The sequence below is a fragment of the Micropruina sp. genome (genome assembly GCF_047602385.1).
Lineage (GTDB): Bacteria > Actinomycetota > Actinomycetes > Propionibacteriales > Propionibacteriaceae > Micropruina.
In genome coordinates, this window is the sequence record NZ_JASGHL010000005.1 from 1 (window position 1) to 115343 (window position 115343).

Annotated in this window: 103 protein-coding genes and 2 pseudogenes (1 of these 105 running past the window's edge); 51 read left to right on the plus strand and 54 right to left on the minus strand. The window is 69.9% G+C overall.

Annotated features, from left to right (window positions below; all coding sequences use genetic code 11):
* The 3 genes and pseudogenes from QM711_RS15555 to QM711_RS15565 form a co-directional block, all read right to left on the minus strand.
* Positions 1-238 (minus strand): annotated as a pseudogene (locus QM711_RS15555) (hypothetical protein); the annotation flags it as partial.
* A 63-nt stretch (positions 239-301) separates the two neighbouring features.
* Positions 302-1843: an HD domain-containing phosphohydrolase gene (locus QM711_RS15560; protein WP_415100956.1), complete on the minus strand. Its 1542-nt coding sequence runs from the start codon at positions 1841-1843 to the stop codon at positions 302-304.
* Between the two features lie 34 nt (positions 1844-1877).
* Positions 1878-2576: a thiamine phosphate synthase gene (locus tag QM711_RS15565; protein ID WP_415100958.1), complete on the minus strand. Its 699-nt coding sequence runs from the start codon at positions 2574-2576 to the stop codon at positions 1878-1880.
* A gap of 150 nt (positions 2577-2726) precedes the next feature.
* On the opposite strand from QM711_RS15565, the gene pknB reads away from it, so the two are divergent.
* Positions 2727-4697 carry a Stk1 family PASTA domain-containing Ser/Thr kinase gene (gene pknB / locus QM711_RS15570; RefSeq protein ID WP_415100960.1) on the plus strand — a complete coding sequence of 657 codons (1971 nt, stop codon included), beginning with the start codon at positions 2727-2729 and terminating at the stop codon, positions 4695-4697.
* An 80-nt stretch (positions 4698-4777) separates the two neighbouring features.
* Positions 4778-6001, plus strand: a complete 1224-nt coding sequence (locus tag QM711_RS15575) for a hypothetical protein (protein WP_415100962.1) — start codon at positions 4778-4780, stop codon at positions 5999-6001.
* A gap of 1 nt (position 6002) precedes the next feature.
* Here the strand turns inward: QM711_RS15575 and QM711_RS15580 are convergent, their stop codons facing one another.
* From QM711_RS15580 to QM711_RS15610, 7 genes and pseudogenes are all read right to left on the minus strand, one after another.
* Positions 6003-6401 (minus strand): PIN domain-containing protein, encoded by a 399-nt coding sequence (locus QM711_RS15580; protein WP_415100964.1) that lies wholly within the window; start codon positions 6399-6401, stop codon positions 6003-6005.
* Positions 6398-6640: a type II toxin-antitoxin system Phd/YefM family antitoxin gene (locus QM711_RS15585; RefSeq protein WP_415100966.1), complete on the minus strand. Its 243-nt coding sequence runs from the start codon at positions 6638-6640 to the stop codon at positions 6398-6400. The genes QM711_RS15580 and QM711_RS15585 overlap by 4 nt, the downstream gene beginning before the upstream one ends.
* A gap of 25 nt (positions 6641-6665) precedes the next feature.
* Positions 6666-7310, minus strand: coding sequence for an MBL fold metallo-hydrolase (locus QM711_RS15590; protein ID WP_415100968.1), 645 nt, complete (start codon positions 7308-7310; stop codon positions 6666-6668).
* A gap of 58 nt (positions 7311-7368) precedes the next feature.
* The gene (locus QM711_RS15595) at positions 7369-8073 is read right to left on the minus strand and encodes an aspartate/glutamate racemase family protein (protein ID WP_415100970.1); all 705 of its coding nucleotides are present in this window, start codon (positions 8071-8073) and stop codon (positions 7369-7371) included.
* A gap of 4 nt (positions 8074-8077) precedes the next feature.
* The gene (locus tag QM711_RS15600) at positions 8078-9694 is read right to left on the minus strand and encodes an NCS1 family nucleobase:cation symporter-1 (RefSeq protein WP_415100972.1); all 1617 of its coding nucleotides are present in this window, start codon (positions 9692-9694) and stop codon (positions 8078-8080) included.
* A 217-nt stretch (positions 9695-9911) separates the two neighbouring features.
* Positions 9912-11302 (minus strand): annotated as a pseudogene (locus QM711_RS15605) (class II 3-deoxy-7-phosphoheptulonate synthase).
* 121 nt (positions 11303-11423) lie between these two features.
* Positions 11424-12170, minus strand: coding sequence for a lysophospholipid acyltransferase family protein (locus tag QM711_RS15610; RefSeq protein WP_415100974.1), 747 nt, complete (start codon positions 12168-12170; stop codon positions 11424-11426).
* 69 nt (positions 12171-12239) lie between these two features.
* On the opposite strand from QM711_RS15610, the gene QM711_RS15615 reads away from it, so the two are divergent.
* The gene (locus QM711_RS15615; RefSeq protein ID WP_415100976.1) at positions 12240-12998 is read left to right on the plus strand and encodes an alpha/beta hydrolase; all 759 of its coding nucleotides are present in this window, start codon (positions 12240-12242) and stop codon (positions 12996-12998) included.
* Positions 12995-13447, plus strand: a complete 453-nt coding sequence (locus tag QM711_RS15620) for a hypothetical protein (RefSeq protein WP_415100978.1) — start codon at positions 12995-12997, stop codon at positions 13445-13447. Before QM711_RS15615 ends, QM711_RS15620 begins: the two co-directional genes overlap by 4 nt.
* 3 nt (positions 13448-13450) lie before the next feature.
* On the opposite strand, the gene QM711_RS15625 is transcribed toward QM711_RS15620, so the two are convergent.
* The 3 genes from QM711_RS15625 to QM711_RS15635 form a co-directional block, all read right to left on the minus strand.
* Positions 13451-14506 (minus strand): hypothetical protein, encoded by a 1056-nt coding sequence (locus QM711_RS15625; RefSeq protein ID WP_415100980.1) that lies wholly within the window; start codon positions 14504-14506, stop codon positions 13451-13453.
* A complete protein-coding gene (locus QM711_RS15630; protein WP_415100982.1) occupies positions 14484-15515 on the minus strand; it encodes an NlpC/P60 family protein in 1032 nt (343 codons plus the stop codon). The genes QM711_RS15625 and QM711_RS15630 overlap by 23 nt, the downstream gene beginning before the upstream one ends.
* Positions 15516-15583: 68 nt before the next feature.
* Positions 15584-15832: a hypothetical protein gene (locus tag QM711_RS15635; protein WP_415100984.1), complete on the minus strand. Its 249-nt coding sequence runs from the start codon at positions 15830-15832 to the stop codon at positions 15584-15586.
* Positions 15833-15949: 117 nt separating this feature from the next.
* Here QM711_RS15635 and QM711_RS15640 point away from each other — a divergent pair, with 117 nt between their 5' ends.
* From QM711_RS15640 to QM711_RS15650, 3 genes are read left to right on the plus strand one after another with little or no spacing between them, the layout of a single operon-like run.
* On the plus strand, positions 15950-17662 hold the full coding sequence (locus QM711_RS15640) for a DEDD exonuclease domain-containing protein (protein WP_415100986.1): 1713 nt from the start codon (positions 15950-15952) through the stop codon (positions 17660-17662).
* 9 nt (positions 17663-17671) lie between these two features.
* Positions 17672-17950 carry an Lrp/AsnC family transcriptional regulator gene (locus tag QM711_RS15645; RefSeq protein WP_415100988.1) on the plus strand — a complete coding sequence of 93 codons (279 nt, stop codon included), beginning with the start codon at positions 17672-17674 and terminating at the stop codon, positions 17948-17950.
* Positions 17947-18096 (plus strand): hypothetical protein, encoded by a 150-nt coding sequence (locus tag QM711_RS15650; RefSeq protein WP_415100990.1) that lies wholly within the window; start codon positions 17947-17949, stop codon positions 18094-18096. The genes QM711_RS15645 and QM711_RS15650 overlap by 4 nt, the downstream gene beginning before the upstream one ends.
* A gap of 25 nt (positions 18097-18121) precedes the next feature.
* On the opposite strand, the gene QM711_RS15655 is transcribed toward QM711_RS15650, so the two are convergent.
* A complete protein-coding gene (locus QM711_RS15655) occupies positions 18122-18634 on the minus strand; it encodes a peptidylprolyl isomerase (RefSeq protein WP_415100992.1) in 513 nt (170 codons plus the stop codon).
* A gap of 102 nt (positions 18635-18736) precedes the next feature.
* Positions 18737-19402, minus strand: a complete 666-nt coding sequence (locus QM711_RS15660) for a LysE/ArgO family amino acid transporter (RefSeq protein WP_415100994.1) — start codon at positions 19400-19402, stop codon at positions 18737-18739.
* 68 nt (positions 19403-19470) lie between these two features.
* On the opposite strand from QM711_RS15660, the gene QM711_RS15665 reads away from it, so the two are divergent.
* The 5 genes from QM711_RS15665 (at position 19471) to QM711_RS15685 (ending at position 29176) form a co-directional block, all read left to right on the plus strand.
* On the plus strand, positions 19471-20373 hold the full coding sequence (locus QM711_RS15665; RefSeq protein ID WP_415100996.1) for a LysR family transcriptional regulator ArgP: 903 nt from the start codon (positions 19471-19473) through the stop codon (positions 20371-20373).
* Positions 20374-20493: 120 nt separating this feature from the next.
* Positions 20494-21906: a hypothetical protein gene (locus tag QM711_RS15670; RefSeq protein WP_415100998.1), complete on the plus strand. Its 1413-nt coding sequence runs from the start codon at positions 20494-20496 to the stop codon at positions 21904-21906.
* Positions 21907-22149: 243 nt separating this feature from the next.
* The gene (locus QM711_RS15675; protein ID WP_415101000.1) at positions 22150-22515 is read left to right on the plus strand and encodes a hypothetical protein; all 366 of its coding nucleotides are present in this window, start codon (positions 22150-22152) and stop codon (positions 22513-22515) included.
* 9 nt (positions 22516-22524) lie between these two features.
* A complete protein-coding gene (locus QM711_RS15680) occupies positions 22525-23196 on the plus strand; it encodes a prepilin peptidase (RefSeq protein WP_415101002.1) in 672 nt (223 codons plus the stop codon).
* Between the two features lie 433 nt (positions 23197-23629).
* Positions 23630-29176 carry an Ig-like domain-containing protein gene (locus QM711_RS15685; protein WP_415101004.1) on the plus strand — a complete coding sequence of 1849 codons (5547 nt, stop codon included), beginning with the start codon at positions 23630-23632 and terminating at the stop codon, positions 29174-29176.
* Positions 29177-29337: 161 nt separating this feature from the next.
* Here the strand turns inward: QM711_RS15685 and trpD are convergent, their stop codons facing one another.
* From trpD to QM711_RS15700, 3 genes are read right to left on the minus strand one after another with little or no spacing between them, the layout of a single operon-like run.
* Positions 29338-30390, minus strand: a complete 1053-nt coding sequence (trpD, locus tag QM711_RS15690) for an anthranilate phosphoribosyltransferase (RefSeq protein ID WP_415101006.1) — start codon at positions 30388-30390, stop codon at positions 29338-29340.
* Positions 30390-30794, minus strand: a complete 405-nt coding sequence (locus QM711_RS15695) for a response regulator (protein WP_415101008.1) — start codon at positions 30792-30794, stop codon at positions 30390-30392. Before QM711_RS15695 ends, trpD begins: the two co-directional genes overlap by 1 nt.
* On the minus strand, positions 30791-31783 hold the full coding sequence (locus QM711_RS15700) for a cytochrome c oxidase assembly protein (protein WP_415101010.1): 993 nt from the start codon (positions 31781-31783) through the stop codon (positions 30791-30793). Before QM711_RS15700 ends, QM711_RS15695 begins: the two co-directional genes overlap by 4 nt.
* Positions 31784-31996: 213 nt before the next feature.
* On the opposite strand from QM711_RS15700, the gene QM711_RS15705 reads away from it, so the two are divergent.
* From QM711_RS15705 to QM711_RS15725, 5 genes are all read left to right on the plus strand, one after another.
* The gene (locus tag QM711_RS15705) at positions 31997-32599 is read left to right on the plus strand and encodes a cytochrome c oxidase subunit 3 (protein ID WP_415102282.1); all 603 of its coding nucleotides are present in this window, start codon (positions 31997-31999) and stop codon (positions 32597-32599) included.
* A gap of 22 nt (positions 32600-32621) precedes the next feature.
* Positions 32622-33422, plus strand: coding sequence for a c-type cytochrome (locus QM711_RS15710; RefSeq protein WP_415101012.1), 801 nt, complete (start codon positions 32622-32624; stop codon positions 33420-33422).
* Positions 33419-34483, plus strand: a complete 1065-nt coding sequence (locus QM711_RS15715) for a Rieske 2Fe-2S domain-containing protein (RefSeq protein WP_415101014.1) — start codon at positions 33419-33421, stop codon at positions 34481-34483. Before QM711_RS15710 ends, QM711_RS15715 begins: the two co-directional genes overlap by 4 nt.
* Positions 34483-36198, plus strand: a complete 1716-nt coding sequence (locus QM711_RS15720) for a cytochrome b (protein WP_415101016.1) — start codon at positions 34483-34485, stop codon at positions 36196-36198. Before QM711_RS15715 ends, QM711_RS15720 begins: the two co-directional genes overlap by 1 nt.
* A gap of 120 nt (positions 36199-36318) precedes the next feature.
* On the plus strand, positions 36319-37761 hold the full coding sequence (locus tag QM711_RS15725; protein ID WP_415101018.1) for a GuaB1 family IMP dehydrogenase-related protein: 1443 nt from the start codon (positions 36319-36321) through the stop codon (positions 37759-37761).
* Between the two features lie 46 nt (positions 37762-37807).
* Here the strand turns inward: QM711_RS15725 and QM711_RS15730 are convergent, their stop codons facing one another.
* The 7 genes from QM711_RS15730 to QM711_RS15760 all read right to left on the minus strand — a co-directional run bounded on the left by QM711_RS15730 (position 37808) and on the right by QM711_RS15760 (position 44450).
* Positions 37808-38704 carry a type IV toxin-antitoxin system AbiEi family antitoxin domain-containing protein gene (locus QM711_RS15730; protein WP_415101020.1) on the minus strand — a complete coding sequence of 299 codons (897 nt, stop codon included), beginning with the start codon at positions 38702-38704 and terminating at the stop codon, positions 37808-37810.
* A 194-nt stretch (positions 38705-38898) separates the two neighbouring features.
* Entirely contained in the window at positions 38899-39294 is a 396-nt protein-coding gene (locus QM711_RS15735) for a cytochrome c oxidase subunit 4 (RefSeq protein WP_415101022.1), read from the minus strand.
* A 4-nt stretch (positions 39295-39298) separates the two neighbouring features.
* Positions 39299-41038, minus strand: a complete 1740-nt coding sequence (gene ctaD, locus QM711_RS15740; RefSeq protein WP_415101024.1) for a cytochrome c oxidase subunit I — start codon at positions 41036-41038, stop codon at positions 39299-39301.
* Complete coding sequence (coxB, locus tag QM711_RS15745; protein ID WP_415102284.1) at positions 41035-41763, minus strand: cytochrome c oxidase subunit II; 729 nt, start codon at positions 41761-41763, stop codon at positions 41035-41037. Before coxB ends, ctaD begins: the two co-directional genes overlap by 4 nt.
* A 333-nt stretch (positions 41764-42096) precedes the next feature.
* Entirely contained in the window at positions 42097-42447 is a 351-nt protein-coding gene (locus QM711_RS15750; protein WP_415101025.1) for a HesB/IscA family protein, read from the minus strand.
* A gap of 105 nt (positions 42448-42552) precedes the next feature.
* Positions 42553-43608 (minus strand): glycerate kinase, encoded by a 1056-nt coding sequence (locus QM711_RS15755; RefSeq protein WP_415101027.1) that lies wholly within the window; start codon positions 43606-43608, stop codon positions 42553-42555.
* Between the two features lie 8 nt (positions 43609-43616).
* On the minus strand, positions 43617-44450 hold the full coding sequence (locus QM711_RS15760; RefSeq protein WP_415101029.1) for a PspA/IM30 family protein: 834 nt from the start codon (positions 44448-44450) through the stop codon (positions 43617-43619).
* A 149-nt stretch (positions 44451-44599) separates the two neighbouring features.
* Here QM711_RS15760 and QM711_RS15765 point away from each other — a divergent pair, with 149 nt between their 5' ends.
* Entirely contained in the window at positions 44600-45169 is a 570-nt protein-coding gene (locus QM711_RS15765) for a DUF3043 domain-containing protein (protein WP_415101031.1), read from the plus strand.
* Positions 45169-45366: a hypothetical protein gene (locus QM711_RS15770; protein WP_415101033.1), complete on the plus strand. Its 198-nt coding sequence runs from the start codon at positions 45169-45171 to the stop codon at positions 45364-45366. Before QM711_RS15765 ends, QM711_RS15770 begins: the two co-directional genes overlap by 1 nt.
* Positions 45367-45400: 34 nt before the next feature.
* Here QM711_RS15770 and QM711_RS15775 read toward each other — a convergent pair whose 3' ends face one another.
* Both QM711_RS15775 and gcvT read right to left on the minus strand, forming a co-directional pair.
* On the minus strand, positions 45401-45694 hold the full coding sequence (locus tag QM711_RS15775; RefSeq protein WP_415101035.1) for a hypothetical protein: 294 nt from the start codon (positions 45692-45694) through the stop codon (positions 45401-45403).
* The gene (gene gcvT / locus QM711_RS15780; protein ID WP_415101037.1) at positions 45691-46785 is read right to left on the minus strand and encodes a glycine cleavage system aminomethyltransferase GcvT; all 1095 of its coding nucleotides are present in this window, start codon (positions 46783-46785) and stop codon (positions 45691-45693) included. Before gcvT ends, QM711_RS15775 begins: the two co-directional genes overlap by 4 nt.
* Positions 46786-46998: 213 nt before the next feature.
* On the opposite strand from gcvT, the gene QM711_RS15785 reads away from it, so the two are divergent.
* Positions 46999-48009 (plus strand): ATP-binding cassette domain-containing protein, encoded by a 1011-nt coding sequence (locus QM711_RS15785; protein ID WP_415101039.1) that lies wholly within the window; start codon positions 46999-47001, stop codon positions 48007-48009.
* On the plus strand, positions 48006-48833 hold the full coding sequence (locus QM711_RS15790) for an ABC transporter permease (protein WP_415101041.1): 828 nt from the start codon (positions 48006-48008) through the stop codon (positions 48831-48833). The genes QM711_RS15785 and QM711_RS15790 overlap by 4 nt, the downstream gene beginning before the upstream one ends.
* Positions 48834-48919: 86 nt before the next feature.
* Here QM711_RS15790 and QM711_RS15795 read toward each other — a convergent pair whose 3' ends face one another.
* Positions 48920-52096, minus strand: a complete 3177-nt coding sequence (locus tag QM711_RS15795) for a BTAD domain-containing putative transcriptional regulator (RefSeq protein ID WP_415101043.1) — start codon at positions 52094-52096, stop codon at positions 48920-48922.
* A gap of 228 nt (positions 52097-52324) precedes the next feature.
* Positions 52325-53464, minus strand: a complete 1140-nt coding sequence (locus QM711_RS15800) for an iron-containing alcohol dehydrogenase (RefSeq protein ID WP_415101045.1) — start codon at positions 53462-53464, stop codon at positions 52325-52327.
* A gap of 94 nt (positions 53465-53558) precedes the next feature.
* Between QM711_RS15800 and QM711_RS15805 the strand changes: the two genes are divergently transcribed.
* The 3 genes from QM711_RS15805 (at position 53559) to QM711_RS15815 (ending at position 57363) form a co-directional block, all read left to right on the plus strand.
* Positions 53559-54110 carry a DUF6434 domain-containing protein gene (locus QM711_RS15805; RefSeq protein WP_415101047.1) on the plus strand — a complete coding sequence of 184 codons (552 nt, stop codon included), beginning with the start codon at positions 53559-53561 and terminating at the stop codon, positions 54108-54110.
* Between the two features lie 162 nt (positions 54111-54272).
* Entirely contained in the window at positions 54273-55775 is a 1503-nt protein-coding gene (locus QM711_RS15810; RefSeq protein ID WP_415101049.1) for a leucyl aminopeptidase, read from the plus strand.
* A 4-nt stretch (positions 55776-55779) separates the two neighbouring features.
* Positions 55780-57363 carry an FAD-dependent oxidoreductase gene (locus QM711_RS15815; protein WP_415101051.1) on the plus strand — a complete coding sequence of 528 codons (1584 nt, stop codon included), beginning with the start codon at positions 55780-55782 and terminating at the stop codon, positions 57361-57363.
* 158 nt (positions 57364-57521) lie between these two features.
* Here QM711_RS15815 and QM711_RS15820 read toward each other — a convergent pair whose 3' ends face one another.
* Positions 57522-57845 (minus strand): hypothetical protein, encoded by a 324-nt coding sequence (locus tag QM711_RS15820; protein ID WP_415101054.1) that lies wholly within the window; start codon positions 57843-57845, stop codon positions 57522-57524.
* A 124-nt stretch (positions 57846-57969) separates the two neighbouring features.
* Here QM711_RS15820 and sucB point away from each other — a divergent pair, with 124 nt between their 5' ends.
* The gene (sucB, locus tag QM711_RS15825) at positions 57970-59730 is read left to right on the plus strand and encodes a 2-oxoglutarate dehydrogenase, E2 component, dihydrolipoamide succinyltransferase (RefSeq protein WP_415101055.1); all 1761 of its coding nucleotides are present in this window, start codon (positions 57970-57972) and stop codon (positions 59728-59730) included.
* A 479-nt stretch (positions 59731-60209) separates the two neighbouring features.
* Here sucB and QM711_RS15830 read toward each other — a convergent pair whose 3' ends face one another.
* Positions 60210-61073 carry a type IV toxin-antitoxin system AbiEi family antitoxin domain-containing protein gene (locus tag QM711_RS15830; protein WP_415101057.1) on the minus strand — a complete coding sequence of 288 codons (864 nt, stop codon included), beginning with the start codon at positions 61071-61073 and terminating at the stop codon, positions 60210-60212.
* 405 nt (positions 61074-61478) lie between these two features.
* On the opposite strand from QM711_RS15830, the gene lipB reads away from it, so the two are divergent.
* The 4 genes from lipB (at position 61479) to QM711_RS15850 (ending at position 64841) form a co-directional block, all read left to right on the plus strand.
* Positions 61479-62213, plus strand: coding sequence for a lipoyl(octanoyl) transferase LipB (lipB, locus tag QM711_RS15835; RefSeq protein WP_415101059.1), 735 nt, complete (start codon positions 61479-61481; stop codon positions 62211-62213).
* A 30-nt stretch (positions 62214-62243) separates the two neighbouring features.
* On the plus strand, positions 62244-62921 hold the full coding sequence (locus QM711_RS15840; RefSeq protein ID WP_415101061.1) for a DUF2278 family protein: 678 nt from the start codon (positions 62244-62246) through the stop codon (positions 62919-62921).
* A gap of 68 nt (positions 62922-62989) precedes the next feature.
* Complete coding sequence (gene lipA, locus QM711_RS15845) at positions 62990-64090, plus strand: lipoyl synthase (RefSeq protein WP_415101063.1); 1101 nt, start codon at positions 62990-62992, stop codon at positions 64088-64090.
* Complete coding sequence (locus QM711_RS15850) at positions 64080-64841, plus strand: DUF4191 domain-containing protein (protein WP_415101065.1); 762 nt, start codon at positions 64080-64082, stop codon at positions 64839-64841. Before lipA ends, QM711_RS15850 begins: the two co-directional genes overlap by 11 nt.
* A 136-nt stretch (positions 64842-64977) precedes the next feature.
* Here QM711_RS15850 and QM711_RS15855 read toward each other — a convergent pair whose 3' ends face one another.
* Together QM711_RS15855 and QM711_RS15860 are read right to left on the minus strand one after the other, a co-directional pair.
* Positions 64978-65649 carry an iron dependent repressor, metal binding and dimerization domain protein gene (locus QM711_RS15855; protein ID WP_415101067.1) on the minus strand — a complete coding sequence of 224 codons (672 nt, stop codon included), beginning with the start codon at positions 65647-65649 and terminating at the stop codon, positions 64978-64980.
* Positions 65646-66881, minus strand: a complete 1236-nt coding sequence (locus tag QM711_RS15860) for an Nramp family divalent metal transporter (RefSeq protein ID WP_415101069.1) — start codon at positions 66879-66881, stop codon at positions 65646-65648. The genes QM711_RS15855 and QM711_RS15860 overlap by 4 nt, the downstream gene beginning before the upstream one ends.
* Before the next feature lie 98 nt (positions 66882-66979).
* Here QM711_RS15860 and QM711_RS15865 point away from each other — a divergent pair, with 98 nt between their 5' ends.
* Entirely contained in the window at positions 66980-68776 is a 1797-nt protein-coding gene (locus QM711_RS15865) for a glycoside hydrolase family 15 protein (RefSeq protein ID WP_415101071.1), read from the plus strand.
* Positions 68777-68969: 193 nt separating this feature from the next.
* On the opposite strand, the gene QM711_RS15870 is transcribed toward QM711_RS15865, so the two are convergent.
* Positions 68970-69533 (minus strand): helix-turn-helix domain-containing protein, encoded by a 564-nt coding sequence (locus QM711_RS15870; RefSeq protein WP_415101073.1) that lies wholly within the window; start codon positions 69531-69533, stop codon positions 68970-68972.
* A 65-nt stretch (positions 69534-69598) separates the two neighbouring features.
* Between QM711_RS15870 and QM711_RS15875 the strand changes: the two genes are divergently transcribed.
* A complete protein-coding gene (locus QM711_RS15875) occupies positions 69599-71158 on the plus strand; it encodes an FAD-dependent oxidoreductase (protein WP_415101075.1) in 1560 nt (519 codons plus the stop codon).
* A gap of 98 nt (positions 71159-71256) precedes the next feature.
* Here the strand turns inward: QM711_RS15875 and QM711_RS15880 are convergent, their stop codons facing one another.
* The 3 genes from QM711_RS15880 to QM711_RS15890 all read right to left on the minus strand — a co-directional run bounded on the left by QM711_RS15880 (position 71257) and on the right by QM711_RS15890 (position 74445).
* Positions 71257-71811 (minus strand): Uma2 family endonuclease, encoded by a 555-nt coding sequence (locus QM711_RS15880; RefSeq protein ID WP_415101077.1) that lies wholly within the window; start codon positions 71809-71811, stop codon positions 71257-71259.
* A gap of 113 nt (positions 71812-71924) precedes the next feature.
* The gene (locus QM711_RS15885) at positions 71925-73730 is read right to left on the minus strand and encodes an ABC-F family ATP-binding cassette domain-containing protein (protein ID WP_415101079.1); all 1806 of its coding nucleotides are present in this window, start codon (positions 73728-73730) and stop codon (positions 71925-71927) included.
* A gap of 58 nt (positions 73731-73788) precedes the next feature.
* Positions 73789-74445: a TetR/AcrR family transcriptional regulator gene (locus tag QM711_RS15890; RefSeq protein ID WP_415101081.1), complete on the minus strand. Its 657-nt coding sequence runs from the start codon at positions 74443-74445 to the stop codon at positions 73789-73791.
* Positions 74446-74509: 64 nt separating this feature from the next.
* On the opposite strand from QM711_RS15890, the gene QM711_RS15895 reads away from it, so the two are divergent.
* From QM711_RS15895 to QM711_RS15910, 4 genes are all read left to right on the plus strand, one after another.
* Positions 74510-75022: a hypothetical protein gene (locus QM711_RS15895; protein ID WP_415101083.1), complete on the plus strand. Its 513-nt coding sequence runs from the start codon at positions 74510-74512 to the stop codon at positions 75020-75022.
* 139 nt (positions 75023-75161) lie between these two features.
* A complete protein-coding gene (treY, locus tag QM711_RS15900; RefSeq protein ID WP_415101085.1) occupies positions 75162-77534 on the plus strand; it encodes a malto-oligosyltrehalose synthase in 2373 nt (790 codons plus the stop codon).
* Complete coding sequence (treZ, locus tag QM711_RS15905; RefSeq protein ID WP_415101087.1) at positions 77534-79318, plus strand: malto-oligosyltrehalose trehalohydrolase; 1785 nt, start codon at positions 77534-77536, stop codon at positions 79316-79318. Before treY ends, treZ begins: the two co-directional genes overlap by 1 nt.
* Positions 79319-79361: 43 nt before the next feature.
* Entirely contained in the window at positions 79362-79943 is a 582-nt protein-coding gene (locus tag QM711_RS15910) for a dihydrofolate reductase family protein (protein WP_415101089.1), read from the plus strand.
* 17 nt (positions 79944-79960) lie between these two features.
* On the opposite strand, the gene QM711_RS15915 is transcribed toward QM711_RS15910, so the two are convergent.
* From QM711_RS15915 to QM711_RS15940, 6 genes are all read right to left on the minus strand, one after another.
* Entirely contained in the window at positions 79961-82195 is a 2235-nt protein-coding gene (locus QM711_RS15915) for a 6-phosphofructokinase (RefSeq protein ID WP_415101091.1), read from the minus strand.
* 181 nt (positions 82196-82376) lie between these two features.
* Positions 82377-84182, minus strand: a complete 1806-nt coding sequence (locus QM711_RS15920) for an ABC transporter ATP-binding protein (RefSeq protein WP_415101093.1) — start codon at positions 84180-84182, stop codon at positions 82377-82379.
* Positions 84179-85342: an ABC transporter permease gene (locus tag QM711_RS15925; RefSeq protein ID WP_415101095.1), complete on the minus strand. Its 1164-nt coding sequence runs from the start codon at positions 85340-85342 to the stop codon at positions 84179-84181. The genes QM711_RS15920 and QM711_RS15925 overlap by 4 nt, the downstream gene beginning before the upstream one ends.
* Complete coding sequence (locus QM711_RS15930) at positions 85339-86865, minus strand: ABC transporter permease (protein ID WP_415101097.1); 1527 nt, start codon at positions 86863-86865, stop codon at positions 85339-85341. The genes QM711_RS15925 and QM711_RS15930 overlap by 4 nt, the downstream gene beginning before the upstream one ends.
* Before the next feature lie 118 nt (positions 86866-86983).
* Positions 86984-88912 (minus strand): ABC transporter family substrate-binding protein, encoded by a 1929-nt coding sequence (locus tag QM711_RS15935; RefSeq protein WP_415101099.1) that lies wholly within the window; start codon positions 88910-88912, stop codon positions 86984-86986.
* Positions 88913-89005: 93 nt separating this feature from the next.
* The gene (locus QM711_RS15940) at positions 89006-89440 is read right to left on the minus strand and encodes an RDD family protein (protein ID WP_415101101.1); all 435 of its coding nucleotides are present in this window, start codon (positions 89438-89440) and stop codon (positions 89006-89008) included.
* A gap of 244 nt (positions 89441-89684) precedes the next feature.
* Between QM711_RS15940 and glnA the strand changes: the two genes are divergently transcribed.
* From glnA to QM711_RS15960, 4 genes are all read left to right on the plus strand, one after another.
* On the plus strand, positions 89685-91115 hold the full coding sequence (gene glnA / locus QM711_RS15945; RefSeq protein ID WP_415101102.1) for a type I glutamate--ammonia ligase: 1431 nt from the start codon (positions 89685-89687) through the stop codon (positions 91113-91115).
* Positions 91116-91316: 201 nt separating this feature from the next.
* A complete protein-coding gene (locus QM711_RS15950) occupies positions 91317-92225 on the plus strand; it encodes a hypothetical protein (protein ID WP_415101103.1) in 909 nt (302 codons plus the stop codon).
* 102 nt (positions 92226-92327) lie between these two features.
* Positions 92328-92717 (plus strand): MmcQ/YjbR family DNA-binding protein, encoded by a 390-nt coding sequence (locus QM711_RS15955; RefSeq protein WP_415101104.1) that lies wholly within the window; start codon positions 92328-92330, stop codon positions 92715-92717.
* Positions 92714-93499, plus strand: coding sequence for a phosphotransferase (locus QM711_RS15960; RefSeq protein ID WP_415101105.1), 786 nt, complete (start codon positions 92714-92716; stop codon positions 93497-93499). The genes QM711_RS15955 and QM711_RS15960 overlap by 4 nt, the downstream gene beginning before the upstream one ends.
* Here the strand turns inward: QM711_RS15960 and QM711_RS15965 are convergent.
* Positions 93496-94377 (minus strand): VOC family protein, encoded by an 882-nt coding sequence (locus QM711_RS15965; protein WP_415101106.1) that lies wholly within the window; start codon positions 94375-94377, stop codon positions 93496-93498. The two genes, QM711_RS15960 and QM711_RS15965, sit on opposite strands and share 4 nt — an antisense overlap.
* An 88-nt stretch (positions 94378-94465) precedes the next feature.
* Here QM711_RS15965 and QM711_RS15970 point away from each other — a divergent pair, with 88 nt between their 5' ends.
* The 4 genes from QM711_RS15970 (at position 94466) to QM711_RS15985 (ending at position 98398) form a co-directional block, all read left to right on the plus strand.
* Positions 94466-95674: a CynX/NimT family MFS transporter gene (locus tag QM711_RS15970; RefSeq protein ID WP_415101107.1), complete on the plus strand. Its 1209-nt coding sequence runs from the start codon at positions 94466-94468 to the stop codon at positions 95672-95674.
* Positions 95675-95769: 95 nt separating this feature from the next.
* On the plus strand, positions 95770-97062 hold the full coding sequence (locus QM711_RS15975) for a GH32 C-terminal domain-containing protein (RefSeq protein ID WP_415101108.1): 1293 nt from the start codon (positions 95770-95772) through the stop codon (positions 97060-97062).
* Between the two features lie 58 nt (positions 97063-97120).
* Positions 97121-97915: a PIG-L family deacetylase gene (locus QM711_RS15980; protein WP_415101109.1), complete on the plus strand. Its 795-nt coding sequence runs from the start codon at positions 97121-97123 to the stop codon at positions 97913-97915.
* Positions 97916-98038: 123 nt separating this feature from the next.
* The gene (locus tag QM711_RS15985) at positions 98039-98398 is read left to right on the plus strand and encodes a hypothetical protein (RefSeq protein WP_415101111.1); all 360 of its coding nucleotides are present in this window, start codon (positions 98039-98041) and stop codon (positions 98396-98398) included.
* A gap of 96 nt (positions 98399-98494) precedes the next feature.
* Here QM711_RS15985 and QM711_RS15990 read toward each other — a convergent pair whose 3' ends face one another.
* Both QM711_RS15990 and QM711_RS15995 read right to left on the minus strand, forming a co-directional pair.
* On the minus strand, positions 98495-99256 hold the full coding sequence (locus QM711_RS15990) for a decaprenylphospho-beta-D-erythro-pentofuranosid-2-ulose 2-reductase (protein WP_415101113.1): 762 nt from the start codon (positions 99254-99256) through the stop codon (positions 98495-98497).
* Positions 99257-99297: 41 nt separating this feature from the next.
* Positions 99298-100728: an FAD-binding protein gene (locus QM711_RS15995; protein ID WP_415101115.1), complete on the minus strand. Its 1431-nt coding sequence runs from the start codon at positions 100726-100728 to the stop codon at positions 99298-99300.
* Positions 100729-100826: 98 nt separating this feature from the next.
* Between QM711_RS15995 and QM711_RS16000 the strand changes: the two genes are divergently transcribed.
* Entirely contained in the window at positions 100827-101618 is a 792-nt protein-coding gene (locus QM711_RS16000) for an MBL fold metallo-hydrolase (RefSeq protein ID WP_415101117.1), read from the plus strand.
* Between the two features lie 113 nt (positions 101619-101731).
* On the opposite strand, the gene QM711_RS16005 is transcribed toward QM711_RS16000, so the two are convergent.
* A complete protein-coding gene (locus QM711_RS16005) occupies positions 101732-104692 on the minus strand; it encodes a bifunctional [glutamine synthetase] adenylyltransferase/[glutamine synthetase]-adenylyl-L-tyrosine phosphorylase (protein ID WP_415101119.1) in 2961 nt (986 codons plus the stop codon).
* A gap of 24 nt (positions 104693-104716) precedes the next feature.
* Between QM711_RS16005 and QM711_RS16010 the strand changes: the two genes are divergently transcribed.
* Entirely contained in the window at positions 104717-105106 is a 390-nt protein-coding gene (locus QM711_RS16010) for a sterol carrier family protein (protein WP_415101121.1), read from the plus strand.
* A 97-nt stretch (positions 105107-105203) separates the two neighbouring features.
* Here QM711_RS16010 and QM711_RS16015 read toward each other — a convergent pair whose 3' ends face one another.
* On the minus strand, positions 105204-106541 hold the full coding sequence (locus tag QM711_RS16015; RefSeq protein WP_415101123.1) for a glutamine synthetase family protein: 1338 nt from the start codon (positions 106539-106541) through the stop codon (positions 105204-105206).
* A 101-nt stretch (positions 106542-106642) separates the two neighbouring features.
* Positions 106643-106810, minus strand: coding sequence for a hypothetical protein (locus QM711_RS16020; RefSeq protein ID WP_415101125.1), 168 nt, complete (start codon positions 106808-106810; stop codon positions 106643-106645).
* 43 nt (positions 106811-106853) lie between these two features.
* Here QM711_RS16020 and map point away from each other — a divergent pair, with 43 nt between their 5' ends.
* From map to QM711_RS16040, 4 genes are all read left to right on the plus strand, one after another.
* On the plus strand, positions 106854-107702 hold the full coding sequence (gene map, locus QM711_RS16025) for a type I methionyl aminopeptidase (protein ID WP_415101127.1): 849 nt from the start codon (positions 106854-106856) through the stop codon (positions 107700-107702).
* Between the two features lie 42 nt (positions 107703-107744).
* A complete protein-coding gene (locus QM711_RS16030) occupies positions 107745-108629 on the plus strand; it encodes a DUF2510 domain-containing protein (protein ID WP_415101129.1) in 885 nt (294 codons plus the stop codon).
* A 184-nt stretch (positions 108630-108813) separates the two neighbouring features.
* A complete protein-coding gene (locus QM711_RS16035; RefSeq protein WP_415101131.1) occupies positions 108814-109536 on the plus strand; it encodes an SAM-dependent methyltransferase in 723 nt (240 codons plus the stop codon).
* A gap of 39 nt (positions 109537-109575) precedes the next feature.
* Positions 109576-110556: a CobW family GTP-binding protein gene (locus QM711_RS16040; RefSeq protein WP_415102286.1), complete on the plus strand. Its 981-nt coding sequence runs from the start codon at positions 109576-109578 to the stop codon at positions 110554-110556.
* A gap of 338 nt (positions 110557-110894) precedes the next feature.
* On the opposite strand, the gene QM711_RS16045 is transcribed toward QM711_RS16040, so the two are convergent.
* The 5 genes from QM711_RS16045 to QM711_RS16065 form a co-directional block, all read right to left on the minus strand.
* Positions 110895-111380, minus strand: coding sequence for an iron chelate uptake ABC transporter family permease subunit (locus tag QM711_RS16045; RefSeq protein WP_415101133.1), 486 nt, complete (start codon positions 111378-111380; stop codon positions 110895-110897).
* Positions 111347-111643, minus strand: a complete 297-nt coding sequence (locus tag QM711_RS16050) for a hypothetical protein (RefSeq protein WP_415101135.1) — start codon at positions 111641-111643, stop codon at positions 111347-111349. The genes QM711_RS16045 and QM711_RS16050 overlap by 34 nt, the downstream gene beginning before the upstream one ends.
* A 9-nt stretch (positions 111644-111652) precedes the next feature.
* A complete protein-coding gene (locus QM711_RS16055; RefSeq protein ID WP_415101137.1) occupies positions 111653-112540 on the minus strand; it encodes a fructose bisphosphate aldolase in 888 nt (295 codons plus the stop codon).
* Positions 112541-112733: 193 nt separating this feature from the next.
* Positions 112734-112934 (minus strand): hypothetical protein, encoded by a 201-nt coding sequence (locus QM711_RS16060; protein ID WP_415101139.1) that lies wholly within the window; start codon positions 112932-112934, stop codon positions 112734-112736.
* A 124-nt stretch (positions 112935-113058) separates the two neighbouring features.
* A complete protein-coding gene (locus QM711_RS16065; protein WP_415101141.1) occupies positions 113059-114111 on the minus strand; it encodes a DMT family transporter in 1053 nt (350 codons plus the stop codon).
* A gap of 270 nt (positions 114112-114381) precedes the next feature.
* Between QM711_RS16065 and QM711_RS16070 the strand changes: the two genes are divergently transcribed.
* Positions 114382-115080: a TetR/AcrR family transcriptional regulator gene (locus tag QM711_RS16070; RefSeq protein WP_415101143.1), complete on the plus strand. Its 699-nt coding sequence runs from the start codon at positions 114382-114384 to the stop codon at positions 115078-115080.
* Positions 115077-115343 carry the beginning of an MFS transporter gene (locus QM711_RS16075; protein WP_415101145.1) on the plus strand. Its footprint extends 963 nt past the window's final position, so the window shows 267 of its 1230 coding nt (coding positions 1-267); it begins with the start codon at positions 115077-115079; the stop codon falls past the right edge of the window. The genes QM711_RS16070 and QM711_RS16075 overlap by 4 nt, the downstream gene beginning before the upstream one ends.

Genomic DNA, 115343 nt, shown 5'->3' on the forward strand with positions numbered 1-115343 from the left:
CCGCGGTCGATTCGAGTAGTTCGAACTGATCGGTGCCGCCGAACCACAGCCGGAACCGGTCGGCGATGGCGGCCGAACCGTCCAGTTCGAACGGACCGGGCGGGATGAGTGCACGGAGGTGGGCCGAGTCGGCGAGGCAGTGCTGGAAGGCGTCGAAGTCGCGGCGAGCCAGTGCCTCGATGAGTGTGCTCCCGGTGCGCATCGCGTCGGCCGGAGCTGGATGAGTGGTGTTCGTCATGCCTCAGTTCTACGGCCGTGCTACGCCGCTCACATCGGACGAATTTCCGATCTCTCCGGCGCTTCAGTCGGCGGCCACGATGCCGTGCCGTAGCGCGAACATCGCCGCCGCTCCCCGGGTCGTCACGCGCGTCTTGAGGTAGATGTGCTCGAGGTGAGTGGTGACCGTGCGGGGGGTGACCGAGAGCTGCTCAGCGATGCTTCTGGTGCTGAGGCCGCGCACCAGCAGGGTGAGCACCTCCAGTTCGCGGGCGGTCAAGCCGGCGACTTGAGGCGTCCGGTGCCGGGGACGGCCTTCCGCGGCGGCGATGACGGCCTCAGCACAGCCGGCGTCGAGTCGGCCGGCCCGCACCTCAGCCTGGGTGGCGGCCGCCCGGCTCGCGGCGTCGAGTGCGCTCCGCCGTGGCCTGTCCTCGCAGAGGTCCTGATAGAAGTCCGCCGCTGCCAGCAACCGGGCCTCGATCGGCAACGCCGCAGCCGGCAGCCCGCCCGGGTACCCGCTGCCGTCGAGTCGTTCGTGGGCCAATGCCGCGATTCGGCCGATCCGGCGCAGGGTCGGCTGACGGGCGAGCACCCGCTCGGTGAGGTACGGGACGGTCCGCACCCTCTCGGCCTCCGAAGGGGTCCACGGACTCGGCTTGTCCCAGATCGAGGTCGAGACACCGGTCGCCCCGATCCGGTGGACCAGTCCGGCGCGCTCGACGAGTTCGGTGTCGGCGATCCCGGACGCCTCGGCAGTCAGCCTGGCAAGCCGCGCGACCGCCCGCGAGTGGCCCAGATACCAGGGCGATTTGAGGTCGGCGTAGTCGGCCAGGACCTCCAGCACCCGGGTGAGCTCGGCAGCCTCGATGGTCTGGTCGAGGGGCGGGCAGCCGGCGATCACCGCTTCCCAGACGTCCAGTTCGAACAGGCCGGCGAAAAGCTCGCCGGCGTTGGCGACGGCCAGGTCGACCAGGTCGGGATCGAACTCGGTCCCCCGTCGCGAACGAAGCATCTCAGCCGCCGCATCCGGACCGCCGGTGCGGGCGAACATCTCGGCGTCGTCGGCGATCTGGACGACCCGGATCACCGGTTCGAGATCGTCGCCGCGCAGGTCGCCGGGGACGCCGCGTCCGTCCCAGCGCTCGAACGCCTGGCGCAACGCCAGTCGCACCGAGGGCCGCATCCCGAGCCGGTCGGCGATGTCCGCAGTGGTCTCGCAGTGGGTGGTGTAGGACGCCATCGCCTCGCGGTAGCCGCCGGCCAGGAACCGCCCGATCGTGGTCAGCCGCTGGACCGGGGGCGAGCCCGAACCCAGCCGCGCGAGCATGAACCGCATCATCGGCAGCATCGTCCGGTCGACCGCGTAGCTGTCGACCCGCAGCTGCCGGTCGTCACCGAACCAGGCGGCGATCTCGTGGGAATCGGCCACGCACCCCACCCAGGCCAGCAGCGACACGTAGAACGTGTCCGCCTGGGCGTCGTCGTCGAGGCCAGCCAGCCGGGCCAGCCGCGTGGCGAGCACCGTCTGGGCTAGCACGTGACCCTCGGGCAGGCTGAGCCCCAGGTCGGTGGCGAGCGACAGCGAGGCGATCAACTCTGCCTGACGCACCCCGTCCGTGCCCACATCAGCGAGCGTAATCCGGGGTGTGAGGAACCGTTCATGCGTCGAGGATGAATCCCTCGACGGTGTCACCCCGGGCGGCGCGGAGCCGGTCGCCGAAAGCGCGGGCGGCGTCCGCGGGGACGTCTGCGGCGGCGATCGCGCGGCCAACGGCGACCCGGCGGGCTCCGGCGTCCAGCACCGAATCCAGGTTCTCCAGCGTGATCCCACCGATCGCGAACCACGGCTTACTGCCCTTCGCCGACGGCGGCGCCACCCGCGCCGCGTGCCGGATCAGGTCGAGGCCGGGCAATCCCGGCGACCAGGGCAGCCGACTGAACACCGGGCCGACGGTCAGGAAGTCGACGCCGGGATCGGCCAGTGCGGCGTCGATGTCGCCGGGGCTGTAGCAGGAGCGGCCGAGTCTGGCCCATTTGCTCAGGTAACGGCGGGCCTTCGCCGACTCCGGCCCGCTCTTGGGCAGCTGCAGCACATCGGCGGCGAATTCCCTGGCCAGGTCGGGGTCGGCGTAGACCGAGACCAGCCCGCGTCCCCGATCCGCCGTCCGCAACGTCTCCAGGGCGGCCAGCTTCTGGGTATCGGAGGCTGAGTCGTCGCGCAGCTGAATCAGGTCGACGCCGGCGTTCAGCACGTCGGCGGCGAACCCGGCCAGGTCACCGGCGGCCAGCCGGGCATCGGTCACGCAGAACAGCCGCGCGGTCCGCAGTCGCTCGTCCAATCCACGCAAGAAGGTCACCCGGCCAGCCTAGGCGGGCTTCAGAAGATGGTGTCTTGCGGCGGCGCTCTCGGCGGGTCGCTCCCGGGTCTGGGCCGGCACCGACCTAGACTCACCGGCAGGTCTGGACGGCCTACTTCCCCTGACTTGTCCGGAGCGATGGTGACGACTGTGAGCACGAGCGACCCCCTGGTGGGGCAGCTGCTGGACGGTCGCTACGCGATCCAGCGCAAACTCGCCCGCGGCGGGATGGCGACGGTGTACCTGGCCGACGACGAGCGGTTGACCAGGACCGTAGCGATCAAGGTGATGCACGAGGGCCTGGGCGACGACCAGGACTTCATCGGCAAATTCGACCGCGAGGCGCGGGCCGCGGCCCGGCTGTCGCACCCCAACGTGGTGTCGGTCTTCGATCAGGGACTGCATCGCGGCCGGCCGTACATCGTGATGGAGTACGTCGAGGGCTGCACACTGCGGCACATGATCACCCGGGAGGGTTCGTTCAGCCCCGAGCGGGCGCTCGACCTGCTGATCCCGGTGACCAGCGCGGTGGCCGCCGCGCACGAGTCCGGCCTGATCCACCGCGACATCAAGCCCGAGAACGTGCTGATCTCGGACCGCGGCCAGATCAAGGTCGCCGACTTCGGACTGGCCCGGGCCATCTCGGCGCAGACCGCGACCGCCACCGGCATGCTGATCGGCACGGTCAGCTACATCGCCCCCGAGTTGGTCACCCACGGCAAGGCCGATCCCCGCTGCGACGTCTACGCACTGGCCGTGGTGCTCTACGAGATGCTCACCGGATCCAAGCCGCACACCGGCGACAACCCGATCCAGGTCGCCTACGCCCATGTGCACAAGGCGATCCCGGCGCCGTCCAGCGCGGTCAAGACCTCGTGGCGCGAATCCCGCAACGGCATCCCGCCCTACCTGGACGCCTTGGTCACCACGGCTGCCGCGCGCCGGCCGGCCGACCGGCCGATGGACGCCCGCGTGCTGCTCGACCACCTGCGGCAGGCCCGCGAGGCGATGGCCCGTGGCGTGATGGACGATCCCGCGCTCACCCAGCGGATGCGCGGCACCACCCTGGATGCCCAGAACCACATCACCGAGCCGGTCCCGAGCCTGCGCAGCCCCAGCGAGGGCGATCGGGTCCCGACGCTGCGGTTCACCCCGTCCACACCGGTCAGCCCCGGGTTCCCGGAGATCACCGACGGCATGCCGTACTACGACGGCCCGGTCGAGAAGCCGGCCGCCCCGGCCCGCCCCCGGCGGCGCTGGCCGGCGCTGCTCGCCGGCATCCTGGCGGTGCTGCTGGTCGGCTCCGGTTTGTGGTGGGTGTTCCTCGGCCAGTACACCGCCACTCCGGCGATGGCCAAGCTCAACCAGAGCCAGGCCCAGGCGGCGGCCACCGCGGCCGGCCTGCGGATCACCTTCGACAACGAGTACTCCGAGGACGTCCCCGCCGGCCTGGTCGCCCGCACCGATCCCGCCTCCGGCGAGCGGATCGTGCACGGCGGAACGATCAAGGCGTTTCTGTCCAAGGGTCCGCAGCGGTTCAACGTGCCCGCGCTGCGCGGGCTCGACCTGAGTCGGGCGACCGATGCGCTCACCCGGATCGGGCTGCAGGTCGGTGCCGTCACCGACACGTTCGACGACCAGGCACCGCTGGGCACCGTGGTGAGCAGTTCGTACGCCGAGGGCACGCCGCTCAGAGGCGGCACACCTGTCGATCTGGTGCTCTCCAAGGGCGCCGAGCCGGTCGCGCTGACGGACTGGACCAAGAAGTCGTATGCGGATGCGAAGAAGGCTCTCGAGTCACTCGGCCTCAAGGTGAAGAAGTCCGACCAGAACGACCCGGACATCGACAAGGGCGACATCGTCAGCCAGGACCCGCCGGCCGGTGAGGTGCACCGCGGCGACACCATCACCTTCGTGGTGTCCAAAGGCCCGGTGATGAAGGCCGTTCCCAACGTCCGGGGCTACTACCTCAGCCGGGCGCGCGAGATCCTGACCAAGGCGGGCTTCAAGGTGCAGGTGAACCGGCTGATCAACTTCGGCTTCGACCGGGTGGTGGGCACCAGCCCGCGGGCGGGCAGCAAGGCCCCGGTGGGGTCGACCATCACCGTCAACCTCGCCTGAGCGGCGGAACCGCGGATCGAAGCGCCCGAGCCGCGCGTTCCCTGACCGTGCGCAACCCCGCGGCTCAGTAACCTGTGCCGGTGCAGCTTTCCCTCGGTCTCGGTCAGATCCTGCTGATCCTGCTCGTCGTCGGCGTTGCCGTCGGGGTGTTCTTCATCGTCCGGCGGCAGCGCTACGTGAAATCGTTGCGCGACCAGGGCTGGACCTTCGAGGGATCACCCGGCCTGGACCGCAGCTACGGGCTGAACTGCCCGCCGTTCGGCCTCGGCTACCGTCGCACGATCGACGACCTGATCGCCGGCAGCACCTCCGCCGGCGTGCCCTTCGCGGTCTTCGAGTACAACTCGCTGGGCTACGTCGCAGCCGTGGTGCTGCCCCGGGCGTTGCCGGAGTTGTATCTCGGCACCGCCCCGCGTCCGGGCGCCGAGGGGATGCAGAAGACCGCGGGGGCCTGGACGGTCACCGCCAAGGATCCAGGCTGGGCCGATGCCGCCCTCGGCGCGATCGGCGGCGCCGTGGACGCGATGGCGGCCGGCGGGCACCGGGTCGACCTGTCCGTGGACGGCGCCCGACTGGTCGCACTGGGCGTCCCGCGGGATGCGGCGGCGATGCGGGCCTTCCTGGAGGCCCTGGCCGGCGTCGCGCACGGCCTGGCCTCCCCCGCGCTGGCCGCCTTCGAGGCTCCGCGGCCGCCTGCCGAGCTGAGCCTCTACCAGCGTCCGGACTGGATCTACCGGCCCGGCGATGACCGCTTCCTCGACGAGGTGGTGGCGAACCGGGGCGGGTTCGGGCACGAGGCCCGCGACGTGGTGCTGGGCACCGTCCAGGGCATCCGGATGATCGGGCTGACCCACAACTGGAAGACCACCCGCACCGAGACCAGCACCGACTCCGACGGCCGGACCACCACCCGCACGGTCACCGACAACCACAGCGAGGAGATCCTCGAGTTCCACCTGCCCTGGCACTTCGGCGACCTGTCGGTGAACTGGCCGGGCTGGGGCAACCGGGTGCGGTTCGAGTCCAGCGACTTCGACCGGGCGTTCAAAGTGCGTAGCCAGCAGCCGAAGTTCGCCTCCGACGTGTTCCACCCGCGACAGCTGGAGTTCCTGCTGCGGGCACGTCCGCTGCCGTTCGCGATCGAGTCCGGACGCGTCCGGTTCGACCTGGGCAGCAACACCCCCGAGCGGATCATGCATTGTGCCGACTTCCTGGTGGCGTTCTTCGCCGGCGTCCCGGGCTTCGTCTGGGCCGATCTGGGCCACACCCAGCCGCCGATCCACCGGGACCTGGACGGCTTCTGAGTCAGACCCGGATCACCGCCAGGGCCGGATGGGCGAGGGCGATCTGATCGAAATCGGCGTCCTGGCTGACGATCGGCAGTCCATGCGCAATGGCGGTGGCGGCGATCAGCGCGTCGGTGAGCCGGACCGCTCGATGGATACCGGCGTCCCGGCAGGAAACGACGAGTCGCGCCCACTCCGACATGACCGCCTCGGTGACCGGCAGCGGATCAGCCTCCCTCGCGAGCGCGAGGGTCTCGCCGCGGCGAGCCCGGGCATCAGAATCAACCGTGGCAAGGACGCCGAGTTCCAGTTCACCGATCGTGACGACGGACACCGCCAGTCGCTGTGGCAGTCTGCCGAGCGGACGTCCCGTCTCGCGTGCGATGAACACCGAGGTGTCCAACAGCCCGGCGCTCACAGGTCATCCAAGGTCTGACCGGCGAGTTTCTCCAGATCATCCGCCAGGCCCGGGTCGGCCGAGCGGCGAGCGAGTTGGCCGGCCAGCCAGTCCCCCGACAGCCAACGGGTCCGGCCGCCGTGCGGAACGATGTCGGCCACCGGTTCGCCATGAACGGTGAGCGTGACCCGCTCGCCACTACGCACGACATCCACCACCCGGGCAGTCTGGTTGCGCAACTCCCGCACCCCGATGATCATGTGCGACAGCGTAGCACCCGCATCTTCAGGCCTGCGGCGTCCAGGGCGTGCCGTCGCGCAGGTCCCGGACCTCGGTGGGGGTCATCGCGTTCATCCGGCCGAGCACCAGCTGGAATCCGCGTTCGTGCAGCAGCCCGTCGTGGATCGGGAAGCCCTGCGGCGCGCCCACCGCGCGGACGAAATCCACGGTCTCCTTCATCGCCGCCCACGGGCCGTAGGCCGGGACGGCCAGCACGTCGATGCCGGACGGCACCGTGGCCAGCGAGTCCCCGGGATGGAACAGGGTCGGCTCGCCCTCGGCCGAGATCACCAGGCCGACGTTGCCGATCTGCGGGATGTCCCGGTGGATGACCGCATGCCAGCCGCCGACCGCGCCGATCGTCACACCGCCCAACTCGACCGTGCTGTCGGCGGCGAGACCTTCGCCCCGCGGCAGTTCGACCGCCTTGAGCACCTGAGGCTCCACCCAGACCTGCGCCTGCGGGTTGTTGTCGATCAGCGCACCGACGTGCTCGGGATCGACATGGTCGGGGTGCTGATGGGTGACCAGGATCGCGTCCAGGTCGGTGACGGCGTGCCATGCGGCCGAGAAGTTGCCCGGATCGATCAGGATCCGCCGATCGGCGACCTCGACCAGGGCTGCGGCATGTCCGAGATGGGTGATCTGCATACTGGCAGCGTAATCGGGACGCCCGCGTTGCCGCAGCGGTGCGCCGCCGGGATCGAGGTCAGGGCAGCCGCGGCGGCGCTGCGTACTCGTCGCGCTTGCTGGTGCCGACACCCATCCGGGCCATCGCACTGACCAGGCCCACCGCGGCTGCGACGCCGTCCACTACGGGGACGCCGACCCGCTCGCTCAGCCGCCGGCACAGGTCCGCCATTCCAGCGCAGCCCAGCACGATCACGTCCGCGTGGTCCTGGTGGACCGCCCGGTCGCACCAGCCGGCGATCTCGTCCAGGGCCTCCCCGGTGGCGTGCTCCAGGGCCAGCACCGGGATGCCGGTGCCGTACGCCGCCACGCAGGCCCGTTCGAAGCCGTGCCGGTGCAGCAGGTCCTGGGCCCGGCCCAGGGTGCGGGACAGTGTGGTGACGATGCCGAAGGTGCGGCCGGACAGTACCGCCACGTGCATCGCGGCCTCGGCGATGCCGACCACCGGCACATCGACCAGCTCGCGCACGGCGTCCACCCCTGGGTCGCCGAAGCAGGCGATCACGTAACCGTCGCTGCCTCCGGCGGCCTGGTCGGCCAGTACCAGCTGGGTGATCGCGACGCTGGCATAGGCCTCGTCGTAGTGGCTCTCGATCGCCGCCGGCCCGTCCTCGGGGCAGATCGCGACCACCTCGACGTCCGGACCGGCCACCTCCCGGGCGGCGACCGCGATCTTCGCGGTCATCGCCCGGGAGGTGTTGGGATTGATCAGGGTGATTCGCATCGGCTCACTTCGCCGCGGGCTGCAGTTCGATGGTGCCGCCGGCGACCTCGACGCTGCCGTCCGATACCCCGGCGGTCAGGTCGTCCAGCGAGGGAACCTGCGGGTTGGCCCGCTCGAGCAGCACGAAGATCAGGTAGCCCAGGCCACAACCGATGAACCAGGTGTAGTTGCCCAGCCACGACACATCGAAGCCGCCGAGATCGGCGATCAGCTTCGGCAGGACTCCGGCCAGAATCGTCGGGATACCGGCACCGAGCATGGTGTAGACCGCGTTCTTGTTGTAGCCCTTGGTGTACCAGTAGGCACCTTTGTCGGACATGGTGAACATGTCGTCGACGAGAATGCGCTGCTTGGCCGCGACGTAGTAGCCAGCGATGAGAATGCCGAACAGCGGGCCGATCATCGCACCCAGAACACCCAGCGTGTAATGAATGGCGTCGGCGTTGGAGTACCAGTTCCAGGGCAGCAGGATCACCGAGCCGACCGCTGCGATCATGCCGCCGGTGCGCCACGAGATCTTGTGTGGTGCGACGTTGGAGAAATCGAACGCCGGCGAGATGAAGTTCGCCACGATGTTGATGCCGACAGTGGCGGTGACGAAGGTCAGGCCACCGAGCAGGATCGCGAACGGGGTGTCGATCCGCTCCACGGTATGGATCGGATCGGTGATCAACTCGCCGAACACCGGCACGGTGGCCGAGGCGGTGATCACGGTCAGCAGCGAGAAGAACAGGAAGTTCACCGGCAGTCCCCAGAAGTTGCCCTTCCGCACCGCGCTGAACGATTTGCCGTAGCGGGCGAAGTCGCCGAAATTGAGCATCGGGCCGGAGAAGTAGGACACCACGATGGCGATCGCGGTCAGCATCACCGGGATCGATGCCCAGAAGTCCATCGGCTCGCCCGCGGACAGGTCGAGGCTGATGTTCTGCCAGCCGGCCTGGGAGACCAGGTAGCCGGCCAGCACGATCATCACCACGTAGACGGCGGGGCCCGCCCAGTCGATGAACTTCCGGATGGTCTCCATCCCGTTCCAGAACAGCGCGGCCTGGGCGAACCAGAGAATCGCGTAGGAGATCCAGCCCAGCGCCGACAGGCCGAGGAAGCCGACGTCGAGCAGCGCCGCGCTGCCCGGCCAGAATTTGAGGAAGATGATGTTCAGCGACTCGGCGGCCAGGAAGGTCTGGACGCCGTACCAGGCGATCGCGATCAGGCCGCGGATGATCGCCGGGATGTTGGCGCCCTTGATGCCGTAGATAGCCCGGTTGATCACCGGGTAGGGAACGCCGGTCTGCTGGCTCGGTTTGGCCACCAGATTGGTGAACACCTGAACGATCATGATGCCGATGAGCAACGCCACCAGCACCTGCCAGCTGGCGATGCCGAGCGCGAACAATGAGCCGGCGGTCACATAACCGCCGACCGAATGCACGTCGGACATCCAGAAAGCGAAGATGTTGTACGACGACCACTTCTGCTCGCGCAACGGCGCCAGGTCCTCATTGGCGAGCCGCGGGTCGTATTCCGGCTTCATGTTGCCTGAGCCGACCGGCATACCGGCCGCCTCGACGATGTCCTGGGATTTCGCTTCCGCGATTGCGGGGGTTTCTTCTATGCGTGTCATTGGGGTGCCTTCCGGTCGCGACACAGCACCCCGGACGGAGTCCGGGAGGCCATCGCCCACAAACAACTGCGGTGGCGATACGACACGCTAGGGCGCGAAACTACGCCCTGCCTTTCCGGCATGTAACACCGGTGTGAAATGGTGCCCGGGAATCATCGCCATCCGGAGCATGGGCCAAGCCCCGCTCGTGCTGCCGGCCCCGGTTCGGCGGCCGCCCTCAGAAGTCCTCGGCGCGGTACTCCTGGACCGGGTTCACCCGCTTGATCCGGCCGTCGGTCAGCCGTTCGGCGATCTGGAAGGCCAGCTCCAGCGACTGGTTGCGGTTCAGCCGCGGATCGCAGGCGGTTTCGTACCGATTGGCCAGATCGGCCTCGGCCAACGCGTCCGCGACCCCTCCGACGCATTCGGTGACATCGTCGCCGGTCAGCTCCACATGGACGCCGCCGGGCCAGGTGCCCAGCTCCTCGTGCACATCGAAGAACCCGTTCACCTCGTCCACCACCTGGCTGAACGCCCGGGTCTTGTACCCCAGGGCGGTCTCGAAGGTATTGCCGTGCATCGGGTCGCAGATCCAGGCAACCTTGCGCCCGGTGGCCTCGATCGCCCGCACGATCGGCGGCAACGCCGTCCGCACCTTGCCGGCGCCCATCCGCGAGATCACCGTGAGGCGCCCGGGCTCGTGGGCGGGGTCGAGCGCCTCGGCCAGCGTGACGGCGTCGGCGGCCGTGGTGGACGGCCCCACCTTGACCCCGATCGGGTTGCGCAGGTGCCGGATGAACTCCACGTGCGGACCGTCGGCCTGACGCGTCCGCTCACCGATCCACACCATATGTGCCGAGGTGTTGTAGGGCGTCTGGGTGCGGGAGTCGATCCGGGTCATCGCGTGTTCGTAGGGCAGCAGCAGCGCCTCATGGCTGGCGTAGAAGTCGACTGTGCGGAACGCCTCCTTGTCGACGCCGCAGGCCACCATGAACGCCAGCGCCCGCTCGATCTCGTCGGCCATCGCCTCGTAGCGCGCCTCGACACCGGAGTTGCGGACGAAGTCCTGGTTCCAGCTGTGCACCGAGCGCAGGTCGGCGAAACCGCCGGTGACGAACGCGCGGATCAGGTTCAGCGTCGCCGCCGAGCGGTTGTAGGCCTCCAGCAGGCGTCCGGGGTCGTGCGCGCGGGCAGTCTCGGTGAAGGCCAGACCGTTGACCGCGTCCCCGCGGTAGGCGGGCAGGGTGATGCCGTCGCGGGTCTCGGTGTCGTTGCTGCGCGGCTTGGCGTACTGGCCGGCCAGCCGTCCGAGCTTCACCACCGGCACCTGCGCCGCGTAGGTGAGCACCACCGCCATCGACAGCAGCACCCGCAGCTTGCCCCTGATGTCCAGCGCCGTGCCGGTGTCGAAGGTCTCGGCGCAGTCGCCGCCCTGCAGGATGAAGGCCCGGCCGGCCGCGGCGTCCGCGATCTTCTCGCGCAGTTCGTCGCACTCGCCGGCGAAGACCAGCGGCGGACGGCGGCGCAACTCGGCGATCACACCCTCGACCAGGGCAGCGTCGGCATAGGTCGGCTGCTGCAGGGACGGCGGGACTGGAGCTCTTCGAGTGCGGGGATCAGCTGCGACACGCCGGTCAGGATACGCGGTCGGGCAGCCCGCGCCCCAACCGGCACCCGGCCTTGGGACGCCGACCGCGGCACCCACTCACACGCGTCGAAACCAGACCCGACAAGCCGAACCGGGAGGAGGTCAGGCCGGGAGTTCCGGCTCCTTGGTGTTGATCCCCGGCCGCTCCAGGATCCTGGCATCCGCCTCGGACGCCGACAGCGAGCCGCTCTTCACCGAGGTGCCGTAGGCCTCCACATAGGTCTGGCCGGACAACCGATGGATGGCGGCCATCACCTGATCGGTGACCCAGCGCAGCGTCCGGGGATCGTCCACCCGACCGTAGTAGCGGCTGAGATCGAGCGGCTCGCCGATCACCACCACCGGGTGGTCGATCCAGGGCAGGCCCGCCTTCTTGGTCAGCTGGCTGTTCTTCATCGCCACCGGGACGATCGGCACCTGTGCGGCCAGCGCCATCCGAGCCACGCCGGTCTTGCCCTTGTACAGCCGTCCGTCGGGTGAGCGGGTGCCCTCGGGGTAGATCCCGACGCAGCCGCCGGCGGCCAGCACCTCGAGCACCGGGGCGAGTCCGTCCAGGCTGGCCCGGCCGCCGGAGCGGTCCAGCGGCACCTGGCCGACCGCGCGCAGGAACCAGGCGACCAGCTTCGAGAACGGCCCGCGGTTGCCCTGGAAGAGTTCGGCCTTGGCCGGGAAGGTCACCTGTCGGGAGATCATCGCCGGCAGCACCACGGTGTCGCCGGCGTCGAGGTGGTTGCTCGCCAGGATCACCCCGCCGGTGCTGGGAATGTTCTGCTCACCCTCGACCCGGGCGCCGTACAGGTACTTGATCACCGGCCGGAACACCGCGTTCTTGAACAGCGAGTAGAACACCGCACCTCCATCGGATCGCTTGTGCCGCTCACTGTAATGCCCACGCCGCGACCGCCCTACGATGGCGCCATGCAGGTGCACGAGTTCGCCAGCCCGTTCGGCGGCGACAGCGAGGGCGAGGTCGGCGTGCTGTTCCTGCACGGCTTCACCGCGAGTCCCTGGACGTTGCGCGGGTGGGCCTCGGCGACCGTCGCGGCCGGCTACCGGGTCGCTGTGCCCCGGCTGCCCGGTCACGGCACCAGCTGGCGCGAACTGGAACTGACCGATGGCCGGGACTGGTACGCCGCCGCCGAGCGGGCCTTCCTCGACCTGCGCGCCCACTGCCCGGTGGTCTTCGTCGCCGGCCTGTCGATGGGCGGCGCGCTGGCGCTGCGGCTCGCCGAGCATCACCCCGACGAGGTGGCCGGGCTGATCCTGGTGAATCCCGCATTGGTGGGCCACCGCCGGCTGGCGCTGGCGCCGCTGGCCAAGCATCTGCTCCGCTCCACCGACAGCATCGGCAGCAGCATCCGCAAGATCGAGGTCACCGAGCACAGTTATCCGCGGACGCCGTTGCGCGCCGTGCACGCGATGATGCGGCTCTGGGCCGACGTCCGGGCCCGGCTCGATCTGGTCCATTGCCCGATCCTGTTGATGCGTTCCGGCCATGACGACGTGGTGCCGGCGATCTCGCGCGACATCGTGGTGCGGCAGGTGTCGTCGGAAGAGATCACCGAGGTGGCGCTGCCCGACAGCGGCCACGTCGCCCCGCTGGACCACGATGCCGAGCAGATCGTCGCCCGCAGCCTCGACTTCCTCGCCACCCACGCCACCCACGCCACGCCATGAACCGCGACGACTCGGCGGACACCCGCTTCGAGGACCTGATGGCTCGCGAGTTCCCCGCCGGCCTGGGCGGTACCGACGAGCCGGACGCGTCCGCCGACACCGAGCCGGACCCCGGCCCCGGGGTGGACGAGCCCGCGCCGGCCGGCGCGGCCGCACCGCCGTCGGCAGAGCCGTCCGGGGACTTCCGCAGCTGGGTGCCGCCGGACGAGCCGGACGAGCAGTTCGTCCCGCCGCCGGCACCGCCGCCGGGGCGCTGGACTCCCGCCGGGATCGCGGGGACCGTCCTGGTCGCCCTGCCCCTGGCCCTGGTCCTGGTGAGTGCGGTCGGCGTCCGGCTCCCGATGCTGGTGTCGGTACTTTCCTGGCTGGGCTGTTTCGTCGGCGCCGGGTTGCTGTTGCACCGGCTGCGGCGGCGTCCCCCGGTCGACGGCGACGGTGCGGTGGTCTGACGCCTACCGCGCCCGGGTGAGCGCCTCGCGGTACCAGGCCAGGATCGCGGAATCGGCGAGCCTCGCACCGCCGTGGGTGCGGGCCTCGGCCTCGTCCAGCACTGCCGGCCAACCCACCTTGTCCACCATCGCCTGAACGACCAGCTGAGCGAGCGCGTAACCGGTGGGAGTCGCGTCGCCGACCTCGGGCAGCCGGTCGGGGATTCCGTCCCGGATCGCGGTGCGGACCAGCCTGCCATTGCTGTCGGCGACCTGTGGATAGATCGCGGCGGTGAACGCCTCGGCGATTCCCTCGATCAGCCAGCCGGGAGTGCCGGTGAGCCGCGGAGACCGCATCCAGGCGTGCACCGACTCGTGGGCGAGCAGCACCCGGTCGTCGGCGGACTTCTGCGCGACAGTCGGATTCACCACGATCCGGACGCCCTCGCTCACCGGCAGCCCGGGCACCACGGTGACCGCACCCAGCCGGGCGGCGCCGGCGCCGGCGTAACCGGCGAACTCGGTGAGCGTGTCGGGGACGAGCACCACCACCGGCTCGGAGCGGCTCCGGCCGACCGGGAAAACCTGCCGCAGCGCGACCAGCGCGGCCTCCGCGGCACGGGACCATCGGCTCAGGTGCTCGGCGGTTCCCGCGGCGACGACCAGGTCGGGTGCGGCGTGCACGCCGAGCGAGCGGCCGAGCCACTCGGCACCGGACGTCAGCGCGATCAGATTCGCGATCCGTCCGCCGATCAGGTCCATGGACGCCTCACTGGACACTCGGGGTTCGCCGGGAAAGCTCCAGTCGACCCGCAGCCGTCCGGCATCGGTCATGGTGATCGCAGCGTCCTGTTTCGACAGCGTCGCGAACATCCGCCCGGCCAGCGCCTGCGGGCCCTCCGATGGTGCGAAGACCGCGAGGAAGCCGGCCTCGTCCTCGACGGCCAGGCGCTCGTTCAGCGTGCGCGCGGGGTCGGATGAAACGCGGTTCGGGCTGGTGCCACAGGCGCCGAGCAGCAGGGCGGGCGCGGCGACGAGCAGGCTGCGGCGGAACCGGTCAACCGACGACGCGGCGGGCACCCTGATAGGCCGGGTAGGAGGACAGTTTGGTGATCTCCAGGTCGTTGCGCGGGTTGCGCGCATGCACGAACAGGCCGTTGCCCATGTACATGCCGACGTGGTGGATGGGGTTGTAGAAGAACAGCAGATCGCCCGGCTTCAGCTGGTCGCGGGCGACCGGGCGGCCGACGCCGAACTGGGCCCTGGACGAGTGCGGCAGCGAAATGCCCACCGAACGGTAGGCGGCCACCATCAGCCCCGAGCAGTCGAACGAGTTCGGCCCCTCGGCGCCCCAGACGTACTGGCTGCCGGGCACCTTCGAAACCGCGTACTTCACCGCCCGCAGTGCGCGAGCGTCGGCCGTACCGCTGTCATCGACGAGCGAGTCGCCGTTGCCCACATCGCGTGCCGCGTCGCGGGACGCCTCCTCCTCGGCGTTCAGCCGCTGCCGCTCCTGCTCGGTGAGCTGGTCGACCAGCGCCTGGCCCTCGCGGATCTTGGCCTCGATCTGCGTCTTCAGGGTGGTGAGCCGCCGCTCCTCGGCGGCGATCGTGGTGACCTGGTCGCGCGCGGCGCGTTGCAGGTCGGCCAGATTCGCCTGCTGCGCCTGGAAGTCCTGGAGCAACGAGTTCAGGTTCTGGTCGACCTTGCCCATGGTGGACACGTCGGAGAGGAAGGCGTCCGGATCGCGGGAGGTGACCAGCTGGATGGTGATGTCCACCCCGCGGTTCTGGAAGCGGCTGATCGCGAGTTGCTGGGCCTGGGTGCGCAGTGCGTCGACCTTGCGTTGCTGCGCGGCGATGTCGGCGTTCAGGGTGGCGACCTTGGCCTTGCCCTGGGTCAGCTGCAGCCGGACTTCGACCCACTGCTCGCCGATCTCACTCTGCTGCTGCTCGATGGCGGCCAGCTTCGCCTTCGCGTCGTCGAGAGCCGGGTCCGCCGAGGCCGGACGAGCGCCGGGTCCGCCGAGGACCAGCGCCGCCGTGGCCAGCGCCACCAGCCCGCCACGGACACACGCGCGCAGACGCACCATCGCCTCCTGACGATCGGTAATGGGTCACTGCGGGGAAGCCAGCGGACCTGAACTCTCCAAAGAGGCTAAACGACGCCCTCATCGGAGGCAAACCAATCCGCGTCCCGAACCGGGGGCGGACGCCGCGACACCGCCCTGACCAGCCGCAACGGGGGTAGCAGCCCTTCGGAGGTCATCGCCCGCAGTGCGGTCACCTCGTCGGAGCAGAGTTCGACCACCTCGTGCTCGGCGCCGAGCAGCGCCGTCACCATGCAATCGCCGCACGCGGGCCCGCGCACCGCGCAGCTTCCGCAATCGATCCTCAGCATCTCCATGGCCCGAGTCTGTCGACCGCCTCTGACAGTTTCGGACCAGCCCGTCCGACGGCACTTGGCGGGCGCGGCGGGACCCCGCACCGAAAACCGTCAGTGCGGCCCCCTAGCGTCTCCACCATGACCACCCAGCCCGTCCAGCCCACGCTCGAGGATCTCGGCACCCCGCTCGCAATGACGCCCTTCTGCGTGGTCGATCTGGAGACCACCGGCGGCGGGGCCGACGACCGGGTGACCGAGATCGGCGCCGTCAAGGTGGCCGGCGGCGAGGTGCTCGGCGAGTTCCAGACGCTGGTCAATCCGGCGACCCACATTCCGCCGTTGATCGCCGTGCTGACCGGCATCACCGACTCGATGGTGGCCGGCGCGCCCGCGCTGGGGTCGGTGCTGCCGAGCTTTCTGGAGTTCGCCACCGGCTGTGTGCTGGTGGCGCACAACGCGGCGTTCGACGTCGGCTTCCTCAGGCGCGCCTGCGCCGAGTACGGCTATCCGTGGCCGGCGCCGCCGGTGGTCGACACCGTCGCACTGGCCCGGCAGGCCCTGCTCCGCGACGAGGTCCGCAACCACAAGCTGGCCACACTGGCCCAGCACTTCCGGGCCGAGACGGTGCCCAACCACCGCGCCCTCACCGATGCCCGGGCCACCGTCACCGTGCTGCACGGACTGCTCGAACGGGTCGGCAACCTCGGCGTCCACACGGTCGAAGACCTGCTCGAGTTCACCCGCCGGGTCTCCCCGCAACGGCGGGCGAAGCGAACCTGGGCGACCGGGCTGCCGTCCGCGCCGGGGGTCTACTGGTTCGTCGCCGACGGCAGCGACGCCACCGGCAGCCCGCGCCGCCAGGTGCTCTATGTGGGCAAGAGCCGCAACCTGCGTTCCCGGGTGCGCAGCTATTTCACCGCCGCCGAGACCCGGCCCCGAATGGACGAGATGGTGCGGGTGTCCACCGGCGTCGAGCATCTGGTCTGCAGCACCGAACTCGAGGCGGAGGTGCTCGAACTCCGGCTGATCGCCGCCCACGCGCCGCGGTACAACCGGCGCTCGAAATACCCCGAGCGCGAACTCTGGCTCAAATTGACCCGGGAGGCGTACCCGCGGCTGTCGATCGTGCGGCAACGGCTGCCAGACGGCGCCGACTATTTCGGGCCGTTCAGCCGGCGCAGCGCAGTCGAAGGCATCCAGGCCGCCCTCTACGACGCCTTCGAGATCCGGCAGTGCACCGCCCGGCTGTCCGCCCGGCGTCCCTCCGGCTCCTGCGTGCTGGCCGAACTGGGCCGATGCTGCGCGCCCTGCCAACTCGCGGTCAGCACCGAGCAGTACGGCGAGTTGGTCGACCGGCTGCGGGCCAGCCTGACCAGCGACATCCGTCCGGTGCTGCGCGCGGCACACCGCCGGCTGTCCGGCCTGATCGCGGCCGAGCGATTCGAGGACGCCGCCGTGGTGACGGCACGGCTGTCCGGCTTCGCCCGTGGCGCGATCCGGCACCATCGGGTGTCCAGCCTGGCCGGGTGTCCGCAGATCGTCGCCGCCTTCCGCGACCGCGCCGACTGGGAGATCCATGTCGTCCGCTATGGACGGCTGGCCGGCGCCGCCCGCGCCCGCCCGGGTGACGTGCCGCAGGCGGTCGCCCGGGCGGCGGTCTCGGCGGCCGAGCAGGTGCGGCCACCACAGGGACGGCAGCCCGCGGCGACCGCCGAAGAGACCGAACGGATCGCCGCCTGGCTGGAGCGCCCCGGCGTCCGGCTGATCGAGATCGACGGGCAGTGGAGCTGGCCGCTGCACATCGGATTGGCCGACGGCGACCTGGCCCGGCACGCCCTCGCCCCGACGTAGGCTCTCGGCATGATCACCGCGATTGTCTTCGTCGAAGCAGAGGTTGCCCGGATTCCCGAGGTGGCCACCCGGATCGCCGACCTGGACGGCGTCTCCGAGGTGTACTCGGTGACCGGCGGTGTCGACCTGATCGCGATGATCCGGGTGCGGTCGGTCGAGCAAGTCTCCGAGGTGGTGACCGAACGGCTCAACCGGGTGCCCGGAGTGCTCGGCACCGAGACCCACATCGCCTTCCGGGCCTACTCCTCGCACGACCTGGAAGCAGCCTTCTCACTGGGTGCCGAGTGAGCGGTCCCCGGCTGTCCGATCGACGCCTGGTCACCCTGCTGGTGGTGGCCGCGGGCGTCCTGCTGCTCGCGATCGGCTTTGCGGTCTGGATCAACACCGACCCTCCGCTGACGCCGGTGCCGGTACGTTCCAGCGGCCGGGCCTGACGCCGGCCGCCGAGCTGCGGCCGGTTCAGGCGATGCTGACCGATTCGATCACGACCGGCTCGACCGGACGGTCGCCGTAGCCGGTACGCACCTGTGCGATCTCGTCGATCACCTTCTGGCTGGCCTCATCGGTGACCTCGCCGAAGATGGTGTGCCGCCGGTTCAGGTGCGGGGTCGGCACCACGGTGACGAAGAACTGGGATCCGTTGGTACCGGGGCCGGCATTGGCCATCGCCAGCAGGTAGGGCCGGTCGAACCGCAGATCGGGGTGGAACTCGTCGGCGAAGGTGTAGCCGGGGCCGCCGCGTCCGCTGCCCTGCGGGCAGCCGCCCTGGATCATGAACCCGTCGATGACCCGGTGAAAGGTCAGCCCGTCGTAGAAGTTCCCGGTGGTCGGGGCTCCCGAGTCGGGGTCGATGTACTCCTGGGTGCCGTTCGCCAGGCCGACGAAGTTGGCAACCGTCTTGGGTGCCTGATCCTCGAACAACTCGATCACGACGTCCCCGTGATTGGTGTGCAGGGTGGCGGTCTGAGCCACGGTGATGTCCTTTCCTCGGGCGGCGGCCACGGCGCCGACACCTGCTATGCGGTCCGCCCATCCTGACACACCGCCGCGGAACGACATCGCCGGACGCGACGCTCAGTGAGCCAGCAGCAGCCCGATGGCGAGCGCGACCATCACCACCGCGATTGCCGCATCGAAGATCCGCCAGGCCACTGCCGTGGCCAGCCAGGACGAGAGCAGCCGCGCGCCGAGAGCCAGCCCGAAGAACCAGACCAGGCTGGCGGTGACCGCACCGGCGGCGAAGACCCAGCGCCAGTCGCCATGGGCATTCGCCACGGTGCCGAGGAGGAATACGGTGTCGAGATAGACGTGCGGGTTCAGCCAGGTCAGCGCCAGCGTGGTCAGAGCGACCGGCGCCACCCGGGACGCGGTGGGCGAAACAGCGACTCCGGCCCGCCCGCCGACCTGGGCCTCGGCCACCCGGGCCTCGCCCGCCGACTCGACCCGCAACGCGGCACCCGCACCGAGCCAGGCCCGGCGTCCGGCCAGGATGCCGTAGCCGAGCAGGAAGGCCGCACCTGCCCAGCGCACCGCATCGAACAGCCACGGCACCAGCCGCAGCAGCAGGCCGATCCCGGAGACCCCGGCGATCACCAGGACGGCGTCGGAGACCGCGCAGATCGTGGCCACCATCAGCACCCGGTCGCGTCGGATGCCCTGGCGCAGAACGAACATGTTCTGCGCACCGATGGCGACGATCAGCGAGAAGCCGAGACCCAGGCCGGCGAGAAAGGAGGACACGCCTCGACGCTAGGGCCGCACGGGGCGGCAGTCCAGTTCATGATTCTTCAGTTGCATTAGCATCGCTGATGATGCGCATTCCTCTCGAACTGGCCGAGACCCTCGCCGCCATCGTCGACGATGGCACCCTCGATGCCGCCGCGGCTCGGTTGCACCTCACCCCCAGTGCGGTCAGCCAGCGACTCAAGGCTCTCGAGCGACAGCTGGGCCGGGTGCTGCTGGTACGCAGCAAGCCGGCCCGGCCGACCGAAGCCGGCCGTGCCGTGATCCGGCTGGCCCGGCAGCTGGCGTTGCTGGAGCACGACACGCTCGCCGGCCTCGGTGCCGACGAGACGACTGCCACCCCGATCAGCGTGCCGCTGGCGGTGAACGCCGATTCGCTGGCCACCTGGTTCCTGGAGCCGCTGGCCGAACTGGCCCGGAGCCGTCCGGTGGTCTTCGACCTGCACCGCGACGACCAGGACTTCACCGCCGGCCTGCTCGAGTCCGGAGCGGTGATGGGTGCCGTCACCTCGCGGGCGCGACCGGTCGCCGGCTGCCGGGTGGTGCCGCTAGGGGTGATGCGCTACGAAGCGATGGCCACTCCCGGCTACCTCGCCCGTTGGTTCCCGTCCGGGACGACGCCCGCGGCCCTGGGCGTCGCACCGGTGGTCGACTTCGACCGGCGCGACGAACTGCAGACCGACTGGCTGGCCGGACACGGGGTCGACCCGGCGTTGCCGCCGCGACACTACGTGCCGGCCTCCGCGGACTACGCCCGCGCCGTCCGGGCCGGCCTGGGCTGGGGGCTGCTCCCCCGGTTCCAGTCCGAACCCGGCCTGGCCGACGGGGAACTGGCGGGGCTGGGCGGGCCGACGATGGACGTCCGGCTGTACTGGCAGCAGTGGAACCTGCGCTCACCCCTGTTGGACGCCATCGCCGCCGCGATCGCGGCCCGGGCCCGGGATCTGCTCTGGCAGCCGAGCCCGTGACCGCCGCCGATGGGCCACCCACAACGGTGGAAACCTGCGGAAGGCTGTTCGACTCCGGCGGCGTCCGGGTAGTTTGGGCAACGCGGTACAGCCGCGACCATCCCGACCACTGGAGGAACAGTGAAGCGTAAGAAGCCGCTGAAGGCCGTCGAATCGACCGCCGCGTCAGCCGCGGACGCCAGCAGGGCCGCACTCGACGAGGCCGTCCAGAAGCTCACCCCGCTCGTCGAGCAGGCGAGCGACTACGTCGAGGAGGCCCGCAAGCGCGGCGCCGACTTCGCCACGGACGCCTACGACCGGGTCCAGCCCCATCTCGAGACCGCCCGCCGCCGTGGCGTCGACCTGGCCTCCGATACCTACGAGCGGATCGAGCCCAGCCTCAGGGACGCCTACGAACGCATCGAGCCCTCGTTCAAGCAGGCCGGCAAGCTCGCCGCCCAGACCTATGAGCGGGTGCAGCCGAAACTCACCGACGCCCGCAAGCGGGGTGCCAAGCTCGCGGCCGAGACCCTGGAACGCGTTCACCCCGCCATCGACGACGCCCTCGACAAGGTCACTCCGGCCGTCGACAGCGCGGTCAAGAAGGTCCGCCCGGTGGTCGACGACACCCTCGAGCGAGTCGCGCCGACCGTGGACATCGCCCGCGACAAGGTCCAGAACGACTTTCTGCCCTGGCTCGTCACCGCGCTGTACAAGGCGGCCGACCTGGCGAAGGAAGAAGCCAAGGAACTCGTCGACGACGTCGCCGAGCTCGCGCCGTCGCGGAAGCGCCGCAGCGTCGGGAAGACGCTGGGACTGATCGCGCTGGCCGGTGCCGTCCTCGCCGGCGTGGTCTACGCGGTCCGCAAGCTGTTGGCCGGACCCGAGTCCGGCTGGGAGACCCACGAGCCGTCCCGGCCCTACGTGGCCGACCCGGTCGCCGACGTGGTGGACAAGGTCAAGGACGGCGTGCAGGACGCCGGCGATAAGGCCAAGGACGCTGCCGGCAAGGCCAAGGACGCCGCGGCCAGCGCGGCGGGGGCGGTCGCCGACAAGGCGGCCGACGTCAAGGACGCGGTCGGCGAGAAGCTGACCGCGGCCACCGAAGCCGCCGCCGAAGCTGTCGACAAGGCCAAGGACGCCGCTGCCCACAAGGCCGCCGAGGCAAAGGAAGTGGCTGCGGACGTGGCCGAGACGGTCGGAGACGCCGGCGACGAGGCGCTCGACAAGGCCGGTGAAGCCATCGACGAGGCCAAGCAGGCCGCGACGGACGTGGTCGACGAGGTCACCGATCAGGCAGAAGATGTCGCGGCCGACGCCGCGAAGAAGGCCAAGGACGCAAAGGGTGATGCCGCCCCTTTAGCTGATAGCCCCTACGGCGAAGGTTCGTACGTGGGGGCCGAGCCGCCCGAAGGCTACGACATCAAGGGCAACGAGCGCTCGATGAAGTACCACCTGCAGGGCTCGGGGGGCTACGAGCGCACGATCACCGACGTGTGGTTCAGTTCCACCGAGGCGGCCGAGCGGGCGGGGTTCGTGCGCGCGCAACGCTGAACGACGCTCTGAGGATCGGGGGTGACCACGCCGTGGTCACCCCCGATCGGCGTCTCCGGAAGTATCAGTCTCGACAAATTTCGTCCGGTCACTCACAAAACGCCCTCGAAAAGTGCCTTCTAGGGTGTGAGAGCAATTGCACCGATCCCTGTCCCCTCCGATCCCCCGGCCTGGGTGGACGCGGCCCCGTTCCGCGCCCACGTACGCCACACGATTGCCGGGTCCGGCGTTCCCTGGCCGGCGATGGCGATAGCCGCCGGGGTGTCCCTGGCCGCCGTCCATGCCCTGCTGGGCGGCCGCGCCGGCCGTCCGCTGGCCCGAATCGAACCGCGGCTGGCGTCCCGGCTGCTCAGCGTGGACGCCGCCGCGCTGGCCGTGCTGCGGTCGCTCCGGGTGCCCGCCGGCCTGACCACCGAGCGCCTGCGCGAACTGCTCGCCGGTGGAACCGACCCGCTGTGGCTGGCCCGCTGGTGCCAGATCGAACCGGACGAGTTGGCACTGCTGGTCGATGGTGACGCGGCGACCTGCACCCGCCTCACCGAGACCCTCGCGCTGGCCGCCGGACGGCTTCGGGACGCAGGCCCGCAGCGCCCGGTCGTCGCGGCCTAGGCTGCCGCCATGACCTGGCTGCTCGCGCTGCCGGCGCTGCTCGCGCTGCCGGTGCTGTTCGCCGCCGGCCTGGCGACCGCGACTCCGGCCGTGCTTCGCCGCCTGCCTGCCCCGGTCGACGAACCGGAGTCCGATCCCTATCGGCCACTGGCCACCTCCGGCACCGCCCTCGCGGTCTTCCTGCTGGCGGCTCTGGCCGGCACCCTGGTCACCGTCACCGCACCCGCTCAGGCCCTCGGCTGGCTCGGGCTGACCGGTCCGGGCCTGCTCGCGGCGGTGGTGGACGCCCGCACCGGCTTCCTGCCCGCCCGGCTCGCCCAGGCGTCCTGGCTACTGACCGGGGCCGGGCTGCTGGTGTCCGCGACCTGGTCGGGAGCGGAGATGCTGCTCCGGGCCGGACTCGGCGGACTTGCGGCCGGCGCCCTGTTCTGGGTGTTCTGGCGCTTCGGCGGCGGGTTCGGTTTCGGCGACGTCCGGCTTGCGCCGGTGATCGGCGCGACCACGGCCGCCATGGGCTGGCCCATGCTGCTGGCGGCGCTGCTGTTGGGCGGCCTGCTCGGGGCCGGGTGGGGCGTGATCTGGCGAGCGCTCGGCAAAGGGCGTTCTTTTCCGTACGGCCCGGCGCTGGTGGCGGGGCCATATCTCGCGCTGCTCGCGAACGCGACAGTCTCCGCACAATGACTCCGGAAGAACACACCCTTTGGGAGGTGTTTGCGGCGCGGTGTCCCATTGATCACAACTAGGCGACCTCAGCCAGAATACCTAACCACACTATTTCTTAGGTGATCTATCAGCTATGTTTTCGGACGGGGCGCGGCCCTTTTCGCCGAGGATGATTCCTTGCCGTCCGATCCACGCGGACGACAGTCACAGCTAGCTAACGGCCTATCGCCGCGAGGCGAGGCAGGATAGGAATCTCGCAGCGGGGCTGGCCCGAGAGTCGCTACGACACCTGGCCGGCCGCTCTGAATCGACGCCGGCTCCGGATCCTGGACGGCGTTTGAAATTGTCACGGAGGGCACGATATCTTCCAGCTGGAATTGTAAGCGGTGTGCGGGGGCACCACCGAGCAAGTTGGGTGGAACCTCGCGTGAGACGCATTCTCTCCTTTTTAGTGTCCCTATTTCTTGTCGCGGGTTTCGTCGCCACGGCCAGCGGCACGGCCGTCGCGGCCCCGCCGACCAGTCCGTGGCGCGCGACCGCCGGCGGCGACGTCGCGGAGGTCTCCCTTTCGGCGGTGGCGCTCGACCTCGCGGGCGCCCGGCTGGCGGTCTCGTCCTCGGACAGCGGCTCCCAGCTCACTCCGCGCAGCCGCTCCCGCTCGTCCAACCTGGGCGCCAGCGTGGTCGGCGTTCCGATCGGCGTGGTCAGCAACACGGTGGACGCGCCACCCGGCGGCGGCCCGGACAACGGGGACCTGCTCGGAATCAACCTGCTCGGCGCGGTTGCCCTGGACACGATGACCACGCGCAACGAGGCGCACTGGTCGGGCGACACGGCCTGTGTCAACGGCAATCTGCTGGCCGATTCCCGGGTCTCCACCGCCGGGCTCGACGTGGGCGTCCCGGTGGTACTGCCCGACATCCTCAGCACCGGCGTCTCCTCGACCACCGGCCGCACCGAACTGATCACCGGCACCGGCGACTTCAACCGCTCGGTGCGCAGCACCGCGACCGGGCAGGTCGCCGGCGTCGACATCCTCGGTGTGATCGGTGTCACGATCGGCGGGACGCCCACCCTGACGGCCACCAGCGACGGCACCTCCGCCGGGAGCAGCGCCACCTACACCTCCGGTCTGATCACCGTCACCCGGCCGAACGGCACCACCCTCAACCTCGCCCCCGGGGCCAGCACGACGATCAATGTGATCGGCGTCGCCAGCGTCGTGATCAGGGCCGGCGCGATGACCTCGTCGGTGTCGGCGGGCGGAGCCGTGACCGCGTCGGTATCGGTTCTGACCATCGAGATCAACGCCCTTGCCGGAGTGGACGCCACCGTTGCGCTGCTGCCGCTGCGCGCCAACGCGTCCGCCCCCTCCGGCGGCATCGACTGCCCGGTGCCCGCCCCGGTGATCACCGAGCCCGACAACGGCGACGTGACCAACGACACCACCCCCACCATCTCTGGCACCGGTGAGCCCGGTGCGACGATCGACCTGACCATCGACGGCACCGTCGTGCCGGGTGCCGCCACCGTTGCCGGCAACGGAAGCTGGAGCTACACCCCGGCGACGCCGCTGGGCCAGGGCGCTCACTCGGTCTCGGCGATCCAGAGCGTCGACGGCAATGACTCACCGGCGTCCAACGTGGTGAACTTCAGCATCGACAGCACGCCGCCCGGCGTTCCGGTCGTGCAGACGCCCGCCGACGGGTCGACCATCACCGATAGCACCCCGGCCATCACCGGAACCGCGGATCCGGGCAGCCAGGTGCGGGTGTCGATCGACGGCACGCTGGCCGGCACCACCACCGCCGGACCCGGCGGCACCTGGACCTTCACCGTCCCCGATCCGCTCGATGATGGCGTGCACACCGTGAACGCGGTCGCCAGGGACGACGCGGGCAACGACTCCGCGGTGTCCAACACCAACTCGTTCACCCTCGACGCCACGGCCCCGGCAGCGCCGGTGGTCTCCACCCCGGCCAACAACGCCGTCCTGAACGCCAGCCCCGCCTCCATCACCGGCACCGCGGAACCGAACAGCACGGTGGCGGTCTCGATCGACGGCGTCCCGGCCGGAACCGTGACGGCGACCGCCGGCGGCACCTGGACGTTGCCGGTCGCGACCCCGTTGCCCGAGGGCAGCCACACAGTGAATGCGACCGCGACCGACGCGGCTGGGAACACCTCCCCCACCTCGGCCACCAACACCTTCACCATCGACACCACGCCGCCAGGTGCGCCGGTGGTCATCACGCCGGCGAACGGCTCGACGACCAACGACGCCACGCCGGAGATCACCGGCACCGCCGAAGCCGGCGCGAGCGTCGAGGTCTTCGTGGACGGCGCATCGGTGGGCACCACCACCGCCGCCGGTGACGGCAGCTGGTCATTCACCCCGACCACTCCGCTGACCAACGGTGCCCACAGCGCCTACGCCATCGCCACCGACGCCGCCGGACACGTCTCGCCGCAGTCCAACACGAACACGTTCACCGTCGACACCAACGCTCCGAACGCCCCGGTGGTCACGGCCCCCGCCAACAACGCGGTGCTGAGCGTCAGCCCGACCGCGGTGACCGGCACCGCCGAGCCCAACAGCACCGTCGAGGTGTTCATCGACGGCGCCCCCGCCGGCACCACGACCGCCGGCGGCGACGGCACCTGGACCCTTCCGTTGGACCTGGTGCTGCCGGACGGCCCGCACACGGTGAACGCGACCGCGACCGACGCCGCCGGGAACACCTCCCCGAGCTCGGCCACCAACACCTTCACCATCGACTCCACCGCACCCGAGGCACCGGTGGTCACCACACCGGCGGACGGCTCCACCACCAACGACAACACGCCCACCATCACCGGGACGGCCGAAGCCGGCGCAATCGTCCAGGTCTTCGTGGACGGCGGCTCGATCGGTACCGCGACCGCGGGTGGCGATGGGGTCTGGTCGCTCGGCGTCAGCACCCCGCTCGCCGACGGCTCGCACACCGTCTACGCCAACGCGACCGACGGGGCCGGGAACACCTCTCCGGCCTCGGCCACCAACACCTTCACCGTCGACACCACCGCACCCAGTGCGCCGGTGGTGCTCACCCCGGCCGACCAGGACGTGCTGTCCAGCAGCCCGGTGAACGTGACCGGCACCGCCGAACCGAACAGCACCGTCGAGGTGTTCATCGACGGCACCTCCCGGGGCACCGTCGTGGCCGGCGGCGACGGGTCCTGGACCCTGCCGCTGCTCAGCCCGGTGCCGGACGGCGTCCACACCGTCTATGCCACCGCCACCGATACCGCCGGGAACCCCTCCGGCAGCTCGGCGACGAACACCTTCACGGTCGACTCGGCAGCCCCGAATCCGCCGACGGTGGACACCCCGGCGGACGGCTCCACGGTCAACGACAACACCCCCGACGTCACCGGCACCGCCGAACCGAACAGCACCGTCGAGGTGTCCATCGACGGCACCCCGGTCGGCACCACCACCGCCGGCCCGGACGGCACCTGGTCCTTCACCCCGACCACTCCGCTTCCGGACGGCGAACACACGGTGAACGCCACGGCGACCGACCCGGCCGGGAACACCTCACCGGCATCGGCCACCAACACCTTCACCGTCGACACCACCGCACCCACCGCGCCCGCGGTGACCGCGCCGGCCGATGGTTCCACCGGCAACGACAACACCCCGGACGTCACCGGAACCGGCGAACCCGGCGCCACCGTCACCGTCACCATCGACGGCAACCCGGCCGGCACCACCACCGTCAACCCGGACGGCACCTGGACCCTGCCGATCACCACCCCGCTGCCGGACGGCACCCACACGGTGAGCGCTACCCAGACCGACCCCGCCGGCAACACCTCGCCGGCCTCGCCGACCAACACCTTCACCGTCGACACCGCCGCACCCGCGGCGCCGGTGGTGACCAGCCCGCCCGATGGTGCCGTGCTGTCCAGCAGCCCGCTGTTCATCGGCGGCACCGCGGAGCCCGACGCCACCGTCCAGGTCTTCCTCAACGGCAGCCCACTGGGCACCACCACCGCCGCCGGCGACGGATCCTGGACACTGGTACTGGCCAGCCCGCTGCCCGACGGCACCTACACGACGAACGCGACCGCGACCGACGCGGCCGGGAACACCTCCCCGGTCTCGGCCACCAACACCTTCGTCGTCGACACCACCGCACCCGCGGCGCCGACGGTGACCACCCCCGCGGACGGGACCACCGTCGCCGACAACACCCCTGACGTCACCGGAACCGGCGAACCCGGCGCCTTCGTCAACGTGATCATCGACGGCAACCCGGTCGGCGGCGCCACCGTCCAGCCCGATGGGAGCTGGTCGTTCACCCCGACCACCCCGCTGTCGGACGGCACCCACACGGTGAGCGCCACCCAGACCGACCCGGCCGGCAACACCTCGCCAGCCTCGCCCGCCAACACCTTCACCGTCGACACCACCGCTCCGGCGGCACCGGTGATCACCGCACCGGCCGATGGTTCCAGCACCGGCGACAACACCCCCGACGTCACCGGCACCGGCGAACCCGGCGCCACCGTCACCGTCACCATCGACGGCAACCCGGCCGGCACCACCACCGTCAACCCGGACGGCACCTGGACGTTGCCGATCACCACCCCGCTGCCCGACGGCGACCACACCATCGTCGCCACCCAGACCGACCCCGCCGGCAACACCTCGCCGCCGGCCACCGTCACCGTGACCGTCGACACCACCGCTCCCAACCCGCCGACGGTCGAGACTCCGGCGGACGGCTCCACGGTCGACGACAGCACCCCCGACGTCACCGGCACCGCCGAACCGAACAGCACCGTCGAGGTGTCTATCGACGGCACCCCGGTCGGCACCACCACCGCCGGCCCGGACGGCACCTGGTCATTCACCCCGACCACGCCGCTTCCGGACGGCGCCCACACGGTGAACGCCACGGCGACCGACCCGGCCGGGAACACCTCCCCGGCATCGGCCACCAACACCTTCACCGTCGACACCACCGCTCCGGCGGCACCGGTGATCACCGCACCGGCCGACGGTTCAACCGCGACCGACAACACCCCTGACGTCACCGGCACCGGCGAACCCGGCGCCACCGTCACGGTCACCATCGACGGCAACCCGGCCGGCACCACCACCGTCAACCCGGACGGCACCTGGACGTTGCCGATCACCACCCCGCTGCCCGACGGCGACCACACCATCGTCGCCACCCAGACCGACCCCGCCGGCAACACCTCGCCGCCGGCCACCGTCACCGTCACGGTGGACGCCACCGCGCCGGCGGCACCCGTGATCGTCGCCCCGGCGGACGGCTCGAGCACCAACGACAACACGGTCACCATCACCGGCACCGGCGAACCCGGCGCCACCGTGAGCGTGACCATCGACGGCACTCCGGCCGGCACGGCTACCGTGCAGCCGGACGGCACCTGGAGCCTGCCGCCGACCGCCCCGCTGCCCGACGGCGACCACACCATCGTCGCCAGCCAGGAGGATCCGGCAGGGCACGTCTCGCCGCCCGCAACGAGCACGGTGACGATCGACACTGCCGCACCGGCGGCACCGGTGATCACCTCGCCCGCCGACGGTTCCAGTACCAACGACCGGACGCCGGCGATCACCGGAACCGGTGAGCCGGGCGCCACCGTCGAGGTCACCGTGGACGGCAATGTGATCGGCACCACCACGGTGGGTCAGGACGGCACCTGGTCGTTCACCCCGAGCACCGCGCTGGCCCTCGGGTCGCACGTGGTGACCGCGGTTCAGACCGACGCGGCGGGCAACCGGTCGCCGGCGTCCGCACCGGTGAACTTCACCATCACCGCGCGGGTCCCCGGCGACGGTGACGGAAACGGCAATGGGAACGGGAACGGCAACCTGCCGCAGACCGGGACCGACGCATCGTTGGTCACCCTGCTCGCCGGCCTGCTGCTGGTGCTGGCCGGCGGCGGCGGGGTCCTGCTGGCCCGGCGTCGCCGCTGACCGGGCGTCTCACCACCCCGGACAGAGTTCCCCGGCCTCGGCCGGGGGAACTTTGCGTTGCTGGCAGTTGCGGAAGCGCTGATGAGCGCTGGTCGAGACCCCTCCGGCAACGGGTTTCGACACGCTCAACCCGCGAAACCCAGCACCAGTCAGGGCTTGCCTCAGGTGGACGCGCTCGCCCGCTGCGTCGCGTCCACCCAGCGGGCGAGCACCTCGGTGGCAGCACCCGAGTCGATCGCGGTCCGCGCCGTCTCCAGGTGCCCGGCCAGCTGAACCGCCACGTCGGCGCCGAGATCGGGACCGTGGAAGGCCAGTAAAGCGGCGGCGGCGTTCAACACCACGATGTCGTGGACCGGGCCGCGCTCCCCGTCCAGCAGCCGGCGCACCACGGCGGCATTGTGCGCGACATCGCCGCCGACCAGGTCATCGGGAGACGCGCAGGCAAGACCGAGGGCCGCCGGGTCGAGGGTGCCCGCCCGAAGTTCACCGTCGCGGATCAGCCAGATGTCGGACGTGGTGGTGGTGGTCAGTTCGTCCAGGCCGTCATCGCCGTGGAAGACCAGTCCGCGGGTGCCGCGGCGGGCCAGCACCCCGGCCACCAGCGCGGCCATCCGCGCATTGGCGATACCGACCGCCTGCGCGGCTGGGCGGGCCGGGTTGGCCAGCGGGCCGAGGAAGTTGAACGGGGTCTGGACCCCGAGTTCCCGGCGCGCGGTCGCGGCGTGCCGCAGGGAGGGATGGTAGAGCGGCGCGAACAGGAAGACGATCCCCGCCTCGGTCAGCACGCTCGCCTGGTCGACCGGCCGGACGTCGAGGGCAACGCCGAGTGCCTCCAGCACGTCGGCCGCCCCACAGGCGGACGAGGCAGCCCGGTTGCCGTGCTTGACCACCGGTGCGCCGGCGGCGGCGGCCACGATCGCCGCCATGGTCGAGACGTTCACCGTGTTCGCCCGGTCGCCGCCCGAGCCGACCACGTCCACCGCCTCGGGGTCGATGGCGATCGGGGTGGCCCGGTCGCGCATGGCCTCCGCCAGGCCGGCGATCTCCTCGACCGTCTCGCCCTTTGCCCGCAGCGCGACCAGGAAGCCGGCCAGCTGGACGTCGGTGGCGTTGCCGGCCAGGATCTCGTCCATCGCCCAGGACGCGACCTCGGAGCTCAGGTGCTCGCCCGCGATCAGCCCGGTGAGCACATCGGGCCAGGTGTGGATCGCCATCAGACCGCCTGGCTGAGCCGGGCCCGGAGCAATTCGGCGACCGCGGCCGGCAACCGGACCGGATCCACCGGGAACATCGACACGGCGTCGGCGCGCGACCAGGTGGCCAGCCATGAGTCGGCGACCCGGATGATCAGCACCAGCACCGGCGGGCAGTCCGCCACCTCGTCCTTGAGTTGCTTGCACAACCCGATCCCACCGGACGGGTTCGCCTCGCCGTCCAGGATCAGCAGGTCGAGTCCGCCGGCGTCGACCGCCGCCAGGGCGGCGGGCTGGGTGGCCACCTCGTAAATCTCGATCTCGGGCAGGTCGGACGCCACCCGGCGACCGAGCGCCAACCGCACCTGCTCGCGCGTCGTCCGGTCGTCGGAGTACACCAGGATCGTGGCGGTGTCATGACTCATGCGCGTTCCTCGTCTGCGGGGAGCTGGCCGGGAGTGTGGTGACCGGGAGTGTGGGCAGCATCGTACCCGGCCTGCGCGGCTCGGGCGGCCAGCCGTTCCTCCCGGTCCAGCTGCCGGTCGATCCGGACGGCCTCGCGCTGCGAGTGCTGGTACCACTGGACGAAGAACACGCCCAGGATGATCAGCGAGATCAGGTCCCCGGCACCCCACATGATCCCGCCGGCGATGTTCTGGTCCTCGATCGGGCTGGGCGGCCAGGCCCGGTCGAAGGCCAGGTACCAGTCCTCGGCGATCAACTCGGGCGATCCCATGATGATCACGCCGAGGAAGGCATGGAACGGCAGCGTGACGAAGATCAGCAGCATCCGCAGGTAGTGCGGCAGCCGGGTGGGCATCGGGTCCAGCCCGAGCAAAGGCCAGAAGTAGAGGCAGCCGGTGATCACGAAGTGCAGGTGCATCCAGGCATGCAACCAGTCGTTGGCGAGTGTGAGCGGGTAGAGCCCGGTCATGTACAGCAGGTACGGATTGGCGATCATCAGCGCGGTCGCCAGCGGCGGCCAGGTAAGCACCTTCACCGGCCACGAGTGCAGCACGGCGACCACCCGCTTGCGACCCAGCGTCCCCAGGTTGCGCAGCAGCAGGGTGAGCGGTGCCCCCACCGCCATCAGCACAGGGGCAACCATCGACAACAGGATGTGCTGCACCATGTGCACGCTGAACAGCACCGTGTCGTAGGTGCCGAGCACGCTCAGCAGCGCGATCGCCAGGACGCCGACGCCGCCCACGCACCAGCTCAGCGTCCGGCTCAGCGGCCAACGCACACCCCGCGCCCCCAGCCGCCGCACCCCCCACAGGTAGAGCCCGACCATCACCACCAGGGACGCCACCACCCACGGCTCGAAAGTCCACGCGCTCAGCAGCCGATCCGGGGTCAGCGGGGGCGGCTGATTCTCCGGATCGGCGTGCAACGGCAGCAGCAGCGGGACCATGCCTGCATTATCCCGCGGGCCGCCACGGCGTCGGTCATGACATCTGAGTGACGGCACGAGAATCTCCCCGGCCCAGAGGGTGACCAATCCGCTCTGAGCAGCCATAATGACCGAGTGACTCACTCTCACTCGAGCGCCGCGGCCGCCATGCCGCACGGGGCGGTGCACCCGATTGCGCCGGCCCGTCTGCATCCGACCAAGGGCCGTCCCGACATGGTTGCCGTCGGCACCTGGATCTGGCTGGCTTCCGACCTGATGTTCTTCGCCGCCCTGTTCGCCGCGTACTTCAATCTGCGGTCGATCACCAACGCGGCAGCACCGGCCGGCAGCGAGACGCTGTGGGAATGGGGGACGGCGCACTTCAACATGCCGTTCGCGGTGACCAACACGCTGATCCTGATCCTGTCCTCGGTGACCTGCCAGATGGGTGTCTGGAAGGCCGAGCGCGGGCAGGTCGGACGCACCGGCTCACTGCTGCAGGTCGGCCAGTGGGGGCTGCGGGAGTGGTACATCCTCACCTTCATCATGGGCGCGGTCTTCATCGGCGGCCAGGCGACCGAGTACGCCACCCTGGTTGCCGAGGGATTCACGCTGTCCACCAACGCCTACACCTCGGCGTTCTTCCTGGCCACCGGATTCCACGGCCTGCATGTCACCGGCGGTCTGATCGCCTTCCTGTTCATGCTGGGCCGCACCTACATGAGCCGCACCTTCACCCACGAGCAGGCCGTCCATGCGGTCGTCACCTCTTACTACTGGCACTTCGTCGACGCGATCTGGATCATCCTGTTCGGCGTCATCTACATCCTGCGCTGAGCAACGACCTAGGAGGAACCTCGTGCGTTTCCTGACCGCCAAGCGGCGAGGACGGGCCGCCCGGCCCGCGCTGCTGGTAATGGCCCTGCTGCTCATGGGCGCGCTGTATGCCGCCGTGGCGCCGGCCGCCAGGGTGTCGGCCGACACCGGCTCGAGCCAGCAGGTGGCCGAGGGCAAGGCCCTGTTCCGGGTCACCTGCTCGTCGTGCCACGGCATGAACGGCGAAGGCACCGAGCAGGGCCCGTCCCTGGTCGGCGTCGGCGCGGCCGCCGTCGACTTCCAGGTGAGCACCGGCCGGATGCCGATGGCCAACCCGGGCGCCCAGGCTCCGCGCAAGCACAACACCTACACGCCCTCCGAGATCGCTGCGCTGGCGGCGTTCGTGGCGACCCTGGGCCCCGGCCCGGCCATCCCGCTACCGGAGCAGTACAGCGGCGAGGGGTTGAGCGCCGAGGAACTCGCCAAGGGTGGCGAGCTGTTCCGCACCAACTGCTCGGCCTGCCACAACTTCGAGGGCGCCGGCGGCGCGCTGCCCAACGGCAAGTACGCCCCCAGCCTCAATGGCGTCAGCGGCAAGCACATCTGGGAAGCGCTGCGCACCGGACCCCAGCAGATGCCGGTGTTCAGCAGCGGCGTCCTGGTCGACGACGACGTCCGCGCCATCGTCGGCTACCTGGAGACATTGCACGCCCAGCCGAGCAGCGGCCTGACCTTCGGGGCCCTCGGCCCCGTGGCGGAGGGCCTGTTCGCCTGGATCATCGGTATCGGCGGGCTCTGCCTGCTCGCCGTCTGGATCGCCGCGAAGGGAGCCCGGGCTCGATGAGCATCGAAACCAGGAAGGAAGGCGCCGACCTCGAGCGCTTCCCGGTGCCCGATCCGGGCATCGAGGAACACGTCGAGCGTTGGACGGACGCCGACGCCGACGCAGGAAACCGGGTCTACCGGCAGGTGCTGCTGATGCTGGGCGCCGTCCCAGTGCTGGCCATCGCCTTCGTCGTGCTCTACTTCGCGCTGCCGCGCAACTCGTTCGTCATCATCTTCGGCCTGCAATGGGACGCCACCACGTTCCTGCTCGGCCTCACCGGCGGCCTGGCCACCCTGCTGATCGGGCTGGCCTGCATCCACTGGGCGAAGACGATCATGGGCGACGAGGAGGTGGCCGAGGACCGGCACGCCGCCGCGTCCCCGGAGGCCGACCGCGAGATGTTCGCGGCCGAGTTCGCCAAGGGTGCCGAGCAGTCCGGTCTGGGCCGGCGCAAGCTGATCGGCGGCGCGCTGGGCGGCGCCCTCGGTGTCATCGCGGTCCCGGCCGTGGTGCTGTTCGCCGACATGGGTCCGTGGCCCACCGCCGAGGTGCGCAAGCGGACCATCGAGCGCACCATCTGGGCCCAGGGCGTCAAGCTGGTCAATGACGTGACCCAGCGGCCGCTGAAGGCGTCCGAGCTCGAGATCGGCCAGCTGGTCAACGCCCAGCCCGAGAACCTGTGGGACCACCACGGTGCCGAGTTCCAGATCGAGAAGGCCAAGGCCGCGATCATCATCGTCCGGATGGACCCGTCCCGGATCAAGATCCCCGAGTCCCGCAAGGACTGGCAGGTCGGCGGAATCCTCTGCTACTCCAAGATCTGCACCCATGTCGGCTGCCCGATCAGCCTGTGGGAACAGCAGACCCACCATCTGCTGTGCCCCTGCCACCAGTCGACCTTCGATCTCGGCAACTCGGGTCTGGTCGTCTTCGGACCGGCCGCCCGGGCGCTGCCGCAGCTGCCGATCACGGTGGACGCCGACGGCTACCTGGTCGCCCGCAGCGACTTCACCGTCCCGGTCGGGCCGAGCTTCTTCGAGCGCGACTCGACCCGCGACTTCAAGGAAGGTGATCGGTGATGGCCAAGCCCGCTGACATTGCCGGCGGCTCACCGGCGCTCGAGGCCGAGCGCCCGCCGAAGGCGAATCTGCCCGCCGGGGTCACCGGCGTCGCGACCTGGGCCGACGACCGGCTCGGGTTGGCGTCGCTGCTGAAGAAGAACCTGCGCAAGATCTTCCCCGACCATTGGTCCTTCCTGCTCGGCGAGATCGCGCTGTACTCGTTCATCATCCTGCTGCTGACCGGTGTGTTCCTGACCATCTGGTTCAAGCCGTCGATGGCCGAGGTCGAGTACCAGGGCACCTACCAGCTGATGCGCGGCCTGCCGATGTCCGAGGCGTTCGCGTCCACGCTGGCGCTGTCCTTCGATGTCCGCGGCGGCCTGCTGGTGCGCCAGATCCACCACTGGGCCGCGATGCTGTTCGTCGCGTCCATGACGGTGCACATGCTGCGCATCTTCTTCACCGGTGCGTTCCGCAAGCCGCGCGAGCTGAACTGGCTGATCGGCGTCGGGCTGTTCTCGATGTCCCTGATCGAGGGCTTCGCCGGCTACTCGCTGCCCGACGACCTGCTCTCGGGCACCGGCCTGCGGTTCGTGGACGGCCTGATCCGCTCCATCCCGCTGATCGGCACGTGGGCGGAGTTCTTCATCTTCGGCGGTGAGTTCCCCGGCGAGTTGGTGGTCGCGCGGCTGTACATGGTGCACATCCTGCTGGTGCCCGGGCTGCTGCTCGGACTGATCGCCGCGCACCTGGCGCTGGTGGTCTACCACAAGCACACCCAGTACCCCGGTGCGGGTCGCAAGGACGGCAACGTGGTCGGCTACCCGCTGTTCCCGGTGTACATGGCCAAGGCCGGCGGCTTCTTCTTCGTGGTCTTCGGCGTGGCGATCCTGATGGGCGCCACCATGTCGATCAACCCGGTCTGGAACTTCGGTCCGTACAACCCCGCCCAGGTCACCGCCGGTTCGCAGCCGGACTGGTACATGGGCTGGATCGAGGGTGCCATCCGGATCATGCCGAATTGGGAGTGGCATCTGGGCAGCACCACCTGGTCGTGGAACATCGTGCTGCCGGGCGTGGTGTTGATGACCGGGCTGTTCGTCCTGCTCGGGGTGTACCCGTTCGCCGAGGCCTGGGTGACCGGCGACAAGTCCGAGCACCACGTGTTGGAGCGTCCGCGCAACAACCCCACCCGGACGGGTCTCGGCGTCGCCGGAATGACCTGCTACGCGATGTTCTGGCTGGCCGGCGGCAACGACATCCTGGCCACCCAGTTCCACGTCTCGCTGAACGCGGTCACCGAGTTCATGCGGGTGGCGGTGTTCGTCGCCCCGGTGATCGCCTTCATCGTCACCAAGCGGATCTGCATCTCGCTGCAGCGCACCGACGCCGAGCGTGTTCTGCACGGCAGTGAGACCGGGATCATCGAACGCTCCCCCGACGGGGGCTACTCCGAGCCGCACCGGCCGATCCTGATCGAGGAGAAGTTCGCGCTCACCCAGCATCCGCAGCGGACGGCGCTCACCGAGACGTCCGGCACCGACGCGCACGGCGTCGCGCAGAAGGGCAAGCGGGTCGGCAAGCTGCGCGCTCTGCTGTCCCGATGGTTCTACGGCGGCGTGGTCAGCAAGCCGACCGCGTCCGAGATCGCCGAGGCCGATCATCACGCCGAGGGCCACGACCGCGACCACGAGGTCGAGTCGGGCAGCCGCCCGAGCGAACTCAGCCACTGAGTCAGTCAGCAGCAGCGATGCCGCCGAGATGATCTCGGCGGCATCGCTGTTTCTATGGACGCCCGGGCTGCTCAGGGGACGGCGTCCGCGCCGGGGTGCCGCGGGCGATACGATCTGCCGGTGCGATTCCTGAACGCGATGCCGGCCCATGACCTCACCTACGACGACGTGTTCATGGTGCCCCGGCGCTCGTCGGTGGTCTCACGTCTTGATGTCGAGCTGACCAGCACCGATGCACTGCGCCTGCCGCTGCCGCTGGTGGTGGCGAATATGACCGCGATCTCGGGACGCCGGATGGCCGAGACGGTCGCCCGCCGCGGCGGGGTGGCGATCATCCCCCAGGACCTGCCGACCTCGATCGTGGCCGAGACCATCGCCCGGGTGAAGGCGGCGCATACGGTCTTCGACACCCCGGTGTACGTCGAGCCGGGGATGACCATCGGCGAGGCCCTGAACCTACTGCCCAAGCGGGCGCACGGGCTGGTCGTGGTGGTCGAGGACGGCGCACCGGTCGGCCTGCTCGGGCCGTCCGAGGCGGCCGGGCTGGACCGCTTCGTCCAGGTGCACGAGGCCATGTCGACCGACCTGACCATCGTCGACCCGGACGCCTCCCCCGCCGAGGTGTTCGACCTGCTGACCAGCCGCCGGCACCGGGTCGCGCTCGCGGTGCGCGACGGCCGGCTGGCGGGCCTGATGACCGCGAAGGGTGCGCTGCGGGCAACGCTGTATCCGCCGGCCCTGGACGCCGCCGGGCAGCTCCGGGTCGGCGCGGCTGTCGGCATCTCGCGCGATGTCGAGCGGCGGGCGTCCGAGCTGGTCGAGGCGGGTGCCGACGTGCTGGTGATGGACACCGCGCACGGTCACCAGGAGCGGATGATCGAGGGGCTGCGGCGGGTCCGGGCGATGCTCGACGCTCACGGCAGCACGGTGCCGCTGGTGGCCGGCAATGTGGTGACCGCCGAGGGCACCGCCGACCTGATCGAGGCCGGTGCCGACGTGGTGAAGGTCGGCGTCGGGCCGGGCGCGATGTGCACCACCCGGATGCAGACCGGCGTGGGGCGTCCGCAGTTCTCCGCGGTGCTGGAATGCGCAGCCGAGGCCAACGCTGCCGGCAAGGCGATCTGGGCGGACGGCGGCGTGCGGCACCCCCGCGACGTGGCGCTGGCGCTGGCCGCCGGGTCGGGCGCGGTGATGATCGGGTCCTGGTTCGCGGGCACCCACGAGTCGGCCGGCGACCTGGTCACCGATCACGACGGACGTCCCTACAAGGAATCGTTCGGCATGGCGTCGGCCCGCGCGGTGCGGATGCGGACCCGCGAGCAGTCGCGGTTCGAACGCGCCCGGGCGGCCCTGTTCGAAGAGGGCATCTCGCACTCCCGGATGTACCTCGACCCGGCCCGTCCCGGCGTCGAGGACCTGATCGACTTCATCGTCGCCGGCGTCCGCTCCAGCTGCACCTACGCCGGTGCCCGCACCCTGCCCGAGTTCGCCGAGAACGCGGTCGTGGGCCTGCAGTCGGCGTCCGGCTTCAACGAGGGACGCCCCCTGCACTCCAGCTGGTAACCCCCTCCCTAACTACCTCTGCCCTCCCTCCGGTGGCAGGGCGTGGTTAGTTCGGGAGGGCTCTGTGTAGCGGACGCGCCGCCAGCGCCCGCCGGATCCGCCCCTCCACCCGACCCGCGGTCTGCAGGTCCTTCCAGCCCCAGCGCAGCACGGTGCACCCGTGGTCGACGAACGCCTCGTGACGGAGCTTCTCGGCTTCGATCGCGGCTCTGGGATCGTCGCCGAAGGTGCCGTCATACTTGCCGCCGCCGTCGTACTCACCGACGATGCCCGCGCCCCAGTCGAAGTCCGGACGCCCCAGGAATCGGCCGTCAGCACCGAAGTGATCGACCTGCAGCTGCGGGATCGGGATGTTGGCCAACTGCATCCGCGCCCTGCTGTACGACTCGCCGAAGCTCTCGCTGGCGCTGTCGCCGAACGCGACGGCCCGGGCGGCGCGGGCGTGGCCATGCCCGGTCGGGGTGGCCAGCTCGTTGCGGGTCACGCCGCGGCGCAAGGCTGCGTCGACCACCGCTACGGCGTCCGGGTAGGGCAGCCGCCGAGCCAGGTCGGTCACGGTCCGGCGGAAGGAAGTCACCGGGACGCCGCCGAGGATCTCGACCTCGGCGTCGTCCAGAACGGCCGGGCTTGCCTGCAGCAGCCGATTCCGGGTGTGCCGGCCGCCCATGGTCCGGACCACCTGGACCGGCAGTTCAGCCACGATCCGAACCGGCAGGCCGTGCAGGACCGCGGCCGACTGGAAGGCGAAGTAGGTGCCGTGGTTGATGGTCAGCGCCGCGGCGTCGATCCGGCGACGGTGCAGTGTCCAGACAGGGAGCTCCTCCGCCGGCATGACAACGCCCCGCCTGAGCCGGACGAGTTCGCCCGCGCGCAACGCACGGTCCATGCCCTTCCGGTCGGTTTGGTGGTCGTGCATCCAGGACTTGGTGGTGAAGACGGTCATGCCATCACCATCGGCACCTGGCGTCCAGATCGTTCAAAATTCCCACGCCCTGTGGAAAACGTCTCGTGCCGCCCCCCTCCCCCGCGCGACCGGCAAAGCCCTCCCTAACTAGTTCTGCCCTCCCACTGGTGGGAGGGCAGAGATAGTTAGGGAGGGCTTTACCGGACGCGGGTGATCCCGCCGGAATACCAGGCTCAGTGCTGGTAGTCGCCGCGGTAGTACTCGAAGACCCAACCGCTGAGCGCCCAGATGCCGAGGCAGACGGCGAGGATGGTGATCCACCAGCCGAAGACGGGACCCAGGGCCATCAACTGGACGGTCAGCGCCACCCAGAACGGCCAGATGCTCTTCGGCGGGAAGAAGCCAAGCGGGCCGGCACCCTCGGCGATCTCGGCGTCCTTGCGGTCCTCGAGCCGGGCGTCCATCTTTCGCGCCAGGTTGAACAGGTAGAAGGCGACCATGGAGAACAGCAGCACCGACATGATCAGTGCCACCGTCCCGATGATCTCGTGGGACATGAACCAGTAGATCGGCGTGACGAGCGTGAGGAAGATCGCGATCGACGCGAACATCCAGCCTTCGACCTTCATGGAGTCACTCCCCCTTGGGATTCTCGATGGACGACGGACGGGTCGAGCCGTCCGAGGTGCTGCCGGTGATCAGGATGTCCAGCTCTTCGGCCCGGTCGACACTGTGGATCTCGGGATGGTGCAGATCGAAAGCCGGAGCCTCGGTGCGGATCCGGGGCAGCTTGTTGAAGTTGTGCCGCGGCGGCGGGCTGGATGTCGCCCACTCCAGCGACCGGCCCCAGCCCCAGGGGTCGTCGGTCTTCACCTGCGGCGCGTTGCGGCTGATCCACAGGTTCCAGAAGAACGGCAGCATCGACATGCCGAGCAGGAACGCACCGACGGTGGAGACCTGGTTGAGGAAGGTGAAGCCCTCGGTCGGCAGGTAGTCGGCGATCCGGCGCTGCATGCCCTCGATGCCCAGCCAGTGCTGCACCAGGAAGGTCAGGTGGAAGCCGAAGAACAGCGTCCAGAAGTGCACCTTGCCCCAGCGCTCGTTGAGCATCCGTCCGGTCAGCTTCGGCCACCAGAAGTAGAAGCCGGCGAACATCGCGAACACCACCGTGCCGAACACCACGTAGTGGAAGTGGGCGACGACGAAGTAGCTGTCGGAAACGTGGAAGTCCAGCGGCGGACTGGCCAGGATGACGCCGGTCAGGCCACCGAACAGGAAGGTGGTGAGGAAGCCGATCGCCCACACCATCGGTGTTTCGAAACTGATCGAGCCACCCCACATGGTGCCGATCCAGTTGAAGAACTTCACCCCGGTCGGGACGGCGATCAGGAACGTCATGAACGAGAAGAACGGCAGGTTTACCGCGCCGGTGACGAACATGTGGTGCGCCCAGACGGCCATGCTCAGGCCGCCGATGACCATGGTCGCGCCGACCAGTCCGACATAACCGAAGATCGGCTTGCGGCTGAACACCGGCAGCACCTCGGTGATGATGCCGAAGAACGGCAGCGCGATGATGTACACCTCGGGATGGCCGAAGAACCAGAACAGGTGCTGCCACAGCACCGCCCCGCCGACACCCGGGTCGAGGATGTGGGTACCCAGCCGGCGATCGGCCTCGAGCACCAGCAGGCCGGCCGCCAGCACCGGGAAGACCAGCAGCACCAGCAGCGAGGTGACGAAGATGTTCCAGGTGAAGATCGGCATCCGGAACATCGTCAGGCCCGGCGCCCGCATGGTGACGATCGTGGTGACGAAGTTGACCGCGCCCAGGATCGTGGACAGGCCCATCACGTACAGGCCCATGATCCACAGGTCGCCGCCGATGCCCGGGGAGTTGATCGCGTCCGACAGCGGTGCGTAGGCGAACCAGCCGAAGGCGGCTGCACCCTCGGGCGACAGGAAGCCCGAGCAGGCCGTCACCGAACCGAACAGGTACAGCCAGTAGCTGAACATGTTCATCCGCGGGAAGGCCACGTCGGGCGAGCCGATCTGCAACGGCATCACGGCGTTGGCGAAGGCCGCGAACATCGGCGTCGCGAACATCAGCAGCATGATCGTGCCGTGCATGGTGAAGAACTGGTTGAAGGTCTCGTAGTGCAGGTACTGCAGACCGGGGAAGGCCAGTTCGGCACGGATCGCCAGCGCCAGCAGGCCGCCGAAGCCGAAGAAGGCGAAAGCGGTGACGAAGTACAGGTTGGCGATCACCTTGTGGTCGGTGGAGGTCATCCACCGCATCGCCTTGGTGCCCCAGCCGGCCCGACGGATCGCCCGGCGCTCGGAGGAGTCGAGAGTCACTCGTGCAACGCTCATCGGTCGTGCTCCTCTGCTGGTGCGTGCTCGGCGTCGGTGGGCGGCGAGGGAACGGAGTTCGGCCACGCCGGCGGCGTCAACTCACCGGTCTGGCCGCTGGCCGCCAACTGCTTCAGGTGCGCGTTGTACTCGTCCAGGCTGACCACCCGCACCTTGAACAGCATCGCCGAGTGGTAGGTGCCGCACAGCTCGGCGCACTTGCCCAGGAACTCGCCGGTGCGGTTCGGGGTCACGTCGAAGGAATTCGGGTGTCCGGGGATCACGTCGAGCTTGAAGTAGAACTCGGGGATCCAGAACGAGTGGATGACGTCGGCCGAGGCCAGGTTGAACCGGACCGGCTCGTTGACCGGCAGGTACAGGTAGGGCAGCCGCTCGACGGTGCCGGTGTCGTGGACGACGGCGTTGACGGCCGGGTTCTGCTGCTCCATGTAGTTGAACGACCACGACCACTTCTGGCCGATCACGTTGATGGTGTGCACCGGACGGTCGTTGACCTTGGCCAGCACCGCATTCTGGCTCTGCACGGTGAAGAAGAACAGCACGCCGATGATCAGGAACGGCACCACTGTGTACAACAGCTCCATCGGCAGGTTGTACCGGGACTGCCTCGGCACCTCGGTGTTGTTCCGGCGGCGGTAGCGGAACATCACCCAGAAGATCAGGCCCCAGACGAAGGCGCCGATCACCAAGGAGGCGATCCAGGCACCGTTCCAGAGGTTGCCGATCCACGGGGCCTGCTCGCTGGCTGCCACCGGCATTCCCCAGCGACCCCATTGCGCCATCGTGTCCTGGCTGCACCCGGCCAGCGCGAGCGCCAGTACGGCGCCGGCCCCGAGCTTCAGGATGTGGCCGGGGCGTGTGCGGTTCTTCACCACGGACGTTCCGCCTTCCCACGACGGATGAGCCCCGGTGACAGGTCGTCTCCGGCTGGCATCCGAGTCGTCAGATTCCTCGGGCCTCACCCTAACCCAAAAGCACATCGGGACGCCCCCCTGGGGGCGTCCCGATTCTGCCGAATTTTGGATTGTTACCCGTAGTCCCGCGCGCAGCGGGGGTGCTCAGTGGAAGCTGTCCCCGCAGGCGCAGGAGCCCTGGGCGTTCGGATTGTCGATGGTGAAGCCCTGGGCCTCGATGGTGTCGACGAAGTCGATGGTCGCGCCGATCAGGTACGGCGCGGACATCCGGTCGGTCACCACCGGGACGCCGAACCACTCCTTGGTGACGTCGCCGTCGAGCTCGCGCTCGTCCAGCGAGAGCTGGTAGCGCAGGCCCGAACAGCCGCCGGGCGCCACGGAGATGCGCAGGAAGAGGCTTTCGTCGCTCTGCTGCGAGACCAGATCCTTGACTTTGGTCGCCGCTGCTTCGGTGAGGATGATGCCGTCGAGGTCGAGCTGCTGGTCGAGGGACATGGTGACTCCGGTTTCTCGGGGATACTCGCCCGGAGCAACGCCTCCGCGGCGAGCGGGTATTCCGGGTTCAGTGTAATCGCTCGCCGCGGGTGCGCCGAGCCGATGTCACCAGCGTGCCGTCCAACCGGCCGCCAGCCGGCGCCCGGTCGCGGTCAGCGCGGCGGACGTGTTGGCTCCGGGCTCCAGCGGATGCCCCGACTCGACGCCCATCACCCGCATCTCGCGTCCGGACATGCCGATCAGCGGCGACACCACGACCAGCGGGGTCTCGGCCGCCTCGCAGCGCCGGGCCAGTTCGCCGATCACTCCGCCGCCGCGGCTGCCGAAGTCGAAGGAGTCGCAGCCGCTGACCACCAGGTCGGCCGCGCCCAAGCTGCGGTCCAGACCAGACCGGTCGGCACAGAACGCCGCGCCGCCGGCCAGCCGGCCGCCCAGCGCCAGGATCGCCAAGCCGACCCCACCCGCCGCGCCGGCGCCCGGGGTCCGCGCCGACCCGGGTGCCGCCAGTGCGGCGAATCGTTCGAGGGCGGCGTCCACCGCCAGCATGGTCTCGGCGGGCAGGCCCAGCTCCCGGCCGCGGCGGGAGGTGACGCCGCGCAGGCCGAGCAACAGGTCGTCGGTCTGGCCCGGCGGCACCAGGCCAACCAGGTCGCAGCCCGCGAACCGGGCGCGGACGGCGTCCAGGTCCAGGCGTGAGATCGCGACGAGCGGCTCCGGCCCGGCGCCGAGCTCGACATCGCCGGTGGCGCCGAGAGCGGCCAGCAGGCCGGCGCCCGCGTCGTGGGCGTGGAGTCCGGTGAGGTCCACCACCACCTGCCGGGTGGACGCGCCCTGCAGCGCGTAGCCGACCAGCCGTCCGAGGGCGGCGGAACTGCCACCAAGCGGATCGGCTGCCGCACCCTGTCCAGGAGGATCGGCCGGGTCGACCCCGACCGCCACCCAGCCGTCAGCTCGGGCCAGCCAGCCGGCGCTCAGCGTTTCGAACTCCCCGTCGGGCTCGGCCAGCGCCCGGCCGAGGGCGGTGCCACCTTCGGCCAGACCGATCACGGCCAGGTCGGCGGCCCCGGCGAAGCCCCTGGCCAGCGCCACCGCCGCGGCCCGGGGCGAGAGCTCGCGCACCGGTCCGCCGGCGACCAGTACCCGCGGGCGGCGTTGCGGCACCGCCGGGGTCAGCGCAGGTTCTCGGTGGAGGTCGGCTCGGCGACCGTCCCGGGAGCCGGCGGCTGCTCGAAGGTCCCGCCGGGCGGCAATTCTCCCGGCGCGCTGCTCGGTTGGATTCCGGCGATCTCGGCCTGCGGCGCGCCGCTCATCGAGGCTTTGAGTGCCGCCAGCTCGTTGTCCACCTGGGCGCCGGACGCCAGGGCGTCCAGTTCCCGGGTGATGTCGTCTTTGGCGAGGCCGGTCGGATCGTCCAGGGCACCGCTGGCCAGCAGCTCGTCCACCGCGGACGCCCGGGCCTGCAGCTGCGCGGTCTTGTCCTCCGCGCGCTGGATGGCCTGGCCGACGTCACCGAACTCCTTGCCCAGGCCGCTGAACGCCTCACTGATCCTGGTCTGCGCCTCGGCCGCGGTGTAGGTGGCCTTGATCGTCTCCTTGCGGGTGCGGAACGCGTCCACCCGGGCCTGCAACTGCTGGCTGGACCGGACCAGCCGCTCCTCTTCGGATTGCAGCGCGGCATGCTGCTCCTGCAGTTCGGCGAGCTGTTGCTGCAGACCCGATTTGCGGGTCAGTGCCTCCCGGGCCAGGTCTTCGCGTCCGGCCTCCAACGCCCGCTTCGCGGCGACGGTGAGCTTGTCCGCCTGCTGGTTGAGCTGACCGGCCTGCAGCTCGACCCGCTTGCGGCTGGTCGCCACCTCGGCGACTCCTCGACGCACCTGCTGCAACAGCTCCAGCTGCTTGGAGTAGGAATAGTCCAGCGTCTCACGCGGATCCTCGAGCTTGTCGAGAGCCTTGTCAGCTTTGGCGGAGAAGATTGCCTTCATCCGTTGGAAAAGCCCAGCCATGGGATCGCCTTCCTGATCATGTCGCGATACCCGCCCAGCCTATCCGGCCGGCTGAGCCGGCCGGCGCGCGGCGAGGGCGTCGGCGTCCCGGGTTAGGATGAGGGGTCAGTCAGCCACCGACACACCAGCCACCGACATCGAGGTTCGACGTGGGATTGTTCTCTCCTAACAAGGACAAGCAGGCCGCCCAGCCGCCGGCCGCAGAGCCCGAGGTGCCGAGCACCGGGCCGAAGGCCAAGTCCGTGCCGACTCCGAAGCGCCGCGACGCCGAAGCCGCCCGCCGCAGCCGGCTCAACCCGCAGCTGTCGCCCAAGGAGGCGCGGAAGAAATCGCGCGAGGTGGCCTCGGCCGAGCGCCGCAAGCAGATGGAGGCGGTCGACAACGCCCCCGGCAAGGTGCTGATGCGCAAGTGGGTCGACTCTCGGTTCAACCTGGCCGAGTGGTCGATGCCGATCCTGATGACGATGCTGGTCTTCGTGCTGGTGCTCAGCCCGGTGCTGCCGGCGCTGGTCGAGCCGGCCACCTACGCCACCTGGTGCTTCATGATCCTGATCGTGATCGACATCACCCGGATGTGGCGCGGGTTCAAGAAGCTCGCCGCGCAACGGATTCCGAAGGAGCCCCTCAAGGGCCTGCTCTACTACGGCTTCAACCGCTCGTTGTCGCTGCGCCGGCTGCGCGTCCCGCGGCCCCTCACCAAGCGCGGCGACCCGGTCTGATGTCCTGGTTCTGGCGTGCCGAGTCCGCTCCGGCGGACGCCTCGGGCGACCTCGGTGGCGGGTTCCCCAGCCAGCAGTCGGCCGAGGCCTGGCTCACCGCACACTTCACCGAGCTTTCCGCCGACGGCGTCCGGGCGGTCGCGCTGTACGAAGAGGAGCGCCTGGTCTACGGTCCGATGAGCCTCGAGGCGGAGTAGCTTCCGGGGCCCGATTCGCTCGGCCACCGGCGGGTCAGGCCGGTGACACGCTGCGGCGTCCGCTCCGCCAGAGCACCAGGGCGAAGGCGGTGACCCCCGCACCCACGACGCCGATCACCGGACGCGCCCACTGCGCCGCGCTGACCCGCTCTTCGTAGGTCTGCACCTTGGTGCCCTGAGCGTTGGTGCAGACCTGACCGGCGTGCATCACCTGCTCGCGGCACCAGATGGTCGGATTAGCGCCCAGCACAACCGCCCACAGCACGGCAGCCAAGCCCGCCGCGGCGAGCGCCAGGTGCGCCCATTGGCGCCAGCCGCGTCCGGTCATGCCTCGCGCACCCCCGGCGTGACGAACGGCGGTTTGGCCACGTCGAACGGTTCCTCGCGATTGCGGACGCGGACGGTGACCGCGGTTCCGGGGACCAGGGCCGGCGGCAGCAGCGCCAGCGCGATGCCCTTGCTCAGCGTCGGCGAGAAGGTACCCGAGGTGACCTCGCCGACCACCTCGCCGTCGTGCACGACCTCCATGTGCGGACGCGGGATGCCGCGTCCCTGCGCCAGCAGCCCAGTCAACCGGAGTTCCGGCCCGGCGGCCTTCTCGGCGCGCAGGGCGCCCGCGCCCCAGAACGACTGCTTCTTCCAGCCGATCGCCCAGCCGACACCGCACTGCCCCGCCGACAGGTCGGGGCGCAGGTCCTGGCCGTGCAGCGGGTAGCCCATCTCGGTGCGCAGCGTGTCCCGGGCGCCCAGGCCGGCGGGCGCGATCCCGTAGGCCTCGCCGGCGGCGAGCACCGCGTCCCAGATCTTTCCCGCATCGGCGGCGGGCACGACCAGTTCGTAGCCGCGCTCGCCGGTGTAGCCGGTGCGGCAGACGGTCAGTTCGACGCCGTCCAGGGTGCTGGGAGCGAACCGCATGTAGTCGTGGCCGACCGGCAGCCCGAGCGCGGCCAGGGTTTCGTCCGAGGACGGCCCCTGCACGGCGAGGACGGCGTGATCGTCGTGCTCGTTGGCAACGGTGATGCCGTCGGGCGCGGCGGCCGCGAGTAGCTCGACGACCTCGGCGGTGTTCGCGGCATTCGGGATCAGGAAGATCTCGTCGTCGGCCAGCCAGTACCAGATCAAGTCGTCGACGACGCCGCCGGCCTCGTTGCAGAGCAGCGTGTACTGGGCCTGCCCGACGCCGATCTTGGCGATGTCGTTGGTGATGCAGCGGTTGAGGAAGTCGGCCGCGCCGGGCCCGGTGATCCGGGCCTTGCCGAGATGGCTGACGTCGAAGATGCCCACCGCGTCGCGAACCGCCTTGTGCTCGGCAACGATGCCGGCGTACTGCAGCGGCATCGACCAGCCGCCGAATTCGGCGAATTTGGCGCCGAGCGCCTGGTGGCGATCGTGCAGCGGGGACTGCTTCAACTCCGGCATGGTTCTCCTTCGAGCGAGCCTGGCGGCAGCCTATCCGGCACTTTGCGGTCGACGGCGGCGGCGAGACTCCTTGACCGGCGTTCGCCCCGATGCGGCCGTCGACACCGGTTCTGAAAGCGCTGTCAGTGTCTGACAGCGCGCTGTGGGTGCGCTGAAAGCGGAGGCTTCCAGACTGGTCTCGTTCGTTACCCAGTCCATTGAAAGGAACCCGCCATGAGCGCATTCGAAGCTCGCTCCGATTGGGCGGTCGAGGCCGACGGTCTGGTGAAGGTCTTCGGTACCAACCGGGCCGTGGACGGCGTCGACCTGCGCGTGCCGACCGGCTCCATCTACGGCGTCCTCGGTCCCAACGGGGCCGGCAAGACCACCACCATCGCGATGCTCGCCACCCTGCTGCGGCCGGACGGCGGCACCGGCCGGATCTTCGGTCACGACGTGCAGCGCGAGCCGCAGATCGTCCGGCAGCTGATCGGCGTCACCGGTCAGTACGCGTCGGTCGACGAGACCCTGTCGGCCACCGAGAACCTGGTGCTGTTCAGCCGCCTGCTCGGCCTCAGCCGGGCCGAGGCGAAGGCCAAATCGGCCGCGCTGCTGGAGGAATTCGGCCTGACCGAGGCCGCCCGGCGTCCGCTGAAGAACTTCTCCGGCGGCATGCGTCGCCGGCTCGACCTGGCCGCCAGCCTGATCGCGCAGCCGCCGCTGATCTTCCTGGACGAACCCACCACCGGCCTCGATCCGCGCACCCGCGCCCAGATGTGGGACACCATCCGGCGCCTGGTGGCCACCGGTTCGACGGTGCTGCTGACCACCCAGTATCTGGACGAGGCCGACCAGCTGGCCGACCGGATCGCGGTGATCGACCGCGGCACCGTGGTGGCCGAGGGCACCGGCGACGAGCTGAAGGCGTCCGTCGGCACCTCCAGCCTGCAGCTGCGGCTAGTCGATCCGCGCGATCTGGACGACCTGCGGGTCGCCATCGAGCGGGTGCTCGGCGTCACCCCGACCGTCTCGGCCGAGCACGGACGGGTCACCGCACCGATGCACGACGCCGACCGGGTCACCGACCTGCTGATCACGCTGCGCGCCGGTGGCATCCACCTGGCCGAACTGAGCGTGCAGAAACCCACCCTCGACGAGGTGTTCCTGGCCCTGACCGGGCACGGCGCCACGAGCGAGGACGCCGACGAAGCCGGCGAGCCCGTCCTGGAAGGAGCCTCCGCATGACCACCACCTCCCTCGACACCGCCATCACTCCCGGCATCGACCGGGTGCTGAAGAACCGGGTCAGCATCGGCCAGACCATCGAGAACTCGCTGACCATGGCCGCTCGCGGGCTGATCAAGATCCGCCGGACGCCGGAGCAGCTGATCGACGTCACGCTGCAGCCGATCCTGTTCACGCTGATGTTCGCCTACCTGTTCGGCGGGGCGATCGCCGGCAACGTGCAGGACTATCTGCCCGCGCTGATCCCCGGCATCCTGGTGCAGACCGTGATCACCACCTCGGTGGTGACCGGCACGCAGCTGCGCGAAGACATGGACAAGGGCGTCTTCGACCGGTTCCGGTCGCTGCCGATCGCCCGGATCGCCCCGCTGGCCGGCGCGCTGCTGGCCGACACCATCCGCTACGCCATCGCCACCACGCTCACCTTCGTGATGGGGTACGTGATGGGCTACCACCCCGCCGGTGGCCTGGGGAACGTGGTGCTGGCCGGGCTGCTGGTGATCGCCTGCTCGTGGGCGATCAGCTGGATCTTCGCCTTCTTCGGCGTGGTCGCCCGGACGGCGTCCAGCGTGCAGGGCATCTCGATGCTGGTGCTGTTCCCGCTGACCTTCCTGTCCAACGCCTACGTGCCGGTGGACACCCTGCCGGACTGGCTGAAGTGGTTCGCCAACGCCAACCCGATCTCGCATCTGGTCACCGCGGTGCGCGAACTGGCCAACAACGGCGCGGTGGGCGGCGACGTGCTGCTCTCCCTGCTCGGTGCTGCCGTCATCGTGGCGATCTTCGCGCCGCTGACCGTCCGGGCGTACATGCGGAAGGCGTAGTCAGGCCTGCCGTCGGTCGAGCTTGTCGAGACCACGGCACACGGCAGGGTTTCGACAAGCTCAACCTGCGACGCTGTCGGTCCCGCTCAACCAAGGGCGAGGGCGATGAGTTCGCGGGCCCGGTCGGCGGCGTCCTCCAGCGAGAGCTCGGACGCCGCCAGCCGGGCCTGCGCGACGGCGTCCGGACCGGCGATGGCCTCGGCCGCGGCTCGGTGCGGTGCCCAATGCAGCGAGGGCAGATCCTGCCGGCTGTGCAGGCGCTCGGCCAGCCCCAACAGTTCGAGGCCGCGGGCGCCGAACTCCGGGCGGGTGAGCAGCCAGGCGGAAAGAGCCAGAGCCTGGGCACCGAGGATCGGCCGGTCGTCGACTCCGGCGGGGCGGACGCGGTTCATCACCAGTGCCCGGAACCTCAGTCGCCGGGCGTACCCGGCCTGCTCCGCGGCATCCAGGGAACCGTCCGCGACGGCGGCCGACAGCAGCGCCGCCAGCACCATGCCGTGCCACGGCGAACCACGTTGGGCCGGGTTGCGGTAATGCTCCAGGGCCTGCCGGTAGTGCTCGATGCCGCGCTGCGGGTCGCCTTCCAGCCGGGCCAACTCGGCAAGCCCGCATTCCGCCATCGCGGCGTACTCGGCGCGGGCGGCGTCCGGCGGACTCGAGGTCTGCAGCCGCTCCAGCAGCACCCGGGCCTCGTCGACGCGTCCGAGACCGATCAACGCGCCGGCCCGGCTCCAGTCGAGTTGGCGCAGGTCGTCGTCGGCCTGCAACTCGCGCAAGCCGCCTTCGGCGCGATCGGCCCAGTACAGCGCCTCCACCGGGTCGGCGCGCTGGGTGGCCAGGCCGGCCAGGATCATCGCGGCCATCGGGCCGCGCCACAGGTCGCCGGCCCGGCCGGCCAGCTGCCAGGCCCGGCGCGCGGCGGCGGTCGCCTCGTCCGGGCGGCCGGCGTTCTCCGCCTCCTGGGAGGTGAACAGTTCGCCGAGCAGCGCGGTGCTCACGTCGTCGGACTCCCGCATCCGCGCCACCACCGCCGCCGCCCGCTCCCGGTCCGGTCCCGCCGCGAGGAACTCGGCGATCGCCGCCAGATCGGGCGCGGTCACCTGGTGTCGCCGGACCAGCCACCGCAGCCGGGCGTAGGCCCGCACCCAGGCCTCGTTCTGTTCGGCCAGGGTCGTCACGGTCAGCAGCGCGTAGCTGAGCACGGTCGCGTCCACCTGGGGCTCGTCAGGCTCGTAGTGCCGGACGGCCTCGAGCACCTCGGTGGAGAACGCGTACACCTCGCTGTGCGCGCCGCGAATGGTCCAGTAGTAGCTGAGTAGCGCGAACACCGTCACCACGACGGCGGGACGGTCGCCGGTGATCGCCTGCCGCAACACTGTCACCAGGTTGTCCTGCTCCAGGGTGATCGTCCGGACCACCGCCAGATCCGGCAGCCGGGGCAGGTTGCCGTCGGCGAAATCGTGCGCCCAACGGAACAGCGCCTCGCGGGCCGCATCCTGCTGACCGGCGGCGGCGAGTTCCGCCTGGCCGAACTCGCGGACGGTCTCCAGCATCCGATAGCGCAAGCCGGAAGTCAGCGGTTCCTCGGCGACGGTGAGCAGCGACTGGCCGATCAGTCCGTCCAACAGGTCGTCGGCCCAGTCACCACCGGTCACCGTCGCCGCGGCCTCGGCCGAGAAGCCGTCGGGGAAGACGCTGAGCAGGCGGAGCGCGTTCTGCTCGTCGGGACTGAGCAGCCGCCAGCTCCATTCGATCACCGCCTGCAGGGTGCGGTGGCGCTCCGGTGCGCTGCGGTCGCCGCCGGCCAGCAGCGCGAACCGGTTGCCCAGCCTGGCCTCGATCTGCTCCACGGTCATCGACCGGACGCGGGCCGCGGCCAGCTCGATCGCCAACGGCAACCCGTCCAGGTGGGTACACAACCGCTGCACGGCCGGCACTGGCAGGTTCGCGCCGGGACGGACGGCACGAGCCCGCTCCAGGAACAGCCGCACCGCCGGGCCGTCGGCGCTGGCCACCAGCGGCTCCAGCGGATAGACCGCCTCGGCACCGATTGCCAACGGGCTGCGGCTGGTGGCCAGCACCCGCAGCTCGGGTGCGGCCGCGAGCGTCTCCGCGATCCACGCGGCGGCGCCCTCGACCAGGTGTTCGCAGTTGTCCATCACCAGCAGGGTGGGCCGCTCGGCCAGCTGGCCGATGATCCGGGACCGCACGTCGGCGCGCGGCAGGGCCTCGCCGAGCCGCTGGCCGGTGGTGCTCTCCCGGATGCCGAGGGTGGACGCCAGCGCGAGCGTGACGTCCTCATCGCTGCGCACGCCGGCCAGTTCCACCACGATCACCACCGGCCGTCGGGATCGTTCGGCCAGAGCCTGGGCGAGCCGGGTCTTGCCCAGCCCTCCGGTGCCTAGAACGGTGACCAGCCGGGAATGACGCAGCAGCGCCTCGACCCGCTGCAGGTCCTCGTCGCGTCCGATCAGTTCGTTCGGCGCGGCCCGGACGCCGACCCGCCGCCTCGGCCGCGGATCGGGTTCGGCCGCGCGCAGCAGCCGGGTGTTCAGCTCGATCAGCGCCGGTCCGGGCGAACTGCCCAACTCGTCGGCCAGCCGCTCCCGGTGCACGGCGAACGCGGCCAGTGCCTCCGGGATTCGACCCTGGGCGGCCAGGCTCTCCAGATAAGAGGCCAACGCGGCCTCGTCGAACGGACGCGCCTGAACCAGCTGCCCCAGATCGGCGGAGGCCCGGACGACATCGCCGGCCTCGGCACCGCGTCGGGCCCGTTCGGCGATCAGGTCGAGCCGCAACGCGTCGGCCTGGGCGCGGAGTAGTTCCTGGATCGGCGCGTCGCCCTGATCGGCGCCGGGTTCGCCGCGCCACAGGGCCAGCGCGCAGTCCAGTTCGACGAGCGCGGCCGCCGGGTCGGTGGACGTCCGGGCGGTGGCGAGATGGGTCCGGGCCCGGCCCAGGTCGATCTGTTCGGTGGCGACGGTGAGGCTGTAGCCGGCGGCGCCGAAGGTCACCAGGCCGTCCGCGGCAACCGCCCGCAGCCGCGACACCAGGGTCTGGATCGCGGCCCGCGGCGCCCGCGGCGGTTCGTCCGCCCAGAGCTGGTCGGTGAGTGTCTGCACGCTGTGCGGCTGGCCCGGTTGCAGGGCCAAGGCCACCACCAGGGCCTTCAACCGGGCGCCGGGCGGGTCGACGAGGCGTCCGTCCCGGCCCGCGATCTGCACCGGGCCGAGCAGGCGAACCCTCGGCTGGTCGTCGTGCACGGGTGCGAGCTTACGGAACCCCGATCGCGAGCGAATTCCCGCTCACTCCTGGTTGAGCTCGTCGTTGGTTGACGCAGTCGTCGTTGAGCCTGCCGAACCTTTCACGGTTGGTTGCCGAGGTCTCGACAAGCTCGACCAACGGTGGTTGAGCTTGTCGAAACCTCTCTCGCCCGTCCGTCCGGGTCTCGACAAGCTCGACCAACGGTGGTTGAGCCTGTCGAACAGCGCTCAGGCGGATCGGCGCAGGATCGCCTCCAGTTCGGCGGCGTCCAGCACGATCGGGTTGCCCTTCATCGACGACGAGGCCGCGGCCTGCCGGCAGATCTGCGGGTACTGCTCGGCGCTGACGCCGATCTCGGCGACGGTCGGGACGCCGAGCAGCCGGACGGTCTCGGCCAGCCAGTCCAGCAACGCGCCCACCCCTGCCGTCCCGGAGAGCAGCTCGCCCGCCTCGGCGTAGCGGCCCAGCGCCGGGCTGTCCGGCTGTCGCTCGCGCAGCGCCGTCACCGTGCCGCGGCAGCATTCGACCAACAGGGTGGCGCAGGTGAGGCCGTGCGGGGCACCGGTGAGGCCGCCGATCACCCCCGCCAGGCCGTGCACCGCGCCGAGCTTGGCATTGGCCAGCGCGATCCCGCCGAGCAGCGAGCACAGCGCCATGTCGGTCCGCGCCTCCAGGTCGTCGCCGACGGCGTGGGCCCGGCGCAGCCCGCGTCCGGCTCGTCGCAGGCCCTCGGCACAGAGCCCGTCGGTGATCGGGTTCGCGAACGGCGACACGTACGGTTCCAGGCACTGGGTCAGCGCGTCCAGACCGGACGACGCGGTCACCGTCGGCGGGCAGCCGAGGGTGAGCTCGGGGTCGATCAGCGCCACCCGGGCCAGCATCGAGGGGTGCCGCATGCTCACCTTGACCCCGTGCTCAGGCGAGCTCACCACGCCGTTCATGGTGACCTCGGAACCGGTGCCGGCCGTGGTCGGGACGGCGATGAACGGCAGTGGAGTCCGCGCCGGCGGCCGGCCGGCACCGATCACTTCCACGTAGTCGAGGACGTCGCCGTCGTTGGGCGCCAACGCGGCGATCAGCTTGGCCGCGTCCAGCACCGCGCCACCGCCCAGCCCGACCACCACGTCCGCGCCATGTTCCCGGGCGGCGGCCACCCCGGCGCGGACGTCGTCCAGGGTCGGCTCGCCGGCGACCGGCCAGGTGCGGACGCCGTCCAGACCGGCGATCAGGGCGGCGAAGCGGTCCGGGATGGCGCCGGTGCAGACCAGCGGACGCGAACCGAACTCGGCGACCACGCCGGGCAACTGCCCGGCGCTGCCCGCTCCGAAGGCGATCCGGGCGGCGGTGGCGAAGGCGAAGCTGCTCATCGGCTCAGGATCGCATGCCCCGCAGGCAGCCGGCGGCCCCCCGCAGGCGAGGAACCGGTTACTCTCCCCGGATGAACCCGCCCGGAGTGCAGTCGTGAGCCGGACCCGCCCCGAACTTCAGCCCGGGCTACCGGCAGCCGAGTTCATCCGCTGGTACTGGCTGAAAGCCGAGCTGCAGCAGTTCGCGCGGGTGCTCGGCATCCGGGCCGGCGGCGGCAAGCAGCAGCTCACCGACCGGATTGAGGCCCGGCTGGCCGGCCGTCCGTTCGCCGAGCCCCGATCGAGCACGCCCAACGCCGCCCAACTGTCCGGCCCGCTGACCGCGGACACGGCGATCCCGGCGGGTCAGCGCTGCAGTCAGCACCTCCGCACCTGGTTCGTGGCCCGACTCGGCACCGGCTTCCGCTTCGACGCCCCGATGCGCGAGTTCTTCGACGAGGCCGACGGCACCCAGACCCTCGGCGACGCCGTCGCCCACTGGCATGCCACCCGCGACCAGGGTCCGCGTGACGTCGCCGGCCAGTTCGAGTACAACCGATTCACCCGCGCCTGGCACGCACAGCATCCGGATGCCTCCCGCCGGGAGGTGATCGATGCCTGGAACGACTACCGGAGTCGCCCGATCGACGAGCGCGGCAGAGTCTGAGCCGCGACGCGCCGACCACTCGGTGTGGCCTGGTCCGGCGGGCAAAGTTCGTCCAGGGGAGCACGACGCGGGGTGCGTGCCCGGCACTCGCCCGGGCCACGCATCAGGGGCGACCGCCCACTAGGCTGACCAACGACCTCCGCCGCACGGATAGGACGCCTCGTGACCGCATTCACACTTCCCGCTCTGACCCTGGCCACCTCATGCCCGCGGGACGCCGACGTGGTGATCGTCGGTGTTGCCGAGAGTGCAGGAGCTCCGGTGCTGGTCGGCGTCCCGGACGAGGTCGACCAGCGCGCGGCCAAGCTCTACGGGCGGCCGCTGCTGAAGGTGGTCCGCGACCTGGGCGCGGAGGCCAGGCCCGGTGGCACCGTCACGCTGGCCGGCGCGGACGGCGTCCGGATCATCGCGGTCGGGCTGGGCGAGACCGACGTGACCCCCGAGCAGGTCCGGCGCGCCGCCGGCACCGGTGTCCGGGCGGCGGCCGCTCTGGCCGGCGACCGGCCGCTGCACGTCGCGCTCTGCCTGGACGCGGTGGAGCCCGAAGTGGTCAAGGGTGCCGCCGAGGGCGCGTTGCTCGGCGCCTACCGGTTCGTCAAGCTCAGCGGCAAGGAGCCCAAACCGGCGATCGGCTCGGTCACCGTGGTCAGTTCGTCGGCCAAGCCCGAGGCACGCCGTGCCGTCGAGGTGGCCAGGACGGTCGCGACGGCGGTCTGCCTGGCCCGCGACTGGGTGAACACGCCGGCCAACGTGCTCTATCCGGAGACCTTCGCCGAGGCCGCCAAGACTGCCGCCAAGGGCACCCGGATCGATGTCGAAGTACTCGACGACAAGGCCTTGGAGCGGGGTGGCTATGGCGGGCTGACCGCGGTCGGCGGCGGCTCCTCCCGGGGGCCGCGGCTGGTCCGGTTCGGCTACGCGCCGCGCGGAGCGAAGACCCATCTGGCCCTGGTCGGCAAGGGCATCACCTTCGACACCGGCGGGCTGAACCTGAAGCCGTCCGAGGGCATGTACACGATGAAGTGCGACATGGCCGGCGCCGCCGCGGTACTGGCCGCCACCCGGGCGATCGCCCAGCTGGGCCTGAAGGTGCGGGTCACCGCGTACGCGGCGATGGCCGAGAACATGCCTTCCGGCACCGCATACCGGCCCTCCGACGTCCTCACCATGTACGGCGGCAGCACGGTCGAGAACGTCAACTCCGACGCCGAGGGCCGGCTGGTGATGGCGGACGCCCTGGCCCGGGCCGGCGAGGACTCCCCCGACCTGATCCTCGACGTCGCCACCTTGACCGGCGCCTGCATGGTGGCGCTCGGCGAGCGGGTGGCCGGCCTGATGGCCAGCGACGACGCCGCCGCCGACCACGTGCTGGACGCGGCGGAGTCGGCGGGCGAGGCGTTCTGGCAGCTGCCGATCCCGGACGGCACCCGGAAGAAGCTGGACTCCAAGGTCGCCGACCTGCGCTCGGGCGGCAACCGGTACGGCGGCGCGCTGACGGCCGCCGCGTTCCTGCACCACTTCGTCCCGGACGGCACGCCGTGGGCGCACCTGGACATCGCCGGCCCGGCGTTCAACGACGACGGCCCCTACGACTACGTGCCCACCGGCGGCACCGGCATGGCAGTACGCACCCTGGTGGCCCTGGCACAGTCCCTGCAAAGCTGACCCCGTGCGCACCGATGTGGTGATCGTCGGCGCCGGCGCCGCCGGTCTGCTGGCAGCCGTCGCCGCCCGGCGGCTCGGGAATCGGGTTCTGGTCGTCGAACGAACGGCCATGGTCGGTGGCGCGACGGCCGGCTCGGACGGCCACCTGTGGATGCCCGGCAACGACCTGACGGGACGCGGCGGCGCGCCCACCGATTCCGCCGAGCAGGCGCTCGGCTACCTGGACGCGCTGGCCACGCCGGCCGACGACGTGACCCTCGCCCGCCGCGCCGCCTTCGCCCGGACGGCCGCGGTGGTGGCTCGCTGGCTGGTCTCGTCCAGGATCGGGCTGGAGGTGGTCAAAGGGCTGCCCGACTGCCGGCCGGACGCCGACGGCGCCAAGGCCCAGGGGCGAACGCTGCGAGCCAAGGCGTCCGCGGTGCGGCTGGACGAGGAGTGGGCCGGACGACTGCGCAGCTCCGAGGCCGACGCGGGCCTTGGACTGCGGGCGCGCTTACGCCGCCTCGGCGGCGGGTCCCAGCCGAGCACCGGCGGCACGCTGGTCGCCGAACTGCTGCGCCGGGCGGTCGGCAGCGGGGTCGAGATCTGGCTGGAGTCGCCGATGACCGAGCTGCTGGTCGCCGACGGTGCGGTCACCGGCGTCCGGGTCGATCGTGAGGACGGCGAAGTCGACGTGACCGCCGAGCGGGGCGTCCTGCTGGCCTGCGGCGGTTTCGAGGCCGACCAGGACCTGCGGGAGCAGTATCTGCCGGCACCGACCTCATCTGACTGGTCGGTCGGTGGCGGCAACGACGGCGCCGCGCTGCGGGCAGGCGCCCAGGTGGACGCCGCGCTCGCCGAGCTCGACCGCGCCTGGTGGACACCGGTGCTGCTCGCCGACGGCGAGGCCCACCGGGTGGACGCCGCCCGGGTGACACCGCATGGGCTGATCGTCGACGTTGCCGGCGACCGCTACTACAACGAGGCCGAACCCGGGGTCTGGGCGGGCCGGCGGATGTATGAGCACAACCGCGGGCAGCGCTCGGTGCCGTCGTTTCTCATCATGGACAGCCGGCACCGCAAGCAGCACGCCCTCGGACCGTGGCCGGCGGGCTCATCGCCGAAGGCGGCGATCGAGGCCGGCGAGTTGGTCCGAGCGGCGTCCCTGGACGAGTTGGCCGAGTCGCTGGGGATCGATCGGGCCGGGCTGCTGGGCAGCGTGGTGGCATTCAACCAGCTCGCCAAACGCGGCCGCGACACCGACTTCCGGCGCGGCGACAGCGTCTGGGACAAGTACTTCGGCGACCCGCTGCTGCGCCGGAACCCCTGCCTGGGCTCGGTCGACCGGCAACCGTTCTGGGGAGTCCGGCTCTACCCGGGGGACGCCGGGACCGCGGGCGGGCTGGTGATCGACGAACGTTCCCGGGTCCTGCGCACCGACGGCACCCCGGTGCCCGGCCTGTGGGCCTGCGGGGGTGCGGCGGCGACAGCGTTCGGCGGCGCCCAGCCCGGCGACGGCGTGGCGCTGGCGGCAGCCCTGGTCGAGGCCTATCGCGGCGTGGTCGACCTGGCCGAGCAACTCGACCGGATCGATGAGGCCCTGGGTTGAGAACCACAGATGGTTGAGCTGTCCCGCCACCGCTGGTTGAGCTTGTCGAAACCCTCCGCCGGTCGATCCGTCCCCACCACCGCTGGCTGACCTGTCCCCACCACCGCTGGTTGAGCTTGCCGAAACCCAGCAGCCCAGGATGCTCGACCGACGAGGAGCTACTCGGTGACCCGGCGGCCCTTCTGCCGGGCGTTGAAGTCCCGCATCCGCTGCGGATAGCCGACCACGGCGGCGTCGTACAACGGCAGCGCGTGGCGCGAGGTGAACTGGCGTCCCCAGCCGGGCGATTCGATCGAGCGCCGCGTCCACTCCCCGTCGGCTGCCACCAGCAGCAGGCTGGTCCTGGTCATTGTGGTCTGCGGCTCAAGGAACGCCTCGACACCCCGGCGGGTGGCCACGAATTCCTCCAGGTGCGCGATGGTGGCGCGTTCCACCGGCGGACCCGAGTTCCGCCTCCGTCCGAATAGCCAGTTGAGCGCCACGCAGCCATTGTGCACGGGAGTCGGCGGGCATTGGTGAATTGCACTCGGCGTCACCTGCTCAAAGGCGGCAGCGACCGGATAGGGTGTGGACTGGTTCTGGCAGTCCGTCGAAGGAGACCAACTCATGTCAACGCCCGTTCCTTTGCCCGCCCTGGGTGAGAGTGTCACCGAGGGCACGGTTTCTCGCTGGCTCAAGCAGGTCGGCGACACCGTCGAGGTGGACGAGCCCATCGTGGAGGTCTCCACCGACAAGGTGGACACCGAAATCCCCTCACCCGCCGCCGGCGTGATCCTGGAGATCAAGGTGGCCGAGGACGAGACCGCCGCCGTCGGCTCGGTCCTCGCGGTGATCGGCGATCCGAGTGAGGCCGGCGATTCCGCACCGGCCGACGAGCCGGCACCCGCTGAGGAAGCGCCGTCACCCGACGACGCGCCCGGCGCCGACGAGGCGGCCGCCGAAGAGGCCGACGCCGCACCGGCGGCCCAGCCGTCCGGAGGTGGCGCGGCGTCCGGCACCGAGGTCAAGCTGCCCCAGCTCGGCGAGTCCGTCACCGAGGGCACCATCTCCCGGTGGCTCAAGCAGGTCGGCGACACAGTGGAGGCCGACGAGCCGATCGTCGAGGTCTCCACCGACAAGGTGGACACCGAGATCCCGGCGCCGACCGGCGGCGTCCTGCTCGAGATCCGGGTGAACGAGGACGAGACTGCCGCGGTCGGATCGGTGATCGCCGTGATCGGCGAGCCTGGCGCAGCCCCGGCCGAAGCCGCCCCCGAAGCACCCGCCGCTCCGGCTCCGGCCGCATCGCCGGCGTCCCCCGCGGCAGCTCCGGCGCCCGCCGCGTCCCCGGCCCCCGCTCCGGCGGCACCGAAGCCGGCGGCACCGGCTCCGGCCGCGCCGCAGGCCGAGGCCGAGGATGTCGGCTACGTCACGCCGCTGGTCCGCAAGCTGGCTGCTCAGCACGGTCTGCAGTTGTCCGCGGTGACCGGCACCGGGGTCGGTGGCCGGATCCGCAAGCAGGACGTCCTGGACGCCGCCGAGGCTGCCAAGAAGGCCGAGGAAGAAGCCAAGAAGGCGGCCGAGGCTCCGGCACCGGCTCGCGCCCCCGCGGCGTCCGCCCCCGCAGCACCGGCGTCCGCGCCGGCTGCTCCGCCGGCGGCGTCCAAGCGTGGCACCACCGAGAAGATCAGCCGGATGCGCTCGGTGATCGCCAAGCGGATGGTCGAATCGCTGCAGGTGGCGGCCCAGCTCACCGGCACCGTCGAGGTGGACTTCACCAACATCAGCCGGCTGCGCAATCAGGCCAAGGTGGACTTCCGCCAGCGCGAGGGCGCCTCGCTGTCCTACCTGCCGTTCATCTGCAAGGCGGTCTGCGAATCGCTGAAGCAGTTCGACAAGGTCAACGCCACCATGGACATCGAGGCCGGCACGATCACCTACCACGACGCCGAACACCTCAGCCTCGCGGTGGACACCGATCGTGGCCTGCTGGTCCCGGTGATCAAGGACGCCGGTGACCTCAGCATCGCCGGCATCGCCCGGAAGATCGGCGACCTGGCCAAGCGGGCCCGCAACAACCAGCTCGGTCCGGACGAGATGTCGGGCGGCACCTTCACCATCACCAACTACGGGTCGGCCGGCACCCTGTTCGACACCCCGATCATCAACCAGCCGCAGGCGGCGATCCTGGGCACCGGGGCGCTGGTGAAGCGTCCGATGGTGGTCAAGGATCCCAAGCTCGGCGAGGTGATCGCGGTGCGCGACATGATGTACCTGTCGCTCAGCTACGACCATCGTCTGGTCGACGGCGCGGACGCCGCCCGCTTCCTCTCCGCGGTCAAGCACCGCCTGGAGGCGGGTGACTTCGCCGCCGAGGTCGGCCTGTGATCGGCTGAACATCTCCACCTGACGGTGCCCGTCCCCCACGGGGTGGCGGGCATCGTCGCGTCCGGGTGATGCCCCGCCGACAGCTGCGAACGGCGGACCGCCGCGCGTCCTAGGCCATGTCGCTCCGGCCCGACGGCCCTCCCTGACCCACCGGTGGCGTCCCGATCGCTGCACCGCGGCACGGATGCCTGCCTAGGGGCTTCTTCGGCATGCCGGCCGCGCACGCGGCGGCGTTTCCGCGGCATCACCACACGAGCGCTCAGCACTCGGCCTACACGATCTCGGGATCGTGCCAGGGTGACCAGTCGGATGCACGATTTCGGGTTGCAGCGCGAAATCGTGCATCGCGATCGGCACCGTGTGACGATCCCGCGATCGTGCGCTCCATCGGTCACGCAGACGATGGCGGCATCCATCCCAGCCAGCGTGGGATGAGCGTGGGAGCACAGGGCGAAGCCAAGAGGGCTCGGCAGGCCCAATCAGGCCGCTGCTTCCCCAAGTCCACGAGCTGACTTGAGCGCCGAGAGGACCCGGGCGTGCAGCAACTTCGGCCGGTCGAGCAGGTCGTCGGTGACCCGCACCATCGCCCACCCATGCGCTCGGTTCTCGTTCTCGCGGGCCTTCTCAGCGAGCACCGCGGCCTGGTCAGGGTACTTGCCCTCCCCATCACACTCGACCAGCAGCCGGGTGCCACGGATGCGTCCGTCCGCGGTGAAAGTCGTTCCCGGTACAGCGAACTGCGACTCGATGACCATCCCCCAGCGATCAAAGGTGAGGGCCGTCCGGGACTCCAGCGGCGACTCCCGGCGCCGGTCGCCGAGCCGTCGCACGACGCCGACGTGAGCGCATCCCGTCCAGCCGGTGAGTTGCTTGGCGACGGCGTCCAGGTCCACGGGACTGATCTGCTGGGAGTGCAACGCCGCATCGTAAGCCATCAGCCCCGACACGGGGCAGAAGAGTGCGGTCTGCGCAACGGCCAGCGCAACACTAGGTCCTGCGTGCTCGCCGACCTTCTTGTGAATGACCACCCCGGCGCGGTTCTGCGCGGGTCCGTGCTCCGTCCGCATCAGATGGATCACGCTCCAATCCGGGCGGAACACCGGCAGGCCGAACAGCAGAGCTGCCGAGTAGTGACTTGGAATCGCCCAGAGCCGCTCCCGGCTCTCGATTTCGGTGAGCAGCCGGTGCCGATCGGCCGGCCACTCGAGTCGATTGGCGGTGTACCAGCCTCGCTTGAGCCGCACCAACTCACCGGATGCCACCGCCACCCGCAGGTCGTTCGGGCTGACGCCGGCGTGGCGCGCATCGGAGGTCTCGAACATCTTCAGCTGTAGCAACTCCATCGGTAGCACCGGTTCATCGTGGCTGCAGACGAGCCGATCGAAAAGGTGCCGCCGACGATCTGTGGATAACTCCGTCGCCGCTCTGGTGGCCGCAGCGGCGGAACACGATCTCGGGATCGTCACACGATGCCCACCTGAGTGCACAACCTCGGGCTCTAGCGCGAAATCGTGCATACGAGTGGGCACCCTGGCACGATCCCGAGATCGTACGGGCGTTCAGCTCGCCGATGCTGGCTACGAGACCACGGCCTGTGTCCGGCCCATGCGGTGATCCCACGGACGGGCAGGCAACGGTGTGTGGACGACAACGGTGCCTACCACCACTGCTGTGCCGACCGGCACACCATGGCCATCGCGGCACCGATTGAACCAAGACCGAATGGCTGTCGGACATAGACTGCCGGGGTGTCCGAGCCACGCCAGGCCGATGATCGTCCGGTCGAGTTCCAGTACCTGGGGCTGACGGACGTCCCACCGCGGCTGAGTGAGTACGTGCCGACCTGGCAGTACCAGCGCGAGGTGCACGCCCGGGTGGCAGCGGGCGAACTTCCGCCGCAGGTGCTGTTCGTCGAGCACCCTCCGGTCTACACCGCCGGACGCCGCACCGAACCCCACGAGCGCCCTTTCGACGGCACCCCGGTGGTGGACGTGGACCGCGGCGGCAAGATCACCTGGCACGGTCCGGGCCAGTTGGTCGGGTACCCGATCATCTTCCTCCCTCGCGGCATCGGGGTGGTCGACTACGTCCGCAGGGTTGAGGAGGCCCTCATCCGAGTGCTTGCCGACTACGGTATCCGCTCCGGACGCGTGGACGGCCGCACCGGCGTCTGGCTCGCGCCGAGTGCGACCAGGCCCGAGCGCAAGATCGCCGCGATCGGCATCCGGGTCTCGCGGCAGACCACCCTGCACGGCTTCGCCCTCAACGTGACCAGCCAACTCAGCGGGTTCGACAACATCGTGCCCTGCGGGATCACCGACGCCGCGGTGACGTCGATGGCCGCCGAACTGGACGGTGCCGCACCCACCCTGGTCGAGGTGGCTCGGGCGATCGAGCCGCACCTGGCGGAGTTGCTCGCACTGCGGCCCTATCAGCGGGTCGCCGAGTTCGCCCTGCCCGGAGTATCAGCCGTCACCTCCTGACTCTCCTGCACGCAGAGAGGGGGTGCCTCAATGCCACTCGACCACGGCTACGGCGTGCTGGTCGGCACGCTTGTTGCGCACGAGCGCGACCGGCCGGACAACCAGGGCCGCTGGTACCACGTGATGCTGACCATCGACAGTGCCGACGGCCGCTACCGGGCCGCGGTGGACGTCGACAGTCACCAGTCGGCGACCGGCGTCCAGTGGAAGGTGGTGCCGGCCACCGCCGCCGACCTCGCCGTCGTCGCGGTCCTGCCGCCGGGCTGGCATCCGTTGGCCTCCACCTCGACCAGCGGGGCTCTGGACCACATCAGGCATCCGATCGCCCGCACCTGGAGGTTCCTGTGGACGGGGCTGAAGCACCGCGGGCTTCTGGGCTGGTCGGCGGCCTCGCGTTTGATCAACGTGATCTACCGGCCCTGGCGCACCGGCAGCAATCTTGAGGCGAGCGAGGCGCTGGAGCAGATCCTCGCCATCGGCGGCCCGGTCCTGGTCTGGGGCGAGCCGTTCGCCACCGGCCTCGGCGTCCATAACGTCCACCAGAACCAGGGCGATCCGGTGAACTCGCAGTGGGCCGCGTCCAACGGCAGCTGGCAGGACGGCGCGGTCGCGGTCCGCCGCGCCGACGATTCCTACCTGGTGTTCCTGCCGCGGTTCTCCAGCCAGGCGAGTGCCACCGACGATCAGGGGCACCCACTGGCGGGCTGACCGGACGCCGCGTCCGCTCTGGGCGGAGCACTCGGAATGGCCGGGGCCGGTGGGGATAAGATGACGCGGTGACCCTTGCAGACGATGCCGTCAGCCCGCCGCCGTCGAGTCCGCCCGCGGGCCGCCGGTTGCTGCGGCTCGAGGTCAAGAACTCCCAGACCCCGATCGAGCGCAAGCCGCCGTGGATCAAGACCACCGCGCGGATGGGTCCCGAGTACCGGCAGCTGACCAAGCTGGTGAAGGACGAGCAGCTGCACACGGTCTGCCAGGAGGCGGGTTGCCCCAACATCTTCGAGTGCTGGGAAGACCGCGAGGCCACCTTCCTGATCGGCGGTGACTCCTGCACCCGGCGCTGCGACTTCTGCCAGATCGAGTCGCGCAAGCCGTCCGGCTACGACAAGGGCGAACCGCTGCGGGTCGCCGAGTCGGTGCAGACCATGGGGCTGCGCTACGCCACCGTCACCGGCGTCTGCCGCGACGACCTGGAGGACGAGGGCGCCTGGCTGTACGCCGAGACCATCCGGCAGATCCACACCGTCAATCCGGGGGTGGGCGTGGAGATGCTGGCCCCGGACTTCTCCGGCCACCGGCACCTGCTGCAGCAGCTGTTCGACACCAAGCCCGAGGTGTTCGCCCACAACGTCGAGACCGTGCCGCGGATCTTCCGCCGGATCCGTCCCGGCTTCCGCTACGACCGTTCGCTCGAGGTGCTGCGCTGGTCGCGCGAGGAGGGCCTGGTCACCAAGTCGAACCTGATCCTCGGCATGGGCGAGACCCGGGAAGAGATCACCCAGGCGCTGCACGACCTGTACGACGCCGGCACCGAGCTGCTCACCATCACCCAGTACCTGCGGCCCTCGCCGCGGCATCATCCGATCGACCGCTGGGTGACCCCCGAGGAGTTCGGCGAGCTCGAGCAGGAGGCCACCGAGATCGGCTTCGTGGGTGTCCTGTCCGGGCCGCTGGTTCGCTCGTCGTACCGCGCCGGACGGCTCTATCGCACCGCCATCGAGGCCCGGCGGCGGCTGGAGCGCGACCAGGCGAAGGCCGCCAACGGCCACGCCAACGGCGCCAATGGCTCGGCGCGTCCGGTCAACGGTGGCACACCGGCCAACGGCACCTCCATCAGCACAGCCACGATCAACGGGAGCAGCACCCATGGCAAGTGAGAAGGCGAAAGCCCTCGCCGCCCAGCAGAAAGCCGAACGCAAGGCCGAGAAGCTGCGCAAGAAGAACTCCGACGATCCCCGCGACTGGGGGCGGGTCCGGCAGATCATCGAGGCCTACCGGCGCACCAACGAGGTCGACCCGCAACTGAAGTGGTGGACGACGGCCGCCGTGGCCGGTCCGATCATCGTGTCGGTCCTGGTGGGCTTGTGGGTGCAGCCGTGGTGGCTGTGGCTGATCACCGGCGTGATGCTCGCGCTGGTCCTGGTACTGAGCGTCCTCACCTGGCGGGTCAAGCAGGCCAACTTCAAGCGCTACGAAGGCCAGGCAGGCTCGGCCGAGGTGGCGTTCCAGCTTCTCAACAAGCGCAAGTGGAGCTACGAGGTGGGCATCGCCGCCACCCGGCAGATGGACATCGTGCACCGGGTGATCGGACGCCCCGGCATCGTCCTGGTCGCCGAGGGCAACCCGTCCCGTGCTCGCGCCCTGCTGGCCACCGAGACCAAGAAGCACGAGCAGGTCGCCTACGGCGTCGCTGTCACCAACGTGCTGGTCGGACGCGGCCAGGGCGAGGTCTCGCTGGAGAACCTGCAGAAGCACATCGAGAAGTTGCCCAACGTGCTGCAGGCGCATCAGATCACCGAGGTGAAGCAGCGGCTCCGGGCACTGGACGCGATGCGTCCGAAGATCCCGGTGCCGCGCGGCCCGATGCCGACCATGAAGGGCGTCAACCGGGCGATGCGCGGCCGCTGAGGCGGTCGTCGCGCCGGCCAGCCGGCACGCGCGACAAGGCGTTCGGTCGCCACGTCCCCAGCTGATCGGGGCGGCGTAGATCGGCGCGGTCAAGGTGGCGTCGGAGGCTTCGGGATGCCCTTCAGCTGTGGACGCGCTACTCGGCAGGCCGGACCGTTCCGCCGGTGGAGGCCCGGTCCGGGGCGACCCAGACCGAGGCGGCGAGCTCCGGCGGGGTGCTGCCCGCGTCCACCACGGCGTCCGGGACGATGCCGAGGGCGCCGCACCGGGCCAGCACCTCGGGGTCGGCGTCGGAGACCCGGACGATCCGCCGCAGCCCGCTGGTCTCGCGCAGCCGGACGGCTTTCGGGCGGCGCAGGCTGCCGTCGGCGGCCGGGATCGGGTCGCCGTGCGGATCGGCGACCGGGTGGCCCAGCAACGCATCGATCCGATCGATCAAGGTGTCGGACGCCGCATGCTCCAGCGCCTCGGCCTCGTCGTGCACCTCGTCCCAGCCGTAGTCCAGGACGCCGACCAGGAACGCCTCGATCAGCCGGTGCCGACGGACCATCGCGACCGCCAGCCGGACGCCCTCGTCGGTCAGTTGCACCGGGCGGTAGGACTCATAGGTCACCAGCCCCTGCGCGGCGAGCCGCTTCACGGTGTCGGACACATTCGCCTGAGTGGTGCCGAGCCGGGTCGCCAGGCCCTTGGTGGTGATCGGCGGGTCGCCCCATTCGGTGGCCGACCAGATCACCTTCAGGTAATCCTGGGCGACCGGGGTCAACCGCTCGACGCCGTCCACCCCGCTCATCCCGTCCGCGTTCATCCCACCAGGGTAAGCACGAGCAACGCGAGGTTGAGGGCCACGATCAGGGCGACGACCGTCCAGGCGACGATCCGCAGCCGGGGCCCGTTGGCGAACCGCCCCATCAGCCGCCGGTCGCCGGTCAGCGCCACCAGCGGGATCGCGGCGAACGGGATGCCCACCGACAACAGCACCTGGCTGAGCACCAGCGCCCAGGTCGGATCCAGCCCGACGGCGAGCACGACCAGCGCCGGCACCAGGGTGATCGCCCGGCGGACCAGCAGCGGGATCCGCACCCGCAGCAGCCCCGACATGATGGACGCCCCGGCGTAGCAGCCGACCGAGGTGGAGGCCAGGCCCGAGGCCAGCAGGCCGATGCCGAACACCACCCCGATCGCCGGGCCGAGCGCGGACGAGATGGCGGCGTGCGCACCCTCGATGCTGTCGGTGCCCGCGACGCCGTTCAGGCTGGCTGCGGCCAGTAGCAGCATCGCCACGTTCACCGTCCCGGCCACCAGCAGCGACAATCCGACGTCCCAGCGGGTGGCTCGCAGCAGCCGCGGCAGACCCGCCTCCGACTGGACGCCGTGCCGGTCCCGGGCCAGCGACGAGTGCAGGTAGATGGCGTGCGGCATCACCGTCGCACCGAGCATGCCGGCGGCGAGCAGCACGGTCTGGGTGCCCTCGAAGCGGGGCACGATGCCTGCGGCGGTCGCTGCCCAGTCGACATTGCTGACCACCAGGCCGGCCCCGAAGCCGATCGTGATCACCGCGAGCAGACCCATCACCACGAACTCGAACGGACGCTGTCCGCGCCGCGACTGGACCGCCAGCAGCGCCATCGACACCAGCCCGACGATCAGCCCGCCCAACGGCAGCGGCACCCCGAAAAGGATGTACAGCGCCAACGCACCGCCGATCACCTCGGCGAGGTCGGTGGCGGCCGCCACCAACTCGGCTTGCGCCCAGTACAGCAGCCGCGGCCCGCGTCCGAGCCGTTCGCCGAGCAGTTCGGGCAGGCTGCGTCCAGTGACCAGGCCGAGCTTCGCGGACAGGTACTGGATCAGCACCGCCATCGCGTTGGCCGCGATCAATACCCAGACCAGCAGGTAGCCGTACTGGGCTCCGGCGGTCAGGTTGGCGGCGACGTTGCCCGGGTCGACGTAGGCGATCGCGGCGACGAAGGCAGGCCCGAGCAGCCAGCGCGCGGGCCGGCGGGTGGGCGGCGGAGAAGTCCGGGTCGTCGTCGACACGAAAGTTAAGCTACCTGAACTTTCTCGGCTTTGCAGCGATTCGACACAAGCGACCGTCGGCCGATGCCGGATGGCTGCGATGCTGCCAGGATCGCCCAATGGTGACGCCCATCGAAGACTTCGCGCTGCTCAGCAACTGCCGGACGGCCGCGCTGGTCGCCCGCGACGGCTCGATCGATTGGCTGTGCCTGCCCCGGCTGGATTCGGCCTCTGCCTTCGCCGCGCTGCTCGGGGACGCCGACGACGGCGGCTGGCGGCTGCGGCCGACCGATGCCGATGCCCGGCCGGAACGCCGCTACGACGGCGACACCTTCATCCTGGTCACCCGGTGGCAGACCGCGTCCGGAGTGGCCGAGGTGCATGACTTCATGCCGGTCGGCCCGGAGCCGCGGGCGCAGGTGGAACGCACCGACCTGGTCCGCCGGGTGATCGGAATCTCCGGCACGGTGGCGTTCGAGCTGGATCTGCGGGTGCGGTTCGACTATGGCCGGGCGTTGCCGTGGGTGCGCCAGACGGGCAGCACCACGGCGCCGGAACTGATCGCGACCGCGGGTCCGGACGCGGTGGTGCTGCGCGGACTCCGGCTGAGTGCCCACGACCACCGGCACACCGCCTCGTTCGAGGTGACGGCTGAGGCCGGCGTCGATCTGGTGCTGACCTGGTTCCCTTCGTTCCATCAGGTGCCGGACGCCCTGGACGTGGACCGTGCGCTGCGCGAGACCCGCGAGTGGTGGCAGTCCTGGGCGGACCGGATCGAGCCCGGCGGCGTGCACGGGGTCGAGGTGGTGCGGTCGCTGCTGGTGCTGCGGGCGCTGACCAATCACGAGACCGGCGGGATCGCGGCGGCCGCCACGACGTCCCTGCCGGAGGATTTCGGCGGGGTGCGGAACTGGGACTACCGGTACGTCTGGCTGCGGGACGCGGCGCTCACCCTGGAGGCGCTGCTGGCGCACGGCTTCCTGGCGCTGGCCGAGCAGTGGCGGACCTGGCTGCTGCGCGCTGTCGCCGGCGACCCGGCCGACCTGCAGATCATGTACGGCCTGGCCGGCGAGCGGAACCTGCCCGAGGTCGAACTGCCGCACCTGGCCGGCTATGCGGGGTCGCGTCCGGTCCGGATCGGCAACGGCGCCGCCCTGCAGTACCAGGCCGACGTGGTCGGCGAGGTGCTGGTCACGTTGTCGAGCGCGCGGCAGGCCGGGCTGACCGAGTCGGCCTTCTCGTGGCCGTTGGAGCGGCATCTGGTGCGCTACGCGTCCGAACACCTCGAGCGACCTGACAACGGGATGTGGGAGATCCGCAGCGAGCCGCAGCACTTCACCCACTCCCGGGTGATGATCTGGGCGGCGTTCGACCGTGCCGTCCGGGCGGTCGAGGAGCACGGCCTGGAAGGACCGGTGGAACGCTGGCGAGACCTGCGGCAACGGCTACGCGACGAGATCGACGCCGGCGGCGTGGCGAACGGCCACTTCGTCCAGCACTACGGCACCGACGAGGTGGACGCCTCGCTGCTGCTGCTTCCGCAGGTCGGCTTCTGCGCACCCGACGACCCGCGGATGCTCGCCACCGTGGCCCGGATCGAGCAGACCCTGGTCCGCGACGGGCTGGTGCTGCGCTACCGGACGGCCACCGGTGTCGACGGCCTGCCGGGCGCCGAGCACCCGTTCCTGGCCTGCTCGTTCTGGCTGGTCGAGCAGTACGCGGCCACCGGACGCCTCGACGACGCGCAGGCCCTGATGGCGCGGCTGTGCTCGTTCGCCAACGATGTCGGCCTGCTCGCCGAGGAGTACGACCCGGTCGAGGACCGGCAGGTCGGCAATTTCCCCCAGGCGTTCTCGCACCTGGCCCTGGTCCGCGCCGCCGACGCGTTGGCCCGTGTCCGACGCCAGCCGGGCTGATCCTCGCTGGTCGAGCGTGTCGAGGCCCGAACTGGGGACGGTATAGGTTTCGACAAGCTCAACCAGCGGATCAAGGATGCGCTGATCATCGTTGGTCGAGCGTGTCGAGACCTCTCTGGCAACGGGTTTCGACGGGATCAACCAGCGGACCCCGGATCAATCAGCGCGTCCATAAGTCGCTCAGCGCTTCCCACTACCCGATCTCTGACTCCGAGTGGGTGTGCATGCGCATGCCGGTCTCGTTGAAGATGCTGATCACCTGGGCCGGACGGCCACCGGCGGCGCTCATCGCGTGCGGGGTGCGGGTGTCGAACTCGGCGGCTTCTCCCCTGGTCAGCACCAGGTCCTGCTCGCCGAGCCGCAGCCGGAGGCGTCCGGACAGCACGTAGAGCCACTCGTAGCCCTCGTGCACCTTCAACTCGTCGCACTGTTTCGTCGGCGGATAGGTGATCTTGTAGGTGTGGATCGGCGAACCCTCGGGAGCCAGCGGGACGATCAGCATGCCGTCGCGGCGGATGGCCGGACGCCGCACCCGCGGGTCGGGCGCCTCGTCGGCCAGCAGGTCGTCCACCCGGATGCCGAGCTGCCTGGTCAGCGGCACCAGCAACTCCAGGGTGGCCTGCCGCTTGCCGGATTCCAGGCGGGACAGCGTGCTGGCCGAGACCGACGCCCGTGCCGCCAGTTCGTCCAGCGTCCAACCACGTGCTTTGCGTGCCGCACGGAGCCGGATTCCCACCTGGTCGAGCAGGTCCACCATCGCCCCTCCTTGCATATTCAGCAAACTCATTTGCAACTATGCCACCCTCGGACAACGATGGCGGCATGACGGATTCCGAGTGGGACGTGGTGGTGATCGGTGGTGGCCCGGCCGGGCTGGCCGCCGCTTTGATGTTGGGCCGGTCGCGGCGCCGGGTGCTGGTGATCGACGCCGGTAGCCCGCGCAACCGGTTCGCGACGCATATGCACGGCGTGCTCGGCAACGAGGGTGTCGATCCGGCCGACCTGCTGGTCCGTGGCCGCGCCGAGGTGGCCGAGTACGGCGTCCAGGTGATCGAAGGCTCGGTCGCCCGGGTGGACCTCACCGAGCACGGCGTCCGGGTCGAGGCGTCCGACGGCACGACGCATGAGGCGCGCGCGGTGCTGGTCGCCACCGGCCTCACCGACGAACTGCCACCGATTCCCGGGCTGGCACAGCGCTGGGGAACCACGGTGCTGCACTGTCCGTACTGCCACGGCTGGGAGGTCCGCGATCTCCGGCTCGGCGTGCTGCTCACCTCACCCCTGGCGATCCACCAGGCCGAGTTGCTGCGGCAGCTGAGCGACCAGGTGACGGTGTTCACCGCCGGCATCGAGGTGCCGGACGCCACCCGACACCGGTTGCGCGCCCGCGGCGTCCGGCTGGTCGATGCGGCGGTTACCGAGATCGCCGGCGAGGGCGAAGTCATCGAGGCCGTACGCACCGCGGACGGCGGCAGCCACCCCATCGACGCGCTGTTCACCGCCGGGCGGCCGCGCACCCACGAGGACTTCCTGGCGTACCTCGAACTGGCCCGCACCGAGACCCCGTTCGGCAGCTTCCTGGCCGTCGACCCTGCCGGGAAGACCAGCAACGAGCGGATCTGGGCGGCCGGCAACGTGGCCAGCCCGATGGCGAACGTGCCGATGTCGATCGGCGCCGGCACGATGGCCGGCGCGGCCCTGAACGGTGCCCTGGCCGGCTGGGACTTCGACGCGGCCGTCCACAGCGACTGGCCCGGGGTCGCCCCGGTCGACTTCTGGGAAGAGCGCTACGCCGGCTCGGACGCGGTCTGGTCGGGACGGGTCAACCAGAGCTTCGCCTCGGTGGCCGCCACCCTGCCGGCCGGCACGGCACTGGAGTTCGGCTGCGGTGAAGGCGCGGACGCCATCTGGCTGGCCCAGCAGGGCTGGCGGGTCACCGGCGTCGACATCTCACCGACCGCCATCGGACGGGCCACCGAGGCCGCCGCGAAGGCCGGGCTGGCGCCGGACGGCGTCCGTTTCGTCGCGGCAGACCTCGCTGACTGGGCGACCGACGACGCGTATGACCTGGTCACAGCCAGCTTCCTGCACTCACCGGTCGCCTTCGACCGAACCTCGGCACTACGCAAGGCAGCCGGCTACGTCCGCCCCGGCGGCCACCTGCTGGTGGTCTCGCACGCCGCGGCGCCTCCGTGGTCCGAACGGCTGCCCGACCATCACCACCACCTCCTCGCCCCCGCCGAGGAGGTCGAGGCGCTGGCCCTGGATCCCGCCGAGTGGACGACGGAACTCGCCGAGGTGCGCTCCCGTCCGGCCACCGGCCCGGACGGCACAGCGGCGACGCTCGACGACAGCGTGATCCTGCTGCGCCTGGCCGAGTAGGAAGCCAACCCCGCCATTGGTTGAGCCTGTCGAAACCCTTGTCAGCGCGAAGAATCCAGGTTCTCGACAAGCTCGTCCCAGCCGAGATCTGCGCCTGGTCACCCGACCAGGGAGGCCGGCGCGAAGCGCACGGCGAATGGCGCGTCGACCTCGAAGGACTCGGCACCGACCACCTGGGCGACCTGCTGGTAGGTGCCGTCCGTCAGCCGCCACGCCGTGATCGAAGGCAGCTCTGGGTCGACGACCCAGTAGTGCTGGCAGCCCGCACGCTCGAGCCGTTCCTTCTTCAGCAAGAGATCGATGCCGCGCGTTGACGGCGACAACACCTCGACTGCCAGCAGCGGCGCCACCGGAAGCTCCCTTTCGGTGAAGGCATCCTTCGGCGCCACCACCAGGTCGGGCTGCAGGACAGTGTTCTCAGCCAGCACCACGTCGACCGGAGCGAACAACACGGCCAGACCGGCGGGTGCCGCGACGCGCAGCAGCAGGTACAGGTTCCCGGCGATCGCCTGATGGGAGATTCTCGGTGCCGGCGTCACGACCAGTACCCCATCGATGAGTTCATAGCGATGCCCGTCATCGGGCAGCCGGTCGAGATCCGCGCGCGTCAACTCTCGCCCATGGGGCAAGAAGCTGCGCGCCTCGGTGGTCATTGCAGTCATGGTAATCGCCCCTCTCACCCACGACCTCGATTCAACCGACGGGAACCGATCTGAGGCAGAGGGCTGGCGAAATCTGTGGATAACTCGCCCGAGCGAGCCAGCAGTTACCCGGCCTGCTCGGACAACTCCAGCCAGCGTTCCTCGAGGTCGCCGACCTGGGCCTGCTTCGCCTCGATCGCGGCCGTCTTGGCGGCCAGCCCGGTGTAGTCGGTGTGGTCGTGCTCGGCCAACGCGGCCTGCGCACGATGAATCTCGTCGGTCAGCTTGGCGATCCGGCGCTCCACCGACGCCACTTCCTTCTGCAACGCGCGCAGTTCCGCACCCGACAGTTCCGCCGCTCCGCTGCTGGCCGAGTCACCGCCGGTCGAGCCTGTCGAAGCCCCCTCGCCAGTGGGTCCGGACGCCGCCTGCGCGGCTCTCAGCCGCAGGTACTCGTCCACTCCACCGGGTAGGTGCCGCAGCTGCCCGTCCACGATGGCGTACTGCTGATCGGTCACCCGCTCCACCAGATAGCGGTCGTGTGAGACCACCAACAACGTGCCTGGCCAGGAGTCGAGCAGGTCCTCCATCGCTGCCAGCATGTCGGTATCCACGTCATTGGACGGCTCGTCGAGGATCAGCACGTTCGGCTCCGAGAGCAGCACCAGCAGTAATTGCAGCCGCCGCTTCTGACCGCCGGACAGCTCCCCCACCCGGGCCGACAGGTGCTCGCGGGCGAACCCCAGCCGCTCCAGCAACTGCGCGGGAGTGAGTTCGCGACCGTCGATCAGATAGCTGGTCCGAGTCCGGGCCAGCACTTCGCGCACCCGGTCGCCGGCAATCTCGTCCAGCGCGTCGAATTGCTGATCGAGCACCGCCAGCTTCACGGTCTTGCCGCGCTTGACGCGGCCGGAAGTCGCCTGCACCGTACCGGCGACCAAACCCAGCAGGGTCGATTTCCCGGCCCCGTTGGCGCCCAGGATCGCGGTCCGCTCACCGGGCGCGATCCGCCACTCGATGCCGCGCAGCACCTCGTGGTCGCCGAACCGGACGCCGGCGTCGATCAGGTCGACCACGTCCTTGCCGAGCCGGGCCGTGGCCAGCCGGCTCAACTCCAGCCGGTCCCGCGGCGGCGGCACGTCCTCGATCAGCTGGTTGGCGGCGTCGATCCGGAACTTCGGTTTGGACGTCCGGGCCGGGGCGCCACGGCGCAGCCAGGCCAGCTCCTTGCGCATCAGGTTCTGCCGCTTGGCCTCGACCGCGGCCGCCTGCCGGTCACGTTCCACCCGCTGCAGCACGTACGCCGCGTAGCCGCCCTCGAACGGCTCGACGATCTGGTCATGCACCTCCCAGGTGGCGGTCGCGACCTCGTCCAGGAACCAGCGGTCGTGGGTGACCAGCAATAGCCCGCCGGCGTTGCGCGGCCAGCGGTTGTTCAGATGCCCGGCCAGCCAGGTGATCCCCTCGACGTCGAGGTGGTTGGTGGGCTCGTCGAGCGCGACAACGTCCCAATCGCCGACCAGCAGTTCCGCCAGCGCGACCCGCCGGCGCTGCCCGCCGCTGAGCGCGTCCACGCTTGCGTCGAAGTCGAGATCGGCGACCAGCCCGGCGAGCACGTCCCGGATCTTCGGGTCGGACGCCCAGACGTGGTCGGGCGCCTCGCCCACGATCGCCTGCCGCACGGTCACCCCGGCCGGCAGCGTGTCGGCCTGGCTGAGCACTCCCATCCGGACTCCGCCCCGCCGCCGCACCAGTCCGGCGCTGGGCTGGATCGCACCGGCCAGCAGCCCGACCAGCGACGACTTGCCGTCGCCGTTGCGGCCGACCACACCGATCCGGTCACCGTCGTTGACCCCGAGGGTGACCGAGTCGAAGACGACCCGAGTCGGATACTCCAGATGCAATGCCTCGGCGCCGAGCAGAAATCCCACCGGCCAAGGGTACGGCGACGACGACCGGTGCCCCGCACGACTTCCTCGGCCGGACGCCTCAGCGGGCCAGCCGCGGATCCAGGATCGCCGCACACATCTGATCGCCGATCCAGTCCTGGTAGGCATCCCCGCCCCAGCCGCGAACCGTCGTCAGCAGATGCCACACCTCGGCGCTGTTCAGTGTCCAGACCCGGTCGCGTGCCACCTCGAAGGCAAGCCCGGGTGCCAGTGCGTCGAGCTCGGCGACCCGGCGCACCATGAACCCCACCCCGGTCAGCCGCTCGGAGTCGGTGGTCCGCCGGTGTTCCACCAGATCCTGGTCACCAGCGGCGGCCCCGACAGCGATCTGGAGTATCAGCGGCCCCACGCGCTCAAGCACCCGTCGGCCGAGCGCCGCGTAGCCGCGGATGAAGCCGACCGGATCGCTGAGCTGTGACAGGGCGAGCATCTCCGGCCGCTGGGCCAGCGGCAGCGGGTCGTCGTCACCGGCCAGGGTCGAGTCGTAGACGGCCTTGAGCAACGCCTGCTTCGAGCCGAAGGCGTTGTAAACGGTCTGCGAGGTCACCCCGGCCCGCCGGGCCACCGCGGCCACGCTGGCCCGCCCGTACCCCGGATCGACGAAGAGTTCGGCGGCCGCACCGAGGATGCCGGCCCGGGTGGAGCGGGCCTGGTGGTCCCGGGTCGGGCTGGCGTACGGTCGCCGCTCAGATTTCATTTGACTATCTCTCAAATCGATTGATACTGTATCCATCGAATACTCGCACGAAAGGACTCCACTCATGACTCGACACGCCACGATCAGCCGTCCGGACGTCGCCACGGCGGCGGCCACGACCGGCTGGCGCACCTGGTACCTGGTCGCCACCGCCGCCTTGGCGGCCTACTCCACCGGCCTCTCCTGGCAGGCCCAGTTCGTCTCCTATCCCCTGTTCCGGGTGCCGACCGCAGCCGAGTTCCCCGGCTATCACCTCGCCTACAACGACGCGATCCTGTGGGTGGTGATCGTTCCGGGCTTCCTGACCTTCCTGGCCTGCGCGGCACTGCCCTTCACCAGGCCGGACGGGGTGTCCCGAGCCACCGCCTGGGTGGTCGCACTCACCGGGGCCGGTTCGCTGCTCAGCACGGTGCTGTGGGCCATCCCGCTGCACGACGCGCTGGACCGGATCGGTCAGGACGCCGCGACGATCGACAGCCTGCTGCTGGCCAACGGCCTCCGGACGGTGTTCCTGACCGCCGGCGCGATCGCGCTCAGCTGGTGCCTGGCACGGCTGATCGGTGGCAACCGCCGGTGACCTCGGCGCGGGCGTGGGGTCGGTGAAGGGATCGCGCGGCACCAGGACGCGCTGCCGTCCAGCACCTGGCCGGCGCCGATCGAGGGCTCAGCCTTCGCGGGGATGCGGACAGGGCCGACGGCTTGCCAGAATGATCCGGGTGACCTCCTCAGCCGCACCGTTCACGGCAACCTATCGCCTCCAGCTGCACCGCGGTTTCACCCTCGACGACGCCGCCGCGGCAGTCCCGTACCTGGCCCAACTGGGCGCCAGTCACCTCTACCTGGCTCCGGTCCTGACCGCGGTGCCCGGCTCGCAGCACGGCTACGACGTCCTCGACCACACCGCGATCAACCCTGAGCTGGGCGGCCGGGAAGCCCTTCAGCGGCTCGCCGACGCCTGCCACGCGCACGGTCTCGGCATCGTGGTCGACGTGGTGCCCAACCACATGGCGCTGGTCGAGGGACAGTGGCGCAACGCGCCGCTGTGGGACGTGCTGCGCAACGGCCGTGCGTCGGCGTTCGCGCACTGGTTCGACGTCGACTGGGACCACCTGGACGGACGATTCGGGCTGCCGATCCTGGGCGGCCGGCTCGCCGACACCCTCGATCAGCTGCACCTCGACGTCGGTCGCGACGATGAGGGGCCGGCCGCGGGCCAGCCGGTGCTGCGCTACTACGAGCACGTGCTGCCGCTGCGCCCGGACGGCCCGGACACCTCCGATCTGACCGAGGTGCTGGACGCCCAGCACTGGCTGCTCGCCTCGCACACCGAGGCGGCCGAGGTGCTGAACTACCGGCGGTTCTTCGAGGTGGACCAGCTGGTCGCGGTCCGGGTCGAGCAGCCGGACGTCTTCGACGCCACCCACGCGCTGCTGCTGGAGCTGCATCGCGCCGGGGTGATCGACGGATTCCGCATCGATCACCCAGACGGCCTGGCCGACCCGGAGGGCTACCTGACCGCTTTGGCTGCGGCCTGCCGTCCGGGCACCCCGATCTGGGTCGAGAAGATCCTCGAAGGCGTCGAGCGGCTGCCGTCCTGGGACTGCCACGGCAGCACCGGCTACGACGCGGCCGCGGTGATCGACGCCGCGCTGGTCGACCCGGCGGGCGTGACCACCGTGACCGAGACCTGGACGGCCACCGGTGGCGAGCCGGTGCTGTCGGCCAGCATCGAGGCGGCCAAGCGGCAGGTGCTGGCCCAACTGCTGCAACCCGAACTGAACCGGCTGCAACGGGCCGCGGTGGCGGCGTTGCCGCACCTCGACCCGGCCCGGCTGCGGGCGGCACTGTCGGAGCTGCTGGTCCAGCTGCACGTCTACCGCGCCTACGTGACACCGGGGACGCCGTCCGATCCGGAACTGGTCGCACCGCTGTACCGAGCGCTGGAGCGGGTGCGGGCCGACCGTCCCGATCTCGCCGACGTCGCCGTGCTCGTGGCGGGGATCCTGGAGCAACCCGACACCGCGCCCGGGGACGCGGCGGCGGCCCGCGATCTGTGCGTCCGGTTCCAGCAGACCACCGGCCCGGTGATGGCCAAGGGCATCGAGGACACCGCTTTCTACCGCTGGCACCGGCTGGTCGCACTCAACGAGGTGGGCGGCGACCCCGCCCACGGGGAACATCCCGGGGTGGCCGCCCTGCATGACTGGGCCACCCATCAGGCGAACCGCTGGCCGCTCGGCATGACCACGCTCTCCACCCACGACACCAAGCGCAGCGAGGACGTCCGGGCGCGGCTGCTGGCGCTGGCCGGCGACTCCGCCTCCTGGCAGCGGATCGCCAACCTGGGCGCCGGCGAGGCCGTCCGGCACGGCGTCGACGCGGCCACCGGTCACCTGGTCTGGCAGACCGTCGCCGGCACGCCCGGGCTGACCCCGGACCGGCTGGACGCCTACCTGACCAAGGCGCTGCGCGAGGGCAAGCAACGCACCAGCTGGTTGCAACCCGATGCTGACTACGAGGAGCGCGTGCTGGCGCTGGGTCGCGCGGTGCTGGCCGGCGGCCCCCTCGGCGCGGCGATCGACGAGGCCACCCGCGCCAACGCCGAAGCGATCCGGATCGTCACACTGGCGCAGAAGCTGCTGCAGCTGACCCTGCCCGGCGTCCCGGACAGCTATCAGGGCACCGAGTCGCTGAGCTTCACCCTGGTCGACCCGGACAACCGCAGCGGGGTCGACTTCGCCGTCCACGCCGCCCGGCTCGAAGCCCTGGACGCCGCTCCCACCGACGGCCTCGACCTGGCCGCCGAGAAGCTGCTGGTCACGTCCCGGACGTTGCGGCTGCGGCGCGAGCGGCCCGACGATTTCGCCGCCGGCTACCGGCCGCTGGAGCTCGGCGACGGCCTGCTCGGCTTCGCCCGCGGATCGGACCTGCTGGTCGTCGTTCGCCGATTGCCCCGGGTGCCGGTCCCGGCATCGGTGCCGTTGCCCGAGGGCACTTGGCGGGACGTGTTCACCGGCGAACCGCAGCGCAGCGGCACGGGCAGCCTGTTCGCTGTCCTGCCGGTCTCGGTCCTGGTGCGGGAGGCCTGATGCGCGAGCGTTATGCGGTCTGGGCGCCCGAAGCCGAGCGGGTGGACGTGCATCTCGGCGTCGACGGTGACCGGATCGAGCCGATGGCACCCGAGGGTGACGGCTGGTGGTCGGTGGACGCCGAGCCCGGCGACGGCCGCTATGCGTTCTCGCTGGACGGCGGCGATCCGCTGCCCGACCCGCGTGGCCGCCGGCTTCCGGACGGCGTCCATGCCGCCAGCGCACTGGTCGACCCGGCCCGGTTCAGCTGGACCGACGACGGTTGGAAGGGCTGTCCGCTGAAGGGCTCGGTGATCTACGAACTGCATGTCGGCACCTTCACCGCCGCCGGCACCTTCGACGGCGCCATCGAACGGCTCGATCATCTGGTCGACCTCGGCGTCGATGTCGTGGAGGTGATGCCGGTGGCGTCGTTCCCCGGCCAGAACGGGTGGGGCTACGACGGCGTCGCGATCTACTCGGTGCACGAGCCGTACGGCGGCCCCACCGGGCTGCAACGCTTCGTCGACGCCGCACACGCCCGCGGTCTCGCGGTCTGGCTCGACGTGGTCTACAACCATCTCGGACCGGTCGGGAACTACCTGCCGCAGTTCGGGCCGTACTTCACCGACCGGCACCAGACGCCGTGGGGCGTCGCGGTCAACCTGGACGGCCCGGGCAGCGACGAGGTACGGGCCTACTTCGTCGACAACGTCCGGCAGTGGTTCCTCGACTACCACCTGGACGGCCTGCGACTCGACGCCGTGCACGCGCTGCACGACGAGTCCGCGATCCACCTGCTGGAGGAGCTGGCGGCACTCGCCGAAGACCTCGGCACCGCCACCGGCATTCCGCGGGTGCTGGTGGCCGAGTCCGACCGCAACGATCCGCGGACGGTGGCCGCGCGCGGATCCGGTGGGGCCGGCGGCCAGGGCCTGGACGGCCAATGGGCCGACGACGTCCATCACACGCTGCACGTGCTGCTGACCGGTGAGACCCAGGGCTACTACGCCGACTTCGCCGATCCGCAGGCGTTGCCGAAGGTGCTGGCGCACACCCCGTTCTTCCACGACGGCGTCCATTCCAGCTTCCGCGGACGCCGGCACGGGCGTCCGATCGAGCCCGCGATCACCCCCGGCTGGCGGTTCGTCGCCTCGCTGCAGACCCACGACCAGGTCGGCAACCGGGCCACCGGTGAGCGGCTCTCGCACCTGGCCGGACGCGGCCGGGCCGCGATCGGCGCCGCGCTGCTGCTGACTTCGCCGTACACCCCGATGCTGTTCATGGGCGAGGAGTTCGACGCCTCCACCCCGTGGCAGTACTTCACCGACCACGAAGAGGAGTGGCTCGCCGAGTCGATCCGGACCGGACGGCAGGCCGAGTTCGCCGAGCACGGCTGGTCCGGCAACGTCCCGGATCCGCAGGATCCCGGCACCGTGGAGGCGTCCACGCTGAACTGGGCCGATCTCGGAGATCCCGAGCGGCAGGAGTTCCTGGACTGGTACAGAACCCTGCTGCGACTACGGCGGGAACTGCCAACGGTGCGCGGGGCGGCGCTCGGCGACGGCGCGGTGGCTCGCAGCGGCGATCTGCTGCTGGTCCGCCGCGGCACCATCGAAGTGCTCGCCAACCTCGCCGACACCCCCGGACGACTGCCGGTACCGGACGGTTCCGAGCTGTTGGCCCGCTTCGGCGAGGCCGTCCTGACCTACTCGGGCGAGGTGGAACTCGGTCCGCAGAGCACCGCGCTGCTCCGCGCACCGTTGCCCGAGATCACCGGCGAGATCCCCCGGATCGTGGTCTAAGTCCATCCGGGCTGGCGTGAAGTCCTAAGCAGAGGAGGACGTTATGGGCAAGGTGGTCATCTATGCCTCGGTCTCGGTCGACGGGTTCATCGCCGACCAGGACGACCAGCCGGGACCGCTGTTCGACTGGTTGCTCGGTGGCGAGGTGCCGTTGGACGACAGCGGGGTGCTGAAGGTGTCGCAGGCGTCCTACGACTACATCCGGCCGTACTGGGATCAGATCGCGGTGACGATCGTCGGGCGCCACGTCTTCGATCTCACCGACGGCTGGGACGGGACGCCTCCGGCGGGGGTCGACCACGTCGTCGTCGTGACTCACCGCGGCCGGCCCGAGGGCTGGCATCCCGAGGCCCCGTTCCACTTCGTCGACGGCGTCGAGGCAGCCGTGGCCAAGGCCCGTGAGCTTGCCGGCGGCCGCGTCGTCGAGGTCTCCGCCGGCGACGTCGGCGGCCAGGTATTTGCCGCCGGCTTGGTCGACGAGGTCCGGATGGACGTGGTACCCGTCGTCTTCGGCTCCGGCAAGCGATACTTCGGTCCGGTCCGGGCCCAGCACCTGCTGGCGGGGCCGGACGAGATCATTCACGGCGATCGGGTGTTGCACCTGCGCTATCGGCTGAGCCGGTAGCCCAAGCGGCACGGGCTTCAGGCGCGGGCGTTCTCGGGTCCCTCGGCGACCGCGCGGGAGACGTCGCGCAGCTGCATCCACCAGGGGTGCTTCGGACGGCGGAAGTTGCGGTCCATCAGCCCCATCATGGACGCCATCGGCACCTGGGTGATCTGGGACTCGGTCAGCCCGACCAGGTAGCTGCCGTCGGCGTCCGCGGTGAGCTCGGTGGAGATCAGGTCGAGCGCATAGCCGACCAGCCGGGTGGCCAGCAGCCGGTCGAACGGGGTCGGCGAGCCGCCCTGCTGCTGATGCCCGAGCACCCCTTGGCGCACGTCGTACAGCCCGCGACCCTCCTCCTCCAGCAGGCCGGCGATGAAGTCGGTCGTGTAGTGCTCGTTGGCCCGCTCGTTGCGCACAGCCAGGAACAGCGACCGGCCGGCGGCGAACGACCGGCGCAGCCACTTCACGTCGTCGTTGAGCTGGTCGAGGCTGATCCCCTCTTCGTGCAGGTAGACCCGCTCGGCGCCGCCGGCGAGGCCGCCCATCAGCGCCAGGTAGCCGCAGTAGCGGCCCATCGTCTCGACCACGTAAGACCGCTTGGTGGCCGACGCCGACAGCTTGATCCGGTCGATCGCCTCGACGATCACGTTCAAAGCCGTGTCGGCGCCGATCGCCAGCTCGGAGCCGGGCAGATTGTTGTCGATGGACGCCGGCACGCACACCGTCGGGATCCGGAAGGCCGGGTAGCGTTCCCGCTCCTCGTGCAGCCGGTGGGCCGCCTGGTAGGCGTTCCAGCCGCCGATCACCAGCAGCGCGTCGATCCGGTGGTCCTCGAGCTGGCGGCTGATGCTGTACAGCTCCTCGACCGGCGGCACTGTGCGGCGCAGTCCCAGGTTCGCACCGCCGTCCGCCGTCCAGGCCTCCACATCGCCCCAGGTCAGCTCGCCGACCCGGCCGTCCCGCAGGCCCGGGAAGCCGTCACGAATGCCGAGCATGGTGTGGCCGCGGCTGATCCCCAGCCGCACCGCCGCCCGCGCCGCGGTGTTCATCCCGGGGGCGAGCCCGCCGGCGTGGATGATGCCGATCCGCCGCGCGTCGTCACCGGCGGCCACCCGGGACGGCTCGGCCAACTCGGCGAAGAGCCTGGTCATGCCGACGAAGGAGCCACCCCGCTTGGCCATCGCCGCGTCGTAGTCGCCGGCCTCGATCAGCGCCGGGACCTCGCGGGTGTTCCGGACGGCCTCCATCAGGTCGACCGCCGCCACCCGGTTGCCGCGGAATCCGTACACCCGGCCGGGACTGCCGGCGTCCGCGGTGAGCAGTGCGCGGGCGGCTTCGTAGCCGAGCCAGGTGGAGCACCAGCGGTCGAACGCGCTCGGGGTGCCGCCGCGCTGAACATGGCCGAGGATGGTCACCCGGGTGTCCTCGCCGAGCCGCTCTTCGATGATGCCCCGGACCTGTTCGGACGTGATCGGGGCACCGGAACGGTCGGTGGCACCCTCGGCGACCAGCACGATCGAGTCGCGGCGTCCGGCCTTGCGACCGCGCCGCAACTCGGCGCACATCCGGTCCTCCCAGCCGTCGGCCGGCGGGTTCTCGGGGGTGAGCACGTAGTCACAGCCACCGGCCACCGCGGCCATCAACGCCAGGTAGCCGCAGTGCCGTCCCATCACCTCGACGACGAAGCTGCGCTGATGGCTGGCCGCGGTGCTGGCCAGGTCGTCGATCGCCGAGACGATCCGGTGCAGCGCGGTGTCGGCACCGATGGTCATATCGGTGCCGACCAGGTCGTTGTCGATCGAGCCGACCAGTCCGGCGATCATCAGCGCCGGGTGCGCATCGGCCGTCGCCTGGTCGAGATCACCGGCGGCCACCAACTCGGCCAGCAACTCGGGCCATTCGGTGCGGAAGGCGTCCAGGCCGGAGAGGCTGCCGTCGCCACCGATCACCACCAGCCGGTCGATCCCGGCCGCCAGCAGGTTGCGGGCGGCGACCCGCCGTCCGTCGCGCTCCCGGAACTGCCTGCTGCGGAAGGTGCCGATCACGGTGCCGCCGCGATGCAGCACGTTGCCCACGTCGTCCCAGCCGAAGCGGCGGATGCCGTCGCCACCGTCGATCATGCCCTGGTAGCCCTCGAAGATCGCGTAGACCTCGGCGCCCAGCGAGATCGCGGTCCGGACGACGGCGCGCACCGCCGCGTTCATGCCCTGGGCGTCGCCGCCGCTGGTGAGGATGCCGATGCGCTTGCCCGCGCCGATGAGTTCGACCATGAGGCAATCCTGGCGAACTCCAGCCCGGCCCGACCAGGAAAACGAAGAATGTTCAGCTATTCGTCGTTGCTCGTCCGTCGGTCGACCCGTCGAGCCGACCGTTGGTTGAGCCCCCCTGTCGATCGAGCCGTTGGTTGAGCTTGTCGAAACCACGGATCTCGACAGGCTCGATCGACGCCCGTTACGAGACGATGTGCTCCCGCTCGATGATCGCGTCGCGCAACTCGCGCCGACGACGCTGCTCTGCCGGATCCGGCACCGGCACCGCCGCCAGCAACCGCCGCGTGTACGGATGCTGCGGATCGGTGACGATCTCCTTGGTGGGACCGACTTCGACCAGGTACCCGTGTCGCATCACCGCGATCCGCTGGCTGAGCATCTCGACCACGGCCAGGTCGTGACTGATGAACATGCAGGCGAACCCGTACTCGGCCTGCAGATCCTGGAAGAGCCGCAGCACCCGGGCCTGCACCGAGACGTCCAGCGCCGAGGTCGGCTCGTCGGCGATCAGCAGCTTGGGCTGCAGCGCCAACGCCCGGGCGATGCCGATCCGCTGCCGCTGCCCGCCGGAAAGCTCGTGCGGGTAGCGGTTGCGCATCGCCCGCGGGAGCTGGACGCTCTCCAGCAGGTTCTCCACCCGCTTGGACAGCTCGGCTCCCTTGAGGCCCAAGTGCAGCATGATCGGCTCGCCGATCGACTCACCGACCGGCAGCCGCGGGTTGAGCGACGATCCCGGGTCCTGGAAGACGATGCCGACCTCCTTGCGGAACGGCTTCAGCTCCCCCGGCTTGGCGTTGGTGATGTCGCGCCCGTTGATGCTCAGCCGGCCCTCGACCACGGGCAGCAGCGCCACGGCGGCGCGTCCGATGGTGGTCTTGCCCGATCCGGATTCGCCGACCAGGCCGATCACCTCACCCGGATCCACCCGGAGGTTGATGTGGTGCGCGGCTCGGAACGCCGGACGCCGCCCCTGCTTGGGGTACTCGATCGCCACATCCTCCATCAGCATCGCCGGAGTCGCCGCCGATGTCGCCTCCAGCAGCGGGACGCCGGTTTGCTCGCCCTCGGCGACCAGGGTCAGCCTGGCGTGCGGCAACTCCTCTTCCGCGGTGGCCGATCCGAGGTGCGGCACCGAGGCGAGCAGCTGCTTGGTGTAGGGATGCTGCGGACGGTTGAAGATCTCGTCGGACGTCCCGTGCTCGACGACCTGGCCGTCCTTCATCACCACGATCCGGTCCGCCATATCGGCGACCACACCCATGTCGTGGGTGATCAGGATGATCGCGGCGGTGACCCGCTCGCGCAGGTCGCGCATCAGCTTCAGGATCTCGCCCTGCACGGTGACGTCCAGCGCCGTGGTCGGCTCGTCCGCGATCAGCAGGCCCGGGTCACAGGCCAGCGCCTGGGCGATCATGATCCGTTGTCGCTGGCCGCCGGAGAGCTGGTGCGGGTACTTCTCGAAGCTGTCCTCGGGATTGGGGATCTCGACCAGCCGCATCAGGTCGATGGCCCGTGCCTTCGCCTGGGCGGGCTGCATCAGGAAGTGGGTCCGCAGCGTCTCGACGATCTGAAAGCCGACCGTGTAGACCGGGTTGAGGGCGGTCATCGGTTCCTGGAAGATGACCGAGATGTCATTGCCGCGGACATGCTGCAACTGTCGCAACGACATGCCGATCAGTTCGGTCCCCTTGAGCTTCGCCGAACCGGTCGCGCGACCGTTCTTCGGCAGTAGCCCGATCAGGCTCATCGCCGACTGGGTCTTTCCCGACCCGGACTCACCCACGATGGCGAGCACCTCGCCCGCCTTCAGGTCGTAGGTCAGACCCTGGGCGGCGGTGAACCAGCCGTCGCTCACCCAGAACCGGACCCCGAGGTCCCGGACCTCCAAGACCGTGTCCCCTCGTTTGACCGCGCCGCCGATCTGCTTAGAGAGGCGCTCCGCGCCGGCGATTCCTTGATTGGCCACCCTGGGTTCCTTGGCGCTCACTTCACGTCCTCCCTCGTCAACAGAGCGGTCGCCTTGTCCATCTGCCGCTGGGACGGGATCTTCCTGGTTCGCGGGTCGAACGCATCGCGCAAGCCGTCACCGATGAAGTTGACGCTGAGCGCGATCAGAATGATGAACAGGCCGGGCCACCAGAACAGCCACGGGCGAGTAGCGAAGGCGCCCTGGTAGGTGTTGATCAGAAAGCCGAGCGAAATATTGGGCCGGTTGATGCCGAATCCCAGGTAGCTGAGCGCTGTCTCGAGCACGACCGCCGCCGACATCAGCAATGTCGTATTCACGATGATCACGCCGATGGAGTTCGGCAGCATGTGTTTGATGATGATGCGCCAGTCGGATGCCCCCGCGACCCGGGCGGAATCCACGAACTCACGTTCCCGCAGGGTCAGGAACTCGCCACGAACCAGTCGAGCCAGGCTTGGCCACAGGATCAATCCGAGGGCGATGGCAAGCAGCAGCGGCATGTTCGCGGTCAACGAATCGACCACGTCCTGCGAGGCGCCCATCTTCACCGGAAGGGTGTTGACCAACCGGCCCAGCACAGCGCCGAGCACGATCACCGGCAGGGTGATGACGAGGTCGGTCAGGCGCATCAGGGACTGATCGACCCAGCTGCGGTAGTAGCCGGTGAGCGCACCGACGAGAACGCCGATCACCAAGGCGACCAGACCCATCACGATCATCACGAACATGGACGTCTGCACGCCCTTCATCACCAGCGCGAAGTTGTCCGACCCGAGCGAATCCTGCCCGAACGGATGGTCGCCGATCGCGAAGCCCGGACCACCCAACCACTGCGGCAGGGAGAGCGTCGGGGCCCCACCGTTGACCGGTGTTCCCGACGCCAGGTAGTCCTGATACTTCCACCAGCCGCGGATCGGTCCGATGCCCATCGCGGTGAAGGACAGCAGGCAGACCAGGAGCAGGATGATCACCCCCGCCATCGCACCCCGGTGCCGGACGAACCGGGCCAGCACGATCTGCCCTTGGGTCAGCCCCTGCACCTCGCGTGCCTCGCCGACACCCTCGCCTCGGCCGGCGGTATCGGTGGAGCTGTCATCGATCGGGCCGCCCAGCACCGGCGGCGCCTCAGGTGCGACGCTCTCGAGATCTTCGTTGGGGAACTTCTCGTCGTTGCTCATGCTGCCACCTGAATCCTCGGGTCAAGCAATGCATACAGGTAGTCGGCGACAAGGTTCGCGACGATCGCGAGCGCCCCGGTGATCATGACGTAGGCCATCACCGGGTCCACCTCGCTCTGCCGCAACGAGACCACGAACAATCGACCCATACCCGACCACCCGAAGATCGTCTCGGTGATCACGGCTCCACCGATCAGGGTGATCACATCAACCGGGACGACCGAAGCCAACGGCAGCAGAGCATTGCGCAAGGCGTGGCGGACGACCACGATGCGTTCGCTGAGGCCCTTGGCCCGAGCCGTCCGGATGTAGTCCTGGCCGAGTACCTCAAGCATCGAGCCGCGCTGGTAGCGCGTGTAGGACGCGAACGAGATCAGCACAAGGGCGATGGTGGGCAGCAGCAGGTGGGTGAACCTGTCCAACTGCTGCAGCCAGAAATCTCCCTCGAAACCGGGGGTCCCGGCGCCGATCGTCGCTATCGGACGGCCCTTGATGCTCGGATGATCGAAGTACTGCTGCCAGCCCTGCATCACCCGGTCGACGAATGTCAGGGCGGCCATCAGCAGCGCCGTCACCGCCGCTCCGCGCATCGAGACTGCCCGGTCAGGTCCGCCGAACAGCCAGCCGACCAGTACGCCGACGCCGACCGCGACCAGCAACAGGGCGAACAACCAGCCCCAGTTCATCGGCACGTAGTAGAACAACCATTGGATCGCGATATAGCTGACGATGCCCACGACCGCGGTGGTCAGCGCCGAGTACAGCGCCCGCCGGTTGCTCATTCCGGCGAAGATGGCGGTCACGGCCAGCGCGATCGCGATACCGAGGACGCCGACGCCGACGACCCCCAGCGATGGTTGCTGCAGCCATCCTGACCCCAGTACGAATGCGGAGGTTCCGAACGTGACTCCGGCGGCCGCCGCGAAGATGATCAGGCCACGCTTGAGTCCGCCGCCCAATGCTCCCGCCCAGAAGAGCCCGGCGACCACCGAAACCAGGGCGACCAGGAACCAATTTATCGAGGGACTGTTGAGGAAATCATTCACGCCGATGGCCAAGAACTGCTTGAGCAGCACGGCCACCCAGAAGACCGGCAGCGAGTAGAGCACGAACGAGACGAACGTGATCGCGTAGTCGAAGGCCGTGTACTGACGAAGTGCGCTGATGATGCCGACCAGAACGCCGAGTGCGATCGCGATCAAGGTGGCCGCGAGCACCAGCTGAATGGTGGTGAAGATCGCCCCGCCCAGCAGCCTGTTCACCGACTCCTGGGTTCGCCATGCTGTGCCCAGATCACCGGTCACGAACTGGCGCAGCCACAAGAGATAGCGATTGAACCAGGGCTGATCGAGATGCAACGCATGAATTCGGGCGTCTATCGCTGCTTCCTTGTTGAGCGCGGTGCTCGTGCGCAGGTCGTCCAGCGGGTCCATCGCCAGGTCGAGCATGGCGTACATGATTACCGAGAGCACCACCAGGATGCCTACGCCGAGACCCAAGCGTCGCGCCAAGAATCTGACCATGGATCACCCTTCCCCTTACGAATGAGAACTAAGAATTCCAGCGGTGGGGAGCCGGAGGTTCCGACTCCCCACGCGCCGAGGGTTTAGAGCAAACTCGGCTCTCGCCGAGACCTGCTGATCAGCTGACCTTCCACTCCCAGAAGTTCCAGAAGATGGTCGGGGTCAGGGTGATCGGCTTGACGCCGGTCAGCTTGTTCGAGAACGAAGACATGCTCGGGAACTGGAAGATGGTGAGCCCGAATGCATTGTCAACCAGCAGCTTATCGACCTGCTTCAGGATTTCGTCCTGCTTGGCGGGGTCGGTCTCGATCTGCAACTGATCGTAAAGGGCGTCGATCTCCTTGTTGGTGAAGCCGTACGGGTTGTTGGAACCGCCCGCCTTCTTGGACAGGTACTGCGGAGCGTTGTCGGTCACGCCAGTGCTGTTGGCGGCCCAGGCGAAGAACGCCACGTCGTACTTGTCGGGAGCCGTGAACACCAGCGTCGACCAGTCGTCACTGGAGCTGTCGACGATCTTGAAGCCGGCCTGCTCGGCAGACTCCTTGATCAGCCGGAACTCTCCTTGCCGGCGCACGTTCTGCTTGGCGAACATGATCCGCACGGTCGGGTTCTTCGCCCCGGCCTCAGCGAGCAGCGACTTGGCCTTTTCGAGGTCCACGTCGCCGTAGGTGGTGCCCATCCCGTTCGCGGCGGTCACGGCGTCGTAGTTCGGTGCGCCCGGTACCGCGTTGAAGGCGTTGCGTACCGCCGCGTCGGGGTTGACCGGCTTGACCAGTGTGTCGACGATCTTCTGCCGAGGAATCGTGTGCAGGAAGGCCTGCTTGACCTTGAGCGCCTTGGCCGCGTCGCCTCCGTAGGTCTTCGGATCGAAGGCACCTCCGCTGGCCACCGACAGGTCGATGTGCTCGTAGCTGCTCTCGACGCCGGTGACGGTGGTCACGTTCGACAGGGCCTTGGCGGCGTTGTAGGCGTCCTCGGTGACCTGCGGTGCGATCAGCTGGACCTCGTTGTTCTGGAGTGCCTGCACGGCAGCCATCGGGTCCTCATTGAAGCGAACGGTGACGGTGTCGATCGCCGGCCTGTGCTCGCCCTTGTAGTTCGGGTTCCGCTTCAGTGTGACGTACTGGTCGGCAACGGCGTCGGCGATCACGTAGGGACCACAGGAGACCAGCAGATTCGCATCGGCCGGCTTGTTCTTGAAGTTCCAGTCCTTGTTCCAGACGTTGGAGATCTTCGAGAGCGAGGCATTGTCCTTGTTCTGGAACGCTTTCACCACGTCGTCGGCAGCCTTGGTGGCATCTGCTTCACCAAGCGCCCGGGTACCCACCACGTGCGCAGGTAGACCGGCCGTGAGAAGGCTCTTCTCCCAGTCGGCGAACGGCTTGCTGTAGGTGTAGGTGAGGGACTTTCCATTATCGCCGATGACCGGGAACTCCTTGATCAACGAGGCGGCCGGAATTCCCGTCTGGTCGAAGTAGACGTCGCTGCCCTTGTTGGTCGACGTGACTGCGCCGGTATCGGCGTCCTTCTTCACGTCGGTCTCGCTCAGAGTGTTGAAGGCACCGCTGTAGGTGGCCCAGTAGAGCACCAGGTCGGCGGCCGTCACCGGGACACCGTCGGACCACATCGCCGTATCCGCCAGCGTCACCTTCACTTTGAGCGGGTTGTCGCTCAGCTTCTCGTAGGTGGCGAAGCTCTTGTTGTTCTCGAGCTTCAGGCCTTCGCCGTAATACGTGATCGTGTCGGTGATCAGGTAGCCGATATTGGCACTCACCACGTTGTTACCAGATGACGAGTACTGGTTCACGGTGTAGAAGGGCTGGTTCCACATGACCGAAACACTCGTAGCGGCCGGTGCTGACTGACTCGGACTTGTGGTCGGCGGTGTGCAGGCTGACAGCGCGAGGACGCTTGCGACAACGCCTGCGGCGCCAGCGACCCATTTCTTGGTGCCCAATGTTCCTCCAGGTCTCGGTCGGCGGGGACTGCCGGCCCTTGTGGGTGCCGCACTGCAGGGGCCCGTCCGATTTGGGTGAGCTTCGACCAAGCTAGTAGCTGGCCTGGGGGGTCGCAATCAAATCGGCGAGAACGGTTGCCGGATCGTTACTGAAGACAGCTGGTGCCACACCGCCGCAGCCGGTCAGCGTCGGTTGATCACCACGGTGCCGAGGGCCAGGTCGTTCAGCGCCCGCCGCTCGGCGCCGATCACGATCGTCGGCAACACCAGGCAGATCATCGCCTGCCGGGCGATGGCCCGCAGGACGCCGATCGGGCGCCCGTCCACCCGGGCCACCCCGATCTTGGCCAGGATGTGGCCGAAGCTGCCGCCGGCCAGCGCGGTGAGCACCGAGGACTGCACGAAGAAGACCGCCATGATCATCCAGCCGCGCCAGCCCGGATCGCGCAGCACACCGGTGCCGAAAAGGATCACGGCGAGCGCCATCGAAGCCGCCCAGTCGATGATCAGCGCGGCGATCCGGGCCCGCCAGCTCGCCAGCGCACCACGTCCGGACTCGGGCAGGCCGAGGGTCTGACCGGGATAGCGGTCGTCGGCATCGGCGGCAGGGGCACTCATCGCTGGCGATCCTATCGAGCCCTCGCGGACGCCGTACCGCCCGGCCACAGGGTGCCGGCCGGTCCACCGTCCAGCACCTGGGCCACCGTCCACCGAAGCACCTCGAAGGCGGCGCCACACCCCGGCCGCCCGCCGGTCGGCGTAACGTCGTTGAAACACTTGCGCAATGAGGTGGAAACCAGATCTGCCTAGGGTGACTGCGTTCCGCGTCCCTATCTCAGTCCCTATCTCACACGGAGGAAAGATGTTCCAGAGCGCTGACGACCTGTTGGCCTACGTGAAGGACGAAGGCGTCGAGACCATCGACATCCGGTTCTGCGACCTGCCCGGCGTCATGCAGCACTTCACCGTCCCCGCCAGCTCGTTCGGCCCCGAGGTGTTCGAGGACGGCCTCGCTTTCGACGGCTCCTCCATCCGGGGTTTCCAGAAGATCCACGAGTCGGACATGGCGCTGCTGCCGGACCCGACCACGGCCTTCATCGATCCGTTCCGCCGCTCCAAGACGCTGGCCCTGACCTTCTTCGTCCACGATCCGCTGACCAAGGAGCCCTACAGCCGCGACCCGCGCAACATCGCCCGCAAGGCGGAGTCGTACCTGAAGTCGACCGGGCTCGGGGACACCGCGTTCTTCGCGCCCGAGGCCGAGTTCTACATCTTCGACTCGGTGCGTTTCGAGACCAAGCAGAACGCCGCCTTCTACTACATCGACTCCGAGGCCGGCGCCTGGAACAGCGGCAGCGAGGCGGACGGCGACGGCCGTCCGAACCGCGGCTACAAGGTCAAGTACAAGGGCGGCTACTTCCCGGTCGCCCCGGTGGACCACTTCACCGACCTGCGCGACGACATGGTCCGCAACCTCGAGAACGTGGGCCTGACCGTTGAGCGGGCGCACCACGAGGTCGGCACCGCCGGCCAGGCCGAGATCAACTACCGCTTCAACACCATGCTGGCCGCCGCCGATGAGGTGATGAAGTTCAAGTACGTGATCAAGAACACCGCCTGGGAGGCCGGCAAGACGGTCACCTTCATGCCGAAGCCGATCTTCGGCGACAACGGCTCGGGCATGCACGTTCACCAGTCGCTGTGGAACGACGGCGTGCCGCTGTTCTACGACGAGAACGGCTACGGCCAGCTCTCCGACATGGCTCGTTACTACATCGGCGGCCTGCTGCATCACGCGCCTTCGCTGCTGGCCTTCACCAACCCGACCGCCAACAGCTACCACCGGCTGGTGCCGGGCTTCGAGGCTCCGGTCAACCTGGTCTACTCGGCCCGCAACCGCTCGGCCTGTATCCGGATTCCGATCACCGGCTCGAACCCGAAGGCCAAGCGCGTCGAGTTCCGCTGCCCGGACCCGTCGTCGAACCCGTACCTGGCGTTCGCCGCCTGCCTGCTGGCCGGCCTGGACGGCATCCAGAACAAGATCGAGCCCCCGGCTCCGGTCGACAAGGACCTCTACGAGCTGCCCCCGGACGAGCACGCGCAGATCAACCAGGTGCCCGGCACCCTGACCGAGGTGCTGGACCGGCTCGAAGCCGACCACGACTACCTGCTGGCCGGCGATGTCTTCACCGAGGACCTGATCGAGACCTGGATCGAGATGAAGCGAGCCGACGTGGACGCCCTGCGCCTGCGCCCGCACCCGCACGAGTTCGAGATGTACTTCGACCTGTGATCCTCACACCTCGTCAAACGGAAGTCTGACGAGGACTGGTCGGCAAGGAGTCCGCACGGGCCGCGATCGCGGCCCGTGCGGACTCGGCTTTTGAGCCTGCTTGTCGTGGCCGGCGGAAAGCCGGGCGGCATTCCGCCCGGATCGGGTCGATAGCTGGCACTATGGCCGGATTACCCGTCCCGTTTAGGAGTTCGTCAGGCCATGTCCGAGCAAGTTGTTTCCGAGAGCGGCGTCGCCCGCAGAAATCTGATCCGCGGCGGCGCCATCGCCGTAGGTGCCGCCGGTGCCGCGGTCGCCCTCAACGCCGCCCAGGCCCGCGCCGCCAATGGGGATCCGGTCCTGGCCGGGCAGAGCGTCAACGCGACGTCGGCCACCCAGGTGTCGATGAACAGCGCCACCGAGAGTGTCCTGGCGCTGCACAACAATCAGGGCGCCGCACTCAATCTGGAGCCGACCACGGCCAACCCGCTGGCTCTGCACCCGGGCGACCTGATCAGTCGCAGCCTCGGCCCCGACGTGGTGATCGACCAGGGCAATGGACCGGAACTCACTTTCGTGGCCACCGGCCTCGACCTGCCTCCGGCCACGGTCGCCTTCACTCCGGTTCGGGTGATGGACACTCGTTCGGCCACGCTCCGCGACCGGGTGGTCGACTCCAGCACCAAGACCTGGTTCGACTCGTCGAAGCGGGTCAAGGCCGGAGCGTGGATCGACGTCGCGATCGCCGACGCGAGCGAGGTCGACCTGACCGGGGCGTACCTGAACGCGACCGCCGTCAGCGCCGCATCGCGCGGCTTCCTCACCGTGTACCCCTCGGGCGAGAGCCTGCCGAACTCATCGAACCTGAACTTCCCGGCATCCACCAGCATCGCCAATCTCTGCTTCGTGGCCCCGGGCCTGGTCGACGACCTGTGGTGCGTCCGGGTGCGGGTGAACGTCGCCGTCCACGTGATCCTCGACTTCAGCGGCGCGGTCGGCTACTTCGCCCCGCCGGCCGCAGGTGTCGCCGCGAACCCCGGTGCGAGCGCAAAGGCCCGGCTGACCGCCCGCCGGCAGCGCGGGGACGCGGTTCGCGGCAGGATCACCCGCAGCCTCAAGCTGCCGAACTGAGCACCGCCCGACAGGGCCTCGTCCACGCCGGACGGGGCCCTGTCGCGTCCACCGCGGCCCGGTTCGCGATAGCGTCGGTCGCCTACGGACGAGGAGGCGGGAATGAGTCACCCCCGACGCTACGAGCCGGGCGACGCCTACCTGTCCCGGCTGCGGGAGATCTGCCTCGCCCTGCCCGAGGCGTCCGAGAAGGATTCCCACGGGCACCCGAATTTCTACACCCGAAAGGTGTTCGCGGTGTACGGGGGCGTGGTGAAAGGTGACCACTACAGCGATCGCTGGTCGCAATCGGTGCTGGTGCTGCCGAACCTGCTGACCCGGGAGTCCGCCTCGGATGACGAGCGCTTCTTCGTGCCGGCCTATTACGGGCCGTACGGCTGGATCGGGCTCGACTTCCGGGCCGCCGAGGTCGACTGGGACGAGGTGGCCGACCTGGTCGAGGAGTCCTATCGCAACACGGCGCCGGCCCGGCTGATCCGGCTGCTGCCGTGACCAAGGCCCCGGCCGCCGATTCGCCGCTGGAGTGGCAGACCCGGCTGGACGACGTCGGCGTGCCGACCTGGGTCAGCGAACTCGTCGCTGGTCGCGCTCTGGCGCCGGTCTGGCGCAACGAGGACGGCGGCATCACCTATTGCGTCGCGGATGGCAGCGAGTACCTGAAGGTGCAGCGGCCGTCCCTGGACTGGGATCCCGGCGCCGAGGCGGACCGGCTCGGCTGGGTGAGCCAGTTCGTCGCGGCGCCGCGGGTGCTGACCCGCGGCCGGCACGGCGAGTTGCGCTGGTTGCGCACCGCGGGGTTGCCCGGCCGCTCGGCGGTCGCTCAGCCCTGGCGGGGTCGCCCGGACGCGGTGGTGCCCGAACTCGGCCGGGCGCTGCGCCGCTTCCACGACACGGTGCCGGTGGATCAGTGCCCGTTCAGCTGGTCGGCCGAGCATCGCGTCCGGCACTTCGGCTATGACCCGGCGATCCTGGCCCGGGTGCCGCCGATCGATGCCGTGGTGTGCCACGGCGACGCCTGCAATCCGAACTTCCTGATCGACGACGACGGCCACTTCAGCGGCTACGTCGACCTCGGCGGTCTCGGCGTGGCCGATCGGTGGGCCGATCTGGCGCCAGCCTTGCTGAGTCTGAACTGGAACTACGGCAAAGGCTGGGAGCCGACTTTCCTGGACGCCTACGGCATCGCACCGGACGAGACGAAGTGGGCGTTCTACACCGACCTGTGGAACGGGGTCGCCGACCAGCTGGGCCGGCTCGACCACCGAGCTCCCTAGACCGACAGCCGGACCAGGTTCCCCCAGGGATCGTCGAGCTCGACCGCCGCACCGGTGTGTCGGGTGCGGACGCCGCGGTCGCGTAGCCGGGCGGCCGCCCGCTCGACCTCGTTCTGCTCCGGCAGCGTGATGTCGACCCGGCCCAGTCCCAGGCCGGGGGCCCGCAACCCCGTCCCCGCGCTGCGCCAGGTGTTCATCGCCATGTGGTGGTGGTAGCCACCGGCCGAGACGAAGACCGCACCGGGCACCTCCGCGGTGACCTCGAAGCCGAGCAGGCCGGCGTAGAACTGCTTGGCGAGTTCGGCGTCCCCCACCTTCAGGTGGACATGGCCCACGGTGCCGTCCAGGCCGGTGAGCGCGCCGCGCCGCTGGGGGTCGGTCGCCAGCAGCGTCCGGGCGTCGTCGGTGAGATGCTCGCCGATGAACTGGTTCGGGTCGATGTGCAGGGTGTCCATCACCACCTGGCCCTGGTTCCAGCGCCACTGCGTACGCGGCCGGTCCCAGTAGAGCTCGACGCCGTTGCCCTCGGGGTCGTCGAGATAGAAGGCCTGCGAGACGAGATGGTCGCCCGCGCCGGTGTACAGCTGCGGGGTGCTGAGCGCCACCGACGCGAGCGTGGCCGCCAGGGCCGCGCGGTCGGGGTGCAGGATCGCGGTGTGGAACAGTCCGGCGGTGCGCCGCTCGCCCTTGGGCAGGTCCGGCCGGTGCCGCAGCGTGACCAACGTCTCGCCGCCCCGTCCCAGGTCGACCTCGGCCGAACGCTCGCCCTGCACGTCCAGCAACAGCACGTCGCGGTAGAAGGCGGTCAGTGCGTCGAGGTCGGCGACATCAAGGCTGACCCGCCCCATCCGGGTCTCCCCCGGCAGCAATTCCGACACTGACTCCCCCCTGACTTTCCTGACCTATCAACAATAGACCTCGCGCCCTTGTTCCCACGATGTCCGCGGGTGGCCATAGGGTCGGCGGGTGAGCTCGGACCCATTGGACGTCGATGACCGCAGAACCCGCCTGCTGGTGTTGACCGGAATCGTGCTGCTGTCGTTCAATCTGCGGCCGGCGGCGGTGTCGGTGGGGCCGCTGCTCACCGAGATCAGTGCCGGCCTGCGACTCACCGGGGCCGAATCGGGCCTGCTCACCTCGCTGCCGGTGATCGCCTTCGCCGGCTTCGGCGCGCTGACCCCTCGACTGGCCCAGGCGGTCGGCCCGCACCGGCTGACGCTGGTCTCGGTGGTCGCCGCGACGGCAGGCTTGTTCGGTCGCGGCCTGGTCTCCAACAGCTGGGCCTTCCTGGGCCTGACGCTGCTGGCGCTGTCCGGCCTGGCTACCGCGAATGTGCTGATGCCGTCCCTGGTCAAGCGGCACTTCGCGGACCGGATCGGGCTGATGACGGCGGTCTACTCGACCACCATGGCGATCGGCCTGGCGGCTGCGTCCGTGCTCACCGTGCCGATCGCGCAGACCTCTGGAGACTGGCGGATCGGGCTGGCCGCCTGGGGCCTGCTGGCGGTGGTTGCCGTCGTGCCGTGGGTCGGCTTGATCGCCCAGGACCGTCCGGACGGCGACGAACGGCCGGCCACGATCACCATGGCGGATGTCGCCCGGACCAGGCTGGGCTGGATGCTGGCCCTGTTCTTCGGCCTGCAGGCGACCCAGGCCTACGCGATCTTCGGCTGGTTCCCGAACCTGTACCGCGCAGCGGGCGTCTCCGCCACCGACGCCGGCGTCCTGCTCGGCGTGATCACCGGCGTCAGTATTCCGCTGTCCTTCCTGGTGCCGGCGCTGACCGCCCGGGTTCGCAACCAATTGCCGCTGATGCTCGGGCTCGGTTGCTGCTACCTGGCCGGCTACCTCGGTCTGATGCTGGCGCCGGCTCGGTACAGCCTGCTCTGGGCGGTGCTGGTGGGCATCGGCACCAATACCTTCCCGATGGTGCTCACCCTGATCGGCCTACGCGCCCGGACTGCCGACGGCACCGCCGCGCTCTCGGGTTTCACCCAGTCGCTGGGGTATGTGGTGGCCGCCCCGGGTCCGTTCCTGATCGGTTTGCTGCACGACCTGACCGCGGGCTGGACGGTGCCGCTGCTGGTGCTGATGGCGATCACGCTCGGCATGCTCTGGGCGGGTGCGCAGGTCAGCCGCCCGGCCGCGATCGAGGACCGGGTCCGGCGCAGCTAGCGTCTGCCAGGCGGCCTCCACGGCGATCCGAGGTGTCATCTCACCGCGCGGCGGGCGGCCGGATGGGGATCATCGCGACCCGTTAGCATGCGGCCATGGCCGACCAGCATTCACGTCCTCGCTGGCACTATTCCCCACGGCAGACCTGGATGAACGACCCGAACGGGTTGATCTACAACGCCGGCACCTGGCACATGTTCTACCAGTCCAACCCCGCCGGAACGGGCTGGGGCAATATGTCCTGGGGCCACGCCACATCCCCGGACCTGGTCACCTGGACCGAGCATCCGGTGGCGCTGCTGCACACCGATACCGAGGAGATCTTCTCGGGCAGCTGCGTCTTCGACGCCACCAACTCCTCCGGTCTGGGTACCACCGACTGGCCGCCGCTGGTAGCGGTGTACACCTCCAACTACTTGGCGGGCAGCAGCCGTCCGAGCGTTCAGGCACAAAGCCTCGCCTACAGCCTGGACGGCGGCACCCACTGGACCAGCTACCCGGGCAACCCGGTGCTGGATCGCGGGTCGGCCAACTTTCGCGACCCGAAGGTGTTCCGGCACGGCGACGGCTGGGTGATGGTGGCCGTGGAGGCCGCGGAACGGCAGGTGTTGATCTACCGGTCGACCGACCTGATCGAATGGACCTACGCCTCGTCGTTCGGCCCCGCGCACGCCGCCGCCGGCGTCTGGGAGTGCCCGGACCTGTTCGAGTTGCCGGTGGCGGGCGAAGGCACCAGCAAGTGGGTGCTGCTGGTCAACCTCTGCCCGGGCGGGGTCGCGGGCGGCAGCGGCTGCCAGTACTTCGTCGGTGACTTCGACGGTTACACCTTCACCCCGGACGCCGTGCGCGGCGTCTCCACCGACCCCGAACTCGGTGCGGCCGATCCGTTGCTGCGGGCCTATGACTGGCTGGACTTCGGCCGCGATTGCTATGCCGTGGTGTCGTTCGCCGATGCACCCGAGGGACGCCGGATCGTGCTCGGCTGGATGAACAACTGGGACTACGCGCGGGAGATTCCGCTGACCGGCGGGCGCAGCATCATGACCATCCCTCGTGAGGTCGACCTGGTCCGGGTCGGCGACCGGTTGCGGCTGCGGCAGCGCCCGATCGCCGAACTGCCGGAATCCGCGCTGGAGCGGCTGACCCTCGGCGACGGCGACCGCGTGCTGATTCGGGGAGTGGCGCTGGAGTACCGCGCCGGCGTCCTCAGCCTCGACCGGCGGGGTGTGGGGCAGGGTGACTTCCATGAGGGCTTCGGCACCCGGCAGTGGGCCGAGATCCCGGATCGTCCGGCCACCGTCGCCGTCGACGTGCTGCTCGACACCTGCTCGATCGAGGTGTTCGCGGCATCCGGGCTGGTCGTGATCAGCGACCTGGTGTTCTTCTGAGGCCGGTCCCCTCCTCCCGGGTGATTCGCTGTCGGCGACGCGCGGCATACTGGCCGCCATGTCGACCATCATGTTCGTCCATGCGCACCCCGACGATGAGGTCACGCTGACCGCCGGATCGATGATCCGTGCCGCCGAGGAAGGGCACCGGGTGGTGGTGGTGTTCGCGACCCACGGCGAGCACGGCGAGGTGCCGGCCGATCTCCGGCCGGGCGAGAGCCTCGCCGACCGGCGCCGGGCCGAGGCGACCAGGGCGGCCGAGCTGGCCGGCGTCGCCGGCGTCCACTGGCTGGGCTACTGCGACTCCGGCATGGCCGGCTGGGAGCAGAACGACCACGCCGAGGCCTTCGTGCAGGCTCCGGCCGCTGAGGCAGCGGCGCGCCTGGCGGCCTTGATCGCCGACGAGCGACCGGACGTCCTGGTCGGCTACGACTGGCACGGCAATTATGGGCATCCTGATCATGTCCGCGTCCATCAGGTGGTGCGCCGGGCGGCCGAACTCACCGATCCGCGGCCACGGCTGTTCGAGGCGACCATGAACCGGGACCGGGTCCGCGAGCAGTTCCGGGCCGCGCTGGCGGCGGGCACTCCCGAGGCCGAGGGTTTCGATCCGGACCGGCCGATGGACGACGGGAATCCGCTGGGGACGCCCGAGGCCGAGATCAACCTGCAGGTCGATGTCAGCCAGCAGGTGGTGCGGCGTCGCGAGGTGATGGCCTGCCATGCCAGCCAAGTGACCGACATCGAGAGCTGGCTGGCACTTCCCCTGGAGTCCTACGCCGCAGTCTTCGCCACGGAGCACTACCTGGAGGTCGGCAGCTCGGATTCGATGCGGAGCGGCTGGTTCTTCTGAGCCACCGCCGGGGGCTGACGCGGGATTTCGCTGATTGAGCGTGTCGAAACCCGTTGCAGGAGAGGCCCCGACAAGCTCGACCATTATTGAGAAGCACTTCCTTAGGCGCGAGACACTAGGGCGATGAGCGAGTCGCAGTGGCCCACCCTGCCGATGCCGTCCGACCTGGACGAGCCGGCGCCCGAACCGGGCAACACCGAGTACACCCTGATCGTCGAGCAGACGGTCGGCTCGGGCAACGGTCTGCGCTGGCTGGCGGTTCCGGTCACCCCCACGACCTGGCGGGAGCGTGACCAGGCCCGCCGCGAGGCGGAGTCGCTCGCCTGGCGGTTCAGCCCGCGGCATCCGATGAACGAACAGCGCCGGTCGGTGTACCGGGTGTCGCCGGACGAGTTCCTCACCATCGTCGAGGGCGCCACGATGACGTTCTCGTACCGGACGACCGTCGCCGAGCCGCTCGGCTGGCGGACGCCGTCCAGCTGACCGCGGGCGGCGTCCACCCGACCCGCAAGCCCCTCCCTAACTAGTTCTGCCCTCCCACAGGTGGGAGGGCAGAACTAGTTAGGGAGGGCCCTGGGGTCAGATCGGCAGCTTCCGGAAGATCGGCGTCGGGATGTGCCGCAGCACCATCATCACGTAGCGGAAGGCCGGCGGTACCCAGATCAGCTCCTTGCCGTCGGCGACGGCGGCGACGATCTGCCTGGCTACGTCCTCTTTGTCGACCGTCAGCGGTGCCTCTTTGACGTGCGCCGACATCCGGGTGCGGACCTGGCCGGGACGGACCACCAGCACCTTCGGGCCGAGGCCGGCAAGCGCCTGGCCGAGGTTGAGGTAGAAGGCGTCCAGGCCGGCCTTGGTCGAGCCGTAGACGAAGTTCGAGCGCCGCACCTTCTCGCCGGCGACGGTGCTCATCGCCACGATCTGGCCGTGCCCCTGGGCCTTGAACCGCTCCCCCAGCAGCACGCCGACACTGACCGCGCCGGTGTAGTTGATGGTGCAGATCTGGACGGCCTTGGCCTGGTCCTGCCACAGTTCCTCGGCGTCGCCGAGCAGGCCGAAGGCGACCATCGCCAGGTCGATGTCGCCGCCGGCGAAGGCGGCCTCGATGGCGGCCGGGTGCGAGGCGAAGTCGGCGGCGTCGAAGTCGACCACCTCGACTGCGGTCGCGCCCTGGGCCTTGAGCGAGTCGACGGACGCCTCGATGCCCGGGTCGCCCGGCAGGCAGGCCAGCACCACGCGCAGCGGCTGCCGGCGCAGGTACTCGCCGACCACGGCCAGGCCGATCTCGGACGTGCCTCCCAACAGCAGGACGGACTGCGGGTTGCCGACGGCGTCGAACATGGAATCTCCCTCTGGTTACGGCGAACGGTGGCGGTGGCGGGTCAGAGCAGGTTGAGGCGCCGGGCCATGTCGGAGGCAAACACGGCGTCGGGGTCGATGGCGCGCCTGGTGGCGACCCAGGAGTCGATCTCGGGGTACATGGCGTGGAAGGTGGCCGCTGTGGTCCGGGAGTCCTTGGCGGTGTACAGCCGTCCGCCGAACTCGAGGATGCGGGCGTCCAGGCCGGCCAGGAACTCGTGCAGGCCGCGCTTGATCGGGAAGTCGACGCAGACGTTCCAGCCGGCCATCGGGTAGCTGAGCGGCGCCCGGTTGCCCTCGCCGAAGAGCTTGAACACGTTCAGGAACGAGTAGTGCCCGGAGCGCTGGATGTCGCCGATGATCGCCTTGAACTCCTCAATCGCGGACGGCGGGACGACGAACTGGTACTGCAGGAAGCCGGCCGGACCGTAGGCCCGATTCCACTCGCTGAACATGTCCAGCGGATGGTAGAACCCGGTGAGGCTCTGGATCTTGTGGGCGTAGTTGCCCGATTTGGCGTACCAGGCGGTGCCCAAGGCGGTGAAGGAGAGCTTGTTGGCCAGGCCGTTGGGGAAGACGTCGGGCAGTTCGAACAGCGGCTTGGCGCTGAACGCCAGCGGGTCGGCGGCCAGCTTGGGCGCATACTCCTGCAGCTGCGCCAGGGTGGCCAGGTTGCCCCGGGACAAGGCCGCCCGGCCCAGTTTCGGTGGCGCCGAGATGGCGTCGAACCAGGCCGAGCTGTAGTCGTAGCGCGACTCGGAGCCGTCGGAGTGAACGGCGATGGTCTCGTCCAGGCTGTGCGTGACGATGCCGTCGGCGAGGAAGTAGGCGGTCTCGGTGCGGGTCATCAGCAACCGGACTCGCAGGATGATGCCGGTCAGCCCGATGCCGCCCACAGTCGCCCAGAACAGCGCGCCGTCCGGGTCGTCGGCGGAACCCGCCGGGGTGAGGGTGAGGACGCGTCCGTCGGCGACCAGCAGGTCGAGCGAGACGACGTGGTCGCCGAACGAGCCGGCCGAATGGTGATTCTTGCCGTGCACGTCGCAGCCGATCGCGCCGCCGATGGTGACCTGCCGGGTGCCCGGCAGCACCGGGACCCACAGGCCGTGCGGAAGCGCGGCGCGCATCAGGGCGTCCAGGCTGACCCCGGCGTCGAGGTCCACGATCGCCGACTCGGGGTCGATGGAGTGGATGGTGGCCAGGCCGGTCATGTCGACCACCAGCCCACCGGTGTTCTGCGCGACGTCGCCGTAGGAACGGCCCAGACCGCGCGCGACGATGCCGCGCCTGAGGTGCGAGGGGCGTCCGGCATTGTGGTCGGCGACCGCGGCGACCGCCGCCTGCACCTGCTCGGCCGAACTCGGCCGCAGCACATGCGCCAACCCGGGCGCGGTGCGGCCCCAGCCGGCGAGGGTTTCGAGGGACGTGGGCAGGTCGATGGCTGAACTGGACATCGCAGTCGACTCTATCGGCGCCGCCCGGTCGGCGATGCCCGACCACCACACTCGAGCCGGCCACGCGCCGAACCGGTCCGGCGGCTACGGTGACGAAGGTGGAGGTCCTACTGCTCGGTACCGGCGCCTCGGACGGCATCCCGAACGCCTGGTGCACCTGCCCGACCTGTGCCGAGGCCCGGGCCACCGGCGCGATCCGGAGCAACAACGCCGCCCTGGTCGACGACCGGCTGCTGCTGGACTGCGGACCCGAGGCGCCCCGGCAGGCCCAACGCGCCGGACGTGACCTGTCCGGCGTCCGCACCGTGTTGGTCACGCACGCCCACGACGATCACCTGGACCCGTCGTTCCTGATGCACCGCAGCTGGGTGAGCGAGCAGCCGCTGCAAGTGATCGGCCCCGCGCCGGCGATTGCCCGCTGCGTCGAGTGGCTAGCACCCGAGCAGCGCGCGGTCACCCTGACCACCGTCACCGCCGGCGATGTCTTCACCGTGGACGGCTACCGCGTCGCGGTGTTGCCGGCGACCCACGAGGCCTTCGGCGAGGCGGTGCTGTACGCCGTCGAGCGCGGCGGTCGCCGGCTGCTCTACGCCACCGATACCGGGCCGTGGAAGCCGCACGCCCTGGAGTTGCTCGCCGGCCGGCGGCTCGATCTGGTGCTGCTGGAACAGACCTTCGGCGATGCCGTCCCGCCCGGCGACGGCCATCACACCTTCGCCACCTTCGCCACGGCGGTGGACGATCTGCGCGCCATCGGCGCGGTGGACGCCGGTAGCCGGGTGATCGGCATCCACCTCGGGCACGACAACCCCCCGCACCCGGAACTCGTCCGCCGGTTCGCCGAGCTGGGCGCCGAGGTGCACCCGGACCTGACGCCGCTGAGGCTCTGAGCGGTCAACCCCGCGCCGGCGCCGCGGGCGGCACCAGGTTCGGGGGATCTTCCCGAATCCAATGGATCTGCAAGGCTGTCGACGATCGCGCCATCCCGGGTCGGCGCAGGCGACTACTCCAGCCCCCAGAAGATGTGGTCCATCACCAGCCGGGCCCGCCGGGTGCGGCGCCGGTACTCGTCGAAGAAGACACCGGATTCTCCCTTGTCGTAGCCCAGCAGCTGGGCCACCGCGGACGCCTCGCGCGGGTTGGTCGGAATGGTGTCGGACGCCCGCCCGCGCAACAGCAGGATGGCGTTGCGGATGTGACTGGCCATCGTCCAGGCGTCCCGCAGCGCTGCGGCGTCCTCGGTGGAGACCAGTTCCGCCGCTTCGGCGACGCCCAGCGCGCCGAGGGTGGACGTGGTGCGCAACTCGGGTAGCCGCGCGCCGTGCTCGAGCTGCAACAGCTGCACCGCCCACTCCACATCGGAGAGCCCGCCGGGTCCGAGTTTGGTGTTGCGCAGCGGGTCGCTGCCGCGCGGGATCCGCTCGACCTCCATCCGGGCCTTGAGCTTGCGGATCTCGTGCACCTGCTGCCGGTCTAGGCCGTCGGCGGGGTATCGCACCGCGTCGATCGAATGCAGCAGCGCCGCCGACAACTCGGCATCGCCCGCGCCGTGCGCGGCACGCTGCAACGCCTGCGCCTCCCAGGTCGACGACCAGCGCGCGTAGTAGGCGACGAAGGACGCCAGCGACCGAACGATCGGACCGCCTTTGCCCTCCGGCCGCAGGTCGACGTCGATGTCGAGCGCCGGATCGGGACCGGGTTTGGCCAGCACCGCCCGCAGATCCGAGACCACCTGGGTGCCGACCTTCACCGCGTCCGGTCGGTCGGTGTCCTCGATCACGAACATGGCGTCGGCGTCCGAGGCGTAGGAGAGCTCGCCGCCGCCCCAGCGGCCGAGCGCGATCACGGCGATCCGCGGCGACCAGTCGAGCCGGCGCCGGACGACCTCCAGCGCGGCGTCGATGGTGGCGCCGAACAGTTCCGACAATCCGGCACCGACGGTGGCCAGATCGATCAGCCCCAGCAGGTCCGCCATCGCGATCCGCAGCAGCTCCCGGCGCCGGACGGCCCGGATGTGTTGCACCGCGACGTCCAGTTCGGCGTGCCGCTTCGCCGACGCCTGCATCTCGGCCAGGATCTCGCCCCGCGCGCGTGGCCGCAGGGACGCCTCGTCGATCAGCATGCCGACCGCCTGCGGTGCCCGCATCATCAGATCGACGGTGTACCGGCTGGAGGACAGGATCCGGGCCAGCCGCTCGGCCATCGCGTCACCGTCACGAAGGGCCCGCAGGTACCAGTGGGTGCGACCCATCGCTTCGGACACCTGGCGGAACGCCAGCAGGGCATGATCGGGGTTCGGTCCGGCGGTGAACCAGCCCAGCATCGCCGGCAGCAGCTGCCGCTGAATCTCGGCTGTCCGGCTCAAACCCTGCGACAACGCCTCGATGTGCCGCAGCGCCGCCTTGGGGTCGGCGTAGCCGAGGGCACGCAGCCGCACCTCGGCACCGTGGCTGGTCAGCCGGACCGCCTCGGACGGAATCCGCGCCACCGCCTCCAGCAGCGGCGAATAGAACAGCCGCTGATGCAGGGCCAGCACCCGCCGGGTGGCCTCCCGCCAGCGGGTGCGCAGCTGCTCGGCGTCGGCCATCCCGACGCCTCGAGCCAGCCGGCGCAGGCTCAGCCCGTCCTCGGGCATCAGGTGGGTGCGGCGCATCTTCTCCAACTGGATGCGATGCTCGAGCAGGCGCATCAGCCGGTACGCGGCGTCCAGGTCCTTGCCGTCCGAGCGGCCGACGTAGCCGAACTCGATCAGCTTCGCCAGCGCGGCGAGCGTCCCCCGCTGCCGGACGCGGTCGTCGGCGCGTCCGTGTACCAGCTGGATCAGCTGGACGCTGAACTCGACGTCGCGCAGCCCGCCGGCGCCCAGCTTGATCTCGCGGTCCGCCTCGCGCGGCGGCAGCAGCGAGATCACCCGGCGACGCATCGCCTGGGTCTCGGTGACGAACTGGTCGTTCTCGGCGACATGCCACACCATCGGGGTGACCAGGTCGACGAAGTCCCCGGCGAGCGCCAGGTCACCGGCCATCGGACGGGCCTTCAGCATCGCCTGGAACTCCCAGTTCTTCGCCCATTTCTCGTAGTAGACCGCGTGGGAGGCGAGGGTCCGGACCAGCGGGCCGGCCTTCCCTTCCGGGCGCAGCGCGGCGTCGATCTGCCAGATCGTGCCGGCCGCGGTGTGGGCCGAGCAGATCCGGGTCAGCGCGCCGACCAGCCGGGTGGCGACCGTGATCGCCCGGCCGGTCTCGCACATCGGTTCGCCCGCCTCGTCGACGGCGGCCTCGGCGACATACAACACGTCGACGTCGCTGAGGTAGTTCAGTTCCTGGCCACCGGTCTTGCCCAGCGCCACGATGCCCAGCCGGGCACATTCCCAGCCCGCCACCTCGCCCCGGGACAACGCCAGCGCGGTCTCCACGGTGGCGTCGGCCAGGTCGGCCAGCTCGCCGGCCACCTCGGGGAGCAGGTCCTGCGGGTCGGCGGCGGTCAGGTCCGCGGCCGCGATCCGCAACAGCTCACGCCGGTAGGCCCGGCGCAGGTCGTCCGAGCGGGCCGGATCGGCGACCGGTGCCGCGGCGTCCGGGTCGGCACCCACGGCGTCCAGCAGAATCCGGCGCAGCGTCGCGGCGTCGCGGCGTCCGGACGGCTCCCGCAGCACGTCGACGTCCTCGGGATGAGCACCGAGATGCTGGTTGAGCGCCACGCTGGCGCCCAGCACGCTGATCAGCCGGTCCGACCAGCCGTCGTCGGCGCCCAGCTTGACGATCAGGCCCGGTCGCTGGCAGACGATCCGGTCGAGGCCGCCGATCGTGAGATCGGGGTCGGCGCTGGCCAGGATCTCGGAGACCAGGTGGTCGCAGTTGTCGCCCACGCCGTCGTACCAGCCGTTCAGGATCGCCGCCGCGCGACGCGGGTCGCCGAAGCCGAGCCGGGCCAGATTGCCCTCCGTGGTCGAGATGCGGGTCATGGCGGCGATGTTATCGTCGGGCGCGTGCCGTCCCGCCCCAGCCGCCGCCAGGCCCGTCCGATCGACTGGGCCGAGCTGGACGCCCTGGCCGAGGCCGGCCCCGACGCCGAGGTCGCCCGGCTCGCCGCGGCGGCGCGCACCCTGTGTGCCCGGATCGCCGCGGATCACCCCGGACGCACCGTCGAGCTACGGGTGCCGCCGTACGCCGCCGTCCAGCTCGCCCTGGACGACGGCAGCACCCACCGGCGTGGCACCCCGCCGAACGTGGTCGAGACCGATGCCGTCACCCTGATCGCGCTGGCCACCGGAGGGCTGACCTGGCCGGACGCCCGGGCCGGCCACCGCGTCCGGGCCAGCGGAGCGCACAGCGACCTGACGGCCCTGTTCCCGCTCCCCCGCAACACCGCGCGGTAAGCCCCTGCCTAACTACCTGTGCCCTCCCACCTGCGGGAGGGCACAGGTAGTTAGGCAGGGCTTTAGCGGCCGGGGCGGACGACGTCCGGCGGACGCCTCACAGCGACGGCAGCGAGGTGCGCAGCTCCCAGGGGGTCACCTGGGAGCGGTAGGACTCGTACTCGGCGCGCTTGTTCCGCAGCACGAAGTCGAAGACGTGCTCGCCGAGGGTCTCGGCGGCCAGCTCGGAGTTCTCCATCAGGGTGATCGCGGTGTCCAGCGAGCGGGGCAGCGGCTTGATCCCGAGCGCCTGGCGCTGCCGTTCGGTGAGCGACCAGACGTCGTCCTCGGCACCTTCGGGCAGCTCGTAGTCGTTCTCGATGCCGGCCAGACCGGCGTTGAGCACCAGCGCGTATGCCAGGTAGGGGTTCGCCGCCGAGTCGATCGAGCGCAGCTCGACCCGCGCCGAGGCACCCTTGGACGGCTTGTACATCGGCACCCGGACCAGCGCGGAACGGTTGTTCTGACCCCAGCAGATGTACCGCGGCGCCTCGGAGCCGCCGACCAGCCGCTTGTAGGAGTTCACCCACTGGTTGGTCACCGCAGCGATCTCAGCCGCGTGCCGGAGCAGGCCGGCGATGAACTGCCGGCCGATCTTGGACAGGTGGTACTCCGCGGACGCGTCGTAGAAGGCGTTGCTGTCGCCCTCGAACAGCGACAGGTGGGTGTGCATGCCCGAGCCGGGCTCGCTCTCCAGCGGCTTGGGCATGAACGAGGCGAACATGTTCTTCATCGCGGCGACCTCTTTGATCACCACCCGGAAGGTCATGATGTTGTCCGCCATGGTGAGCGCGTCGGCGTAGCGCAGGTCGATCTCCTGCTGGCCCGGGCCGCCCTCGTGGTGGCTGAACTCGACCGAGATGCCCATCTGCTCGAGCAGGGTGATCGCGTGCCGGCGGAAGTCGGTGCCGGCGTTGGCGGTGGTGTGGTCGAAGTAGCCGCCGCGGTCGACCGGGACCGGCGGCTGTCCCGGTTCGAGCGGCTGCTTGAACAGGTAGAACTCGACCTCGGGGTGGGTGTAGAAGGTGAAACCCATGTCGGCGGCCTTGCGCAGGGCGCGCTTGAGCACGTACCGCGGGTCGGCGAAGGCCGGCGAATCGTCGGGCAGCCGGATGTCGCAGAACATCCGGGCGGTGCCCTGGGTGGTGCCGCGCCAGGGCAGCAGCTGGAAGGTGGACGGGTCGGGGTGCGCCACCATGTCGGATTCGTACACCCTGGTGAAGCCCTGGATGGCGGATCCGTCGAAGCCGATTCCCTCGGCGAACGCACCCTCGAGTTCGGCGGGGGCGATCGCGACCGACTTCAGGAATCCCAGGACGTCGGTGAACCAGAGCCGGACGAAGCGGACATCGCGCTCTTCCATGGCACGCAGGACGAACTCTGTCTGCTTATCCATGGCGGCTAGTCTGCCGCCCGAAGTGTTTCAGTTGGGTTACATCCACCAAACGACGACGCTCAACCCCGGTGACCCGCGGCCCGGACGGGCCGTGCCGGCCTTCAGTCGTCCTCGGCGTCCCACTGCTCGTTGCGCTGCTGCACCTTCTGCAGTGCGTGCGCCGCCTCGTCGCGACTCGGGTAGGGACCCAGCCGGTCTTCGGCCTTGCAGCCCTCGTAGGGTTCCACCGCGTGGTGCTTCAAGCACCAGTACCAGTCACCGCCGCTCATGCTCGCCCCTTTGCCGCCCGGTGGCCCCACTATGCTCGCGCCCGTGACCGCGATCAAGCCCTATCCGCTGACGCCCGAGCGCCGGGTGCCGGCCGCGATCGGCCGTCCGCACTATGTCGGACGCCCCGCGCCCGACCGCTACCGCGGGCCGGATGTGCAGACCCCGGACGTGATCGAGCGGATGCGAGTCGCCGGGCGGCTGGCCGCCCGGGCGATGCACGTCGCGGCGGCCGCGATCGCCCCGGGCGTGACCACCGACGAGCTCGACCGGGTCGCCCATGAATACATCTGCGACAACGGTGGTTACCCCTCGGCGCTGGGCTACCGCGGCTTCCCGAAGTCGATCTGCACCTCGGTCAACGAGGTGATCTGTCACGGCATCCCGGATACCCGGCCGCTCGAGGACGGCGACCTGGTCAAGATCGACGTCACCGCCTTCGTGGACGGCGTGCACGGCGACAACTGCGGCACCTTCTTCTGCGGCACGGTCGACCAGGCGTCCCGCGATCTCTCCGAGCGCACCCAGGAGGCGCTGAGCCGGGCGATCAAGGCGGTCCGGCCCGGGCGTCAGGTGAATGTGATCGGACGGGTGATCGAGTCCTATGCGAGGCGCTTCGGCTACGGCGTGGTCCGGGACTACACCGGCCACGGCGTCCACACGTCGTTCCACTCCGGACTGGTGATTCCGCACTACGACGAGCCGTCGCTGACCACCGTGATGCGGCCGGGCATGACGTTCACCATCGAGCCGATGCTGACCCTGGGCGACTATCGCTCGAACCTGTGGCAGGACGGCTGGACGGTGGTCACCAACGACCGCAGCCGGTGCGCCCAGTTCGAGCATTCGCTGGTGGTCACCAGCGACGGCGCCGAGGTGCTCACACTGCCCTGACCGGCACACCGGGCATGATGGCACCGGTTCCGAGGAGACTTCATGGCACAACCGGGCTGGTACCCCGATCCCGGCGGGCAACAGGGCATGTTCCGCTACTGGGACGGTTCCGCCTGGACCCGGCAACTGTCGGCCGACCCCAGCACCGCAGCGGACCCGCGTCCGGACAGGCCGAACCCGGCGGCGCTCTGGGCGATCATCGCGCTCGTCGTGGTTGTCGCCCTGCTGGCGGTCTTCGCCCTGCCGCAGTTGTTCCGCGGCGGACCGGCCCCGACCACGTCCGGGCCACCCGCGCCGACGGCTTCGGCCTGGGACGAGCGCGCACCCTCGCCCTCTCCTACTCCGACCCGGACGCCGAGCCGGAAGCCGACGCCGTCCCCGACGCCGACCCGCCCCGAGACCCACCTGCCGTGTCCTCGCTACGACACGGCGGTGGTCGGCGGACGCCTCTATGGCGGCGGTTTGAGCGTGCCGGTGATCCGTGACTCCCGGTGGTCGGTGGATCCCGTCCGGACCATTCCCTGGGCGATCTGCGCGACCGGCCTGAAACGCACCATCACCTCCAGCTGGGTCAGCGAGGTGATCCTCGGTGGGATTCAGCCGCGGTCGCTGACCGGCTCGCTGGACGAGCAGGCCGCCGCGATCGCCGAGGATTCGGTGGGCCGGTTCTACAGCGGCGGCCGGGGCAAGCTGACCATGCAGACCAGCAAAGCCAGCACACTCGGCGGGCTGGACGCGTGGGAACTGCGCTACGAGGTGCGGGTGAACTACCTCGGCTCGATCCCCGGCGACAACGTCAACGTCGTCGTCGTGCAACACTCCGACGGCTCGCGCAGCTTCTTGATGACCTTCGCCACGATCGGCGACACCGAAACCCAGCGCCAGGTGGAGGGCAGCCGGGCCGCCGCGAGGGTCGAGAAGCGCTGACTTTCGCAGCGTCCCGCCAGCCGCTCAGATCGCTCGAACCAGGTTCGCACCGGCCGGCGCGCGGGGATGCCGCGGCGTCCGGGCCGATCACAACCGCGCTCTCGGCTGACTGACCCGCTCCGGCTATCTTAGAATGATTCTCATCATCTAGATTGTCCAGCGAGTCCACTTCGGAAGGCGGGGAATGACCGACCCCTATGCGGCGACCGCGGGCGCCTACGACCTGCTGAACGCTCCCTGGCGGGCTGCGCAGACCGAGGCTCTCGAACACCTTGCACCGCGGCTGCGGCCGGACGCCGGACCGATCCTCGATGTCGGAGCCGGCAGCGGCCTGAACACCGCGTGGGTGCTGGAGGAGTCCGCGGCGGCGCGAGTCCTGGCGCTCGAGCCCAGCCCCGCGATGCGGGCAGTGTTGCTCTCCCGGATCGCGGCGCGTCCCGACTGGACCGCGCGGGTCACCGTGCGCCCTGAGGACTTCTTCTCGGCAACGCTTCCCCACCGGATCGGCGGAGCCATCCTGCTGGGCGTCCTCGGGCACTTCGATCCGGGCGAGCGGGCCGCCGTCCTCGCCGAACTCGGGGACCGGCTGCCACACGACGGGGCGGCCCTGATCGACCTGCAGCCGCCCGAGCGGCCGGAGGCTGTCGCGGCGACCACGTTCGCCCGCACCAGAGTCGGCGACCTGGAGTACCGGGTGATCGGCGAGGCGACCCCGGACGGCGGCGAGCGGCTGCGCTGGCGGATGACATACCTCAGCCTGGACGGCGAGCGAGTGCTCACCGAAGAGGTCGCCGAGCACGTCTACCACCACCCGAGCCCCGAAACGCTGCTCGCCGAGGCGGCCAGCGTGTGGCTGCATGCCGAGCGGCTGGGCGACAGCAGCTACTGGCTGTTGCGCAGGGCCTGAACGGAGATCGACACGGCTGCCAAACTTCCGGTCATCGCACTGACCGGGTATCTCGGAGCAGGCAAGACCACCCTGCTCAATCACCTGTTGCGCGCCTCCAGGTCACGGATCGGCGTGGTGGTCAACGATTTCGGTGCGATCAACGTGGACGCGGCACTGGTCTCGGGCCAGGTGGACGAGCCGGCTTCGATCGCCGGCGGCTGCCTGTGCTGCCTGACCGACGCCGGCGGGCTGGACGAGGCGCTGGAGAAGCTCGCCCACCCGTCCCGGCGGCTCGACGCGATCGTGATCGAGGCGAGCGGGATCGCCGAGCCGGGGGCGCTGGCCCGGCTGGTCCGGTTCAGCGGGGTGGAACGCGTCCGTCCGGGCGGCCTGGTGGATGTGATCAATGCCGCGGACCACCTGGGCACCGTCGACCGGGGCGGGCCGCCGCTGGCCCGCCATGCCGCCGCGTCGCTGACGGTGATCAACAAGATCGACCGGGTGCCGGTCGCCGAGCGAGCCGAACGCGTGGCCCGGATCGCCGCCCGGGTACGCGCCGGCAATCCGCGGGCCCACCTGGTGGCCACCACGGCGGCCCGGATCGACCCACTGCTGATCATCGATCCGGCCCTGACCAGGGACGACGAGCAGCCGGCCCTGGACCTCGGCCGGGCCGGCCACACCCCCAGCCACAGTCACGCGGACGCGGTCACGGTGACGGCACCGGCGCCGATCGACCCGGCTCGGCTGATCGAACTGCTGGAACGACCGCCGGAGGGCGTGTACCGGCTCAAGGGTTGCGTCCGGGTGGCCGCGCCGGCGACGCCGCGCCGACAGGTGGTGAATCTGGTCGGCCGGCAGATCCACGTCGCCGACGGCAGCCCGGCGTCCGCCGCTGACGCCCTGGTGGCGATCGGCATGGACCTCGACCTGGCGGCCGTCCGGGCCCGCTTGGAGGACGCGCTCGCCCCGGCCGATTCGCGTCCAACCGCGGCCGCGCTGCGCCGGCTGCTGCGCTATCGCCGGCTCAGCGCCTAGTCCGCGATGACCGAACCGACACCGCCGAAACTGGGCGCCATTGCCGGCTACCCGCGTTATCTGAGTGCCCGCATCGCCGCCTGGATCGGCAACGTGATGAGCCTGGTGGCGCTGCCCGTGCTGATCTATCAGTTGACCGGCAGCGCCGCCCTGACCGGGTTGCTGGCCGCGGCTGGGGCACTGCCCTACCTGCTGCTCGGCCTGCCCGCCGGGGCGCTGGCCGACCGGCTGGGACGCCCGCCGCACCATGGCGGCCTGGAGCACTGTGGCCGGCGTCGCGATGCTGTCCGTATCGGCCGCGCACGCAGTGGGCGTGGTGACCGCCGGCCACGTGATCGTCACCGCCTTCGTCGTCGGAGTGGCGTTCGTGTTCGCCGACGCCGCACGATCACCAGCACCGCCCCGAAGCCCGCGCCCGGCGTGACGCCGATCAGCTGCGGGTCACCGAGCGGGTTGCGGACCACGGCCTGGATCACGGTGCCGGCCACGCCGAGACCGGCCCCGACCAGGATGGCGAGCAGGGTTCGCGGCAGCCGGACGGTCCAGACGATCTGATCCATGACAGCATCTCCCGCGGCACCCGGGAGGCCGAGGTGCCGTCCCACGATGCCCCACACCTCAGCCAGCCCGATCGACACCGAGCCGACCGAGATCGACACCAGTCCCAGGACGGCAACGCCGGTGGTCAGACCGGCCAGCACCAGCACGAAGACCGGGGGCACCGGCAGCGCCGGCGGTGACGCCTCGACGGCGTCCGGCACCCCGGCGAAGACTCGCGACCGGGCGGGGATCACGTCGTGCCGGTGTTCGGCGTCACCGCGCATTGCAGCTGTGCGACGGTCGCGCTGGTGCACTCGATCACCTCGCGCTCGCTGCGCCCGGTGGTGGCCGCGAGTTCCATGGCGAGCAGCCGAGCGATGGTGGCCAGTCCGACCATTACCTGGCCACCATCGGGCTCATGGCGCAACGCCCGGCTGAGCGCCGCTTCGGGATCGCGAGACGGTCGCGTCCAGGCCGACAACACCCGTAGTCCGGCGCGAATGCAGCGATACTGGGCGTCCGATACCCAACGCCGATCAGCGCTCATGACACGCGCTCAGGCGACCGAGGCGGCGTAGATCGACTCGCTCGCGGACGCCAGCGCGGCGTCGAACTCGTCGTCGCTCTGCTGCGCCGTCAGACCGTCGAGCAGTGCCCGGCTGAAGCTGGCGATCAAGCCCGGGTTGCGGGCCAGCCGGTCGTTGGCCTCATCGCGGCTGTAGCCGCCGGACAAGGCGACCACCCGCGCGACATTGGGGTGTTCGATCAGGTCGGTGTAGAAGCCGTCGACGGTCGGAAGGGACAGCTTGAGCGCGACCTCTTCTTCCCCCAGTCCGCCGAGCCGGGCCAGGATCGCCGCCTTGAGCAGTGACTCTGCCTCGGCCTTGTCGGGGGCGCCGATGCTCACTTCGGGCTCCAGGATCGGCATCAGGCCGGCGTCCAGCACACGCCGGCCCAGCTCGAACTGCTGGGCGACGACCGCGTCGATGCCGGCGGCGTTCGCGGCATGGATCACCGAGCGCTCCTTGGTGCCGAAGACACCGAGTCCGTGCGCCTTGGTGAGCAACTCGTCCAGGCCGGGGATGTCGCGCATCAGCTGGACGTCGTCGGCATGGTCGGCCAGGCCCTTATCGATCTTGACGAACGGAATGATGCCCTTGCGCTGCCACAGGTAGGCAGCCACGCCCTCGCCGTCGATCTGCCGGTCAAGGGTGGCCTCGAACAGGATCGCGCCGAGGATCCGGTCGCTGGTGAAGGCGGGGCTGGTGATGATCCGGGCGCGGGCCGCCTGGATCAGGTCGTACATCTCGGCGTCGGTGGAGTAGGCGGACTCGTCGATGCCGTAGGACTTCAGCGCCTTCGGTGTGCTGCCGCCACTTTGGTCCAGCGCGGCGATGAAACCGTCGCCGGTTTCGAAGCGGGCGAGCATCTGCGGGTCGGACATGAACGGCCTCCTTTGGTCGGCTCTCGCCGGCTTGGTCTGGGACGGCACCAGACTAACCTAATCGCGAGTGATTCTCATTCTCTACTGACGTTCTTGGCTGGGCCGGTATTCCACCGTTGGCTCTCGCAGCTTGTCGAGACCCGCGAAGAGCGTTGCGGCCGGGGGGGTTAGACAAGCTCAACCATCCGATCGCTCACCGGCGAGTCTCCGGGAGCGCTTTGGCGTAGCTGAAATCGCGGCCGCAGGAAGCGACCGTCGCCGGGTAGCCGGCCGTCGCGGTCACGGACGGCGTACTGCCGGCCGAAGTGGCCGGGGCCGCGGTCGAACAACCGGCGAGCACCAGGCCGGCCACCACCAGCGCCGGCAGCCACCGACCAGTTCGGGAAGTCCTCATCGCGCACCTTTCGGACACCACCGGGCTCACGCCCGGTCAGTGACAACCGTTCTCAATAGATCTTTCCGACGGTACGAGACCGGAACGGGTGGGTGAAACTCCTGATGCCGAATCGGCAAGAGCGTCAGTGCGTGTGCCGGTGATCCGAGTCCGGGAAGTGCGGATGCGTGTGGGTCACGGCCTCGTGGACGTGCTCGTGCCGGTGCCAGGTTCCGCCCGCCACCGGCTCGGTGTGCGGATGATGGTGATGGCCGTCGTCATGGCGGTGCCAGTGGTCGTGCCGCACTGCCAGGTGGGTGTGTTCATGCTCGTGCCGTTCGCTCAGGTGCAGCCACACGCCGAGCGCCATCAACGCGGCAGCCACCAGCAGCGGAGCAGTCAGCGGCTCGCCAAGGGCGAGCGCGACGATCGCGCCGAAGAACGGTGCCACCGAGAAGTAGGCGCCGGCTCGTGCCGTCCCCACCTCTCGCATCGCCACGATGAACAACACCAGGCTGACCCCGTAGGCCACCAGCCCGACACCCATGGCGGCGAGCACGCTCGTCGCCTGCGGCATGGTCGCGCCGAGCAGGAAGGCCAGCACCAGGTTGACCGGACCGGCCACGGCGCCTTTGACCGCCGCCAGCCAGGTGGCGTCGGTGAGGGCGACCTTGCGGGTCAGGTTGTTGTCGACACCCCAGCACAGGCAGGCGCCGAGCACGGCCAGCGACGACCAGCCCGAACCGAACTCGACCCCTCCCGCCGGGACGGCGAGCACGACGGCGCCGCCGACGATGGCCGCCATGCCCAGCGCGATCCGCCGGTCGACGTTCTCGCGGAACACGAACCAGGCCAGCAGTGCGGTGAACACTCCTTCGGCATTCAGCAGCAGCGAAGCACCCGAAGCCGGCATGCCGGCCAGCCCGGCCATCAGCAGCACCGGGCCGAGCAGCCCGCCGAACAGGACGGCGCCCGCGAGCGGCAGCCGTTCTTCCCGCGCGAGCCGGACTCGCGGCAGCCGCCGAACGATCCGGTAGAGGCCGAGACCGAAGCCCGACCCGACGTACAACAGCCCCGCCAGCAGCCAGGGCGACACCTCACCCAGCAACTGCTTCGCGGCCGGGGTGCCCGCGCCGAACAGGACGGCGGAGGCAATTCCCGCCTGGACGCCCGCGTTGCGCAAGGAGCCGGAACTCACTCCCCGATGCTCTCCCCATCCGGCCGCACGGGCAAGCGCCGGACGCGCAGATCGACCGGCTTCGGTCCACCCTCCCCTCGACTGGATTGAGAACCATTATCTTTGAATAGAATGAACACTGTTCTAATCTGTCCGCGAGACGAGATCAAGACGTCGGTCGAGGCCACCACCCGTTGGTCGAGACCCACCCCCGTCGGTCGAGCTTGTCGAGACCTCACCGGGTTTCGACAAGCTCAAGCAACGGAGCCGAGCCAGTAGGAAGGAGAGCGGATGAATGACACCGTCACCGTGCCGTTCCATGTCGGCCTGACACCGGACCGCGTGGTCGATGCCGCTGAAGAGCTGACCCGTGAGTCACACCTGATGAGCTGGTCGATCCGCGACCTGGCCGGACGGCTCGGGGTCGCGCCGTCGGTGATCTACCACCACGTCGGCGGCAAGGATCTGCTCTGCCGCCGAGTCGTGGAGCGCGTCCTCGTCCGAATCGAACTGCCGGACGCCGAGCTCTCGTGGCAGGCCTGGTTCCGGACGCTGCTCCACTCCGTGCAGCCGCTCGCCGGCGAGTATCCGGGTGTGGCGAAGTGGATGCTGATGCACGGCCCGACGATTCCCGCGGTGCTCCCCGTGCTGGAGGCCGGAATGGCGATCCTGCGCCGCGCCGGCTTCGGCGACCGCACCGAACTCGCCTACGCGGTGCTGCTCAACAGCGCGATGCTGACCATCTCGATGAGTGACGATCGCCTGCAGCACGAGGGGGATGGCCCTCGCGACCACGCCACGATGATGACCGAGTTCCGGCAGCTGCCGACCGCATCGGACGACGTCCGCGCGATGGGACGCGACTTCCTGCGTCCGTTCGCCGAGGGCGGCGAGACCGCGGCCCGGATGCGCATCGCGTACTACCACTTCACCGTCGACACCACCATCGCCGGGTTGGCATCCACCCTGACCGGAGGTACCGCACAGTGACCGCCACGAATCCGAGCACCACCACGCGTCCGCAGATCGGGCTGCTGCTCAGCGCTGTGCTGCTGGTCTACCTCGGCCAGATGACGCTCAACCCGATCATCGCGCCACTGTCCCGTGAGGTCGGGCTGGCCGAATGGCAGATCGGCGTCACGATCAGTGCGGCCGCGGTCATGCTGGTGCTGACCAGCCAAACCTGGGGACGCCGCTCGCAGGCCTGGGGCCGCAAACCGGTGCTGGTCGCCGCGTTCGCGCTTGCCACCGCA

What these genes read in the sequence shown, in the direction of transcription:
- QM711_RS16055 (WP_415101137.1), bottom strand. Translation starts at nt 112,540, where the DNA reads ATGTCCGACCCGCAGATGCTCGCCCGCTTCGAAACCGGCGACGGTTTC.
- QM711_RS15830 (WP_415101057.1), bottom strand. Translation starts at nt 61,073, where the DNA reads ATGGAGTTGCTACAGCTGAAGATGTTCGAGACCTCCGATGCGCGCCAC.
- trpD (WP_415101006.1), bottom strand. Translation starts at nt 30,390, where the DNA reads ATGGCGATCCACACCTGGCCCGATGTGCTCACCGGGCTGATCGCGGGC.
- QM711_RS16020 (WP_415101125.1), bottom strand. Translation starts at nt 106,810, where the DNA reads ATGAGCGGCGGTGACTGGTACTGGTGCTTGAAGCACCACGCGGTGGAA.
- QM711_RS15910 (WP_415101089.1), top strand. Translation starts at nt 79,362, where the DNA reads ATGGGCAAGGTGGTCATCTATGCCTCGGTCTCGGTCGACGGGTTCATC.
- QM711_RS15930 (WP_415101097.1), bottom strand. Translation starts at nt 86,865, where the DNA reads ATGGTCAGATTCTTGGCGCGACGCTTGGGTCTCGGCGTAGGCATCCTG.
- QM711_RS15890 (WP_415101081.1), bottom strand. Translation starts at nt 74,445, where the DNA reads ATGAAATCTGAGCGGCGACCGTACGCCAGCCCGACCCGGGACCACCAG.
- QM711_RS15595 (WP_415100970.1), bottom strand. Translation starts at nt 8,073, where the DNA reads ATGCGAATCACCCTGATCAATCCCAACACCTCCCGGGCGATGACCGCG.
- QM711_RS16060 (WP_415101139.1), bottom strand. Translation starts at nt 112,934, where the DNA reads ATGAGGACTTCCCGAACTGGTCGGTGGCTGCCGGCGCTGGTGGTGGCC.
- gcvT (WP_415101037.1), bottom strand. Translation starts at nt 46,785, where the DNA reads ATGCCGGAGTTGAAGCAGTCCCCGCTGCACGATCGCCACCAGGCGCTC.
- QM711_RS15700 (WP_415101010.1), bottom strand. Translation starts at nt 31,783, where the DNA reads ATGGTCCCGCTGCTGCTGCCGTTGCACGCCGATCCGGAGAATCAGCCG.
- QM711_RS16070 (WP_415101143.1), top strand. Translation starts at nt 114,382, where the DNA reads ATGAATGACACCGTCACCGTGCCGTTCCATGTCGGCCTGACACCGGAC.
- QM711_RS15760 (WP_415101029.1), bottom strand. Translation starts at nt 44,450, where the DNA reads ATGGCTGGGCTTTTCCAACGGATGAAGGCAATCTTCTCCGCCAAAGCT.
- QM711_RS15770 (WP_415101033.1), top strand. Translation starts at nt 45,169, where the DNA reads ATGTCCTGGTTCTGGCGTGCCGAGTCCGCTCCGGCGGACGCCTCGGGC.
- QM711_RS15850 (WP_415101065.1), top strand. Translation starts at nt 64,080, where the DNA reads ATGGCAAGTGAGAAGGCGAAAGCCCTCGCCGCCCAGCAGAAAGCCGAA.
- QM711_RS15980 (WP_415101109.1), top strand. Translation starts at nt 97,121, where the DNA reads ATGTCGACCATCATGTTCGTCCATGCGCACCCCGACGATGAGGTCACG.
- QM711_RS15675 (WP_415101000.1), top strand. Translation starts at nt 22,150, where the DNA reads ATGGCGATAGCCGCCGGGGTGTCCCTGGCCGCCGTCCATGCCCTGCTG.
- QM711_RS15995 (WP_415101115.1), bottom strand. Translation starts at nt 100,728, where the DNA reads ATGTCCAGTTCAGCCATCGACCTGCCCACGTCCCTCGAAACCCTCGCC.
- QM711_RS15925 (WP_415101095.1), bottom strand. Translation starts at nt 85,342, where the DNA reads ATGAGCAACGACGAGAAGTTCCCCAACGAAGATCTCGAGAGCGTCGCA.
- treZ (WP_415101087.1), top strand. Translation starts at nt 77,534, where the DNA reads ATGCGCGAGCGTTATGCGGTCTGGGCGCCCGAAGCCGAGCGGGTGGAC.
- QM711_RS15775 (WP_415101035.1), bottom strand. Translation starts at nt 45,694, where the DNA reads ATGACCGGACGCGGCTGGCGCCAATGGGCGCACCTGGCGCTCGCCGCG.
- QM711_RS15735 (WP_415101022.1), bottom strand. Translation starts at nt 39,294, where the DNA reads ATGAAGGTCGAAGGCTGGATGTTCGCGTCGATCGCGATCTTCCTCACG.
- QM711_RS15990 (WP_415101113.1), bottom strand. Translation starts at nt 99,256, where the DNA reads ATGTTCGACGCCGTCGGCAACCCGCAGTCCGTCCTGCTGTTGGGAGGC.
- QM711_RS15750 (WP_415101025.1), bottom strand. Translation starts at nt 42,447, where the DNA reads ATGTCCCTCGACCAGCAGCTCGACCTCGACGGCATCATCCTCACCGAA.
- QM711_RS16035 (WP_415101131.1), top strand. Translation starts at nt 108,814, where the DNA reads ATGACCGACCCCTATGCGGCGACCGCGGGCGCCTACGACCTGCTGAAC.
- QM711_RS15790 (WP_415101041.1), top strand. Translation starts at nt 48,006, where the DNA reads ATGACCACCACCTCCCTCGACACCGCCATCACTCCCGGCATCGACCGG.
- QM711_RS15855 (WP_415101067.1), bottom strand. Translation starts at nt 65,649, where the DNA reads ATGAACGCGGACGGGATGAGCGGGGTGGACGGCGTCGAGCGGTTGACC.
- sucB (WP_415101055.1), top strand. Translation starts at nt 57,970, where the DNA reads ATGTCAACGCCCGTTCCTTTGCCCGCCCTGGGTGAGAGTGTCACCGAG.
- QM711_RS15870 (WP_415101073.1), bottom strand. Translation starts at nt 69,533, where the DNA reads ATGGTGGACCTGCTCGACCAGGTGGGAATCCGGCTCCGTGCGGCACGC.
- QM711_RS15585 (WP_415100966.1), bottom strand. Translation starts at nt 6,640, where the DNA reads ATGATCATCGGGGTGCGGGAGTTGCGCAACCAGACTGCCCGGGTGGTG.
- QM711_RS15640 (WP_415100986.1), top strand. Translation starts at nt 15,950, where the DNA reads ATGACCACCCAGCCCGTCCAGCCCACGCTCGAGGATCTCGGCACCCCG.
- QM711_RS16045 (WP_415101133.1), bottom strand. Translation starts at nt 111,380, where the DNA reads ATGCGCGGTGACGCCGAACACCGGCACGACGTGATCCCCGCCCGGTCG.
- QM711_RS16050 (WP_415101135.1), bottom strand. Translation starts at nt 111,643, where the DNA reads ATGAGCGCTGATCGGCGTTGGGTATCGGACGCCCAGTATCGCTGCATT.
- QM711_RS15875 (WP_415101075.1), top strand. Translation starts at nt 69,599, where the DNA reads ATGACGGATTCCGAGTGGGACGTGGTGGTGATCGGTGGTGGCCCGGCC.
- QM711_RS15915 (WP_415101091.1), bottom strand. Translation starts at nt 82,195, where the DNA reads ATGGTCGAACTCATCGGCGCGGGCAAGCGCATCGGCATCCTCACCAGC.
- QM711_RS15940 (WP_415101101.1), bottom strand. Translation starts at nt 89,440, where the DNA reads ATGAGTGCCCCTGCCGCCGATGCCGACGACCGCTATCCCGGTCAGACC.
- QM711_RS15800 (WP_415101045.1), bottom strand. Translation starts at nt 53,464, where the DNA reads ATGAGCAGCTTCGCCTTCGCCACCGCCGCCCGGATCGCCTTCGGAGCG.
- QM711_RS15680 (WP_415101002.1), top strand. Translation starts at nt 22,525, where the DNA reads ATGACCTGGCTGCTCGCGCTGCCGGCGCTGCTCGCGCTGCCGGTGCTG.
- QM711_RS15715 (WP_415101014.1), top strand. Translation starts at nt 33,419, where the DNA reads ATGAGCATCGAAACCAGGAAGGAAGGCGCCGACCTCGAGCGCTTCCCG.
- QM711_RS15985 (WP_415101111.1), top strand. Translation starts at nt 98,039, where the DNA reads ATGAGCGAGTCGCAGTGGCCCACCCTGCCGATGCCGTCCGACCTGGAC.
- QM711_RS15705 (WP_415102282.1), top strand. Translation starts at nt 31,997, where the DNA reads ATGGTTGCCGTCGGCACCTGGATCTGGCTGGCTTCCGACCTGATGTTC.
- QM711_RS15720 (WP_415101016.1), top strand. Translation starts at nt 34,483, where the DNA reads ATGGCCAAGCCCGCTGACATTGCCGGCGGCTCACCGGCGCTCGAGGCC.
- QM711_RS15615 (WP_415100976.1), top strand. Translation starts at nt 12,240, where the DNA reads ATGCAGGTGCACGAGTTCGCCAGCCCGTTCGGCGGCGACAGCGAGGGC.
- QM711_RS15635 (WP_415100984.1), bottom strand. Translation starts at nt 15,832, where the DNA reads ATGGAGATGCTGAGGATCGATTGCGGAAGCTGCGCGGTGCGCGGGCCC.
- QM711_RS15665 (WP_415100996.1), top strand. Translation starts at nt 19,471, where the DNA reads ATGATGCGCATTCCTCTCGAACTGGCCGAGACCCTCGCCGCCATCGTC.
- glnA (WP_415101102.1), top strand. Translation starts at nt 89,685, where the DNA reads ATGTTCCAGAGCGCTGACGACCTGTTGGCCTACGTGAAGGACGAAGGC.
- ctaD (WP_415101024.1), bottom strand. Translation starts at nt 41,038, where the DNA reads ATGAGCGTTGCACGAGTGACTCTCGACTCCTCCGAGCGCCGGGCGATC.
- QM711_RS15785 (WP_415101039.1), top strand. Translation starts at nt 46,999, where the DNA reads ATGAGCGCATTCGAAGCTCGCTCCGATTGGGCGGTCGAGGCCGACGGT.
- QM711_RS15645 (WP_415100988.1), top strand. Translation starts at nt 17,672, where the DNA reads ATGATCACCGCGATTGTCTTCGTCGAAGCAGAGGTTGCCCGGATTCCC.
- QM711_RS15975 (WP_415101108.1), top strand. Translation starts at nt 95,770, where the DNA reads ATGGCCGACCAGCATTCACGTCCTCGCTGGCACTATTCCCCACGGCAG.
- QM711_RS15840 (WP_415101061.1), top strand. Translation starts at nt 62,244, where the DNA reads ATGCCACTCGACCACGGCTACGGCGTGCTGGTCGGCACGCTTGTTGCG.
- QM711_RS15950 (WP_415101103.1), top strand. Translation starts at nt 91,317, where the DNA reads ATGTCCGAGCAAGTTGTTTCCGAGAGCGGCGTCGCCCGCAGAAATCTG.
- QM711_RS15620 (WP_415100978.1), top strand. Translation starts at nt 12,995, where the DNA reads ATGAACCGCGACGACTCGGCGGACACCCGCTTCGAGGACCTGATGGCT.
- QM711_RS16030 (WP_415101129.1), top strand. Translation starts at nt 107,745, where the DNA reads ATGGCACAACCGGGCTGGTACCCCGATCCCGGCGGGCAACAGGGCATG.
- QM711_RS16005 (WP_415101119.1), bottom strand. Translation starts at nt 104,692, where the DNA reads ATGACCCGCATCTCGACCACGGAGGGCAATCTGGCCCGGCTCGGCTTC.
- QM711_RS15590 (WP_415100968.1), bottom strand. Translation starts at nt 7,310, where the DNA reads ATGCAGATCACCCATCTCGGACATGCCGCAGCCCTGGTCGAGGTCGCC.
- QM711_RS15895 (WP_415101083.1), top strand. Translation starts at nt 74,510, where the DNA reads ATGACTCGACACGCCACGATCAGCCGTCCGGACGTCGCCACGGCGGCG.
- QM711_RS15600 (WP_415100972.1), bottom strand. Translation starts at nt 9,694, where the DNA reads ATGACACGCATAGAAGAAACCCCCGCAATCGCGGAAGCGAAATCCCAG.
- QM711_RS15695 (WP_415101008.1), bottom strand. Translation starts at nt 30,794, where the DNA reads ATGAGTCATGACACCGCCACGATCCTGGTGTACTCCGACGACCGGACG.
- QM711_RS15730 (WP_415101020.1), bottom strand. Translation starts at nt 38,704, where the DNA reads ATGACCGTCTTCACCACCAAGTCCTGGATGCACGACCACCAAACCGAC.
- QM711_RS15865 (WP_415101071.1), top strand. Translation starts at nt 66,980, where the DNA reads ATGGTGACGCCCATCGAAGACTTCGCGCTGCTCAGCAACTGCCGGACG.
- QM711_RS16015 (WP_415101123.1), bottom strand. Translation starts at nt 106,541, where the DNA reads ATGGATAAGCAGACAGAGTTCGTCCTGCGTGCCATGGAAGAGCGCGAT.
- QM711_RS15880 (WP_415101077.1), bottom strand. Translation starts at nt 71,811, where the DNA reads ATGACCACCGAGGCGCGCAGCTTCTTGCCCCATGGGCGAGAGTTGACG.
- QM711_RS15955 (WP_415101104.1), top strand. Translation starts at nt 92,328, where the DNA reads ATGAGTCACCCCCGACGCTACGAGCCGGGCGACGCCTACCTGTCCCGG.